This is a genomic window from Mesorhizobium sp. WSM3860, from assembly GCF_002294995.1.
In the GTDB taxonomy this organism is placed as follows: Bacteria; Pseudomonadota; Alphaproteobacteria; order Rhizobiales; family Rhizobiaceae; genus Mesorhizobium.
In genome coordinates, this window is sequence record NZ_NSGF01000006.1 from 1 (window position 1) to 114,095 (window position 114,095).

Genomic DNA, 114,095 nt, shown 5'->3' on the forward strand with positions numbered 1-114,095 from the left:
ACCACCAGCGGATTGATCTCCAGCATCGAGGCGTCGTAGTCGCGGAACACCTGGTAGCAGCCGAGGATGGTCTCGGTGGCCTTGCCGATCAGGTTGCTTTCAAGGCCGAGACCGAAGGCGATCTCGCGCGCCTGGAAGCCTTGCATGCCGACACCGGGATCGACGGTGGCGCGGATGATGGAATCCGGCTTCTTTTCGGAGATGTCCTCGATCTCCATGCCGCCGGCGGCCGAAGCCACGATCATGACGCGCTCTTCCTTCCGGTCGAGAACGAAGCCGAGATAGAGCTCCTGCGCGATGTCGACGGCTTCCTCGAGATAGAGGCGCGAGATCAGCTTGCCGCGCGGGCCGGTCTGCTGGGTCACCAGCTTGCGGCCGAGCATTCCCTCGGCGGCGTTGGAGATCTCCTCGTCGTTGGAGCAGAGCTTGATGCCGCCGGCTTTGCCGCGGGCGCCGGAATGAACCTGCGCCTTCAGCACCCATTTCGAGCCGCCGATCTCGCGGGCCCGGTAGGTCGCCTGCTCGGGGCTGTAGGCGAGGCCGCCGCGCGGCACATGCACGCCGTGGCGGGCAAGCAGTTCCTTGGCCTGGTATTCGTGAATGTCCATCTTGTCCTCCCGAAAACTCTCAGTGCGTCGCGGCCTGCGCTTGGCCGGCGCGCTCGATCGCCTCGCTGACCACCAGCACGTTGCGCGCCATGCGTTCCGACGCCGCGTCGATCATCTTGCCGTCGAGCGCGGCCGCACCCTTGCCGAGCGCCTCCGCCTCCTTCAGCACCTCCAGGATGCGTCTGGCGCGCGTGACTTCCTTTTCCGGCGGCGAGAACACGTCGTTGGCGAGCGCGATCTGCGAGGGGTGGATCGCCCATTTGCCTTCGATGCCGAGCGCGGCTGCGCGCCTTGCGGCCGCCGTATAGCCCTCGGGATCGGAGAAATCGCCGAACGGTCCGTCGATGGCGCGCAGGCCATAGGCCCGGCAGGCGACCGTCATCCGCGACAAGGCAAAATGCCACTGGTCGCCGGGATAGTCGGGGTTGAGGCCGCCGATGTTGACGGTGCGCGCCTTGTTGCTGGCGGCGTAATCGGCGACGCCGAAATGCATGGCTTCCAAGCGACCGGGCGTGGCGGCGATCGCCTCGACATTGGCCATGCCGAGCGCCGTCTCGATCAGCGCTTCGAGGCCGACGCGGGTCTTGAAGCCCTTGGCCATCTCGATCTGGTTGACCATGGCCTCGACCATGTAGAGGTCGGCCGGAACGCCGACCTTCGGCACCAGGATCGTATCCAGCCGGTCGCCGGCCTGTTCCATGACGTCGACGACGTCGCGGTACATGTAATGGGTGTCGAGGCCGTTGATGCGCACCGAGACGGTCTTGCCCTTGGCGCGCCAGTCGATGTCGTTGAGCGCCTGGATGATGTTCTTGCGGGCCCGTTCCTTGTCGGGTGGCGCGACCGCATCCTCGATGTCGAGGAAGACGAAGTCGGCGGCGCTGTTCGCCGCCTTGTCGATCATTTCCGGGCTGGAGCCGGGAACCGCCAGCTCGCTGCGCTGGAGCCTGAGCTTCTTGAGGTGGTTGATGGTGTGGCTCATCGTCCGTTCCTCACGCCGCCTCGGCGACCGGCATCGCGGCGGTGCGCCGGAAATGCTCGATCGCAGCCGCCACGCCCGAGCCCGGCGCCAGGTCGACGCCGCAGTCAAGCAGCGCCAGCTCGGCGGCGGCAAGCGATCCAAGCACCATCACCTCGTTCAGCCAGCCGAGATGGCCGATGCGGAAGACCTTGCCGGCCACCTTGTTGAGGCCGCCACCCAGAGAGGTGTTGTACTTCTGGTAGGCGCGCTTGACGACGTCGGCACTGTCGATGCCTTCCGGCACCAGGATGGCGCTCACCGTGTCGGAGTGCCATTTGCGCTGCTTGGCGCACAGCTTCAGGCCCCAGGCGTCGACCGCCTTGCGCACGCCTTCGGCCAGGCGATGATGGCGGGCGAAGATGTTCTCCAGCCCTTCCTCGGCAATCAGGTCGAGCGAGGCGCGCAGGCCGCGCAGCAATTGCGTGGCGGGCGTATAGGGGAAATAGCCGGTGTCGTTGGCGCGGATCATGTCCTCGAAGGAGAAGTAGCAGCGCCGGTGGGTCGCGGTCCTGGACGCGGCCAGCGCCTTCTGGCTGACCGACAGGAAGCCGAGGCCGGCGGGCAGCATAAAACCTTTCTGCGAGCCGCTTACCGCGCAGTCGACGCGCCATTCCTCCTGGCGGAAGTCGATCGAGCCGATCGACGAGACGCCGTCGACGAAGAGCAGCGCCGGGTGGTTCGCGGCGTCGAGCGCGGCGCGGCAGCCGGCGACGTCGCTGGTGACGCCGGTCGCGGTTTCGTTCTGCGTGCAGAAGACCGCCTTGATCTGGTGCGCCTTGTCGGCCCGCAGCCTTTCGGCATAGAGGTCGAGCGGAACGCCGGTTCCCCATTCGCAATCGATGACGTCGACGTCGAAGCCGAGGCGCTCGGCCATGTCGACCCACAGATGCGAGAACTGGCCGAAGCGCGACATCAGCACCCGGTCGCCCGGGTTGAGCACGTTGGTCATCGCCGCCTCCCAGGCGCCGGTGCCGGACGACGGATAGATGAAGACGCGGCCGGTCTCGTTCTTGAAAACTCGTCTGATGTCCTCGAACAGCGGCAGCGTGAGATTGGGGAAGGAGGCGGCGCGCATATCCTCCATCGGCAGGTTCATCGCCTGCCGGACCTCTTCAGGAATGTTGGTGGGTCCAGGGATGAAAAGATGGGTAAACCCGGCCATGCGCTAACTCCTCCTACGTTTTGGGATGGTGGAGGAAGTTTCGTTTCGATGGCGCCCAGCAACAACACCTTGCCGGGTAAGTTGTCGCCACGCGCGGGTAGGTCGAGCCTACCCGATCCTACTACCCGAAAGGCGATTTGGAGCCGCGGCGCTTCTCGTTGGCATAGAGCGCGACAGCCATGGCGCGGTTGCGCACGTCGAGCTTGTCGTAAAGATTTTTGAGATGGTACTTCACCGTGTTCTCGGAGATCCCGGTGCGGGTCGCGATCTGGAGATTGGTCCAGCCATCGGAAAGCACCGCGAGCAATTCGCGCTCACGCACGGTGAGTTGCGACAGCGGCGTATCATTGACCTTGTTGATGTCGATGTAAGGGATGCAGATGCGCCCATGCGCGACCGCCAGGATCGTCTCGAAGATGATCGAGGGGTCGTCGAACTGAAAGCAATAGCCCTGGGCGCCGAGCCGCACGCACTGCTTCAGGATGCCGATGTCATGATCATTGGAAAAGACCGTGATGCGCAGGTCGAGCTTGCGGTTCTGGACTTCCGCCAGGACATCGGCGCCATCCATGTCGGCGAGCTTCCAGCCGATGACGGCGACGTCGAACCTGGTGTTCGCCGCCAATTCCAGGAATTGCTTGCCGCTCGGAACGGAGCTCAACAGCACGAAACGCCCGTCGCATTCCAGCATCTCGCGAAGCGCAGACACGACAAGCGGATTGCGCTCCGCGACGACAACACGCACGCGTTGCTCGCCAACTGCTTCGTTCGTTTTCCGGGACTTGAGGTTCAAGGCCTGCCGATTGTCCTGTCGATCTCGCGCTTACCGGTCCACCTGGACCTGCATCATGACAATTCTGCCCCAACAACAAAAGGGCGCTCTTTCCGCAGCGACATGCGCTGTCGCGGCGGCTGAACCCGCAAATGCGGCGCGATCCGCCTTTACTGCGAGGCGTCACGGGCACATTTCTCTGAATATTCCGCGCGCTACGGCTACATTTTCTCAAGACGAATCGTGTCTCGACCCTATCTGCCGCATAAGCATCGGATATCCCGAAATGCGGTTTCCACTTTTCGGACTCATGCTCTAGACCTGATTCACACCCTTTCCGGATTGCTGTTGGCGGGAGGCGCTGGTGGAAGGCCAGGACAGAGAGACGACCGGCGCCAGGACCGTCGAGGAAGGCGGCGCCGACATCTATGGCGAGGACGGCGCCGTCCGTTCGGCCTTCCTTGCGCAGATCGGCGCTGCCATCGCCGATCGCGACACGCTCACCTTAAAACGCGAAGTCGACGACCTGCATCAGTCGGAACTCGGCGATCTGCTGGAAGCACTGCATCCCGAGCAGCGCCGCGCGCTGGTCGAATTGCTTGGCTCGGATTTCGACTTTTCGGCGCTGACCGAGGTCGACGAGGCGATCCGGCTCGACATCGTCGACAATTTGCCCAACGAGCAGATCGCGCAGGCGGTGCAGGAGCTCGATTCCGACGACGCCGTCTACATCCTGGAAGACCTCGACCAGGAGGACCAGGATGAGATCCTGTCGCAACTGCCGTTCACAGAGCGCATCCGGCTGCGGCGCGCGCTCGACTATCCGGAAGAGACGGCCGGGCGGCGCATGCAGACCGAGTTCGTCGCCGTGCCGCCGTTCTGGACCATCGGCCAGACGATCGACTACATGCGCGAGGACAAGAACCTTCCCGATCGCTTCAGCCAGATCTTCGTCATCGACCCAAGCTTCAAACTGCTCGGCGCCATCGATCTGGATCAGATCCTGCGCACCAAGCGCGCGGTGAAGGTCGAGGAGGTGATGCATGAGACGCGGCATGCCATCCCTGCCACCATGGACCAGGAAGAGGCGGCGCGGGAATTCGAGCAGTACGACCTGCTCTCGGCCGCCGTGGTCGACGAGAACGAGCGTCTGGTCGGCGTGCTCACCATCGACGATGTGGTCGACGTCATCCAGCAGGAGGCCGAGGAGGACCTCCTGCGCATGGGCGGCGTCGGCGACGAAGAGCTATCCGACACCGTGCTTGCGACCTCGCGATCGCGCGTGCCGTGGCTGCTCGTCAATCTGGTCACGGCCTTCCTCGCGGCCTCGGTGATCGGCCTGTTCGACCAGACCATCGAGCATATCGTGGCGCTGGCGGTGCTGATGCCGATCGTCGCCGGCATGGGCGGCAATGCCGGCTCGCAGACGATGACCGTCACCGTGCGGGCGCTGGCGACCAGGGATCTCGACATTTACAACGCCGCCCGCATCATCCGCCGTGAGGTGGGGGTGGGCTTCATCAACGGCATCGTCTTTGCCGTGCTGATCGGCATGGTCGCCGGAATCTGGTTCCATGACCCCAACCTGGGCGGCATCATCGCGGCGGCGATGATCATCAACATGTTCGCGGCCGCCCTGGCAGGCATTCTCATCCCGCTGCTGCTCGACCGCTTCAAGATCGACCCGGCGGTCGCTTCCGCCGTCTTCGTCACGACCGTCACCGACTGCGTCGGCTTCTTTGCCTTCCTCGGATTGGCCACTTGGTGGTTTGGCGTTCCCTAAGACAGTGCTATAATTGACTTTTACGTAAATGCCGTGCGACGTTGCCCTGGGGTCAGCTGCCGATTCCGGCATTAACTGGGGTTGATCGGAGAAAGGGCGACGCTTCTGCGTGGCGATGCCTGGACGTTTGGGCGTGGGAGCGAGAATGCGGGAATATTACACGATTACCGAGCTGACGCGTGAATTCGACGTGTCGACCCGAACGTTGCGGTTCTATGAGGACGAGGGGCTGGTGCAGCCGATCCGGCGCGGGCGCACGCGCCTGTTTCGCCCGTCCGACCGGCATCTGATCCGCCAGATCATGCGCGGCAAGCGGCTCGGCTTCTCGATCGCCGAAATCCGCGAAATCATCCAGATGTACAAGGAACCGCCCGGCGAGGTCGGCCAGCTCAAGCTGATGATCAAGCGCATCGAGGAAAAGCGCGAGGACCTGCGCCAGAAACGGCGCGACCTCGAGGAGACGCTTGCCGAGCTCGACCAGGCCGAGGAGTCCTGCGTGGAGAGGTTGGCGGAGCTGGGTGTGAATACCTAAACCGCATCGCGCTGACGCGGATTCAGGCTACGCGCTTTAGGTCGTTGTTTCGGGCATGTCGTTTTCGCAAAACCGCTGCACACTTTTGCGATGGATTATTCGGCCCTCAGCGGCCTCAGATCCAGCGCCGGACGCGCTTGGCGTAGTCGCGGTATTTCTTGCCGAACTTTGCCGCCAGTATCTTTTCCTCCTTCTCGATCGCCATTTTCTGCGTCGCGAAGGCGGCGAGGAAGGCGAACAGCAGGAACCATGCGATGCCGGTGATGAAGGAGACGCCGATCAACAGCAGCGTGTTGGCGAGATACATTGGGTTGCGGGTGATGCCGAAGGGCCCCGATGTCACCAGATGGTCGGGCTCGGCATTGGGATTGAGCGTCGTCCTGGCGCGCACCATGGCGCGGATCGCGGTAACCCAGAGCGCTGCCACGCCAAAGAGCGCCACCCAGCCGGCGCCGACGAGGATAGCGCCGAATATGTCGCCGATCCAGGGCAGCGGGTAGAGCATGCCGAGCACGACGCTCAGCGCGATCGCCACGACATAGATCACTGGCGGCCAGGGAATGATCCCGTATCCGGGCTTTGCGATGCCGGTCATTGCCTTCCTCCCTCCATCTCGTCCTCGGTCGCGGCGGTGCAGGTGCTCGCCAGATCGGCCAGATGCGATTTCCAGGCGCTGGACTGGTCGTTGCTGTAGAGCTTGTCGAGAGACCCTTCGCCCTTCAGCGTGTCCAGCATGCAGCCACAATAGCTGGAACAGAACTTGCTGTCCCGCTGCTGTTCGCACTGCGCCTGGCAAGCCGACAGGAAACTAGCGTCCTTGTCTTGTGGCGCGGCCGGCATGATTTGCGAGAACAGCCACACCGAGCCGAACAGAAGCGGCTGGTGGATGAGGTAGAAGGCGAGGCTGTGCCGGCCGATGAAGGTCAGCGGGTTCGACCAGCGGCCGGGCATCCAGGTTGCCAGCCGGGCGAGAAGCCCGGATACCGAAGCGAGCTTGACGACCGCGATGCCTGCAAGCACTGCGCCGAACCATGGAAACAGCGGCACATAGTCGTTCGAGCGCGGGTTGGTCGGCGACAGCCCGACCCACCACAGCGCCGGATGGTCGAAGACTTCCGACCGCAGATAATAGGGTGCCGCAATCACGGCCGCGGAGACGATCGCCGTCAGCAATGCCGGCAGCCTGAGAAAAGCGAGGCCGAGCAGGCTTGCCAGCGCGATCTCGTGCAGGATGCCGAAGAAGATGAAGCCGTCCGGCGTGGCGATATAGGTGACGACCGAGATGGCGATCGCCGCAACCGCAACCATGGCAAAGCGCTTCCAGAAGCTAGGCCAACGGATATGGCGGCCATGTGCGAGGAACAGGCTGACGCCGACCAGGAACAGAAAAGTCGACGCGATGCAGCGGGCATAGAGCTTCCACCAACCAAAGGCGGTGAGGCCCGGCGAGGTGTAGCCGAAGTTTTCGAGATCCCAGGTGAAATGATAACTCGCCATCGCGATCAGCGCGATGCCGCGCAGGACGTCGATGGCGACGACCCGGCCGTGTTTCGGCGCGTCCTGAACGGCGTCGCCGGTCGTTTGAAGGCTCATCATCTCGCAATCCGATTCAGTCGTGCCAAACGACTATCACGGTTCGCTTGAACAGCAGAGGGTGGATCGGCTGCTGCCGTTCCGGCGGCATGGCAAGCCGCTTTAGGCCAGCGGCGGAAAGCCTTTGGCCGGCTTCGCTTTCCGGCTTCTCGGAGTCGGTTTCCTGCTACCGGTCCGCCACTGGTCCGGCCAGATTTGGCGAGCGATTCACTTTTCGGAGGGCCGATGTCCACCCACGTGCGCCATCCGATCTGGCTTCCGGCTCTCAGGCCCGCCGATGCACGCACCTTCGCTTCGCTCTATGCGGTCGAATCCTTTGCCCGCGCCACCATCTCCAGCGTCATCCCGATCCAGGCCTACGAGATCCTGCACAACGAGCAGATCGTCTCGATCCTCTACACCATCGTGTCGCTGCTCGGGCTGTCGGTGACGCTGTTCATGCCGATGCTGATCCGCCGCTTCGCGCGGCGCTGGGTCTACACAGCCGGCTGCCTGATGCTGGCGATCGGCTCGGCGTTCTTCGTCACCCACACGCTGCCGGGACAACTCGCCGGGATGCTGTGCCGCGTCATGGGGGCGAGCGCGCTGTCCATCACGCTTAACCTCTACATCAGGGACCACATCCGCAAGACCGACTTCATGCAGGCGGAATCGCTGCGCATGGCTTGGTCGATGTTTGCCTGGACCGGCGGACCGACGCTTGGCATTTTCCTCTATACGCGCTTCGGCATCTATGCCGCGCATGGCGCGGTCGTGGCTTTCGCGCTGGCGCTGCTGGCGCTGTTCTGGACCTACCGGCTGGGCGACAACCCCTCGATCCGTCCCGGCAAGAGCCGTCCGGTCAATCCGCTCGCCAATATCGGCCGCTTCGTCGCGCAGCCGCGGTTGCGTCTCGCCTGGCTGATCGCCTTCGGCCGCTCGTGTTTCTGGACGACCTTCTTCGTCTATGGCCCGCTCTTCATGGTGATCACGGGCGAGGGCAAGCTTGCCGGCGGACTACTGGTTTCGGCAGGCAATGCGCTTCTGTTCATGGCGATCTTCTGGGGCAAGGCCGGAAAGCGCTTCGGCGGCCGTCGGACCATGGCTTTCGCCTATTTCGCCATGGCGGCGATGCTTTTCGCCGCCGGCGGCGTCGGCGTGGAAGCGCCGCTGCTCACCGCCGCCTTCCTGCTCGGCGGCGCCTTGTTCACCATCGCGCTCGACGCGCTGGGCTCGACCGCCTTCATGCGCTCGGTGCGCTCCTATGAAAGGGCGCAGATGGCGGCGGTCTACCGCACCTATCTCGACTTTTCCGAACTGACGCCGCCGCTGGTCTATTCGGTGGTGCTCTCCTTCTTCGGTCTCGGCTCGGTGTTCGTCACGCTCGGCCTGTTGGCCGCCTTTTGCGGCTTCTTCACCTGGCGCTACCTGCCGAAGTCGCTTTGAATGTCGCGTGGCGCCCCTGTACCCACTCGTGGAAGCGGCGCAAATCGTATTCCTCGGGCATCAGCACGCCGCCCTTGTGGCAGATCGAGTGCAGGCCCTTCTGGTTGATCTCGCAGATCGCGGCATCCTCTTCCAGCACCTGGGTGCCGAAGGCGACGATGTTGTCGATATCGGTTTGTGCGAGCGCATCGGGCGCGAACAGCCATTCGGCGGTGAGCTCGGTCTGCTCGGAGCCGAGCGCGCTCAGCCGCACCGTGCGGACATAGTCGACATGGCCGACGATGAACATCGAGGGCAGCGAGGTGGCGTAGGTCTGGCCGGCGGCTCGCTCGGCACCCGTCAGGCCGGCAAAGACCGGTCCATGGACGCGTCCGTCGCGCGACCAGGTCTCGGCGCCGGCGCGCAGGCCGCCGGAAAACTCCGGCGCATCGTTGTCCGCATGATGCGCCCATTCCGGATCGTCATGCCTCGCCATCAGGCCGCGGCCATAGATCGGCACCAGCCGCGACAGGTCCTTGTGCACTCCAGGGCAATGCAGGCATTCGTTGAAGTTCTCCCAGAAGATTTTCCAGTTGCAGTTCATCACCTTGCTGAGCCGGTGCCCGCTGAGCAGCGTCTCCAGAGGCCAGTTCGACAGATCGCCGGAGGCGGAGTCGAAGGAGGCTTCCGCCGAGCCGTCGGGATCCTCTGCCAGATTGATGAAGACGAAGCCGCGCCACAGAGACAGCGCCACCCGGTAGAGCGGGTAGTCGGCCTTGTCGAAGCCCTCGGGCAGCGATTTCGACGGGACGCGGACAAGATCGCCGCGCAGCGAATAGGACCAGGCGTGGTAGGGACAGGTGAGCAGCCTCGCCTTCAGCCGCCCTTCGCTCTCCTGGCAGAGCTCCGAGCCGCGATGGCGGCAGGTGTTGTGAAAGGCGCGCAAGCTGCCGGTCTCGTCGCGCAGCACGACGATCTCCTGCGAGCCGACGCGGACGATGCGGAATGCGAGCGGTTCCGCGAGATCGGCTTCGCGGCACACCATTAGCCAGCTCCGATATCAGATCGCTTCGAGATCGAGCCGGTAAGCATCGGCTTCCCGATACGCCGCTGCAGGCAATGTCGGCTCGAGGCTGGTGAGGCCATTGTAGCGGCTGCTTTCGCTAGGATTTGGCTGCATAAGCGGCTCCCCTTGGCTGGCGACAGCCGACACCCGGACAGGGTCGTTGTCAATTGCGGCCATTGTGGTGTCCCGGTGCCGCCCTTAAGGTCGCTTCGTAATCGCCCGCGGTCTCGCCGGCTGCCCAGGATTGCAAAGCATGCCTGCAAGAACGATGTCGCTTACCGAGGAGCTGGTCGCCCGCTGTTTTCGCGCGGTCGAAGACCCAGGGCCCGATCCTGATGCCGAGCATCTCGCGGACAGCGACTATGAAGCCATGCTGGATGCATTCGAGGTCGAGCTACCTGCAACCGAGCCTCTCTGGCTGTTCGGCTACGGCTCGCTGATCTGGAAGCCCGAGATCGAGCATGTCGAGGAGCGCGTCGCCGTGGCACGCGGCTGGCATCGCTCCTTCTGCATGAAGATGACGCGCTGGCGCGGCACCAAGCAAAGCCCCGGCCTGATGATGGCGCTGGATCGTGGCGGCCAATGCAAGGGCGTTGCTTTCCGCCTGAACGGTGGCGACCGCCGGCAGGCGCTGGACAGGCTTTTTCGCCGCGAGATGACGCTGAAGCCGACCAGCTACCGGCCGCGCCTGCTGCAACTCGCAACCGACAAAGGGCAGTTGAGAGCGCTTGCCTTCGTCATCAATCGCCAAGGCACGACCTATGCCGGCCCACTCAACGAAGACGAGGTGATCGAAAGGCTGGCGACCTCGTGCGGCCACTGGGGTTCAGGCGCCGACTATCTCTACAACACCGTGAAGAACCTCGAACAGCGCGGTATTCACGACCGCCATTTGTGGCGATTGCAGCAGCTCGTTGCCGAGCGGATCGCCGGATCTTAGTCCCAAACCGGTGCCGCAATCACGCTGCGGCGTGACGGAATTTGGTTTGCCGGTCGCGACGATTCTGCCTATAGTCGGTGGCGTCGTCGGTTCCGTTTTTGGAGCCAAGAGGGAATGCGGTGAGGGTGGACTTTTTGCCCAAAGCCGTTGCTGCCCCCGCAACTGTATGCGGTAGTCCTCTCCATAGACCACTGAGGTTTGTCCTCGGGAAGGTGGGGAAGGGCGCGAATCCGCGAGCCAGGAGACCTGCCGGCGACAGGAAAGTTGACTTCGATGCCCTCGGGTGGAGGGCGAAAGGACAAGACATGAATACCGCTTCCGTCTCCCTCGGCGCCTCCGTCTCCTCGCAGTCGCGCATCATGCAGTTGGCTCTCGCCGCGCTGCTCGGCATTTTCGTCGTCGGTTTCGTCGGCTTCTCGCACATCGATGCGGTCCACAACGCTGCCCACGACTATCGTCACTCGATGGCTTTTCCCTGCCACTGACGAAGGCCCGATATCATGAATCTGTTTCGCAACGTCGTGTTCATCGCGGCGATCGCTGGGCTCGTGGCGGGCATCGCCCTTGCCTGCATGCAGGCCTATGCGACCGTGCCGCTGATCCTCAAGGCGGAAGTCTATGAAAAGGCAGGGGGCGGTCATCACCACGACCATACCGCCGCCGCCAACAGCAATGCGATGAGTTCGGCCGCTCCGGCTGACAATGCGATGAGCAGCGCCACTCCTGCGTCGACGGGAGCGGCTGCTCCGACGGAGGACGAGGGCTGGGCTCCGGCCGACGGCTTCGAGCGCTTCGCCTTCAACGTGGTCGCCAACATCGTCACCGGCATCGGCTTCGCGCTGATCCTGGTCGCGGTCTCGGAATTCGCCGGCGGTATCGGCAACTGGCGCCAGGGCGTGTTCTGGGGTCTTGCCGGCTTTGCAGTTTTCACGCTCGCGCCCGGCCTAGGCCTGCCGCCGGAACTGCCGGCCATGCCGGCGGCAGAACTTCTGCCGCGCCAGATCTGGTGGATTTCGACGGTGGCCGCGACCGCGGTCGGCCTTGGATTGATCGCCTTCCGCAAGTCGCTGCCCTTGGCAATTCTGGCGGTCGTGCTGGTTGTCGCTCCGCACATAGTCGGCGCGCCGCAGCCCGTCAGCTTCGAGACGGCGATTCCCGAGGGGCTGCACCATCAGTTCGTGGTGGCGGTGACGCTCACCGATCTGGTCTTCTGGCTGGTGCTCGGTGCGGGCCTCGGTGTGGTGCGCGGCCGCTTCGCCGGCACGGCGACCAGCCTGCGCGACAGCTTTGCCTGATCGCGCCGAGGGCCATCTGACCTTCATCATCGGCGGTGCGCGCTCCGGCAAGAGCGCGCATGCCGAAAACCTGGCGACGGCAAGCCCGTCACCTTGGGCCTATATCGCCACCGCGCAGGCCTATGACGAGGAGATGCGCGAGCGCATCGCGCTGCATCGCTCGCGCCGTGGCAAAGGCTGGGTCACCGTCGATGCGCCGCTCGACCTGGTAGGCGCGATCGAGGCCTTGCCCGATCACCAGCCGGCGCTCATCGATTGCCTGACATTGTGGCTGACCAATCATATGCTGGCGGACCATGATGTCGAGGCCGAGTGCCGGCGGCTCTCGCATGTGCTGTCGCAGCCGCGCGGACCGTGGTTTGTGGTGTCTAACGAAGTCGGGCTCGGCATCGTGCCGGACAATGCGCTGGCGCGCCGGTTCCGCGACGCCGCAGGGCGGCTCAACCAGCAGGTCGCGGCTGTCGCCGACAGCGTGCTGATGATGGTGGCGGGGCTGCCGCTCAAGGTGAAGTGACATGGCCGAGATCAAAGACACGATCATTGACGGCAAGGATGCCGAACGCCATCGCGCCAAGATGGCCAAGCGCAAGGCGGTGCAGGATGCCGAGGTGGCCGGCAAGACGATCGAGAAGGGACTGCTGATCGTCAACACGGGGCCGGGCAAGGGCAAGACCACGGCTGCCTTCGGCCTGGCGCTGAGGATGCTCGGCTACGGCAAGCGTGTCGGCGTCGTCCAGTTCATCAAGGGCAAATGGCACACGGGGGAGAAGGATGCCTTCGCCGCTTTCGGCGATCGCGTCGTCTGGCACGCGATGGGCGAGGGCTTCACCTGGGAGACGCAGGACCTGAAGCGCGACATTGCCGCGGCCGAGGCTGCCTGGGCGAGGGCGCTCGAGCTGATTGCCGACCCCTCTATCAGCCTCGTGGTGCTCGACGAGCTCAACATCGCGCTGCGCTACGATTATCTCGACCTGGAAAAGGTGGTCGCGGCGCTGAAGGCGCGCCGCGAGGGCCTGCATGTCGTCGTCACCGGCCGCAACGCCAAGCCGTTGCTTGTGGAGGCCGCTGATCTCGTCACCGAGATGGGGCTGACCAAGCACCATTTCTCGGCCGGCGTTAAAGCGCAGCACGGAATTGAATTCTGAAGCGCCTTAGCCGCTGATCAGAATGGTCAGGTAGATCACCGTCGCCGACAGGACCGCGAACAGGCCGATCAGCAGCCCGTCGGCGACGCGATAGAGTTCCAGTGCCTGCCTTATGTCGGTGCTTTCGGCCTCGCGCCTGCCGCCTTCGCCCATGAAGGCATCCTCGACGACGTCGCCGCCGTAACTGCGCGGTCCGGCCAGGGCGAGCCCCAGCGCGCCGGCCATGGCGGCTTCCGGCCAGCCGGCATTGGGCGAACGGTGCTTCTTCGCGTCACGCCGCATGACCTGCCAGGCGTTGCGGGGGTCGGCGCCCTTGACGACGAAGGCCGCCAGCACAATCAGCAGGCCGGTGAGCCGCGATGCCGGCAGGTTGACCAGGTCGTCGAAGCGAGCGGCCGCTCGGCCGAAGGCCTCGTATTTCGGCGTGCGGTGGCCGATCATCGAATCGGCGGTGTTGGCCGCCTTGTAGGCAGCACCCCCGGCCAAACCGCCGACACCGGTCCATATGGCGGGCGCGACGATCCCGTCGGAGAAATTCTCGGCCAGGCTTTCGATCGCGGCGCGGGCAACGCCCGCCTTGTCGAGCTTGTCCGGATCGCGGCCGACGATGCGCGAAACGGCGATGCGGCCGAGCGTCAGGCCGCCGGTCTCCAGCGCATCGGCGACATCCTCGACATGCTCGGCGAGGCTCTTCTGCGACAGCAGCGAGGAACTGAGGATGGCCGCGATGACCAGGCCGGATGGAAAGATCAGCCAGAGCAGCACATGCAGCGTCAGGCCGATGGCCGCCGGCACCAACAGGACGACCAGAAGCGCCTGCACGCCGCGGCGGCGACGCAATTCGTCGGAATCGGTGGCGCGGTTGAGCCTGCGATCGAGAAAGGATATCAGCCTGCCGATCCAGGTTACCGGATGACCTATGGCGTTGAACAGCCAGTCCGGATAGCCAAGGGCACGTTCGATGGCGAGTGACAGGAAAGCGATTAGGATCGACATGAAGCTTCTAAGCGGAGCGATTGCAGCGGTTGATCACGGTGGCAGCCTTGGCCGGGCAAGCGCTCTTTTTCCCCATGCGCCACAGCCTTTCCTTGACCTCTCGACAGGTATCAATCCGCACTCCTATCCGCTTTTCGATCTGCCCGCCACCGCCCTGTCACGATTGCCGGAGGCAGGACGACTGCGCGAATTGGCCGAAATTGCGGCCAACGCCTATGGCGCGCAGTCGGCGGCGCATATCGTAGCCGCGCCCGGCACGCAGATCCTGTTGCCGCGGGTCGCTTCTCTGGTGAGGCCAGGCAAGGCACTGGTGCTGGGTCCAACCTATGCCGAGCACGCCAGGGCGGCCGCGATTGCAGGCCACGCGGTTGTGGAGGTGCGCGATTTCGACGCCTTGGCGGATGCGGACCTTGCCGTGCTGGTCAACCCGAACAATCCGGATGGGCGAGTGATCGAAAGGGACCGCCTGGTCGGCCTTGCTGCGCGGCTTCGTGCGAAGGGCGGCCTGCTGGTGGTCGACGAAGCCTTCATGGATGTCGGCCCTATCGAACACAGCCTGGCGGGCGATGTGGGCGAAGGCGGCATCGTAGTGCTGCGCTCCTTCGGCAAATTCTTCGGCCTTGCCGGCGTCAGGCTTGGTTTCGCGCTGGCCGACCAACTGACGACCGAGCGGTTGGAGGCGCAGCTTGGGCCATGGGCCGTCGCCGGTCCTGCGCTTGAATACGGAATCCGCGCATTGGCGGACGCCAAGTGGCAGGGCGGCATGCGGCAACGCTTGGCAGCCGATGCCAAGCGCCTCGATGAGCTGCTCAGCCGATTCGATATCGCGGTCGCCGGCGGCACCAGCTTGTTCCGCTATTTGTCTTTCCCCGATGCTCAATCCTTGTTTTCGGCGCTTGGCGAACGCGGCGTGCTCCTTCGTCATTTTGCCGATCGACCGCAGGTCTTGCGCGTCGGTCTGCCCGGCAGCGAAGAGGACTGGCAGCGGCTCGAGAGCGCGCTTGCAGCGTGGGCCTCGCGGCGCGAGGATGCGCCGAGGGAGTGCTGACGATGATCCATGTCTGTTCGCTGTCGAAGGTGGAGGAGACCGTTGCGAGAACCGGCGCGGAGCGCTTGCTGTCGCTGCTCGCCGACGGCACCGAGATGACCCGTCCGGCCTCGATACTGGCCGAAAACCATCTGCATCTCGTCATGCATGACATCGTCGCCGCGCAGGAAGGCATGACCATGCCGGGCGAGGAGCATGTGCGCGCGCTGCTCGACTTCGCCTATCGCTGGGACAGGGCCAAACCGATGGTCGTGCACTGCTATGCCGGTATCAGCCGCTCGACGGCGTCGGCCTATATTATCGCGGCGGCACTGGCGCCCAAACGCGACGAGGCGGAGCTGGCGAAGACGCTGCGCTTTCTCTCGCCGTCAGCGACGCCCAATCCAAGGCTGATTGCCGTTGCGGATATGTTGCTTGGGCGAGAAGGCCGGATGATTGCGGCGGTCGAAGCAATCGGGCGCGGTGCAGATGCCTTTGAAGGGGTTCCCTTCGAACTCAGCATCTGAGATTGAGCTCGCACTGTTCAGCTACGGCAGCCAGTCGGCAAGCCTCGCCTTACGCACATCCCTGGTCAGGCCGATGAAGCCATCGGCCTGATGCTCGGCGGTCAGCCGGCCTTTTTCGGCGGTGGCGATGCTGGCATCGCCGACCACGCCGTTCGGATTGAGGTCGCTGGCGATCCAGGCGAAGGCGTGCGTTCCGGTGTGCCGCAGCAAGGCGAATTCCTTTTCGGCGCGACCGACATTGGAGACGAAATTGTCGGCCTTGCCCATGTCGACGAGATCTGGCCGGAAATGCAGCATCAGCGAGGTCTCGACATCACCGCCATGGATGCCGTGACGGTCTTCGAGCTCGGTATACATGCCGGCGGGACGGCCGAAGCGCTGCCAGCTCGTCTTCACCGCCAGCATCTTTGCGCGCACGCGCAACTCGCGCGTGACAATGCCCATGATCTCCTCGTTGCCGCCATGCGAGTTGACGACGATCAGCTTCCTGACCCCGGCGCGGGCGACCGAGAGGCCAAGCTCGGTCCAGGCGTCGACCAGGGTGGTGGCCGGCAAGGTAAGCGTTCCCGGCGCATGCAGATGCTCGTTCGACTTGCCCACCGCCTGCACCGGCAGGATGCGGACGTCGAGGTCGTCGGGCAAACGCGCGATCACCGTCTCGAGCATGCCCATCATGATCGAGGTGTCGGTCGAGACCGGAAGGTGAGGGCCATGCTGCTCGATCGCCGCCACCGGCAGCACGGCAATCGTCGCTTCCGCGTCGATCGAGGCGTATTCGGTCGTCCGATAGTCGCCCCACCACACACGTCTTGTCGTCACTGTCGTCTCCCGATGGTCTGCTGTTCGGCCTGGAGGTCTAAAGCGCCTGGCCATTCCGGGCAACAGCTAGCCTGCTGCCAGAACCTCTACCTCGACCTTGAATTCCGGGCGGGCAAAACCTGAAACGATCATCAGCGTCGAAGCCGGCGCCGGATCGGAAAAGAGGCGATTGCGAACGTCCATATAGGCCTGCAGATGCGCGCGATCGGTGACGAAGGCGTTGATGCGCACGACATCGTTCAGCGTCAGCCCGGCTTCGCTCAAGATTGCGGCAATGTTCTTGAAGCAAAGCTCGGTCTGCGCGCCGGCATCCTCCGGGACGGCGTCATCCGGCCCGATGCCCAACTGACCCGAGCATAGCACAAGGCGCTTTCCCGCAGGAATTTCAACTCCATGGCTATAGCGGGCAAAGGGCGGCTTGATCGACTTGGGGGCGAGATAATTGAGCATGGCATTCTCCTGTCGGCAGGCAGACTAAGGCCGGATTCATGAAAGCTTCAAGATGCGGTGCATGCCGCCCGGGCGATTATGGACAGGCGTCCAAAAAATAGGCACGATGCCACTTGTACAGCATGACCCGTCCGGTCTCGGCAATGACTGCCGCGCAAGCAGGCGGCCCAAGGCGGTGGCATGTGTCTTGCTTCTTGAATCAATGGAATGGAGCCCAGCGCGCAGCGCGCCGGAGCCAAGAGAGGGTGATGTTTATGTACGGAAAAGAAAAAATCCTGACGGGTGCGATCGCGCTGCTTGCGGCCGGCACGCTGGGTGCGGCGGCCAACGAGAAGGTCACCTTCGGCACCAATTGGCTGGCCGAGCCGGAACATGGCGGCTACTACCAGGCGATCGCCGACGGCACCTACGCCGCCTGCGGCCTCGACGTCACCATCATGCAGGGCGGCCCGCAGGTCAGCGGCCGGCCGATGCTGCTGGCCGGCAAGATCGATTTCTACATGGGCGGCAACCTGCTCTCGGCCTTCGACGCTGTGCAGCAGGGCATTCCGATGCGCGTCGTGGCCGCCGATTTCCAGAAGGATCCGCAGGTCATCATGTCCCATCCGGGTGAAGGGCTGGACAAGTGGGAGGACCTGAAGAACGCCGACCAGTATATCCTCGGCGACGAAGGCGCGCAGACCTTCTTCCAGTGGATGGTGACCGATCTCGGCTTCGACGCCGCCAAGCGCGTGCCATACACCTTCAATCCGGCGCCCTTCATCGCCAACAAGAAATCGATCCAGCAGGGCTATGTGACGTCGGAGCCCTTCGCCGTGCAGAAGCAGGGCGGCTTCGTGCCGAACCAGTTCCTGCTCGCCGACAATGGCTGGGACACCTATGCCACGACCATCGAGGTGATGCAGGACACGATCGACAAGCGGCCGGAGGTGGTGCAGTGCTTCGTCGATGGCTCGGCCAAGGGCTGGTACAACTACCTCTACGGCGACAACAAGGCCGCCAACGAGATGATCAAGAAGGACAATCCGGACATGACGGATGAGCAGATCGCCTTCTCGATCGAACAGCTGAAGAAGTTCGGCATTGTCGATTCCGGCGATACGGAAAAGCTCGGCATCGGCGGCATGACCGAAGCGCGCATCCAGAGCTTCTATGACAAGATGGTCAAGGCCAAGGTCGCGCAGCCGGGCATCGACATCAAGAAGGCCTATACGCTCGCCTTCATCAACAAGGGGGTCGGGCGGGAGCTGAAGAAGTAAGGCGGCCTGCCTGAGATGATCCAGGAGAAAGTGGCGCAGGCGACGGCATCGGGTGAGAGCCCGATGCTGCTTTCCTTACGCAATGTCGGCAAGGTCTTTTCCAACGGCGTGACGGCGCTGAGCCAGGTCGACCTGGCGATCCGCGAAGGCGATTTCCTCAGCCTGCTCGGCCCGTCTGGTTGCGGCAAGTCGACGGCGCTCAGGCTCATCGCCGGCCTGTCGACGCCGACCTCTGGCCAGCTCGACTGGCGCGGCTCGATCGACCGCTCGAATATCGGCTTCGTGTTCCAGGAGCCCACGCTGCTGCCATGGGCCAGCGTCTTCGACAATGTCTGGCTGCCGCTCAGGCTGAAAGGCGTGTCGCGTGCGGAGGCCAAGCCCGCGGTGATGGAAATGCTGTCGCGCGTCCACCTCACCGGTTTCGAGAATGCCGTGCCGCGCGAGCTTTCCGGCGGCATGAAGATGCGTGTTTCGATCGCACGGGCTATGGTGACCAAGCCGCGCATTCTTCTGATGGACGAGCCCTTCGCGGCGCTCGACGAGATCACCCGCTTTAAGCTAAACAACGATCTTCTCGAGCTTTGGCAGGACGAGCGGTTTACCGTCGTCTTCGTCACCCACAGCGTCTTCGAAAGCGTCTTCCTGTCCAGCCGCGTCGTCGTCATGGCGGCGCGGCCTGGTCGCGTCTTCGGCGAGCTTGCCGTCGATGCGCCCTATCCGCGCGACGAGGTTTTCAGGACCTCGCCCGACTATGCAGCCCTTTGCCGGCAGGCCTCGGACGTGCTGGTCAATGCCATCAACTCAACCGCCGGACCGCACCATGACGGCCATTGAAGACACCGCGCTGAAGCTCGATCCGGAAGAGGCGCGCCGCGTCCGCCAGGAGCGTCTCGAACGGATCGGCAAATGGGTGCTGCCTCTGGCAATCATGGTGCTTGCGATCTGGCTGTGGGACCGCATATGCGTCTGGAACGGGATCCCGCAATACATCCTGCCGCGCCCCGGCGTGGTGCTGCAGACGCTGCATGACGATGCCCCGCTGTTGTTCTCTTCGCTGCTGGTGACGCTTAGGATTACCTTCCTCAGCCTGCTTCTTGCCGTTATCGGCGGCGTCGGGCTGGCGGTGCTGTTCGCGCAGTCGAAATGGGTGGAGATGTCATTCTTCCCCTTCGCCATCGTGCTGCAGGTGACGCCAATCGTGGCGATCTTCCCGCTGATCAACATCTACATCAACAACCAGACGACCAAGCTTTTGCTGTGCGCCTGGATCGTCGCCTTCTTCCCGATCCTCTCCAACACCACGCTCGGTCTGAACTCGGTCGACCGCAACCTGCGCGATTTGTTCAAGCTGAACGGAGCGACCCGCTGGCAGCAATTGCGCTATCTGCGCCTGCCGGCGGCGATGCCCTATTTCCTGGGCGGACTGAAGATCGCCGGCGGCCTGTCCCTGATAGGCGCCGTGGTGGCCGAGTTCGTCGCCGGCGCGCAGGGGCAATCGTCCGGGCTTGCGTCCCGCATCATCGAGGCGGGCTACCGGCTCAACGCGCCACGGCTGTTCGCGGCGCTGATCCTGATCTCGCTCACCGGCATCCTGATCTTCCTGGTGCTGTCGCTGGTGTCGCATCTCATCCTGCGCCGCTGGCACGAGAGCGCGCTGAAGCAGGAGCGCTAGGGTGCGTGACATAATCGAGAACAGTGAGGGGCTGCTTGGGCCAGAGATACGGCGAACAGGCGTGCGGAGACATCGCGAACAGTTTTGCACCGCCGGATTCTTCCATGACCGTAACGGAATGGATCCTCGGGTCTGCGCGTCCGCTTCGCTCCCGCTCCGCCCGTGGATGACGAAAGGCAGGAAGGCATATGCAAACCGCCAGTGCTGGGGATTGGTAGGAACCCCGGCATCTCCAACGTTTGCGATTGCAGGCGGCATCCGTTCTCTTCGTCATCCTAGGGCGGAGCGGGAGCGAAGCGGACGCGCAGACCCTAGGATCCATGCCGTTCCCTTCGAGCTTGGCGGCCGTGCGAAACTGTTCGCGATGTCTCCGCACACCTGTTCGCGGTGTCTCCGGTCCAAACGACCCCTTGAGGGAATGGTGTTGCATAGGGCAGAGGGGGGTATGGCTTGATACCAGCCTCTGGCTCCTATTATCTCGCCAACGTCCGCGTTCATCAATCGCTGACGCCCGGCCTTGTCGCAACCTTCGATTCCGATGGCTTCGCGCTGGCCGACCTATCGGTGGGCGAAGGCAAGATCGCCAGCATCGCCGCCCACGGCAGGTCGAAGGCGCCGGCCGATGCGATCGACCTTGGCGGCCGCATCGTGCTGCCCTGCTTCGTGGACTGCCATACGCATATCGACAAGGGCCATATCTGGCCGCGCAAGCCAAATCCCGACGGCACCTTCATGGCCGCACTCAACGCAACTGGCGCTGACCGCACCACCCGCTGGAGCGCGGAGGACGTGGCGCGCCGCATGGACTTCTCGCTGCGCTGCGCTTACGCGCATGGCACCAAGGCCGTTCGCACGCATCTCGACAGCGTGGCGCCGCAAGAAGAAATTTCCTGGCCGGTTTTCGAGACGATACGGGAAAAATGGCGTGGACGCATCGACGTGCAGGCCGCCTGCCTGCTCGGCATCGAAAGCGTGCGCGACCAGGCCTGGTTCGAGCGGCTGGCGAAACGCGTCGCTGCGGCCAAGGGCGTGCTCGGCGTGGTCACTTACATGGTGCCCGACCTCGAGGAACTGCTCGACAAGGTGTTCGCTGAAGCCATCAAGCATGGACTCGACCTCGATTTCCATGCCGACGAGACCGACGACGTCTCGGCCATCTCGCTGGAGAAGATCGCCGAGGCTTCGCTGTGGAACGGTTTTGACGGCAACATCCTTGTCGGTCATTGCTGCTCGCTGGCGCGCCAGCCCGACCTCGAGGTTCTCGACACGTTGGACAAGGTGGCGAAGGCCGGACTGGCGGTCGTGTCGCTGCCGATGTGCAATCTCTATCTGCAGGACAGGCGCAACAACCAGACCACGCCGCGCTGGCGCGGCGTGACGCTGCTGCATGAGATGAAAGCGCGCGGCATCAAGGTGGCGGTCGCCTCCGACAACACGCGCGATCCGTTCTACGCCTATGGCGATCTCGACATGCTTGAAGTCTATCGCATGGCGACCCGCATCCTGCATTTCGACCATCCGGTGGGCGACTGGCCGAAGGCGATGGCGGCGACGCCGGCCGAGGTGATGCGATTGGAGGGCGCCGGCACCCTTGCCGCCGGCGGCAGCGCCGATTTCATCGTCTTCAAGGGACGGAGTTGGACCGAATTGCTGTCGCGGCCCGAATCGGATCGCATCGTGGTGCGCAAGGGCAGGGCGATCGATCGCCGGCTGCCCGACTATGCCGAACTCGACGAATTGATGGTGGAATGATGGATATCGCGGCGCTGAAGCGCGATCTCGAAGGCCTCAAGATCGACGACCATCCGGCCATCGTCCAGCAGAAGAGCCGCGACTTCTACTGGTACAGCCCCGTCCTCAAACAACAGCTCGACCATGTCACCGGTGACCTGATCGTGACGCCGAAGAACGAGGACGAGGTGATCCGCCTTTTGGCCGCCTGCCACCGGCACGGCGTTCCAGTCACACCGCGCGGCAGCGGCACCGGCAATTACGGACAGGCGATGCCGCTGTCGGGCGGCGTGGTGCTCAACCTCGCCGATATGAACGAAGTGAAGGCGATCGCGCCGGGCCGCGTGGTGACCGGGCCCGGAGCGGTTCTGGCCGACATCGACAGAGCGACGCGGGCGCATTCCGCGCAGGAACTGCGCATGTCGCCCTCGACCTACAATACCGCCTCCATCGGCGGCTTCGTCGCCGGCGGCTCGGGCGGGATCGGCTCGATCCGCTGGGGCGGGCTGCGCGACCTCGGCAACGTCATTCGGCTGAGAACCGTGACGATGGAGGCGGAGCCGCGAGTCATGGACCTCACGGGCGAGGACGTGCTCAAGGTCATGCACGCCTATGGCACCAACGGCATCATCACCGAGGTTGAGATGCCGCTGACGGCCTCTTACGATTGGATCGATGTCATCGTCGGGTTCGACGATTTCATGGACGCGGCCGGCTTTGGCAACGACCTCGCCGAGCAGGACGGCATATTGGCGAAGCTGATCACGCCGATCGCGGCACCCATTCCCTACGATTATTTCAAGCGGCATCAGAAGTTCTTCCGGCGCGAGCAGAGCATCGTGGTGTGCATGATCGCGCCACACGCGATGGATGGGTTCCTCGCGTTCGTCCGGGCCAGCAAAGGCGAAATCGTTTTCAGGGCTGACCTGGAAACCGACCTTAAGGGATTGCCGCCGGCCTACGAACTGACCTGGAACCACACCACGCTGCGCGCCATCAGGGTCGATCCGACGATCACCTATCTGCAGGCGCGCTATCCGTCGCCGGACCATCTCGCGCACGTCAAGGCAATGGTCGACCGCTTCGGCGACGAGGTGCCGGCGCATCTAGAATTCATCCGCTTCGACGGCGCGATCGGCGCCGCCGGGCTGCCGCTGGTCCGCTTCACGACGGAAGAGCGGCTCGACGAGATCATCCGAATCCACGAGGACAATGGCTGCTGGATCTTCAACCCGCACCGCTACACGCTGGAAGAGGGCGGCATGAAGCAAACCGACGATGTCCAGCTTGCCTTCAAGCGCGAGACCGACCCGCAAGGGCTGCTCAACCCGGGCAAGATGATCGCCTGGGAGAACCCGGATTACGACTACCGTTCGGGCAAGTCGTTCCTGTTCAAGGGCCTGCAAAAGGCGAGTTGATGCAAATCCTCGTGCTCTACGCTCATCCGGTGGAGACCAGCTTCAACGCCGGCCTGCATCGGACGATCGTCGAGCGGCTCTCCGCAACGGGCCACACGATCGACGACTGCGACCTCTATGCCGAGGATTTCGATCCGCGGATGACGCGCGCAGAGCGGCTCGGCTACCACGACCAGCGCGGGCCCAACGACGCGGTCGCCGGTTACATCGAAAGGCTTCAGACGGCGGAAGCGTTGGTGCTGTCGTTTCCGGTCTGGAATTACGGCTATCCGGCGATCCTCAAGGGTTTCTTCGATCGTGTCTTCCTGCCCGGCGTATCGTTCAAGCTGGTCGACGGCAAGGTTCGGCCGACGCTGCATAACATCCGCAAGCTCGCGGCCATCACCACCTATGGCGGCAGCCGTTTTCGCGCCATGCTGATGGGCGATCCGCCGCGCAAAATGGTGAAGCGCACGCTGCGGGCGACCATCAAGCCAGGCGCTCCCGTATCCTATCTTGCACACTATTCGATGAACCTTTCGACGGATCAGACGCGCAAGGCCTTCATGGCGAAGGTGGCCGCCAGCATGGATCAATTCTGATGCGCGTGCTGGTGGTCTATTGCCATCCGGTGCCGGAGAGCTATTGCGCCGCGATCCGCGACGTGGCCATAGAGGTGCTGACGCGACGAGGCTGGGACGTGCGGCTGCTCGATCTCTATGCCGAGAAGTTCAATCCGGTGATGAGCTGCGAAGAGCGGCGGTCCTACAACGAGCGCGCGCCTGAGGATCCGGCACTCAGGCAGCATTTCGAGCATCTGCAATGGGCCGAGGCGATCCTCTTCATCTACCCCACGTGGTGGTACGGATTGCCGGCGACGCTGAAGGGCTGGTTCGATCGCGTGTGGGCAACCGACATCGCCTTCAAGCTGCCGCGCGGCAGAGGCCGGATCCAATCGCTGATGACCCATGTGACCAAGGTCGGAGTCATCACCACCTGTGGCGCGCCGACCTGGTGGAGCGTCGTTGTCGGCCAGCCCGGCCGCAAGACGATCCTGCGCGGCATGCGCGCGATCTGCGCCACCCGCTGCAAGACATTCTTCCTGGCGCACTACCTGATGGATTCCTCGACGCCCAAGAGCCGGGCAGCGTTCCTTGGCAAGGTAAGGGCGAGGCTGGAAAGGTTTTGAGCTGCGGGTCTTTCCTTCTCCCACAACAAGGGGAGAAGGAAAGGCGGCGCTTACATCCGCACCCGTTCAGCCTTCGGATCGTACATCGGCTTCAGCGATGCTTCCGCGGCGAAGCGTTCGCCGGCGATCTCCACCTCGTAGGATGAGCCCAGCACATCCGCCTCGCTCTCGCCCTCGCACGGCACATAGCCGAGGCCGATCGCGCCGCCGAGGTGGTGGCCGTAATTGCCTGAGGTGATCGGCCCGACGATCTTGCCGGCGCGCAGGATCGCCTCGTTGTGGAATAACAGGGGCTGCGGGTCCTTGAGGCGGAACTGCACCAGGCGGCGGCTGAGGCCGGCTTCCTTCTTCCTGAGCACCGCATCACGGCCGATGAAGTCGCCCTTGGCCGTCTTCACCGCGAAGCCAAGGCCTGCCTCCAGCACATGGTCCTCGTCGGTGATGTCGTGCCCGAAATGGCGGAAAGCTTTTTCGATGCGGCAGGAATCCAGCGTGTGCAAGCCGCAGAGCTTCAGCCCGACATCGGCGCCGGCATCGGCGATCGCCTCGAAGACATGGGCCGCCTGGTCGGTCGAGACATAGAGTTCCCAGCCGAGCTCGCCGACATAAGTGACGCGATGGGCGCGAGCCAGCCCCATACCGATCTCGATTTCCTGGCAAGTGCCGAACGGATTGGCTTCGTTGGAGAAGTCGTTCGGGCTGACCTTCTGGATCAGTTTCCGCGAGTCGGGGCCCATCAGGCAGATGACGGCTTCGGCAGCGGTCACGTCGGTAATGACGACGAATTCGTCGGCGACATGCCGCCTCAGCCAGGCAAGATCGCGCTGCAAGGTGGCGCCGGGCACGACGAGGAAATAGGCCGTCTCCGAGAGCCGCGTCACGGTCAGGTCGCTCTCGATGCCGCCCTTGGCGTTCAGCATCTGCGTGTAGACGATCCTGCCCGGCTCCACGTCCATGTCGTTGGCGCAGAGCCGCTGCAGGAAGGCACAGGTGTCGCGCCCCTCGACGCGAATCTTGCCGAACGAGGTCATGTCGAACAGACCGACGCCGTTGCGCACCGCGAGGTGCTCCTCGCGCTGGTTGTCGAACCAGTTCTGCCGCTTCCAGGAATAGCGGTATTCGCGCTCCTGGCCTTCGCGCGCAAACCAGTTGGCGCGCTCCCAGCCCGCGACTTCGCCGAAGACGGCGCCGCGGACCTTCAGATGCTCGTGCAGAGGCGAGCGGCGCACGCCGCGCGAGGTTGCCATCTGGCGGTAGGGAAAATGATCGGCGTAGAGCAGGCCGAGCGTTTCGGAGACGCGTTCCTTGAGGTAGCGACGGTTCTTCTGGAAGGGCTGCGCGCGGCGGATGTCGACCTCCCAGAGATCGAAGGGCGCCTCGCCATCATTGATCCACTGCGCCAGCGCCATGCCGGCGCCGCCGGAGGAAACGATGCCGATCGAATTGTAGCCCGTCGCCATCCAGTAGCCGGAGAGTTCGGGCGCCTCGCCGAGATAGTAGCGGTCGTCGGGAGTAAAACTCTCGGGGCCGTTGAAGAAGGTGTGGATGCCGGCCGTGCCCAGCATCGGCATGCGGTTGACGCCCATTTCGAGGATCGGCTCGAAATGGTCCATGTCCTCGGGCAGCTGGTCGAAGCAGAAATCCTCGCGTATGCCGTCCATGCCCCAGGGCTTCGCCACCGGCTCGAAGGCGCCGAGCATCATCTTGCCGGCGTCCTCCTTGTAGTAGGCGCACTCGTCCGGCACGCGCAGCACCGGCAGGCGGGTGAGGCCGGGGATGGGCTCGGTGACGAGGTAGAAATGCTCGCAGGCGTGCAGCGGGATGGTGATGCCGTTCTGCCGGCCGAGCTCGCGCGCCCACATGCCAGCGCAGTTGACGACGATGTCGGTCTCGATCGTGCCCTGGTCCTCGCCCTGAGTCCAGGAGACACCGGAGACGCGGCCGTTCCGGGTGTGGACCTTGGTGACCTTGACGTTTTCGATAACGGTGGCTCCGCGTTGCCGCGCGCCCTTGGCCAGCGCCATGGCAATGTTGGCCGGGTCGCACTGGCCGTCGAGCGGCAAATGCACCGCGCCGACCACGTCGGAGACGTTGAGATGCGGATACATCTCCTTGACTTCGCTGGGCGAAATCTCGCGCACGTCGACATCGAAGGCGCGGGCTAGCGAAGCCTGCCTGTAGATTTCATGCTTGCGCTCCTCGGTGAGCGCGACGGTGATCGAGCCGACCTGGCGCATGCCGGTGCCGACGTCGGTCTCTGCCTCAAGCTGGACGTAGAGGTCGGCCGAGTATTTCGCCAGCCGCGTCATATTCTGCGAAGCCCGCAACTGGCCGATCAGGCCGGCCGCATGCCAGGTCGTGCCGCAGGTGAGCTGTTTGCGCTCCAAGAGCACGATGTCGGTCCAGCCTAGCTTGGCCAGATGATAGGCGACCGAGCAGCCGGAGACGCCGCCGCCGATAATGACCGCGCGAGCTCTGGTGGGAATGGTTTTGGTCATGCGGCCTCGCGGCGATAGTCGGAAGCGAAGCGGCGCACGCGAAGCGCTGCTTCCTGAAGGACCGGTTCGGGCTGGCAGAGGCTGATGCGGATGTGTCCGGCGGCGGCCAGGCCGAAGCTCGAGCCAGGCATGACGCCGATCTTCTCCTTGTCGAGCAGCGCCCAGGCGAATTTCTCGTCGTCGGGCTCGATGGCCGATATGTCGAGCATGACATACATGCCGCCTTCGGAGCCGCGCACGGTGACTTCATTTGCGCCGCGAATGGCGTCGAGGAAGACGGCGCGGCGCCCGGCGTAACGCCCGGCTATTTCCTCCACGCCGTAGTGGTTTTCAAGCGCTTCGGCGCAGGCAATCGAGATGAAGGCCGGCAGGCCGTAAGTGGTCACCAGATTGAGATCGGTCATCAGCGCGATCATCGCCTTCGGGCCGGTGAGCCAGCCCATGCGCCAGCCGGTCATGCCGTGGCTTTTCGACATGGAATTGATGACCAGCGTGCGCTCGGACATGCCGGGCAGTGAGCGCGGCGAGATGTGCTCGCCACCGCCAAGCGTCCAGTAGACCTCGTCGGAGAGCAGCCAGAGATCGTGCTCCTTGCAAATCTCCGCCAGCTGTTCGAGCCGTTCGCGCGAATAGACTGCGCCTGTCGGATTGTTCGGGGTGTTGATCAGGATGGCGCGTGTGTTGGGCCTGAGCGCCGCGCGGATCCTATCGGCGCGCGGCTGAAAACCGTCCTCGGCTGGCGTCTCGACCACGGTGAAGCTGGCGCCGGCGGCGCTGAAGGTGTTGGGGTAGGTGGCATAATAAGGCGCGACCACGATCGCGTGATCGCCGGGGTCGAGCACGCCCTGCACGGCGGCGTAGAGCGCGCCCTGGCCACCGGCGGTGGCGATGACCTCGTCGGGTTCCGTCAGCACGCCGGTGCAGGCGGTGGAGGCCGCAGCCATGGCCTTGCGCAGGCGCGGCAGCCCGGGAAGCGGCGTATAGTGGTGGTTGCTGCCCCGGACCGCGCTGACGCAGGCCTCGATCGTTTGCGACGGCGTGTCGAAGTCATGGTCGCCGACCGAAAGCACGATGATGTCCTCGCCGGCTGCCCTGCGGGTCCAGGCGGCGAAGTGGACTTCCCAGCCATCCTTGCCCGATGGCACGATGCCGGTAATGCGCTTTGATGGTTTTGGCATCAGGCTACTCCCGAGATTTGATGGCCGGCCTGAATGAGCCGGTCGCGTAGCGCAGCGATGTGAGCCGGTCCGACTTCGCAACAGCCGCCTACAATGCTGGCCCCAGTCTCGACCCAGTCCATCGCCTGGTCGGCATAGGCGTGCGGATCGAGATCACGGCGCGCGTGCAGCACGTCGACCGTGCCGCCATGCTTGAGCGCCTCGACCGAGGTGAAGCCATTGGCATAGGCGCCAACCGGACCGCCGAGGGCCAGCAGTTCCGGCAACGCGGCGGCAATGGCTTCGGGCCGGCAGCAGTTGAGCAGCCGTGCCGCCACCGGCAGATCGCCGAGGGCGCTGGCCGCGGCGGCAATGCTCTCGCCGCTGCGCAGGCGGGGCGCGCCATGGTCGGCGAGAGTCCAGGAGACCCAGACCGGCCTGCCGCTCTCGCATGCCGCGGTGACCGCCGCGCGAGCCTCTTCGGCGGAAGCCATGGTCTCGCACAGGAACAAATCGACGCCTTCTGCCTGTTCGGCAACGATGCGGCGATAGATGCCGAGCGTCTCCTCGAAGGAGATGGTCAGCGCCGGCGCGTAGCTGCCGAACAGAGGCGACAGGCAGCCGGCGATGGCGGCGTCGCCGGCGTCGTCGCGAGCCTGTCGGGCGAGCTCGATGCCGCGCTTCTGCAAAGGCTCGAACAGCTCTTCCGCGCCCTCGCGCGCCAGGCGCTCGGGCGTTGCCGAATAGGTGTTGATGGTGATGACGCGGGCGCCGGCACGGATGAATTCCGCATGCAGGTCGCGCACCAGTTCCGGTTCGTCGATCAGCACCCTGGCCGACCACAAAGGCGTCGGCTCGGACTTGCTGCGACGGACCAGCTCCTGGCCCATGCCGCCATCGGTAAGAATGACGGACGTCATGCTTTCAACCTTTCGTTCTTCGGATCCCACAACGGCTCGTCCTTCTGCACCACAGCCTTGAAGCGGTCGCCGAAGATTTCGACCTCGACGGCGGTGCCGGGCTCGGTCAAGTCGGAACGCAGCATGCCGAGCGCGATCGACTTGTCGACGCGATGGCCCCAGCCGCCCGACGTCGTCTCGCCGACAATTTTGCCGTCATGCCAGAGCGTCGACATATAGGGCGCGTCGCAATCGCCGGGATTTTCTACGACCAGCGTGACGAAGCGCTTCTTCACACCCTGCTGCTTTTCATTGAGCAGAGCCGACTTGCCGCGGAAGTCGGGCTTGTCCCATTTGACGAAGCGTTCGAGCCCGCCCTGCAGGATCGAATAGTCGGTCGAGAGATCGCCCTTCCAGGCGCGGTAGCCTTTTTCCAGCCGCAGCGAATCTAGCGCATACATGCCGAAGGGCTTTAGGCCATGCTTCTGCCCGGCGGCCCAGACGGCATCGAAGACGGTTAGGGTGTCCGCCACTTTGGTGTGGATCTCCCAGCCGAGCTCGCCAGCGAAGGAGACGCGCACCAGCTTCGCCCAGCGACCCGCGATGCTCGTTTCCTGATGCGTCAGCCAGGGCAGCGTCAGGTCGGCGTCGCAGACGTTCGCAAGGATCTTGCGCGAGTTCGGGCCGGCGACGATTTGCGTCGAATATTCCTCGGTGCGGTCGGTCAGCGTGAACGCCGCATCGGGCGGCATGCGCGACTTCAACCATTCGAAGTCATGCCACTGCGCGACGGCCGCGGTGATCAGCGTCATCTGGTTCTCGCCATGGCGCACGACCGACATTTCGGTCACGATGCGGCCCTTATCGTCGGCGAAATAAACCAGGCCGATGCGGCCGGGCTTCGGCACGAGGCCGGTGACCTGCAGGGTCAGCCAATCGGCGGCGCCCGGACCTTCGAGGTTGAAGCGCGAGAAGCCGGGCAGGTCGAGGATGCCCGCTGCGTCGCGCACGGCCAGGCATTCCTCGCGTACGCGCTGCTGCCAGGGCCCGTCGCGGCGGAAGGTTAGCGTCGCTTCCTCCGAAATGTCGTCGCCCGGTTGCGCATACCAGGTGGCGCGCTCCCAGCCATTATAAGCGTCGAACTGGCCACCCAGCGCTTTGATGCGCTCATGCAGCGGCGAGTGCTTGCGGTCGCGCCCGGCCGGCCAGGCATGGCGGGGGAACTGGATGGCGTATTCGTTGCCGTAAATCCCCATGCCCTTGGCAACGCAATAGTCGGGTGCCGAAGCAAAGGCGGTGAAGCGGCGCGGATCGCAGGACCACATATCCCACTCGGTCTGGCCCTCGGTGACCCATTCGGCCAGCACCTTCCCGGCGCCGCCACCTTGCGCAATGCCGAAGGTGAAGACACAGGCCTCGAAAGCATTCGGCACGCCGGGCATCGGCCCGATCAGCGGGTTGCCGTCCGGCGCATACGGAATCGGCCCGTTGATCACCTTGGAAAGGCCTGCGGTGCCGAGGATCGGCACACGGGCAACGGCGTCGGCAAGGTAATGCTCGAGACGGTCGAGATCGTCGGGGAAAAGCTGGAAAGAGAAATCTTCCGGCATCGGATCGTTGTGGGTCGCCCAATGCGCGCGGCAATTGCGCTCATAGGGGCCGAGATTCATGCCGGTCTTTTCCTGGCGCAGGTAGTAGGAGGTATCGACGTCGCGCAGCAGCGGCAGCTTGTGACCCTGCTCCTTTGTCCAGGCGGCGAGCTCGGGGATCTCCTCGAACAGGATGTATTGATGGCTCATCACCATCATCGGCACTTCGCGGCCGAACATTTTTCCAACCTCGGCGGCGCGATAGCCGGCGGCATTGATCACGATCTCGCAGCGGATCTCGCCCTGCGGCGTCGCGACCACCCATTCGCCGTTCTCACGGCGAACGCCGGTTACCGGGCAGAAGCGGATGATTTTCGCGCCCATGTCGCGCGCGCCCTTGGCAAGCGCCTGCGTCAATTGCGCAGGATCGATGTCGCCGTCGCTCGGGTCGTAGAGAGCGCCCTTCAGCTCATGCGTCTCGATGAAGGGGTAGCGGCGCTTGATCTCGTCGAGGCCGACGACGTCGATGTCCATGCCCTGATAGCGGCCCATGCCCTTGGTGCGCTGGAATTCCTGCATGCGCTCCTTGGTGTGGGCGAGTCTGAGCGAGCCGGTGACATGGTAGTTCATCGGATAGTCGACCGCCTCGGCAAGACCTCGGTACAGTTCGGTCGAGTAGCGCTGCATGTTCATCAACGACCATGACGAGGAGAAGGTCGGCACGTTGCCGGCGGCGTGCCACGTCGAGCCGGAGGTCAGCTCGTTCTTCTCCAGCAGTACGCAGTCTGTCCAGCCCGCCTTGCAAAGGTGATAGAGTGAGGAGGCACCGACGACACCGCCTCCGATGATCACCACGCGTGCCGTGGTCGGCAAACCGGCCATGTTCTCCTCCAACGTCTAAAGCGGGTCAGGACGCGCTTTGATTCTTTGTTTCACGCAGGCCCTTGTCCCAAAACCGCTGCACAGTTTTGGGCGGCATGCATTGGTTCAGTACACCGGTGGCGAAACCACCCAGATGACGACTGCCGGCTCGGCGCCAGGATTGCGCCAGCGGAACGGCTTGCCTTCAAAGCGGAACGAGTCGCCTTCGCTGAGCCGATGCCAGACGCCGCCGATCTCGATCTCGAACGTACCCGACGCGACGTAGCCCGCTTCCTCGGTTGGGCGGCGCGCTTCGGTTTTCAATTCCGCGCCCGGCGCAAAGACCGAGCGCAGCATCTCGAAGCTACCGCCAAGATCGGGCGACAGAAGTTCCTCCACGAGGCCCGATTCGCTTGTGCCAAGCGAGCGGCGGCTGCCGGCGCGCACGATCACGCCGCGCTCCTCTTCGATAGGCACGTCATGGCTGAAGAACAGGCTAAGCGGCACGCCGAAGAGTTCGGCGAAGGCCCGCAGATCACCGAGCGAAGGGACCGACAGGCCGCGCTCGACCTGGCTGACCCAGCCTACCGAGCGGTCGAGCTTCAGAGCGATCTCGGCAAGCGTCAACCGGCGGGCCTTGCGCAGCGCACGGATGTCGCCAGCCAGCAGCCGCTCGCCATTGTCCTGTTCCGATCTGATGGCGGTGGAGGTCACTCGAGTCTCGTGAAAAAACCTGAACAAATTTCATGAGAAAGCAAGTTTGTGAAAAAATCAAGTGAATTTTCATGCGGAGCAAGATTTGCTTGCGCCATTTTGGCGGTTGATGCAAAGCCTCGCCATCGATGGCGAGTGGGGCGTCGGGTCGAGGACCAGTTAAACTATTTGTGTCTGCCTATGGTCGTTGCGGGAATCGGGTTGCCGGGTCCAGCCATGCGTGAAGGGACGGCCCATGCTGGAGAAGAATAACCGGATCGCGCTCGACGCGGCGATCGTCGATGAGGCGATCATGTCGCGCCGGTCGGTTCGCGCCTTTTTGCCCGACATGGTCGACGACAGCACAATACGCGCCATCCTGACGGTCGCGGCAAGGGCACCGTCGGGCACCAACATGCAGCCCTGGCGCGTCTATGTGACCAAGGGCGAGGTGAAGCAGCGCATCAGCGACGCCATCCTCAATTCGGGCATCCGGGCCGAAAAGGCCGAATGGGACGAGTACCGTTATTATCCCGACCAGTTCTTCGAGCCCTATCTCAGCCGGCGTCGCGCCAACGGTTTCGGTCTCTACGGCGCGATCGGCATCGGCCGGCGCGAAGTCGACAGGATGCGGGCGCAGCACGACCGCAACTTCGTCTTCTTCGACGCGCCGGTCGGCCTGATCTTCACGGTCGACCGGCGGCTGAACAAAGGCTCGTGGATCGACTACGGCATGTTTCTGCAGAACGTCATGGTCGCGGCGCGGGGCAGGGGCCTGCATACCTGTCCGCAGGCGGCTTTCGCGCCCTATCACCGGCAGATTCGCCCGGTACTCGACATTCCCGACGAGGAGATCGTGGTCTGCGGCATGGCACTCGGCTATGAGGATACGTCCAAGCCCGAGAACGAATTCCGCACCGACCGCGCGCCGCTCGAAGACTGGGTGACCTTTACGAAGTAGCTCCGGCGCGGACCGCAGCCCGATTTGCTAATCCGTGCTAATTTGCCCGCCATGGCCGCTGACATGGGCACCGTCCTGCGGCGTGAGCCTGAAATAGGCGAGTAGCGCGCAAAGCGTGATCAAGCCTTCGACAACGAACAGGATCCGGTAGTCGTTGACGCTGGCCTGGCCGCCGCCGGCGAGCAGCGAGAGCATCGCCGCGGCCAGACCGACGCTAATGGCCACCGCCAGCTGCCAAAGGATGTAGTACAGCGCGCTGAAGCGCGAGAGCTGCTCGGGCGCGATGTCCGAGTAGGCGAGGTTGCCGGTCGAGGCCCACTGCACCGAACGGAAAAGGCCGAAGGCGAAGATGTAGGCAAGCACGATCCAGGTAGGCGTGCTTTCCTGCATCAAGGCAAAACCGGCGACCAGCAGGGCGGCGATCGGCGTGTTGACGATCAGAACCCGCTTGAAGCCGAAGCGGTTCAAGATGCGCGGCATGAAGAAGCGCATCAGCAGCGAGCCGATCGCCGCGACGAAGGTCAGAGATCCGGCTTGCACCGCGCTCATGCCGAAGCCGAGCTGGAACATCAGCGGCAGCAGGAAGACAACGGAGCTTAGCCCTATCGTGTCGAGCCCGCCGCCGGTCAGAAAGCTGATGCGGAAGGTGCGGATGCGCAGCAGATTGAGGTCGAGCAGCGGATTGCGGGCGCGCAGACAATAGAAGGCGGCGACGGTGAGGATGGCGATTGCCAGGCCGAGCTCGACGCCCATGATGCTGGCAGCGGCGTCCTTCCCGGCAAGCGAATCCATGCCGAAGACGAGCAGCGCCATGCCGCCGCCGACTAGCAGGAAGCCGGGAAAATCGAAGGGCGTGCGGACCGGCTTGGTGGTCGTGGGGAACAGCGAGGCCGCGAGCAACGCGGCCGTCAGCGCGATCGGTATGTTGATGTAGAAGATCCAGCGCCACGAGACGTAAGTGGTCAGCGCGCCACCGACGAGCGGCCCGACCAGAGGGCCGGACTGGCCGGCGAGCGAAATATACATGTTGATCCTGAGCGTGCGGTCGCGCGGAAAGCTCGACAGGATCACGACCTGGCCGAGGGTGCCCATAAGCGCGCCGCCGAAACCCTGCAGCGCGCGCGAGCCGACCAGCATCCAGATGTTTTCCGACAGGCCGCAGAGCGCCGAAGCGCTGGCGAAGACGAGCAGCGCGAAGCAATAGACGTTGCGCAGGCCGAAGCGATCGGCCAGCCAGCCGCCGAGCGGCATCGTGACGATGAGGCTCGCGACATAGACGGTGATCAAAAGCCCGAGCTGGCTCGGTGGGCGGCCCAGGCTCTCGCCGATGCCGGGCAGCGCGGTCACAATGACGTTCTGGTCGAGGCTAGTCATGAACACGCCGCAGGCGACGGTCGCCGGCAACAGCAGCGACGGGTCGCCCGCCGGAACAAAGCGGGTCGTGGCTGTCGCCGTAGTCTCTGCGGTCATGGAAGGATATTGTCGAACTGGTTGCCTGAGGGCTCCGAGAGCCCGCGTTTCCTTAGCTATCGTCTTTGCTGGCTCAAGGCTCAAGCGGCAGTTGTGGCCGTCGATAGTGCCACGCTCCGGCTGGACCAATCCCCGAGTGCTGCCTGCTTAAAGGCAATTCCGCACGGAAAACCGCCGCGCAGTTTTCCTGGAATTGCGCTTAGTGCACTTCGTAGCCGACTTCCTCGCTCGCGTGGCACAAGGCCTTCCAAAAGGAGCGCGCGAAGGAGCGGAACACATAGATGTCGAATTGGTCGCCACCGGTGCGCTGGATCTGGGCAAAGACGTCGTGGTGGTTGGTCGAGCGGCCGGCGCCGAGCGGGAAGGCCGGCAAGGCGAAGTCGACGGCGAAGAATTTCGCCATCACCCACTCCGCCTTCGGCCCGGCGATGCGAATCGCGGTGCGGCCATGCGAGAGATCGGTAATCGTGCCGATGGCGGGGGTGATCACGCCCGTGAACGCGGAAGCCAAACCCTCGGCTTCGTCAACCACCGTGAATTTGCCCGGCGCGAATCCGAACGCCGCTTTCGCGCCGTTGACGACGCCGCCGCCGGCAGCATCCGGCAGAGCAAGGCCTGTCACCTTGTATATACCGGACATCAGCCGCTTCTCCTCGCCCGGCCATGCCGCGAGCTGCAGGATCGAGCCCGGCCGCGTCTCGGACAGGATAACGTCAACGCCATGCTCGAAATTGCCGTGCGAGCCTGGATGGTAGACAGGTTCAAGCGGTGACAAGCGCTCAGGCAATTGGCGCTCGGGAAGTTGTCGTTCAACCATGCAGGCGGCTCCCGTCCGGATCGTAGAAATGGTTGGAGACGATCTCGACCGGCCCAAACCGGTTGCGCAGCGGATCGGAGACGAAGGCGCGCGTACCGTGGCGCGCCTTGCCGCCTTTGACCAGCGCAAGCGCTATGTATTTGCCGAGCGCCGGCGAATAGCAGCAGGCGGTGATATGGCCGATCGAATCGTGCGGGTTCTCTTCGTCCAGTTCCTCGACGATATGTCCGCCACCGTTGAGCGCGCGGTTATCGAGAGCGATCACGCCGACCAATTCCAGCCGGTCCGGAGCGATCAGGCCCTCGCGGTCCATCATGGCGGAACCGATGAAGGGCTTCTTCTTCGACAGCATCCAGTCGAGATGAAGGTCGCGCGCCGTGGTGCGGCCGTCGATCTCCGCCCCGGTTACGTGGCCCTTCTCGATGCGCATGGTGCCAAGCGCCTCGAGCCCGTAGGTGACCAGGCCGAAAGGCTTGCCGGCCTCGATGAGAGCTTCCCAGACCCGCGTTCCATAGCCGGCGCCGGAATAGACCTCGAAGGCCATCTCGCCGGAGAAGGAGAGGCGGCAGATCATCACCGGCACGCCGGCGATCTCACCGTGCACAATGCCCATGAAGGGAAGCGTGGCGTTGTCGACGGCCGTGGCATTCACGCAGGCAGCGAGGATCGCCCTGGCTTTGGGTCCGCCGATCGCGGCCCCCGCCCATTCGTCGGTAACAGAGGTGACGGTGACCTTCAGTTCCGGCCAGATCACGTCGAGGAAATATTCCAGATGCTGCATCACCTTGCCGGCATTGGCGGTAGTGGTAGTCATCAGAAAATCCTGCTCGCCGAGCCGCCATGTGGTGCCGTCGTCGAAGGCAAGTCCATCCTCGCGCAGCATCAGGCCGTAGCGGGCTTTGCCGACGGCTAAAGTGGAAAACATGTTGGTGTAAACGCGGTCGAGAAATTCCGCCGCATCCGGGCCCTGAACGGCGATCTTGCCAAGCGTCGAGACATCGACGATGCCGGCGCTCTCGCGCGTTGCCGCGGCTTCGCGGACATAGGCCTGCTCGACTGTCTCGCCGGCAAGGCCGTAGATCATCGGACGGTACCAGAGACCGGCCGCATACATGGTCGCGCCGTTGGCGACGTGCCAGTCATGCATCGGCGTCAGCCGCTCCGGTTTCAGATCGCCGAAACGCTCGGCCGCCAGCGAGCCGATCGACACGGCCGTGTAAGGCGGGCGGAAGCGCGTCGTACCCACTTCGGGGATTGGCTTGCCCAGCGCCTCGGCCATGATGGCGAGGCCCGGCACGTTGGAGTTTTTGCCCTGGTCGGTCGCCATGCCGAGCGTGGTGTAGCGCTTCAGATGCTCGACAGAGACGAAGCCCTCGCGATGCGCGAGCCGCACATCCTCGGCAGTCACGTCGTGCTGGAAGTCTACGAAGCTCTTGCCCTTGGCCTTGATCTCGAAGACCGGTGCCGGATCGGGTTCGCCGGGAGCGGCCTCGACGACAGGGAGGGGAGCGGAGGACGGGCTTCCGCCGGCGGCCTGAAGGCCGGCCGAGCGACCTTCGGCAATGGCTTCCGCGGTCGAAAAACTGCCGGTGAAAGCGCCGGCGCCGATCCAGCGCTGCGTCGGCTGCGGCGGTAGGAAGGCCTGCCTGGCAGGGTTCCACATGGCCTTGGCTCCAGCCTGGCTGGCGAGATGGATCGTCGGCGACCTGCCACCCGACATCAACAGGCAGTCGGCATGGATGCTGCGCTCGTCGCCGCTCAGCGCGCCGCTCGTCAATTCGAAGCGCTGCACCTTGAGGCCGGCGAGCGTCCTGCCGCCTTCCGTCGCAACCACGGCATGGCCGGCAAGCAGCTCTGCTTCGGCCTGGCTCGCCAGCCTGCTCATCTCGTTCGACACGTCGCTGCGGACATCGATGACGGCGACGACGGCGGCCCCGGCCTTCTTCAGTGCAACGGCGGAGCGGTAGGCGCTGTCATTGTTGGTGAACAGCGCGATCCGTTCGCCGGGCAGCACGCCATATTCATTGGCGTAGCGTTCGGCCGCATGCGCCAGCATGACGCCCGGACGATCGTTGCCGGGGAACACAAGCGGACGCTCGAAGGAGCCGGTGGCGAGAACCACCGTTTTTGCGCGGATCGCCCAGTAGCGCTGGCGCGGCTCGCCCTTGGCCGGAACCTCCTTGTGGTCGGTCACGCGTTCGAGCGCCGCCAGCGTGTTGCCGTCGTAATAGCCCCACACCGTCGTGCGCGGCAAAAGGCGGACATTGTCATTGCCTTCGAGCTGGCCGACGACGCGCCCCGCCCAGTCGGCTGCCGGCGCGCCGTCGATGGTTTCGCCCGACCAGTTGGCGGAGCCGCCGAACTTTGCTTCGAGCTCGGCCAGGATCACGCGGCCGCCCTGGTCGGCCGCGGCCTTCGCCGCCATCAGCCCGGCCGGGCCGGAACCGACGACCAGCACGTCGCAGAATGCATTCATGCGCTCGTAGCGCGAGGTATCGGGCGCGGTGCCGGCTCTGCCGAGGCCGGCGGCGCGACGGATGAAATGCTCGCAGAACATCCAGAAGCGCGTGCCCTTCAGCGGCCCGATCACCGGTCCCATGAAGGTCTTGTAGTAAAAGCCGGCCGACAGGAGCTTGCCGCCGAGCTGGTTGAGCGCTCCGATATCCCAGGCGAGCGAGGGCGAGCGGTTCTGGCTGACGGCGACGAGGCCGTCATAGATCTCGACCATGGTAGCGGGAATGTTGGGCTCGCGCACCTCGCCGCGCAGCACCGTCACCAGAGCGTTTGGTTCCTCGACGCCGGCGGCGAGCAGGCCGCGCGGACGATGGTATTTGAACGAACGGCCGAACAGCGTCACGCCGTTGGCGAGCAGCGCCGAAGCCAGCGTGTCGCCGGCGTGTCCGGTATAGGGCGCGCCATCGAAGGTGAATCGGATGGTGCGCAGCCGGTCGATGCGGCCGCCGGTTTCTGTGCGGCGAGGGCTCACTGGTTGCCTCCCGCTTTGTGGCCCGCGGATTTGTGTCCGCCGCGGGCAAAGGCAGTGCTCAGGATTTCATGGGTTACGGTGTTGCGCACTACCCGCAGATGCGCGCGGCAGCCGCCGGAATGCTGCCAGATCTCATTGTGGTCGCCGGCCGGATTCAGCCGGTCGTAGACATAGGCATTCCAGGCGTCGAGATCCTGCGAGGCAGGCTGCGGCCGCTTGCGGTTGCCGTCGCCCTGGTAGGTGAACTCAATGACATCGCGCGGGCCGCAATAGGGACAATTGATCAGCATACGATTTGAAACCCTAATGCAGCCGCGGCGTCGCGCCCTGGCCTTTGTCGTCGATGATGAGGCCGCGATAGAAACGGTCGAGCGTGAAGGGCGCGTTGAACTCGTGCGGCTCGTCCTTGGCGATGGTCCAGGCAAAGCACCAGCCGGAGGCAGGTGTCGCCTTGAAGCCGCCATAACACCAGCCGCAATTGAGATACAGGCCGGGCAGCGGGCCGGTGGTGATGATCGGCGAGCCGTCCATCGTCATGTCGCAAAGCCCGCCCCAGGAGCGCAGCATGCGCACCCGCGCGAGGCCCGGGAACAGTGCCAGCATCTCGCTCATCACCTCGTCGACGACCGGAAGGCTACCGCGCTGGGCATAGCTGTTGTAGCCGTCGAGGTCACCGCCATAGACGAGGCCGCCCTTGTCGGATTGCGAGATGTAGAAATGACCCATGCCGAAAGTGAGAACGGTGCCGATGATCGGCTTCAGCGATTCCGAGACGAAGGCCTGCAGAACGTGGCTTTCGATCGGCATATGTGAGATGCCGGCAAGCTGCATGACATGGCCGGTGTTGCCGGCAACCGCAAGCGCCACTTTCTTGGCGCGGATATCGCCGCGCGTGGTCGTCACGCCGGTGATGCGGTCGCCGTCGCGCAGGAAGCCCGTGACCTCGCAATTCTCGATAATGTCGACCCCGCGCCGGTCGGCGCCGCGCGCGTAGCCCCAGGCGACGGCGTCGTGGCGCGCGGTTCCGGCACGCGGCTGCATCAGCCCGCCAAGGACCGGAAAACGCGCCGAGCCCGAGACGTCCAGGGCCGGAACAAGCCGCTTGATCTCATTGACGCTCATCAGCTCGGCGTCGACACCGAGATGGCGCATGGCATTGCCGCGCCTTGCATAGTCGTCGAGCTGAGCCGGTGTGTGCGCGAGGTTCAGGCAACCCCGCTGCGAGAACATGACGTTATAGTTGAGGTCGTGCGACAGGTTCTCCCACAGCTTCATCGAATGCTCGTAGAAGCGGGTGTTCTGCGGCAAAAGATAGTTGGAGCGCACCGCCGTGGTGTTGCGGCCGACATTGCCCGAGCCCAGCCAGCCTTTTTCCAGCACCGCGACATTGGTGATGCCGTGGTCCTTGGCGAGGTAATAGGCGGTCGAGAGCCCATGACCGCCGCCGCCGATGACGATCACATCATAGGACGCCTTGGGGTCCGGCTTGCGCCAGGCCGGTTTCCAGTCCTGGTTGCCGTTGAGCGCGTTCTTGAGCAGCGAAAAGGCTGAGTATTCCGCCATTCTTCCTGTCGTCCTTTTGGTGCGAGGCGGCAGACTATAGAGCAGGCGAGAAGCGCAAAGCCAAGATTGCGCCATCGCTTTTCGACAGGCCGACTTCGATCCACGCCGCCCGCCCGCGGATGGAGACGGCTTGCCGCCTGATAGGCCGGTCTTTATCAAGGGCGGGATTTTCGAAGATTTTTCGCCGCGAGTCGCCCCTCACGTCATGATTTTCCGACTGCTACGCCTGGTCCTGATCGCCATTGTCGCCGTCGCGGCGCAGCCCTCGCCCGGCGCGATGGCGCAGGCGATCGGTCAGGGCTCCACGCAGCTCATTGCCGACCAGACCAAGGCCATCCAGGATCTGACGGCCAAGACCGACGGCCTGGAGAAGAAGTTAAGCGCCCCAGACCAGGACGACGCCGGCCTTGTCGATATCCGCTTGCAGCTCGAGGATATTTCACGGGCGGCGCTGAACAGCGCGCTCGCGTTCCGTTCACGGCTCAACGACATCAACGCTCGCATCAACGTATTGGGGCCGCCGCCGGCGCAGGGGCAGCCGCCGGAGCCTGCGATCGTCGCCAACGAGCGCGCGGCGCTTACGGCCGAGAAGGCCGAGATCAATGCCGTGGTCGCCAGCGCGCAGAACCTGTCCATTCGCATCAGCGGGCTGGTCGACAGGATCGCCACCCTACGCAGCGGACTTTTCCGCAGCGTTCTGACGAAACGCTACGAATTGACCGATGCGCTGAGTCCGCAGGCCTTTTCCGACGCGCACGAGCAGTTCACCGGCCTCTATAAGGCGGTGGCGTCCTGGCTCACCTTCGCATTGAAGTTCAAGTTCCAGGCCATGCTTGCGGCGACGCTGATGGCGCTGGCGCTGGCGGCCGTGCTGCTTATCGGCGGCAGGCGCCTGTTCGGCCGCATCTTCGAGGCCGACCCTTCGGTCGAAGAGCCGTCGTACCTGAGCCGGCTTTCGGTGGCGTTCTGGTCGACGCTGCTGCCGACCGTGGCGCTCGGCGCGTTCCTCGCCTCGACCGTGTTCTTCTTCAACTATTACAACGTCCTGCGCGGCGACATCGGCGAATTCCTCAACGCGCTGCTCTCGGTCGTTGCGATGGCGTTCTGCGTCAACCGGCTGACCAATGCGGCCCTCGAGCCGCGGCTGCCGAACTGGCGGCTTATTCCAGTGGCAACCGGACCGGCGCGTTGGCTGGTGCGGCTGGCCACCGCCATGGCCGTGGTCCTCGGCTTCAACTACTTCCTGTCCGTCGTCAACGAGAAGATGGGCTCGCCGCTGTCGCTGACGATCGCCAGAAGCTTCGTTGCCACCGTCATTGTGGGCGTCATCCTGATCCTGATGGGCGTGCTGAAGCCTTTCAGAGCGAAGGACGGCTCGTGGCGCCCGTGGCCGGCCTGGCTTCGCTTCATCGCCATCGGGCTCGGCCTCTCCACAATCGCCGCGGCACTGCTCGGCTATATCGGTCTTGCGCTTTTCGTCTCTATTCAGGTCGTCGTCACCGGCACCACGCTGGTCACCGCCTATATCGGCTTCCTGTCGGCGCGAGCGATCGGCGAGGAGGGCGGCTTCGCCGACACTTCGGTCGGCCGCTGGCTGTCGGCCAATTCCAGCTATGAGGACACCGCGCTCGACCAGCTAGGCCTGGTGGTCAGCATCGCCATCAACCTGATGATCGTGCTGGTGTTCCTGCCGATGATCCTCTTGATGTGGGGCTTCCAGCCCGGCGATATCGAAACCTGGGCCTTTAAGCTCGCAACGGGCGTGACCATCGGGTCCGTCACCATCTCGGTGCTCGGCATCCTCACCGGCATCGTTGTGTTCGCCATTGGCTATTTTCTCACGCGCTGGTTCCAGGGCTGGCTCGACGGCTCGGTCATGGCGCGCGGCAAGGTCGACACCGGCGTGCGCAACTCGATCCGGCTGGCGGTTGGCTATGCCGGCGTCGCGCTTGCAGCGCTCGTCGGCATATCGGCGGCGGGCATCGATCTTTCCAATCTGGCCCTGGTCGCCGGCGCGCTTTCGCTGGGTATCGGCTTCGGTTTGCAGAACGTCGTCTCGAACTTCGTCTCCGGATTGATCCTGCTTGCCGAGCGACCATTCAAGGTCGGCGACTGGATCGTCGCCGGCGACATCAGCGGCACGGTCAGAAAAATCAGCGTGCGCGCCACCGAGATCGAGACGTTCCAGCGCCAGTCGGTGATCCTGCCGAACTCGAACCTCATCAACAATGCGGTCGGCAACTGGACGCACCGCAACAAGCTCGGCCGCGTCGACATCAAGGTGGGCGTTGCCTATGGCAGCGACGTCAAGCGTGTCCACGCCGTCCTGCTCGGCATTGCCCGCGCCCATCCTATGGTGCTCAAGAACCCCGAGCCCTTCGTGCTCTTTGCCAATTTCGGCCCGGCTGCACTGGAATTCGAGATCCGCGTGTTCGTGGCCGACGTGTTGAACGGCAGCATCGTCCAGAACGACATCCGTTTCGCGATCTTCGATATCTTCGAAGACGAGCATATCGAGATCCCGTCGGCGCCCCGCGCCGTGGTCGAGACCAAGAAGCACGAGCCCTGGCCGATCGACGACGACAAGATCGAGGCCGAATTCGCCGAACGCGAGCGGCTGGAAGCGGAGGCCGCGGCCGAGCAGGCGCGTCTGGCTAAAACCAAGAGAAGAGGCCGCAAGCCCGACCCCGACTAGGTTTGGCGGCCGCCGAAGCCGATTGTGGCATGAATGCGGCATTCAGTTGCGGTTCACGTTACATCTCATATAAGCTCTCACGCAAAGGCGAGAATGCCTTGCGAAATTGAACAGAGGCGGTGTGGAAACACCGGAATTGCAATGTGGAAGTCTGTCGTTGCCGCCATCGCTTTCCTGGCCCTGGGCGGTTCGGCTTTTGCCGCCAGCGCGGTCAACAAGGACGCCCAGACGCGGACATTGATCGTGACCGAAGGCGGCGGCAAGACCGAGCTGGCGCTGGCCGCCGGCGAGACGGTGGAGTTCTGCCCGAATGGCTGCTTCGTCACCCTGCCCAATGGTGACCTCGAAGCGCTGACCGGTTCGGAAACGGTCGAGATCTCCGGCGGCGTCGCGCGGATCAAGTAAGAACTCCCTTGAATAGATCGGCAAAGGCCGGGCGGACGTCCGGCCTTTTATCTTTTCCGGTAGCCGGTGCTTAACGATGACACCGGAAATGTCCCCTGCACAGCGTGCTGCAACCGGACGTTTTAACATTCGCTCCGCCATCCCCGGTTATATCCGTTGCAAAGACGCCGCAACACGGCGTGGGGTGAGCAGGGCAGGGCGATGGACGCGCGGTCGGACAGGAACGCAATTCCGCTTGCAGTCGATCTCGATGGCACGCTGATTGCAACGGACCTTCTATGGGAAAGCCTGTTCATCCTGCTCAAGAAGAATCCCCTCTATCTCCTCCTGTTGCCGCTTTGGCTGACAGGTGGTCCGGCGCGGCTCAAGCAGGAAATCGCCACGCGCATCGAGATTGATCCGGCCTCACTGCCCTACCGGGTTGACCTGCTGGAGCGGCTGCGCGCTGAACACGAGGAAGGCCGCGGCATCGTGCTGGCGACGGGCACGCCGCGTAAATTCGCCGAGGCGATCGCCGCTCATCTCGGCCTCTTCGACCGAGTGCTGGCGACGGACGGACCGCACAATCTGACCTCGGGCAGGAAGCGCGCCTCGCTGGTCGCCGCCTATGGCGATGCCGGCTTCGACTATGCCGGCAACAGCCGCCATGATCTCAGGGTGTTCGATGCCGCGCGCCACGCCATCGTCGTGGCGCCGGACCGCAGCGCCCAGCGCTGGCAGGCGGCGCATGGCGCCGAGACCATGCCGGCGCCGAGGCGGACGCTGAAGACCTACGTCAAGATGCTGAGAGTGCATCAGTGGCTGAAGAATTCGCTGCTCGCGGTGCCGATGGTGCTGTCGCACGAGTATTTCAACGTCGGCATGATCTGGCAGTGCATTCTTGCGTTCACGTCGTTCAGCGCCGTGGCCTCCGCCATCTACATTGTCAATGATTTCTTCGACCTCGCGCTCGACCGCAAGCATCCAACCAAGCGCAACCGGCCTTTCGCCAGCGGCGTGCTGTCGATTCCGTTCGGCCTTGGCGCCATCGTCGTGCTGCTCGCGATCGGTGTCGCCCTCGGCTGCCTGCTGCCGATCGAGTTCCTCGGCGTGCTCGGCGGCTACATCCTCGTGACCACCGCCTATTCGCTGTCTTTCAAGCGCATGCTGCTGATCGACGTGCTGACGCTCGCCGGGCTCTACACCATCCGCGTGCTGGCGGGCGCGGCGGCCACCGGTGTCGACGTCTCCTTCTGGCTGCTCGCCTTCTCGATCTTCTTCTTCCTGTCGCTGGCGCTGGTGAAGCGTTTCGTCGAATTGCGCGCCACCGCCATCCCCGTCGGCGAGCGCATCGCCGGCCGCGGCTATCGCACCGAGGACCAGGAGATCGTCGCCCAGGCGGGCATGGCCTCGGCCTTCTCCTCAGCGCTCGTGCTGGCGCTCTACATGGACAGCGTCGCGGTGCGCGAGCTCTATCCGCATCCATGGGTGATGTGGCCTCTGGCGCCGATCGTGCTCTATCTCACCATGCGTGTCTGGATCCTCGCGCGCCGCGACGAGATGCATGACGACCCGGTTGTCTTCATTATCCGCGACTGGCGCAGCCAGATCGTGGTGGCCATCGGCGCGGCGCTTCTGGTCGCCGGAGGCTGGGGGTGGTGAGGGCGGGCGCCGAACGCTTCGGCAGCTTCGGGCTGGCGACGCCGCCGGCGCGCCGAGCGATCCCGGCTGACAAAGCCATCGCGCTGTTGCAGAGCGGCGCGGCCAGGCCGGGCTCGCTCATCGGCTACGGCAATGGCCGCTCCTATGGCGACAGCTGCCAGAACCACGCCGGCATGGTCGTCGACATGCGGCCGCTCAATCGCATCCGTTCGTTCGACGCCGAGACAGGCGTGATCGAGGCCGATGCCGGGGCGCTGCTGTGCGACATCATCGCCCATGCCGCGCCTTACGGCTTCTTTCCGGCCGTGGTTCCAGGCACGCAGTTCGTCACGCTTGGCGGCGCTATCGCCAACGATGTCCACGGCAAGAATCACCACCGGCGCGGCACATTCGGCTGCCATGTCGAATCCTTGACGCTGCTGCGGTCCGACGGCCGGACCTGTCGCTGCTCCGAGACAAGCAACGCTCATCTGTTCCGAGCCACGATCGGCGGCATGGGGCTCACCGGTCTGATCCTGTCGGCGTCGATCCGGCTGATGCGAGTGCCCTCGCTCGACGTCGTCGAGAAAGCGACACGGTTCCGCGATCTCGGCGAATTCTTCGACCTTGCTGACGCCGCCGACCAGGCCAATGAATATGCCGTCGCCTGGGTCGATCAGCTCGCCGGCGGCCACGGGCGAGGGCGCGGCCTGCTGTTCACCGGCAACCACGCCGAGCACGGCTCGCATGCCGCCTCGCGGGCGGGCAGCCGGCTCTCGGTGCCCGTGCGGCCGCCCTTCAACATGCTCAACCGCCGCTTCCTGACCGTCTTCAACGCTGCCTATCGGTGGAAGAAAGGCCGCTCTCCGGACCCGCGCCGGGCGGGCTATCAGGGCTTCTTCTTTCCGCTCGACGGCATTCGCGACTGGAATCGGCTCTACGGCCCGCGCGGGCTTTTCCAGCACCAGAGCGTTGTGCCTGAAGCCGCCGCGCGGCGCGCCGTGCCCGCGTTGCTCGAAGCGGCGCGGCGAGCCGGGCAGGGCTCGTTCCTGACGGTGCTGAAGCGGTTTGGTGACGTCCCTTCGCCGGCGCTGCTCTCGTTCCCGCGGCCCGGCTACACGCTGACGCTCGATTTTCCTAACAGGGGCGAAAGCACGCTGAGGCTTCTCGCCGAGCTCGACCGCATCACGATCGAAGCGGGCGGGGCTGTCAACCCTTACAAGGATGCGCGCATGCGGTCCGAAATCTTCGCCGCGTCCTTCCCGCAATGGCGGCGGCTGGAGGCGCTTCGCGACCCGGCCTTCCTGTCGAGTTTCTGGGCGCGGACAGCGAAAAAACTGGATGTGGAGTGCAACGCCCCCGCAGCGGCGGAATAGATCGAATTTGAGTAAATCGTGGTAAATGGAACGTTGAACTCCAAGGTGCCCAAAATAGACCTCCGATTTCACGAAATATTTCCAGGTTTACAGTAGGACCGCGCAAGGGCGGGGTGGCAACAATGAAATACATCGTCTTCATTCTCTTCACGGTCATGACCAATGCCGCCGCGCAGCTGATGCTGAAGCAGGGCATGATGTCGATGGGGCCGATCTCGTTCGAAGGCGTCAATCCGCTCGTAAAGCTGCTGCAGGTCGTGTTCAGCCCGTGGGTTTTCCTCGGCCTCTGTACCTTCGTCATCTCGATGGCGTCGCATCTCTACGTTTTGTCGAAGGTCGAGCTCAGCTTCGCCTATCCATTCCTCAGCCTCGCCTATGTCGCGGTCGCCGTGTTTGCCTATTTCGTATTCCGCGAGGACCTCAATGGCTGGCGCATCGCCGGCATCGCCTGCATCTGCGTCGGCACCGTGCTGATCGCACAGAGTGGTCGCGATTTGGCTGCGCACGAAGACCGAACCGCTTCCATCACCTCCGACAAGATCGGCACAAACGAGATCGTTCGATGAGACACGTGATTTTCGGCGGCGACGGCTTCGTCGGGCGCCATCTTGCGCCCAAGCTCGCGGCCGATGCCCAGGACGTCGTCGTCGCCGACATCGTCAAGAGCGACCTGCCCCACTACCGGACGGTGCGTTTCGTCACTTGCGACGTGACGGATCCAGCCTCGGTCGCGGCCGTCGGCCTCAGGGCCGACGACATGGTCTACAACCTGTCGGCCAAGATGCTGTCGCCGATCCAGGTGCGCGCCAAGCGGCACGACTTCTTCTTCCCGGTGAATTTCCACGGCACCGAGCACATCGTCCAGGCCATGGACAAGGCCGGCGCCTCGAAGCTGGTCCATTACACGACCGACATGATCTACGGCCACACGGTGGTGCTGCCGATGACCGAGGATCATCCGGTGGCGCCGCTTGGCGAATATGGCCTGTCGAAGCTCAAGACCGAGGAGCTCGCCGCCGAATGGCGCAAGCGAGGCATGTCGATCTCGCTGTTCCGGCCGCGGCTGATCATCGGCCCCGGCCGTCTCGGCATCCTGGAAAAGCTGTTCAAGCTGATCGATTGGAACCTGCCGGTGCCGATGATCGGCTCGGGCAGGAATCCCTACCAGTTCATCTCGGTGTTCGACTGCGCGGAAGCCGCCCGCGCGGCCTGGAAAGCCGGCGTGCCGAACGAGGCCTATAATCTGGGCTCGCTCAATCCGCCGCCGGTGAAAAGACTGCTCGGTGACCTGATCAGGCATGCCGGCTCCAAGTCGATCCTGCTGCCGACGCCGGGCTGGGCCGTCAAGCGCACGCTCGACCTGCTCGATCTCCTCAACATGCCGATCATGGACCCGGAGCAGTATCTCATCGCCGACGAGGAATGCGTGCTCGACGTGTCCAAGGCCGAGCGCCAGCTCGGCTGGGTGCCGCAACATCGCGACGAGGACATGCTGATCGCCGCCTACCGCGAATACCGGGCCAAGAAGGACGGCCATGCCGTCGCCACCAAACACGTGCCAGCCGAGTAAAGGCGACGAACGGAGATTTCGAGATGACCGTCATGGCCAAGCCGGAACAAGCGGACGCGCGCGCGCTGGTCGAGGCGCCGGCGCTGTCGCCTGCCACCATCGCCAAACCCGAATTGATCAGCGTCGAGCAGGCCAAGACGCTGGACGTCGCCCGGATCACCGACCTGTTCAAGGCGCATCTCAACCCAGGCCAATTGCACTTCATGAAGCTGCTCGGCTTCCACAAGGTCAAGATCGAGCGCGCCGAGGGGATGTTCTACATCGACCAGAACGGCCGCAGAATCCTCGACTTCTTCGGCGGATTCGGCTCGCTGGCCTTCGGCCACAACCACCCGCGCATCCTGGAGGCGCGCAAGAAATTCCAGGAGGAGAAGCGCCCGGAGATCGCCATCGCCTTCATGTCGCAATATGCGGCGGCTCTTGCGCACAACATCGCCAAGTGCTCGCCCGGTGACCTCGACATGGTGTTCCTCGGCTCCTCCGGCTCGGAAGCCATGGAAGCGGCGGTGAAGCTCGCCGAACGCGCCGCGGGTCCGAAGCGGCCGAAGGTCGTCTATGCCGAGAATTCCTTCCACGGCAAAACCAAGGGCGTGCTGGCGATCACCGACGGACGGCTCTACCGCGCCGAGTTCAAGATGGCCGACAATGCCGTGCGCGTTCCCTTCGCCGACATCGACGCGGTCGAGCGCGCCTTCCGCAACGATCCCGAGATCGGCGTCATCGTGCTCGAAACCATCCAAGGCGGCGGCGGCATCATCCAGGCAGAGCCGCAATATTGGCAGAAGCTGCGCGCGCTCTGCGACCGGTATGGCGTGCTGTGGGTCGCCGACGAGGTGCAGTGCGGCTATGGCCGCAGCGGCCGCTTCTATGCCTTCGAGCACTACGGCGTCGTGCCGGACGTGACGGCGCTGGCGAAATCGCTCGGCGGCGGCAAGGCTGCGGTCGGCGCGATGATCGCCAAGCGCGACGTCTATATGAAGGCCTATGGCACGCCGAAGACGGCGATGATCCATGCCATGGCGACCTTCGGCGGCATGGGCGAGGCCTGCGTCACCGCGATCGAAGCGCTGAACGTGCTTTATGACGAGGGCCTGATCGACAATGCCGCTTCGACGGGCGATTACCTTCTGCAGCGGCTGCAGGCTCTGAAGGAGAAGTACCCGAAGATCATCAAGGACGTCCGCGGCAAGGGCTTTATGATCGGGCTCGAGTTCCACGATTTCTCGCAGACCCTGCCGATGGTGCTGCGCCCGGTGGTGAGCGTGCTCGACGACAAGCTGAAGGGCTCGCTCTCGGGCTTCGTCGGTTCGCTTCTGCTGCGCGATTACGACGTGCTCGTCGCGTTCACCGAATACAACCGCAACGTTATTCGGCTCGAGCCGCCGCTGATCTGCCAGCGCGAGCATGTCGATCGCTTCGTCGATGCCTTCGACAGCCTTTTGTCGCGCGGCATCGTGGCGATCGTGAAGGATTTCGTGAAAAGCCAGGTCCGCTGAGACAGACGATGCTGACCAAGCCGCCCGTCGCTCCCGCTAATCCGCTCGACCGGCTGGTCGGCGCCGGTCTTGCCTGGGGCGAGGGGCTATACGCGCGTTGGGCCGTGCCGATCGGGGCTATCGCGTTCTCGCTCTACATCCTGCTCACCGCCGTGACCGCCTGGTTCATGCCCGACACCAACTGGGACATGCTGGCATACCTGGCGATCGCCGAAGAGGGCACCTATCCCGATCCGCAGGCGCTGCATGACTATGCCTACAGCACCGTCAAGGCCGGCGTGCCGGCCGGCGACTACAAGACGCTGACCGACGATGGCGATGGCTTCCGCACCCACATGGCGGAAAATGCCGCCGACTTCCACTCGCTGCTCGGCATGTACCGTATCAAATTCCTCTATGCCGAGATCCTGTCCAGCCTCAGCCATGTCGTCTCGCCGGTCGAGGCGATGCGGCTGGTGCAGGTGTTCTCGGTGCTGTTGTTCGGCGCCATCACGCTCGCCTGGCTGCGCGCGGAAGGCGCGCTGGCGTTGGCGCCGGTCGTCGGGGCCATCCTGATCATGGCCGATTTCGGCGATGTCGCACGGGCCTCGACCCCCGACCTCCTATGCTCGGCGCTGTTTCTCGGCGGGCTGTTTGCCTATGTCCGCAAACGCGAGGTTGCGACCGCGCTCCTTCTTTGCCTCGCCTTCATGTCGCGGCCGGACAACATCGTCTTCCTCGCCATTTTCGCTATCCTGCTTGTCGCGTTCCGGCAGAAGGCGTGGGGCGCGCTGGCCGGCTTTGCCGCCTCATTCGTCGCCTATTTCGCCATCTCGCATTGGGCGCAGCACCCCGGCTGGTGGCCGCATCTGTGGTTCGCCAGCATCGAGCAGCATTACAACATGGACGGGTTCGAGCCGCCATTCTCGGTGGCGGCCTATCTCAAGGCCTTCGCCGCCTCGGTCGTGCGCGCCATCGACGTCAACAGCTGGATCGGCGTCTCGGTGCTGGCTTTAGCCGGCTGGTACGGGCTCGACCGTGCGGGCTTCCGGCTCGACCGCCGTGCCGGCATCCTGCTTGCGGCGCTCGTGCTCGGCGTGCTCGCCAAGTTTACCGTATTTCCGATCCACGATACGCGCATCTATTTCCCAAATCTCCTGCCGCCCGTCCTGCTGCTGGCCGCCCCGCTGATGGCGCTGTGGGCATCGGCAACGCAGGGTGGGCAGCGCGGTGCGCTACACGCCATTCCTGGAGACACGTCATGAGCTCGGTTTCCAGCCTCGCGCGCGTTCTGTTGTCGCTTGGCCTGCCGGCCAGTCTGCTCGATCGCGGGCCCGCGCTGCGCGGCACGAAGTTCCTGGCCAAGGCCGCGCTCAAGGCGCGAGTCAGCGGTGGACGGCCATTCCAGATGGTCAACGTCGGCGCCTGCGACGGCGCGCTGTTCGACGATGTGACGCCTTGGCTGCATCGCATTCCGCGGTCGCGTGCCATGCTGGTGGAGCCGATCCCCTATAACCAGATGCGGCTGCGCGCCAACTATCCCGATACCAGCCGCTTCGTCATCGAGCCGGTGGCGGTGACCAGGACAAAGGGTACGATCACCGTCCGCACTTTCGATGCCGCGGCACTGGAGGCTGGCACGCTGCCGATCGAGTTCATCGGCTGCTCGTCGGTCACCGACACCAATCTGATGTCGGGCAAGAACGCCTGGGGCGAGGCCGACGCCAACTTCAACAGGTTCGCGCCGCATCTGAAGGACATCGAGGTGCCGTCGGAGACCTTGCAGACGCTGCTCGACCGCAACGGCATCGGCCATATCGACGCCTTCTTGGTCGACTGCGAGGGCGCCGACTGGATGGTGTTCGAGCAGCTTGATCTCCAGCGCTACCGTCCCGGCCTGATCAAGATCGAGATCGGCGCACTGCCCGCGGCCCAGATCGGTGAGGTCGTGGTCAAGCTCAAGACCGCCGGCTACCAGGTCGGCTTCCAGGCCGAGGACATCTGGGCTTTCGGCTGAGCGAAATCGCATCCCGAGCCGAGCCGGCGCGCCGGGTCGCGCCGCACCTGCAGCGTGTCGCAAACAGGCGGTAGCTCAAACCGCCTCCTCTGCATATTGTGCGCAATTCGAACGGGCGCCAGCGCGCCCGCTTTACCACTTTGGAGTCGCGGGCATGGCAGAGTTTCCGAATAAGGCGAAGGTCGTCATCGTCGGTCTTGGCGGTATCGTCGGCGCGTCGGTCGCCCATCACCTGATCGAACGCGGTTGGGACGACATCGTCGGCATCGACAGGTCGGGCATTCCGACCGATATCGGCTCGACGGCGCACGCCTCGGACTTCTGCTACACGACCAGCCACGATTTTCTCTCCTGCTGGACGACACTCTATTCCATCGATTTCTACGAGAAGATGGGGCATTACGCGCGCATCGGCGGCCTCGAAGTCGCGCGCGTCGGCGACGACGGCCGTATGGACGAGATCAAGCGCAAGATTGCTTCCGCCAAGGCGTTCGGTACCCGCGCGCGCCTGATAGAGCCGGCAGAGATCAAACAGAAGTTTCCGCTGATCGAGGAGCATCTGGTGCAGGGCGGCCTGTGGGACCCCGACGCCGGCCTCGTCATCCCGCGCTCCCAGACGGTCGCCGGCAAGCTGGTCGACCAGGGTGTCGCTTCCGGCAAGCTTCACGCTTTCGCCAATACCTCGGCCAAGGACCTGATCGTCGAGAACGGCCGCATCAAGGGCGTGGTGACCGAGCGCGGCACGATCGAAGCCGATTATGTGGTCGTCTGCACCGGCATCTGGGGCCGGCTCACCGCGGCACTGGTCGGCGAAGACCTGCCGGTCATGCCGATCGATCACCCGCTTACCTTCTTCGGCCCGTATAACGAGTTCGCCGGCACCGGCAAGGAGATCGGCTGGCCGCTGCTGCGCGACCAGGGGAACTCGGCCTATATGCGCGACACCGGCGATCCCAAGACCGCCGAGGGCGGACAGATCGAATGGGGCTATTACGAAGAGACCAATCCGCGCCTTTGCCATCCGCGCGACCTGCTCGAAAAAGACCAGGCGCGGCTCTCGCCCTCGCAGCGCGACCTCGACATGGAGCAGATCATGGCGCCGCTTGAGCGCGCCATGGAGCTGACTCCGATTCTGGGCGAGCTCGGTTACAATGAAGGCCATTCCTTCAACGGCCTGCTGCAGGTGACGACCGACGGCGGCCCGTCGATGGGCGAAAGCCAGAAGGTGAGGGGGCTGTGGTACGCCGTCGCCATCTGGGTCAAGGACGGTCCGGGTATGGGCAAGCTCATCGCTGACTGGATGACCGACGGCCGCACGTCGATCGACCACCATGCCATCGACTATGCGCGTTTCTATCCGCACCAGACGAAGGAGGAGTTCATCTGGGATCGCTGCACCGAGACGGCGATGAAGGTCTACAATCCGGCCGTCCATCCGCGGGAGCCGTTCTCGAAGGGCCGCAACATTCGGCGCTCGCCGTTCTGGGAGCGCGAGAAGGAACTCGGCGGCTATTTCATGGAGCTGGGCGGCTGGGAGCGCGCCCACGGCTATGCCGCCAACGAGCACCTGCTGGAGAAGTACGGCAACCGCGTGCCGGTGCGCGAGAACGAATGGGATAACCGCCATTTCTGGCGCGTCTCCAATGCCGAGCACCTGGCGATGAGCGAGGACTGCGGCATCGTCAACCTGTCGCATTTCTCGATGTATGACGTCGAGGGCCCCGACCATGTGGCGCTGCTGGAATGGCTGTGCGCTGCCAAGATCGGCGGCGACAACAATATCGGCAAGGGCATCTACACCCACTTCCTCGACGAGGAAGGCATGGTGCGCGCCGACTTCACGGTAATCCGCATGGCCGATCGCTGCCGTGTGATCGACGGCGCCGACGCCGGCCCACGCGACTTCCGCTACATGCAGCGCACCGCGCAGGACAAGGGCTTCGACGTCACCGTCACCGACGTGACCGAGAAGTACGTCACCATCGGCATCTGGGGGCCGAACGCGCGCACGACCCTGCAGAAGGTGGTCGAGGACCCGAACGGGCTGACGCCGGAGAATTTCCCCTTCGCCGCAATCAAGCCGATCCGGATCGGCGGCAAGGACGTGACGGCTTTCCGCATTTCCTATGTCGGCGAGCAGGGCTGGGAGCTGCATATGCGCTACGAGGACGGGCTCGCCGTCTGGGACGCGCTGCGCTCGACCGGTGTTATGCCGTTCGGCGTCGAGACCTACGCCAACACGCGCCGCATGGAGAAGAGCCTACGGCTGCAGAACGCCGACCTCTTGACCGAATACAATCTGCTCGAGGCAGATCTTGCCCGCCCCAAGGTCAAGGAGAACGACTTCTGCGGCAAGACCAAGCACCTGGAATATCGCGCTCGCGAGCATCAGCCGGCGATGCTCTGCACGCTGGTGATGACCGAGAACACAGATTCCAAGGGCGTCGCGCGCTATCCGGTCGGCACAATGCCGGTACAGGATCCCGCGACCGGCGAGACGCTGGTCGACGAGCTCGGCCGCCGCTCCTTCACCACGTCGGTCGCCTACGGCCCGACGATCGGCAAAAACATCGCGCTTGCCTACCTGCCCTGGGCCTACTGCCAGGAAGGTCGCAAGCTGCAGGTGGAGTATTTCGGCGAGACCTATCCGGTCGAGGTGGCCGGCGTCGGTTACAAGCCGCTCTACGACCCGGAGAATCTCAAGCCGCGCAGCTAAGCGAGCGCGCGTTCGCCCGGATTGGTAGAAGGCCCGGTCGGCGTCGGGGCTTTTTGCTTTGTTCATGCGCGATTATCGCTTACCGTTGGGTCATGTCCGCTTTGGGCCGAACAAGGCATTGGCTTTCCGGTGCCGCCGCGCTGGCGCTGCTCCTCGCTCTGACCTCGCCATCGAGTGCGATAGAGCCGGTCGATGTCGAGCTGGTGCTCGCAGTCGATGTTTCGCTCTCCATGTCGCCGGCCGAACTTGAGATCCAGCGCCATGGCTATGCGGCGGCACTGACGGATGACAACGTGCTCAAGGCCATCGCCGACGGCGTCCACGGCAAGATCGCGGTCACCTATGTCGAGTGGGCTGGCACCAGATGGCAGCGGGTCGTCGTACCGTGGACAGCGATTGCCAATCGCGCAGACGCCGAACGGGTCGTTGCGCAGATGAACGCGCGTCCACCGGACAGCGCGCGACGTACTTCGATCTCCGGCGCGCTGGCCTTCGGCAGCGACCTTTTCGCCGAAAGCGGCTTTCAGGGGACCAAGCGCGTCATCGACGTTTCGGGCGACGGACCCAACAACCAGGGCGCGCCGGTCGACATCACGCGGGACGAGGTGGTGAGGCAGGGCATCACCATCAACGGACTGCCGCTGATGACAAGGGGCGGGTACGGCGGCGCCTTCGACGTCGCCAATCTCGACCGCTACTACAGTGACTGCGTGATCGGCGGGCCGGGTGCCTTCATGATCCCGGTCAACGACTGGACACAATTCCCGGAAGCGATCCGCCGCAAGCTGGTGCTCGAGCTCGCCGGTCCGGCCTCGCGGCAATGGGCGGCAGAAGAGGCGGCACACCCGCCGGTCGTGCTCGCCGACGACAGGCCGGCCGCCGATTGCCTGGCCGGCGAGAAGATGTGGCGCAACCGCGGCTGGATGCCGGACAGCCGGTGACGGTCGGCAACGGCCCACCGGAGCGGCGGCCGTGGACTTGCTTCCTCGTGTGGCACAATGGCAAAATGTGATCGGGCCGGCGCCATCGCGCAACGCCATGAAATGAGGAAATAATACATGAAACCTTTGGTCATCCTGGCGGCACTTGCGTCGACAATATTTGCCGGAAGCGCCAGCGCCCAATTTTACGGCGAGGCCGCCTGCGTGCTGTTCGAGAATGCAAACTTTCGCGGACGCTCGCTTGAAATGGGGCCTGACGACGCCGTCAATTTCCGGGGCGGGTTCTGGAACGACCGCGTTTCTTCGGTCCTCGTGCGGCGGGGCTGTACGCTCGTGGCCTATGAGAATGCAGGAAGGCGCGGCCGCTCGATCGAGCTCAACCGCAGGGTCCGCGATTTCGGAGGTTCCGGCTGGAACGACCGCATCTCGTCCGCGGAGTGCTATTGCGACCGATATTGAGGGTCGAACCGGCGAGCGGTCATAACGCCACGCCGAAAACCAGCCCGGAATTCTCGGCGCTGAAGGCGCAGTTGACCGAAGACATCCGCGTCGAGGCGGATGCGGACCGCGCAGACCAGTCCGCGCAGGTTTTCGTAGCCTTGTTGCTCAGGCGGCCAGCAACTGCTTGCGGTCGACGCGCTCCTGCTGCGGCGAGCGGGCATAGAGCTCGCGGTAGCATTTGGAGAAGTGCGAGGCCGAGACGAAACCGCAGGCGACAGCCACTTCCACCACGGGCAGCGAGGACTGGATAAGCAGATGTCTGGCGCGATCGAGCCGGATCTCGAGATAGTAGCGGGCAGGCGAGCGGCCCATCTCGGTGCGGAAGAGGCGCTCGATCTGCCGGCGCGACAGATCGACGTGGTCGGCGATCTCGATCAGGGAGAGCGGCTCGGAGAGGTTCGCCTCCATCAATTCGATGATGGTCAGCACCTTGGAATTCTGCACGCCGAGACGGGCGCGCAGCGGCAGGCGCTGGCGATCCGTCGGGCTGCGCACGCGGTCGGTCAGCACCTGCTCGCAGACGCGGTTGACGAGGCTTTCGTCGAAGTCGTCGCCGATCAGCTTCAGCATCATATCGAGCGCCGCGGTGCCGCCTGCGCAGGTGTAGACATTCTGGTCGATCTCGAAGAGGTCGGCGAAGACATTGGCCTTGGGAAAGGCCTCCGAGAAGCCCGGCAGGTTTTCCCAATGGATGGCGCAGCGCTTGTTGGAGAGCAGGCCCGCGGCCGCCAGGATGTGCGCGCCGGTGCACAGGCCGCCCACGGCGACGCCGCGATTGTATTCCTCGCGCAGCCAGGCGAAGGCCGACTTGTTGTGATAGCGCTCGACATTCATGCCGCTGCAGACGATCGCCATGTTCGGGCGGTCCGGCCCGGCCATCTTCCTGCGCTCTTCCTCGAGCGATGTGTTGACGGCGCATTCGACGCCGTTCGAGGCGCGCACGGGCTTGCCGTCGATACTGGCCAGGCGCCAGCTATAGGCCTCGTAGCCGAGCATCCGGTTGGCCGAGCGGAGCGGGTCGAGCGCCGTCGCGAAGGCGATCATGGTGAAGTCGGGGATGAGGAAGAATACAAACGATCTCTTGATCGGGTGCTTTACGGCATTCACGGGAAACCTCACGCGGCCATGACGCGAACAGAATGTCGCTAATAGCATAGCGACATCAGGAAAAATCATTCCTGTCAATCGGCTAGACGGGTAAGCGACGATTAAATTTGCGACACGGGTCGCAAACGGGCAATCGTCAATGGCGTGAGACTGAAGGTTGCTACTTCAGGTTCCAACGAATGCGCCGTCAGAAGCAAAACGCCGCCACGGCGGAGCCGGGCGGCGTTGAATTTCATTCAGCGCGACGGCAACAGGTACCGTTCGAACTGCTGCCTCAGGCAACGAAGCCGAGGCGAGCGGCAGCCATGGCGCCGGTCTGGCCGGGCATGGTCTTGGCAAGACGCTGACGCTCAAGAGCGGTCGTCAGGTTCATTTCGCGACGGGGGAACAGGCGGGCAAAGAGCTTCATCATCATCTCCATTTGGTTGCTCAGACGGGTCGCCTTCGCTTAATGGAGTGGGGCAGCTCGTTTTTGCTGGCGGTGATATAGGCTTGCTTCAGCCAAAACTAAATCGCAAAAACGAAGCGCTTGTTATGAAAAGCGACATCCATGCGGCATCTTTGAGTTCCGTGCTCGAAATTTATTTTTGTTTACAGGGCGTTAATTCGAAACGGACGCCGCTATGCGAGTGGTTCATATGCGTCATGCGATGGCCGCATGGCTGGAAAAGTCGTTTGAGTACAAACAAAAAGGCCTGCCGGTCTGACGCGCGGCAGGCCCTTAATACTTGATGCACACTTATTTACTTGGCTCCGGCCCAGGTTCCCACGCCGTAGCGCAAGCCAGTCTTGGTGTCGGCGGCTTCCGGCCAGCCGATATCCTTCTGCAGTTCGATCGGCAGCGCATGGATTGCGCGTTCGGTCTGGTAGCGGGCGCGAGCCGCGCTGAATTCGGTCGCGAGCCGACCGATAGATGACAGGATAGACATTTTCTTTCTCCTTGATTCGGGCAGGGAGGCGCCCGGCAATGGGTTACGTCAGGTCTGCTTCAGCTTCATTTCATGTCGATGGCAGGTCTGCGTGGTGGTCGTCCGTTGGCTGCTTTTGGCCGCATCCTGCATCGATCGAGTTGACTATGCGCTCGAAGTGATGTTCAATCAAACGAAATGGGATGATCATTTGCATCAGAAAAATTGAAGGCAAACCCCGATGAACGCCCCTCTCAACCATCCTTTGCCGCTACTCGATCTCGACGTGCTGCGCACTTTCGTGGCGATCGCCGAGACCGGCAGCTTCACCACCGCCGCCAATGCGGTGTTCCGCACCCCCTCGGCCGTCTCGATGCAGATCAAGAAGCTCGAGGACATTCTCGGCCGTTCCGTCTTCGCGCGCGACGCGCGCTCGGTGACCCTGACCACGGACGGCGAGATGCTTCTCGGCTATGCCCGGCGGCTTTTGTCGATCAACCGCGAAGTGGTGTCGAAGTTCATCATTCCCGACATCGTCGGCGTGGTCAGGCTCGGCTCTCCCGACGACTATGGCGAGCGCGTGCTGCCTCACGTGTTGAAGCGCTTCGCGCAATCGCATCCGTCGATCGCCGTCGACGTCATCATCGACCAGAGCGTCAATCTGCGCCGCCGCATGGACGACCGCGCGCTCGACATCACGTTGCTCACCAATTCCTACAAGACCAGCGCGGTCGGCGCCGAGGTGCTGCTCACCGAGCCGATCGTCTGGGCCGGCGCCAAGGGCGGCTGCGCGCATCTGCGCGAACCGCTGCCAGTTTCGCTTTGGGAAGAAGGCTGCGCCTGGCGGGCCGGCGCCCTGGAAGCGCTCGGCCGGGAAGGCCGCAACTACCGCATCGCCTATATGAGCGCTCATACCGCCGGTCAGCGCGCCGCCATCATGGCCGACCTTGCCGTCGCGCCGCTGCCGAAGTCCTTCCTCGGCGACGAGATGGTTTCGCTGGGCGCAAAGGACGGCATGCCCGATATCGGCACCTACAATCTCGCCATGGTGGTGGCACCCGATGCCAGCGCGCCGGTCAAGGCCGTTGCCGACCATATCCGCGCGACCTTCGAACTGTTCCGGGAAACCGGCAAGTTCTGAGTTATTCGGCCGCCGGCGCAGGTCGCGCCGCATAGGTGGTTCGGCGCGAGGCATGGGCTCGCTGCGGTACGATTTCGGCTGTGAGGAAGTCGACGATGCTGTCACGTGCGCGCCGCGCTTCCGGCATATCGATCAGCGGCCAGACGTGGAACATGCCTTCCTCGTAGACGACATCGACCTCGACGCCTGCGGCGCGAGCCCGTTCGGCGAAGATCAGATTGTCGGGGCTGAGCAGGTCGCGCGAGCCGGTGAGCAGCAGCGTCTTCGGCAGCACCGAGAGATCGCCGTAGAGTGGGCTGATGTGCCAGTCGGAGCGGTCGATGCCGGCGCTGTAGAGCCGGATCGCCTCAAGTCCGCCGGGGATGCCGAGCCAGGGGTCATTGCGTTCGGCTTCGAACACTTCCGGATTCGACAACGACATATCGAGGCCGGGCGAGATCAGCACGTGGCGCGCCGGCGAGGGCAGGCCTTCCTGGGCGGCCATCATGGTGAGCACGACTGCCATGTTGCCGCCGGCGGAATCGCCCATGAAGATGATGTCCTTGGCATCGGTTTCTTGCAGCATCCGCCGGTAGACGTCGCCGACCATGCCGAACATGTCGTGGAAATTATGCTCCGGCGCGATCGGATAGATCGGCACGGTGATGCCGAAACCCAGCCGCTCCGCCATCTCGGCAATCAGCACCCAGTGATAGGACGTGATCTGAAAGACGAAGGCGCCGCCATGCAAATAGAGGATGCGCCGATGCTCGCCTGGTTTCGGCGCGATCTCATAGACCGGGAAGCCATCGACGCTGGTCTCGGCGATATCCAGCCGCGCCTTCAGTAGGGCCGGCGGATGATAGTCTTCGGTCTTGCGGGCGTAGGCGATCCAGCGCTGCAGATTTTCGGGACTGGAAAAGGCCTGCTTGCGGCTGTGCCTGAGAATGAACGAAACGACGTGGCTTTTCAAACTGGGCATACGGAACACGGACTTCGGTCGAGCCGACTAAGAGACATTCCCCCTGCTATGCGAAGATTGTAGCTCGGTAAAAAATGTCAAGGTTCGCCGCGGGCACATCGGCGTGATGCGACGGCGGTCGCGTCACCGACGCCCTGGCAGCAGCGCGGCGCGCAACTTGTTGTCGCCGGCAGCCGAGGCCGCTTGCCGGCCTCGGCGCTTGCTAAGCAGTTTGCATTTGTCGGCGAAGGTCATCAGCGCGCGGTGCCCAGGAGCAGCGTGTGCAGGGCTGCCTGCGGGTCGCTCGGCGGCGAGGCCGGCCAGCCGATATCCTTCTGGACATGTACCGGCAGGTCGTTGAGCGCGCGGATCGCCTTGCTCCGGGCATGAGCCTGCCTGATGGTCACGCCGAAGCGGTTGAGGTTATCGAACATCGACATAGTGGTTCCTCCGGAAGGTCGCGCCGGCTTGAAGACATTTCGCGCCAGCCCTTCGATGGCGGGTAAATGCGCCCGGCATGTTTCCGGCGGATTTCACGAAAACAGTGTTCCGGTTTCCGGATCGGTGGATTCGGAAACATTTGTATGCAAACGAACTGAAAAGAGGTGTCGGCCGAAGGGGAGCTATTCGCGCCCACGCCGCGCCGCTCGCTCCTCGCGCGAGCGCCGGCGCGGGGTGGCGTCGCCCGCGGCGCCGTCCTCGCTCGTCGCCTTGCGCGGCGGCAATTTCACTGCGGCCGCAAGCTTGGGGAAAGGATCGACCTTGTTCGGCAGCGCCATGGCGTAGACGAAGTGCTCCTGGAATTTTGGCTCCAGCGCGGTTTCGATCTTTTCGATCCTGCTCACCGTCTCCTCGATCTCGCGGCGGTAGCCGCGATTGAGGAGTGCCATGCGCGCGCCGGCGCCGGCGGCGTTGCCGACGGCCGAGACCTTGTCGAGGTCGCAATCGGGAATGAGCCCCAGTACCATGGCGTATTTCGGGTCGATAAAGGATCCGAAGGCACCGGCGAAATGGATGCGGTCGACATGGTCGGTGTGCTGCTTTTCCATCAACAGCTTGGTGCCGGCGTAGAGCGCCGCCTTGGCGAGCTGGATGGCACGCACATCGTTCTGGGTGATGGTGATCTTCGGCTCGCCGTCCTTCAGCACATAGGAGAAGGTGCGGCCGTTGGGTACGATCCGCGGCGAGCGCGCAACCAGCGATCCGTCGACGACGCCGTCCTCGGAAATGATGCCGGCGAGATACATCTCGGCCACCACTTCGATGATGCCGGAGCCGCAAATGCCGGTGACGCCGGTCGCCTGCACGCTTTCGGCAAAGCCCGGCTGATCGGACCAGAGTTCCGAACCGATAACGCGGTAGCGCGGTTCGAGCGTGTCCGGATCGATGCGCACGCGCTCGATGGCGCCGGGCGCTGCCCGCTGGCCGCCGGAAATCTCGGCGCCCTCGAAGGCCGGACCGGTGGGAGAGGAGGCCGCAACGACGCGCGTGCTGTTGCCGAGCACGATCTCGGCATTGGTGCCGACATCGACGATCAGCATCATCTCGTCCTGGCGGTGCGGACCCTCGGAGAGCGTGACCGCGGCGGCATCGGCGCCGACATGGCCGGCGATGCAAGGCAGCATATAGAGGCGCGCGCCCTGGTTCAGCTTCAAGCCGAGATCGGAGGCCTTGATGCGCACCGCGCCGGAAACGGCGAGCGCAAACGGCGCGCCGCCAAGCTCGGTCGGGTCGATGCCGAGGAACAGGTGGTGCATGATCGGATTGCCGACGAACACCGCGTCGAGGATGTCGTTGCGCTGGACATTGCCTTCCGCGCAGACCTTGTCGACGAGGCCGGAAACGGCCTCGCGCACGGCGACCGTCATGCCCTCGCGGCCATCCGGGTTCATCATCACATAGGAGACGCGGCTCATCAGATCCTCGCCGAAGCGGATCTGCGGGTTCGAGGTGCCGGAAGAGGCGGCGACGCGGCCCGACAGCAGCGAGACCAGATGCATGGCAATGGTGGTCGAGCCGATGTCACAGGCGAGCCCGTAGGCCTCGTTCTTCAGGCCGGGCCACAGCGCGATGACACGCGCGATGTCGCTGTCCGCATCCTTGTGGATGGCGGCGGTGGCGGTCCAGTTGCCCTTGCGCAGAATGCCCTGCACCTGCGGCATGAGATAGAAGTCGAATTCGACGTTCTTGAAACCCCAGTCCTTCATCAAGGCGATCTTGAGCCGGTCGAGGTCGCCGAGCGGCTTGTGCATGTCGGGCTCTTCGATCTCGACATAGCACATGCGGATCGCCGTATCGCGAGCGATAACCCTGGTGTCGGCGGCCTTGCGGATGGTCTGGGCGTTGATGACCGTGTCCTGCGGCACGTCGATGACGAGGTCGCCGAGGATCTGCGCCGAGCAGGAGAGGCGGCGGCGCTCCGGCAGGCCGCGCACGCGCTCGTAGCGCTCTTCCTTGGCGCCCTTGGGCGAGATGTGGTCGTTGGCAGAGACGATCTTGTGCTTGGCGAAATTGCCTTCCTGCACCTCGATCTGGCAGCGCCCGCAAGTGGCGCGGCCGCCGCACACGCTCTCGACATAGACGCCGAGCTGGCGCGCGGCGTCCAGCACCGGCGTGCCAACGGGAAACCGCCCGCGCTTGCCTGACGGCATGAACAGCACGAGCGGATCGGTGATGTTGGGCGGGGGATTCATGCTGGCACGCGTCTCGATGGCAATTGCCGATATCGTTTAACGGATCGTTTTACTGTTGGGTGGAGTGTACGTTGGTCCAGGGGCCAAACATGTCGGATATTCTGCTGCCCGCCATCTTCACCGCTTTCACCATGGTGCGCGTGCTCAAAGGCCCATGGCTGCGCAATCCGCAATATCTGGCCTCCGGAATTCTCGGCGCGATCGTCGGAGCGCTCCTGCTCCACGCATTCTGGCCCGCCTACGACGATGATTTCATCGTCGGCGGCGCTACAGGTATCTTCGGGTCCTGGGCAGGAATGGTATTGTTCGACGCCATATTGGGCGTCGCCTGACCGCAAAGCAGACTTCTCCGACCGCATCGACGATGCGATCGGATCAGCGCTGTTTGCAGTGCGGCTCACGATTGCGCGCTTATCCCCTGGCCATCCGGGCTTCTCGGCCGCCGCGGCGACGCCCGCCGGCAGCGGCGGCGCCATCGCCAGGGGCGGTGACCGCGACCGGAGCCGCGACCGCATGGCCGCCTTCGGCCGGCTTGTAGTCCTTGTAGGTGCGGATCCAGTTGGTGCAGTTCTCGTCGGTGCCGTTGAGCACGTTGGCGCCGCGCACGGCCTCCATCTCCTGCGGGCGGACCGGGTTCATGATGGCGCTCGTCATGCCGGCGCCGATCACCATCGGGATGAAGGCGGCGTTGATGCCGTGGCGATGCGGCAGGCCAAACGAGATGTTGGAAAGGCCGCAAGTGGTGTTGACCTTGAGCTCCTCGCGCAAACGGCGCAGCAGTGCGAACACCTGGCGGCCGGCATCGCCCAGCGCGCCGATCGGCATCACCAGCGGGTCGACGACGACGTCATGCGCGGGAATGCCGTGGTCGGCGCAGCGCTCGACGATCTTCTTGGCGACCGCGAAGCGGACGTCCGGATCCATCGAGATGCCCGTCTCGTCATTGGAAATGGCTACGACCGGAACATTGTATTTCTTGACCAGCGGCAGGATGGCTTCGAGCTTCTCTTCCTCGCCGGTGACGGAGTTGACCAGCGGGCGGCCCTTGGCGACCTTCAGCGCCGCCTCGATCGCGGCGGTCACCGAAGAGTCGATCGACAGCGGCAGATCGACCAAGTTCTGCACGATCTCCAGCGTTTGCACCAAAAGCGCAGGCTCGGTCGCATTGGGGTCGACGGCGGTCACGCCGGCATTGACGTCGAGCATGGTGGCGCCGCAGGCGGCCTGTTCCAGCGCATCCTTGATGACGGTCTCGAAGTTGCCTGCCACCATCTCGGCGGCCAGCTTCTTGCGGCCGGTCGGGTTGATGCGCTCGCCGATCACGCAGAAGGGCTGATCGAAGCCGATGACGATTTCTCGGGTCGCCGAGGCGACGATGGTGCGGGTCATGCAATCTCTCCGTCGGGATATAAAGAGTTCTTTATATCGTTATCTGGTCTTATTCAAGCGGACAGGTGCCGGCCGCGCCTCAATGCGCGGTCTTCACCATGTCGACCTGGGTTTCGGTAATCTCGTCGTGCAGTATGTGGTCGAGGCGCTCGGCGACGATCTGGTCGTCGCGGCGGATCTCCCGTTTCCAGGGCTGGCGGCCTTTCAGCACGCCGGATTCATCGACGATCTCGGCGACATACTCTTCCTGGCGGTAGGCCATGACATGCACGCCGGCGACGCCCGGAATTTCCTTCACCTCGTTGATGATGTCGATGCAGAGCTGCTTGCCTTCCTTCTTCTGGTCCTGCGCGCCTTCGAGCCGCTTGATCACTGCATCGGGGATATGGATGCCCGGCACGTTGGAGCGGATCCATTTGGCGGTCTTGGCAGAGGCGAGCGGCCCGACGCCGCACAGGATGAAGACTTTTTCTGTGTGGCCGAGGTCGCGCGCCGTTTGCATGAAGGTTCGGAACATCGGCACATCGAAGCAATATTGCGTCTGCACGAATTGCGCGCCGGCGGCGATCTTCTTGCCGAGATGGATCGGACGGAAATCGTAAGGCGGCGCGAAGGGGTTGACGGCAGCACCGAGGAAGACCTGCGGCGGTGTTGTCAGCTTGCGGCCGGACAGGAACTTGCCGTTGTCACGCATGATGCGGATGGTTTCGAGCAGCGACATGGAATCGAGGTCGAAGACCGGCTTGGCGCCCGGCTGGTCGCCAGCCTGCACGCCGTCGCCGGTGAGGCAGAGCATGTTGGCGACGCCCATTGCCGCCCCGCCCAGCACGTCGCCCTGGATGGCGATGCGGTTCTTGTCGCGGCAGGCGATCTGCATTATCGGAGCGTAACCCATGCGGGTCAAAAGTGCGCAGATGCCGACCGACGACATGTGGCAGTTGGCGCCGGAGGCGTCGACGGCGTTGATGGCGTCGACCCAACCGTCGAAGATCTTGGCGCGGTTGTAGACGTCTTCAGGGTCGGCGCTGTCGGGCGGGTTGAGCTCGGTCGTCACCGCGAACTCGCCGCGGCGCAGCACGCGCTCCAGCCGGCCGCGCGACGAATGGCCGGGCAGGGGATCGAGCGGCAGGTGAACGCCGGCCGGATTCTCGTCGCGCTGGTGGCGGACGCTCATGCTGAAGCTCCGGGGTTCTGCGGGTTCTGGGCGGCTTCACGCGCCGCGGCCGCCTGCGCCGTCACCCTGAGCCAGGCCGAGGTTTCGCGCAGCGACTGATCGACCGGCTTCTGCACGGTGAGGATCTTGTCGCCATGCTTCATGTTGCGGGAGCCTTCCCAGGCCTTGACCCAGACGCAGGGCATGTCCGGCTCGACCTCGCAATTGCCGTTGGCGCGCACGCCGCCGCACGGGCCGTTGCGCAGCTGCTTGGGGCAGTTCATCGGGCACGACATGCCGGTGGAGGAGAGCACGCACTGGCCGCACATACGGCAGTCGAACATGAAGCCCTTGACGCGCTTCTCGACGAATTTCACCGGCGCTTCGACACGGCCGTAGCCGATGCCCTTCCACAAAGGATGCATGAGCAGGAAGACATCGGCGAACCTGCTATAGAACCACTCGAGCAGCCGCGAGTGGCGGATGGACCACAATCTCACGGCAAAAGTGCGCTGAACGCGGCGTTGCGGCGACACGTCCGCGGGCTTGTAGTCGGACTTCGGCGCTGCCTTCTTGACCAGGGTGGCCTGCGTGACCGCCGGCTGCTTCTCAGACATTTTCTTTCCCGCCAGCCTTGACCAGAGCGACCAGCCGCTCGCGGTCATATTTCGCATCGAGTTCCTGGTATGCCTTCTCGACCTCGGCTTCGATATCGTCGCCGACCGGAACCGGATCGGCCTTGCGCCACTCGGCGAGGTAATCGTCCGTGCCGCCGGCGCCGGTGCGCATGGCGCACATGTCGATCGCCTCGGTGAAGCGCAGCGGCAACTCGCGCTTGGCGTTTTGCCGGCCCTTCTTGACGATGACCTGCGCAGGGATGTCGCGCCAATAGACGACGATCAGATCGGCCATGAATTCTCAACTCCTCGATGTTGGGAGCATTGCCGCATGCGCCCTTGTGCCGCTTGTTATGGGACGACGCGCGCGCCTTCAAAAGCGACGCTGTCGATGACGCAAAGCGAGTGCTGAAATTCCGACGCCGGCCGATTACCAGACGCGCTTCGTCAGGCCGGTCCAGAGATAGAACCAGATCGTCGGGTGAAACCACTGTTTCGAGGGCAGGCCGGGATCGATCGTCGTAAGCTTTCCGGCCAGCGCGTCGGTCACTGCCTCGCCGCAGATGTCGCGGGAAAATGCCGCCTGCCGCAACGCGTAGCTGGCGATCGTGTCGCCGCGTTTCGGCTTGCCGCGCGCCTGCTTCAGCACACCGCCGGTGTCGACGCCGGCATCGACCAGATGCACGGTGGTGCCGAAATTCGCTTCATCGCCGGAGGCCAGCGCCCAGTAGCCGCCATTCATGCCGCGATATTTCGGGGCGATGCCGGCGTGATAATTGAGCACCGGGCAAGGCATCTTGGCGAGCGTATCCCTCGACAGCAGCCGGCAGCCGGCGAGGAGCACGACGCCCGGCCCGATCTTCTCGATCGCCTGAAGGCATTCCGGCCCGTTGGCGGAAGGCACTTGGATGATCGTCTGGTCAGGGCGAGGTTCTGTCTCGAGCTTTTCCTCGGCGATCAGCCGGGCGGCATGGCCGGCAAGGAACCGCTTGCCGAGCCTGGTCAGCACCATCGTGCCGAGCTGGCCGATGGCCGAGATCCAGCCCTGGCGGTGGGCGCGGCCGAGCAGCAAACGCTTTTTTGATTCAGGGGTTTCGAGTATGACCCTGACAGGGCCGACGCGGTCGGCGATGGCGTTGACGATCGCCCAGATATGCGGGCCGCCTTCAGTGACGACCACAATCCGTCGCGGACTGGATTCCGACGTTGCCATGGCAAGCACCCGCTTTCAAAGTCGGGCGCATGCTAGGGCGAGCGGGTTAACCCTTGGTGGACCCAGTGGTTCGACGCATGATCCTCGTCCGAAAGTCTGCAACTTTTCGGGCTCAGTCAGCGCTTGAATTCCATGATGTCGAGCTTCGATTCGTAATAGGGCGCGGGGAATTCGATGCGCCACTCGGTGGCGCTGTTGCGGAAGGCATAGCCCACTTGGTCGCTTTCGGGGCCGCTGCCATAGGGCTCGGCCTTGTCGTCATTGACCGAAAACGAGCCGAGATAGATGGCCCGCTTCTCACCGTCGTCGAAGAAGCGACCGGCGGTGCGCTGAGAGCCGCTGATTTTCTGCAGCCGCCAGCCCGAGCCGTCGTCGGTGATCCTGCATTTGAACCAGCCATAGATGACGAGCGGGCTCAAGCCGCCGGCCTTGATGGTGCGGCATTTCCAGTTGCCGGTCAGATCCTTGTCGGAGAAAGCGACCAGCGGCTTGGCGAGCAGCGCATCGAGTTGTCTGACCTCGGCCGGATCGCCGGCTTTCGCTTCCTCAAGCGCGGCCTTGCGCGTCTCGCCAAATCGGTCGAGACGCGCCTTGTCCGCGGCGGTGATCAGCTTCTGCACCTCGCCGTCGGCATGGGCGGGTAGGGCGAAGTCCATGAGGCAAAGGGCGGCAAGCAGCAGGCGAGGGATCATGGACGTTTCCCGAATCGGTGGCTGGAATAGCTGTTTGGTCTGCTGGGGCACAACTTACCCGTTCGCAGGCCGCTGTCATCCGGGGTTAACAGCGGAGGCGACGGGGCTTCGTCTGCAAGTCGATTTCCGATCCGCTGGCCGCCGTTGAAGCAGCCCCGAAAGCCTCAGGCGTTGGCTGCCGCCCGCGCCAGTTCACCCGTGAGATCGCCGTAGCCGGTCGAGCGGCGTTCATAGGCGAGGCCGAGCATCGCGGCGGCTTTCTCGGCAACCTTGTCGAGCTCCGGATCGTCGGTTTGCGCGAGATAGATCAGCTTCTCGTAATTGCCGAAATAGTCCTTGATCAGTTCGGGATGCCTGTCGAGGCCGAGGGGCTTGATGAAGAAGGCGTCGAACTGGCGGCAGAGGAAGTCGGTCATGTAGAACGACATCATGTCACCGTCGGCGACCTTCCCATAGGCGTCCATGCCCTGGTAGAAGGCGAAGCAGTGCGGGCCGGCCATGCGCTCCACGCCATGCTTCTCGATCACGCGGTCGAGCATGCCGCCGGTGCCGCAATCGGCATAGCCGACGAAGATGTGGTTGTAGCCTTCCGCCTTGGCCTTTTCGATGGCCTTGTCCATGGCCGGCGCGATGCGGTCCGGATAGAAGTGGAGCTCGGCCGGCAGGCAGGTCAACTCGAGGTGATCGAGCTTTAGCTGTTGCTTGACGGCCAAAACTTCGCGCGCAATCATCCCGCAGGCGATGACGAGCAGCCTGTCTGTTTGATTCGGTTTCGTTTTTTGCGTTTTGACCATGAACCAGTCGAGCCGGTTTTCGCTGCGGGGCTAATTATCTGTCGAGGGAGATACTGTCCATGAAACTGCTACGCATCGCGCCGATTGCCATCCTTGCCTGCGCGCTTGCACTCACCGCCTGCGCCAACACCATTCGAGGCGTCGGCAAGGACGTCAAATCGACGGCGAGGGCGGTCAAAGACACTGTCGCCAACTGATCGTTCAGCCTCATCATCATCTGGGAACAAAAAAGCCGCGCTGCAAGGCGCGGCTTTTTTCGATCCATCCTGATGCCCTGGGGTCAGGCGGAAGCGCGAACGTTGTGCTTGCGCTTCATGTAGTCCTTGGCGGTCTCTACCGCCACCGCGGCGTCACGGCAATAGGCGTCCGCACCGACAGCCTTGCCGAATTCCTCGTTGAGCGGCGCGCCGCCGACCAGCACGACGTAGTCGTCGCGGATGCCCTTTTCCTTCATCGTGTCGATCACGACCTTCATATAGGGCATGGTCGTGGTAAGCAGCGCCGACATGCCGATGATGTCGGGCTGATGCTGCTCGATGGCGTCCAGATATTTCTCGACCGCGTTGTTGATGCCGAGGTCGATGACGTCGAAGCCGGCGCCTTCCATCATCATGCCGACGAGGTTCTTGCCGATGTCGTGGATGTCGCCCTTGACGGTGCCGATCACCATCTTGCCCTGCTTGGGCGCGCCGGTGGCGGCAAGCAGCGGGCGCAGGATGGCCATGCCGGCCTTCATGGCGTTGGCCGAGAGCAGCACCTCCGGCACGAACAGGATGCCGTCGCGGAAATCCTCGCCGACGATGCGCATGCCTTCGACCAGCGCCTCGGTCAGCACGGTGTAGGGCTGCCAGCCGCGCTCAAGAAGGATATGCGTGCCTTCCTCGATCTCTTCCTTCAGCCCGTCATAAAGGTCGTCATGCATCTGCTGCACGAGTTCCTCGTCGGAAAGCTCGGAAAGGATGATCTCGTCGTCGGCCATTTTTTCCTCGGGCTCCTTGCTGCTCGGAATGCTTGCTGCAGCTCAAAAATCGATGCGCCAATACCTAACCCGCGAGGGCAAGGTAGCCATAGCTGATTTGCGACTTCCCGCAAAAGGAAAGCGACTGAAAAGTTGGCGGTTTTCTTGTCGATTTTGCGACAGGCGTTGGCGCTGGCGGGCCGTTTCCAATAGGGTGCATGGCTACGATCCGGAGAGAAGCGGCGGCGAACCGGCCGCGAGCCAATTCAGGCCAAATCTAAAATCTATAGGAAGAACGATCATGAGCGATAACGCGGCAGTCGAGCAGGAAGCGTCGGGCGGACGACGCGGACGCGGCGCCAGCGGCGGCGCGGCGGCCAGGCGTGCGGCGCGCGCAGGCGGCGGTCCGGGCACCCAGCTCACCTATATCAAACGCAAGATCAACGTCTACGAGGTCCTCGACGAGGAAGGCCTGGCGCTGATCGAGAAGAACACAGACACGGTGCTGGAAGAGATCGGCATCATCTTCCGCGACGACGCCGAGGCGCTCGCGCTGTGGAAAGAGGCCGGCGCCGATGTGAAAGGCGAGCGCGTGCATTTCCCCAAGGGGCTTTGCCGCTCGCTGCTCAAGACCGCGCCTTCGATCTACACCCAGCATGCGCGCAACCCGGAGCGTTCGGTGCAGATCGGCGGCAAGGCGACGGTGTTCGCGCCGGTCTATGGCCCGCCCTTCGTGCGCGACCTCGACGGCAACCGCCGCTATGCGACGTTGGAGGATTTCCAGAATTTCGTGAAGCTCGCCTATATGGCGCCGTCGATCCACCATTCGGGCGGCACGGTGTGCGAGCCCGTCGACGTGCCGGTCAACAAGCGCCATCTGGATATGGTCTATTCGCATATCCGCTATTCGGACAAACCGTTCATGGGTTCGGTGACCGCTCCGGAGCGCGCCGAGGACACGGTGGCGATGGCCAAGATCGTGTTCGGCGACGATTTCGTCGAGAACAACACGGTGCTGACCAGCCTGATCAACGCCAACTCGCCGATGGTGTTCGACGAGACCATGCTCGGCGCGTTGAAGGTCTATTCGCGCCACAACCAGGCTTGCATTGTCACGCCGTTCATCCTGGCCGGCGCGATGAGCCCGGTGACGGTTGCCGGAACGCTGACGCAGATCCTGGCCGAGGTACTCGCGGGCGCCTCGTTCACGCAGCTGATCAGGCCCGGCGCGCCGGTGCTGTTCGGCACTTTCGCTTCGTCGATCTCGATGCAGTCGGGCGCGCCGACTTTCGGCACGCCCGAGCCGTCGCTGGTCTCCTATGGCGCAGCACAACTCGCCCGCCGGCTCGGGCTGCCGTTCCGCACTGGCGGCTCGCTCTGCGCCTCGAAGGTTCCGGATGCGCAGGCGGCCTATGAGAGCGCCAACACGCTGAACTCGACCATCCTTGCCGGCACCAATTTCGTACTGCATTCGGCCGGCTGGCTCGAGGGCGGTCTCGCCTCCTGCTACGAGAAATTCATGATGGACATCGACCAGCTCGGCATGACGCAAAAATTCTCCGAGGGGGTCGATCTGTCGGAGAACGGGCAGGCGATGGATGCCATCCGCCAGGTGGGTCCGGGTAGTCACTATCTCGGCTGCGACCACACGCAGGCGAATTTCCAGACCGCCTTCTACCGCTCCAACATCGCCGACAACAATTCCTATGAGCAGTGGCTGGCCGAAGGCGAGAAGACGGCGCCGCAGCGCGCCAACGAGCTCGCCCGCCGCTGGCTGGAAAGCTACGAGGCGCCGCATCTCGATCCGGCGATCGACGAGGCGCTGAAGGACTTCATTGCCAGGAAGAAGGCCTCGATGGCCGACGCCTTCACTTGAAAGGAGCCCGAGTCAGGCCGGGCTAAAGTCGCCAACATCATCCATAAGGAAGTCTGGCGGAGCGCGTTCTCCGACCCGGACCGGAAGGGATGACTTTTTCGCGCGGCACGATCGAAGGGACCGCGGCCGCGCTTGCCGCCCACGGCCTGATCCTTCGGGGTGGCTTCCGCTTCGCTGGTGATGAAGCCGTGCCTGCGGGGCTTGCAGGTGCGCCTGCCAAGTCCGCCCTCCTGGTCGGGCAGGCGGGCGCCGCACCTTGGCCGCACTTCCAGCGCTGGCTTGAGGGGCAGCCGCAATCCATCATCAATCCGCTCGACACTTGGTCGCGGGAGGTGATTGGCATTGTGGCGCAAGAATTCGGCGCTCGCGCCGTGTCGCCCTCCGATCGGCCCTATCTGCCGTTCCAGCAATGGGCGATGCGCGCCGAAGGGTTGAAGCCGTCACCGCTCGGCATCCTCATGCATCCGCAATATGGACTCTGGCATGCCTACCGAGGCGCACTGCTGTTCGAGGAAGAGATTTACCTCGCCGAACCTCGAGAAGCGATTCATCTGTGCGACACATGCGCCGAAAGACCCTGCATGAAATCCTGTCCGGTCGATGCCTATTCCGGACAGGGCTTTGCCCATGAAGCCTGCCTTGGCCATGTGCGTGGTCCTCGCGGCGGGCCTTGCCGAACCGGCGGCTGCCTCGACCGCAATGCATGTCCCTACGGCACGGACTACCGCTATCCCCCAGAAGCGCAGGCCTTTCATATGGCGGCCTTTTGCTCGGCCCTAGGATGAAAGCCGTCCGCACGAAATCTTGAACGCCAGGCTCCGGGATTGTCTTGCCGGAGCGCTCCAGCCGGATATCTATCGCGCAACAGCCGACGGAGAGCAGCATGGCCAAGCAAGAGATCGAGATCGAAACCCGGGACGGGAAGGCCAAGGCCGGGCTGTTCCGACCGGCGGCGGCCAAGGCCGGCGTCATCCTCTATATGGATATTTTCGGCCCGCGGCCGACGCTCGACCAGATGGCCGAACGCCTCGCAGGGCATGGCTATGCCGTGCTGGTGCCCGATCTCTTCTATCGCAGCGTGCCCTATGGACCGTTCGACCCTAAGACTGCCTTCGGTGATGACAAGACCAGGGCTCAACTGACGGCGCTGAGCGGTGGCACCACGCAAGAGATGACCATCCGCGATAGCGCCGCCTTCCTCGATGCGCTCACTGCCGAAGGCCTAGACGGGCCGGTTGGCGTCGTCGGCTATTGCATGGGCGGCGCGCGGGCTCTCAATGCCGCCGCGGCCTATCCCGACCGCATTGCTGCCGCGGCCAGCTTCCACGGTGGCAATCTGGCAAGCGACGCGCCCGACAGCCCGCACCGGAAGGCGGCGTCGATCAAGGCACGCATCTATGTCGGGGTCGCCGGCGTGGACCGCAGCTTTCCGCCGGAGCAATCCGCGCGGCTGGCAGAGGCGCTGAGAGTCGCCGAAGTCGACCATACGATCGAGAACTATGTCGGCGTCGGTCATGGCTGGTGCGTCAAGGACCACAGCGTCTATGACGAAGCGGGCGCCGAGCGCCATTGGAAGCGGCTTACCACGCTGTTCGCCGAAACCTTGGGGTAGGGCGCGGAGGCTGCCGCAAAAAAATCTTTCCATCGCCCCAAGGAATCGCCATTAGCCTTCGTCCAACAGGCAAATGACGGCGATGATGCTGGACGACAGCGAAGCCTCCGATGCCGAATTGATCGGGCGGGCGAGGGGCGGAGACAGGGGGGCTTTCGGCAGATTGCTCGAAAGGCACTATGGCTTCGTCTATCGCGCCGCCTATCGCTGGTGCGGCAGGAAGGCAGACGCCGAGGACATCGCCCAGGATGTCTGCGTGCGGCTCGGCAGGGCAATCCGCGACTATCGGGGCAACGGCGCGTTCACGACATGGCTCTACGCCATGACGCTGAACGCTTCCCGCGACATGATTCGCAAGCGCGCCCGCGACACCGCCAAGACCGAAGCCTTTGGCACCTATGCGCTGATTGCGGGGGAGGGCCCGGCGGAAGTCCAGGACCCGACCGAGGCGCTGTGGGCGGCGGTGCGCATGCTGCCGGACAAGCAGCGCGACGCGGTGCTGCTCGTCTACGGCGAAGGGTTGAGCCACGCGGCGGCGGCCGAGGTGATGGCGATCTCGGAGGCGACGGTTTCCTGGCACATCCATGAAGCAAAGAAACGGCTGAAGGTGCTCATGCGTTCAGCCGGGAAAGTGTGACCATGGTCGACGACAACGAACTCGAAAGGATGCGCGACATCACCGCGCCTGCGCCTGACAGCGAAGCGAAGGCCCGCGCGCTGGCGGCTGCGATGCATGCCTTCGACATGGATGAAAAATTTTCCACCGCCGCCCAAGGATCGGCGACAGGCCTTCGTCTCACGGAGCGAGCACAAAGGCTCTGGAGAGAAATCATGCAACGGAAACTCATTGCCACGCCGGCCCTGACCGCGCTGGTCGCGCTGCCTATCGCCGGCTATGCCGCTTTTGAGATGCTGAAGGAGCAACCGCCCGTTGTTTCCAACGGGAGGGTCACCGAAACGGCGGCGGACAAGCCGGTTGCGCAGAAGCCTGTACCGAACCAGCCCGGGATCAACGAGCCGCTGGCAGCCGCCCCTGCCAAGGACAAGAAGACCGACGCCGACAGCGAGAGGCGTGCCGAAGACGACACGCAGGTCGCGCCGGCATCGCCGCCGAAAACTGAATTGAGCCGATCCGATGACCGGACCGGGCAGGAATACGGGGCGTTGAAGGACTATGCCAAGCAAGTACCACAGGCACTGCCTCCGCCGCCGCCTGCACCTGCGGAGGTTGACCAGCTGGCCGCCGGCGGACGCGCGAATGCCCAGGCGCCGGCAATCGCCATGCAGCCTGCCGAGATGCCGGCTGGCACCGTCGCCGACTCCAAACTGATGGTTCAGCCGGCGCCCATGCCGGCCGATCAGATGCAGCCGCAAGAGCAAAACCGCGACCGCATCGAGACCTTCAAGACCAATCCGGTGCACCAAGCCGCCCAGGATCCGGTGTCGACCTTCTCGATCGATGTCGACACTGCCTCCTACTCCTTCGTCCGGCGCTCGCTGAAGGAAGGTATTCTGCCCGACCCAGGTACGGTCCGGGTCGAAGAGATGATCAACTACTTCCCCTATGACTGGAAGGGGCCGGACTCGGCCGCGACGCCGTTCAATTCGACCGTCACCGTCATGCCGACGCCCTGGAACGAGCGCACCAAGCTGATGCATGTTGCGATCAAGGGTTTCGAAGTGAAGCCGGTCGAGGCGCCGAAGGCCAACCTGGTGTTCCTGATCGACGTTTCGGGTTCGATGGACGAGCCGGACAAGCTGCCGCTCTTGAAGTCGGCGTTCCGGTTGCTGGTCAGCAAGCTCAAGGCCGACGACACCGTCTCCATCGTCACCTATGCCGGCAATGCCGGCACGGTGCTGATGCCGACAAAAGCCGCGGAAAGGCAGAAGATTCTTGCGGCCATCAACAATCTGGAGCCAGGCGGTTCGACCGCCGGCGAGGCAGGCATCAAGGAAGCCTACAAGCTTGCTCAGCAGTCCTTCGTCAAGGACGGCATCAACCGCGTGATGCTTGCCACCGACGGCGATTTCAACATTGGCCAGACCGATGACGACGACCTCAAACGGTTGATCGAGAAGGAGCGCAAGACCGGCGTGTTCCTCTCGGTGTTCGGCTTCGGCCGCGGCAATCTGAACGATCAGATGATGCAGACCATTGCCCAGAACGGCAATGGCACGGCGGCCTATATCGACACGCTGGCCGAGGCCGAGAAGGTGCTGGTCGAGGATGCGTCCTCGACGCTGTTCACCATCGCCAAGGATGTGAAAATCCAAGTCGAGTTCAACCCGGCCAAGGTGTCGGAATACCGCCTTGTCGGCTACGAGACCCGTGCCTTGAAGCGCGAGGATTTCAACAACGACCGCGTCGACGCCGGCGATATCGGTTCCGGTCATTCGGTAACGGCCATCTACGAGATCACGCCCAAGGGCAGCGGCGCCGAGCAGGTCGATCCGCTGCGCTACGGCGAAGCGAAGGTCGACAATGGCGGCGTTGCCAATGCGGGCGAATATGCCTTCGTGAAAATCCGCTACAAGCTGCCGAACGAGAATGTCTCGAAACTGATCGCCACACCGGTGACCGCGGCCAACGAGGTGCCGTCCTTCGAAGAAGCCGGCGTCGGCCAGCGCTTTTCGGTGGCGGTCGCGGCTTTTGGGCAGAAGCTGCGGGACGAGGATCAGACGGCGAATTTCGGCTATGACCGGATCCTGGAGATCGCCAACGCCGCGCGCGGCGCCGATCCGTTCGGCTACAGGGCGGAATTCTTGTCGCTAGTGCGGCTAGCCTCGTCGCTGGGCACCAACAAATAGGGTGGGTGCCGCCCCTGGAACAAAGAGCCGGTGGTCCGACCTGCCGGCTTTTGCCGATCGTTAAATTGCGCGGCTTTCCGGAACTTCATCGCAATGCACTCCTGTTAGTCAAAGCTCATAGAAGGTTTGAGGGGCTGGAATTGCATATCACCGGGAACGTGGCGCCGACTGCGGGCAATCTTCAGACGCGAGCACCGTCCGCTTCGTCGGCGGAATCCGCGCTTATCAGGAATAATGTCGATGCGGCCCGCGAGACGGCGCTCTCAGCGCTCAACAATGACCGCTTTCGCGCGATGCTGGAGCACATCAGCGACCCGCGCGCGTCCGGGGCGTTGCTGGCGATGGGCGCCGACAGCAAGAAGAATGCCGCTACCGATCTCGGTACGGCGTTGTCGCGCTACGCTGAAAACAGCGAATAGAGCAGGCCAACTTCAGGCGCGGCTGCGCCGGCGTTCGCGACGACCTTCGCCTGGCTCGGCAGCGCTCGCTATCTTGTTGCGCATCGGCCCGATGCGCTCGACGATGGTCTCGACCGTCGGACGCGCCGACTTGGTGTGCGCGTCGAGCGCCCTGCGCATGGCGGCAAGGTGAGCGAACGAGGTGCCGCAGCAGCCGCCGACGATTTTCGCCCCGGCATCGACTGCCAGCCGGACATAGTCGGCCATCAGTTCGGGCGTGCCGGAATAATGGATCTCGCTACCGCGGAATTCCGGAATGCCGCAATTGCCCTTGACGATCACCGTGGCTTCCGGCTTCGCGTCGGTCATGTCGAGCAGCGAGGCCAGGATATCGGCGGCGCCGACGCCGCAATTGGCGCCCACACCAAGCGGAGCCTGCGACAGTCCATCCGCAACGCCGTGGATATCCTTGGGCAACAGCCCCATCATGGTGCGGCCTGCCGTATCGAAGGAACCGGTGTAGGTGTAGGGCAGACCGACACGGATCGCGGCTTCGGCCGCGGCGCGGATCTCATCCGGCGCCGACATGGTCTCGATCCAGGCGACTTCGGCTCCGCCGGCCTTCAGGCCCTCGATCTGCTCGGCAAAGGCATCGACCGCCTCCTCGTAGGACATGGCGCCGAGCGGCACCAAAAGCTCGCCGGTCGGGCCGACGGAGCCGGCAACGATCACCTTGCGGCCTGCCTTGTCGGATACCGAACGGGCAATTTCTGCGGCGCGCTTGTTCAAGTCATGCACGCGGTCCTGAGCGTGATGCAGCTTCAGCCGATGACGGGTGCCGCCGAAGGAATTGGTCAGGATGATGTCGGCGCCGGCATCGACGAAATTCTGATGCAGCGTGGCGATGGTGTCGGGCGCCGTCTCGTTGAGCAGTTCGGGTGCTTCGCCGGCCTCAAGTCCCATCGCGAACAAATTGGTGCCGGTGGCGCCGTCAGCCAGCAGCACGCCTTTTTCGGCAAGCAATGCGTCGATCGGATTGGTCGCGGTCATGGCTTTGGCTTTCGTAACTTGAATTCAAATAACGATATAAAGAAGTCTTTATATCCAGTCAACGAATATGAGGGCGCGATAGGAACGACAACACGAACTGGTTCTTGCACGGGTTTCCTAAAAACGACGGGTCGGCCAGGCTGGTCGCCGCATGCCAGCATGGCGGTGATGGCCGCGTTCAGACAGAGCCTGATGGGAAGGACATGCCGGCCAGTTTCTGCGTGAAGCTCGCCGCCTCATGCGCGTTGATGTCGGCGGCTCGGATCAGATTGTCGAAGTGGCTGGTCAGGGTACGGACCGGCTGGGTGGCGTTCAACACCAGATACATGTCGCCGACATAGATCGCGGCGCGATACGGCCCGAAGATCGTATAGGGGATCGAATAGCGCATGCGGCCGTCATAGAGGAACAGGCGGAAGGTCGGGTAGAGGTCGTCGAGGAGCGTTGCCATGTGCAGCAATTGCCGGCGGCGCTCGGCTTCCGGGAACCGGTCCCAGACGCCGAGGCCGCGCGCGAAAATCTCCAGCGTATGGCGCGGCATGCAGACCTCCATGTCGGTCTCCGGCCGCCTGTTGTAATCGATGCGGTATTGGGTCTCGCCGGCCTGCGCCTCGCGGCTCTTGTTGGTGATGCCGGCCTCGTATTCGACCAGCGCCTCGGTGCGCAGGAGGTCCGGAATGCCCGCCGGGACGTAGCGGATCTTCGTGCCGACCGCCTCGGCATGCCATTTGGCAAGCAGGGTGCGGTCGAAGCCGTCCGGCGCCTCCTCGATCTCGAGGCTTTCGCGAATCTCGCCGGTGACGCCTTCGTCCTGGCTAAGGCCCAGCAGCCAGTCGAGCGATACCTTGAACTCGGCGGCGATGTTGAGAAGCGTCTCGGCGCGGGGCAGGCGCGTCGAGGCGCCCGACAGGAGCTGCGACAGCGCCGAACGATCGATGCCGACGGCGCTCGCGAAGGCCGACTGGTTCAAGTCCGAGCGTGTCAATAGCAATTTGAGGCGCTCTCGGAAGACCGTCGACAGATCACGCTTGTCCATCACGCCACTCCTTTCCAGCGGAGGAAAAATTTGCGCCGGGGCCTGCTCGGTACCTCCTCAGGCGCAATTGAATCCCCAAAGTTGTTTACAAAACGTAACATCTGCAGCCAAAAATGCGCATTCGCAACAGGTTGTGCACTTTGTCGCGTTGCGACAACGGGAGGCTCCTGACACAATGCTGTCAGGAATCAAAGTGGTTCCGGCGACTGGAAGGCAGTGGTCGATAGCATGACTGGCATAAGCAAGAGACATAGCAGGACACCGGCCGTGGAATGGCCGACAGTATTCCTCACACTGTTCTGTTATGGCGCCTGGCTTGCCACCGGCTTCCTGCTTTGGCCTTCCTATCCGCTGCTGGCCCTTGTCGCCTTGGCCTTTATACTGGCCCTGCAATCCTCGCTGATGCACGAAGTGCTGCATGGCCATCCGACCCGCAACGCCAGCATCAATGAAGCCTTCGTCGTCCTGCCGATCGGGCTCGTCTGGCCGTTCCGCCGTTTCAAGGCGATCCATCTTCGCCACCACGCCGACGAGCGGCTGACCGACCCGCTCGACGATCCGGAAAGCTATTACCAGGCGCTCTGGATGCATGAGGAAATGCCGCCGGCGATGAAGTTCCTGCTCAAGATCAACAACACCATGATCGGCCGCTTCGTTCTCGGACCTTGGCTGTCGTCGATCGGCTTCTTCCTCGACGACGCCAGACAGATGGCCGCCGGCGACATAGCGATCCGCAAAGCCTGGCTGCTGCATGCCATCGGTCTTGCAGTGGTCGTGCCGATTGTGACCTTCGGCTTCGGCATTCCGCTCTGGCTCTACATCTTGGGGCCGGTGTGGCTCGGCCAGTCCCTGATCTCGGTGCGCACCTATGCCGAGCATCAGTGGTCGGAACATCCGGAGGGCCGCACGATCATCGTCGAGCGGTCGCCGCTCTCCGTCCTGTTCCTCAACAACAACCTGCATTTCGTGCACCACAAGAGCCCGACGGTCGCCTGGTACAGACTGCCGAAGATGTTTCGCGATCGCCGCGAAGAATGGCTGCGGATGAACAACGGTTACGTGTATCCGAATTATTTCGCGCTGATCAAATCATTTGCGTTCAAGGCCAAGGAGCCGGTGGTGCATCCGGTGCTGCGCCGCGCGCCCGAACCCGGCCGCGCCTTCAAGCCGCGCATCAGAGCGCGTAATGTGAGTGGACTTGGAACGGCTCCAGTGCCGGCTGAGCCGCCCAAAGAGTAATTCGTCCTTTCGCGACTGCTTTTTCGCCGCGGACCTCAGGCGCCGATGACCGCCTGTTTTGAAAGCTATTCGTCATGAGCAAGTTGGTTGCGGCCTTGCCGATGTATGACTGGCCCGAAGTTCGTGGCGAGGTCGACGCGCAATGGGCGCAACTCCGCGACGCTTTTCGACGGAGGGGCATCGACGCGCCGGAGAGAATGGCGCGCAGCAATCGCGACCTGCCGCCGGTGCCCGGCGGCATCCAAGACGGCGCCGGGAAGCTGATAGCGCCCGACCCGGCGACATTGCCCCCGGACGAGTTCGATTTTCATCAGCTCTGGCTGAGCCCGGCGCTGCTTATCGGACAAACCTGCTGGGGGCCGATGGAATTGGGCCTGGCCCGGTATGTGCAGGTGGTCGCTCAGCCGAGCTATGACGCCTTCGAGGGCGGGCAGGGCCAGTTCTATTCCAGCGCGCTGGTGATGCCGGCTGATGGCGGGCCGTCGGTTGGCTCGCCCGAGGATGGCAGGGCCGTCATCCCGCTCGATCTCATCCGCGGCAAGCGCTTCATCTTCAACAATCCGGATTCGATGTCCGGGCTGCTCGGGCTGACGCGCGACCTGGAGGCGATGGGCGAAAGCCTCGGAGTCTTCGCCTCGTGCGGCGAAAGCGGCGGCCACCGGTCGTCGATCGTCGCCATCGCCGAGGGCAGGGCCGATATCGCCGCCATCGACTGCCAGAGCTGGGCATTGGCGCAGCGAGTCGAGCCGGCGGCGCGGCGCGTGAAAGTGGTCGGCTGGACGACCAGGCGGAAGGGATTGCCGTTTATTTCGGCCAGGACCACATCGGCGGACGTCGTTGCGTCCATGCGCGAGGCCGTCGCCGAGCTTGGCTTGGACGGGTCAGCTGCCAAGCAGCTTTTGGTCGAGCGGGTAGGCTGAGAGTTTTTCGTTGCCGGTCTCGGTGATCAGGATTTGCTCCTCGATCTTGACGCCCTCGCGGCCGCCAAGCCTGCCAATATAGCTTTCCACGCACAGCACCATGCCGGGTTCCAGTACGCCATCCGGCGTGTCGTCCGTCCAGTCGCCGGCATGCGGCAGGGTCGGGTATTCGTCCGCCAGACCGACGCCGTGGTAGAGCACGCCGTAGCGCGCCGGGAAGCAGTCTCCCGGCGGCACGGCGGAGCGTTCGACGAGATCGCGGAAGGAAATGCCCGGCCGCATCAATGCCGTGTTGTGGGCGATCTGGTCGGCGGCGATGCGGAACAGGTCACGCTGCTCGTCGGACGGCCGGCCATCGCCGCAGAGCCAGGTGCGCGAGAGGTCGGCGCAAAATCCATAGGGACCGATGAGGTCGGTGTCGAAGGCGACGAGATCGCCGTCCTCGACGATGCGCGACGAGCATTCCTGGAACCAGGGGTTGGTGCGCGGCCCGGACGACAGAAGCCGGGTCTCGATCCATTCGCCGCCGCGCGCGATGTTGCCGCGATGCAGTTCCGCCCAGAGCTCGTTCTCGGAAATGCCCGGCTTCAGCGCCGCTTCCATCTCGCCCATCGCCGCCTCGCAGGCGACAATGGCGCGGCGCATCGCGAGGATCTCGTCGGGCGACTTTATGAGGCGCGCATTTTCCATCACCGCCTCGCCATTGCCGACCGTGATGCCGCGGCGGGCAAGCTCTTCGACGCCTTCCGGGTTGATGTGGTCGACGGCGATCCGCTGGTTGCCGCCGCCGTGCTCGGCAAGGAGCTCGGCGATGCCGGCCGCCCAGCGACGGACCTTCTTGTCGGTCAGCTCGCCGCTATAAAGATACATCCACGACACCGCCGGCCGCACCTCGTCGACGACGCCGGCGTGATCCGACAAATGTTCGCAGGAGAAATAGTCGAACAGCACCACAGGACCTTCTGTGGCGACGAAACAGTGGCGGGTCGGGTTGTGCGCGACCCAGAGCTGCATGTTGGTCGAATCCGTCGCGTAGCGGATGTTGACCGGGTCGTAGAGCAGGGCGCCGGCATAGTCGCGGCGCCTGAGCTCGGCGCGGATGCGTTCGAGCCGATAGCTTCGCATGACAGGCAGGTCGGGAGCGGCAATGCCCGCCGCCGCCCATTCGGCTTCGGCTACCGCGCCATAGCCCAGCGCGTGCTGGTTGAGCGCGGCAGCCTTTTCGCGGGAGGCGGCGCGCAGCGCGTCCAGGGAGCCGGGTTCGAACGGCATGATCTTGCGGTGGCGGCCGAAACGATGCGTGTCCATGCGGGTCCCCTGGCTGTCTATTGCGGCGTCATCTTGTGCAGCCTGGTGATCGTGACCGGGCGCGGTGCGCTCCCCAACTGCGGCACCACGATGCGCCGATGGACGTTGTCCATCACATAGCCGGCCTCGGCGATCCTGCTGAAGATGACGGAAGCCGGTTCCTCGTCATCCGCGAGCACAAGGACCGCGGGCTCGCGGATCGATCTGGCGAAGTCGGGTATCTCGTCGTCGAGCACGACGAGATCGGGGTCGACGAGGCGCAGGTTGCCGATCCAGAACCAGCTCGAGACCACTGTGCCGACCGGCCCGTCGGCTGTCAGCTGACGATGGAGCGAAGCGTAGTCCATGCGCACGATGCTGCCGCGGTTATCGCCGCCGTGGACGTGCATGTACCAGCTTACCGGAAGCACCAGGATGGCCATCACCGCGCCGACGAAGACGATTGTCGCTTGCGTCTTCCGGCCCCGTTCCCCCATCGCGTCCAGCCGCATGGCAAGGGCGACCGGCAACAGCACGAATAGGGGCAGCATCCAGCGATCGCGAAACTGTGTGATGCCGCCCGCCAGCACCACCACGAGCGTGATCAGCAAGGCGAAGCCTATCGCCCGCCAGACCAGCGTCTCTGGCCACGGTGCTGCCTCGGGCGGTGGAGCGGATTTCTTGCGCGCAAGGAAAAACGCGACGGCAAAGATCGTGGCCGGCAGCCCGGCGAAATTGAGTATCGCATTGCCCAAGCCGCGGACGCCGCGAGACAGGATCTTTGCCGCGCTGCCGCCCTCGGCGACGCCCAGGCCACCGCTGTGCGCCAGCAGGTCCCCCAGATGCGTGAGGCTCCAGTAGAATGTGGGCAGGCAGGCAAGGATCGCCACAACCACACTGATCAGGAAACGGCGATCGAAGATCGCCTCACGCGTTTCGCGGACGGACAGCGCCGCAAGGAACAGCGCAGCGAGAAAGATCACTTCATTGTATTTCGACAGCATAGCGGCGGCCGTCGCCAGGCCAAGCAGCACATACGCGGTTGTCGAGCGCCGTTTCTGCAACTCGGCGACCGCCAGGAGCAGCAGCGATGAAAAGCAAAAAACCGCGACCGAGTGGGTGAGGGCATGCTGCATCTCCCATATGATCTGTGGAAACAGCAGCAGGCCGAACATGGCGGTGGTTGCCGCGCGGGCTGAGTAGCCCAGGCGGCGCACTGTGGCGAAGGACGCGACCAATCCACCGGCCAGCAGCGAGTATTTGACGATCTTGAGCGCGAGGATGCTGGTTCCAACCAACGAAGCCGTGAGGATGCCGAACCAGGTGTACAAAGGCGGCTGCGAGCCGCCATAGCCGGCCGCGAGGAAGCGCATCGCCATCAACTGTTCGGCGTCGTCGACGCCGACGCCTGTGCCCATGAAATGGGACGAGAGCGTCATCACCGCGACCTGGACCAGGCAATAGGCAAGAGCAAAGGCGATTGCGGCACTGAAGGGGCCGACCCGTTCATCGCAGAGCCAGTCGGTCCATTTCTCCAGCTGCCGCAAGGGCCGTCTTCTCATCTGATGCGTTGGTGGCCGGTTGCCATACAGCCGGCCACTAACACGATCCGAAACCGATACACCACGGTTTCCTGGAATCAGGTGCGCATCTTCTCGCCGCTCGGGTCGAAAGGCGGCTCGACGTTGATGCGGGCCGGGCGGCGGTGGCCGAGGATCTCGATCTCGAACAGGCCGGCGCTCTCGTCCTCGGCAAGGGCCGCCGGCACATAGCCCTGCGCCATCGACTTTTGCACGTAATGCGCATAGCCGCCCGAGGTCACCCAGCCGACAACGCGCCACTCGCCATCGACGATGCCGCGCACGGCCGAAGCGCCTTCGGCGGCCTTGGAGCCGCGCACTTCCTTGCCGGTCTCATCGAAGCGCGGCGCGCCGTAGCCATGCGGCTTCTCCACCGTGCCGTAATCCTTGCCGACCTTGGCCCAGATCGGCTCGTCGCCCATCACGTCGGCGTCGGCAGCATCGACGATGAAGGAGACGCGGCGCAGCTTCGGCCCTTGCGCCTGCTCCTTGGCCGCCGCCTCGCGGCCGATGAAGTCGTTCTTTTCCAGCTTGATGAAGCGGTCCATCGAACCTTCGAACGGCCCGTAGATCGGACGCAACTCGCGGAACCAGGTTGGGAAGTTCTTTTCGAGACGCATCGATAGCAGCGCGCGCATGCCGAAATCGACAAGGCCGAATTCCTCGCCCGCATCCTTGATCGCCTTGTAGACGAGGCGCTGATAGGCGGGCGCCATCCAGATCTCGTAACCGAGGTCGCCGGTGTAGGTGATGCGGTTGACCATGCAGGGCGCGCCGCCGACCGCCATCTCGCGGAAATCCATGAAGCGGAAGGCCTTGGTCGAGACGTCGACATCGACCAGCTTCTGCAGCAGGTCGCGCGATTTCGGTCCTGCGATCGACAGGCCGACCAGTGTCTGGTCGAAGCGATGGATGCGCACTGAACCGTCCTTGGGCAGGTGCTTCTCGAACCAGCGCATATGGTATTTCTGCGCGGCCGAAGAGCCCCAGATCATGAAACGGTCCTCTTCGGTCTTGGCGATGGTGAAGTCACCGATCAGCCTGCCGAACTCGTTGACCATCGGGGTGAGCACAATGCGGCCGACCTTCGGCATGCGGTTGGTCATCAGCCGGTTGAGGAAGTCCTCAGCACCCGGACCCGATACTTCGTATTTAGCGAAGTTGGCGATCTCGGTGACGCCGACCCGCTCGCGCGTTGCGCGCACTTCTTCGCCGATCGGGCCGAAATCGTTGGAGCGGTGGAAGGAGACGATGTCCTTCGGCTCGGTGCCTTTCGGCGCGAACCAGAGCGGGGTTTCCAGACCCCACGAGTCTCCCATGACCGCATTGTTGGCGAGCATGGTGTCGTAGAGCGGCGTCGTTTGTGCCGGACGGGCGGCCGGCAGTTCCTCGTTCGGGAAGCGGATCGAAAAGCGCCGCGAATAATTCTCGCGCACCTTGGCGTTCGTGTAGCGCAGCGTCGCCCATTCGCCGAAGCGGGCGACATCCATGCCCCAGACGTCGAAGCCCGGATCGCCGTGCACCATCCAGTTGGACAGCGCCAGGCCGACGCCGCCGCCCTGGCTGAAGCCGGCCATGACGGCGCAGGCGCACCAGAAATTGGTCAGGCCCTGGACCGGGCCGACCAGCGGGTTGCCGTCGAGCGCGAAGGTGAAGGGGCCGTTGATGATCTGCTTGATGCCGGCCTTCTCGATGCCGGGGAAATGCTTGAAGCCGATCTCCAGCGACGGCGCGATGCGGTCGATGTCGGGTGGCAAGAGTTCATGACCGAAATCCCAGGGCGTGTTGACTGGCGACCACGGCTTGCAGGCTTTTTCATAGGTGCCGAGCAGGATGCCGTTGCGCTCCTGGCGGGTGTAGATCTCGCCCTTGAAGTCGAGGACGCCGATCATCTCGCGGCCGGTCGATCTGTTGAATTCCTCGACCTCCGGCATCGGCTCGGTGAGCAGGTACATGTGCTCCATTGCCAGCACCGGCAGCTCGACGCCGACCATGCGGCCGATCTCGCGTGCCCATAGCCCGCCGCAATTGACCACATGCTCGGCCTTCACCGTGCCTTGCTCGGTGACGACATTCCAGGTGCCGTCGGCTTCCTGCGTCAGCTCGACGACGCGGTTACGCAGCACGATCTCGGCGCCGAGTTTTCGCGCGGCCTTGGCATAGGCATGCGTGGTGCCGGAGGGGTCGAGATGGCCCTCGACCGGATCCCACATGGCGCCGACGAAATTCTTCTCGTCCATCAGCGGGAACATCGCCTTGGCTTCGGACGGCGTGATCAGCTCGGTATCCATGCCGAGATAGCGGCCCTTGGCGTGGGCGAGCCGCAGGAAATCCATGCGCTCGGGCGTGTCGGCCATCATCACGCCGCCGGTCAGATGCAGCGAGCAGGACTGGCCGGAAAGCTCCTCGATCTCCTTGTAGAGCTGGACGGTGTAGGCCTGCAGCTTGGCGACGTTCGGGTCGCCATTCAGCGTGTGGAAGCCGCCCGCCGCATGCCAGGAGGAGCCGGAGGTCAGCTCCGAACGCTCGATCAGCATGATGTCGGTCCAGCCAGCCTTGGCGAGGTGGTAGAGTACCGAGCAGCCGACGACACCGCCGCCGATGACAACCGCTTTAACATGGGATTTCATACAGATAGGTCCGTTTTCAAAGAGACTGAATCGAGTGAGCGGGGCGTGAAAACAAAGCGGAGATCGGAGGCGACAATGTTTTCGGCCAGCTTGCCATCAAGCGCGGCAAGGATGGTTTCACAGACGGAAGTACGGTGTTTCAGGACATCATGATTCCAAAGACGCAGGATCGAATAGCCTTGATCGCGCATGAAGTTGTCACGGCGGCGATCATACGAGCTGTCGGCGTGTTGGTGTCCGTCGACTTCAACAACAAGCCATTTTTCGCGGCAGGCGAAGTCCGCAAAGAAAGGGCCGATGGAAAACTGACGCGTAAAGCGGTAGCCGCCGAGCTTGCGTGCTTTCAATTCAATCCAAAGCAATGCTTCCGCTTGGTTGCCAGCTTGCCGGAGACTACGCGCTCGCTCAGTTGTGCCCCGTTTGCGGCGACTTCGCGTTTCGCGGAGGGCTTCCCCCACTCCGTCGCCGCTTCGCGGCGCCACCTCTCCCCCCTCCGGAGGGAGAGGAAGGGCGCCAGCTGGAATCGCTTCGCGCCTTTCCTCTCCCCCGTCGATCGGGGGAGAGGTGTCGAGCGAAGCTCGACGGAGTGGGGGTCGACTATTCATCAGACCAATACAAACGATCAAAAATCGGTCGGCGCGCCGCCTTCGGCGCGGCGCTTCTCGACAAAGTCGTTGAGCTCCTCGCGGATGGCCGGGTCCATATAGGGCTCTTCGTATGCCGCGAGGCGCTCCTTCCAGACCTTGTTGGTCCGTTCCAGCGCAGTCGGCGAGCCCGCCTCGGTCCAGGTCTCGAAATTGCGCCAGTCGGAGACGATCGGCGAGTAGAAGGCGTTCTTGTAACGCTCCTGCGTGTGCTGCGTGCCGAAGAAATGGCCGCCCGGGCCGACCGACTGGATGGCGCCGAAGCCGAGCGCGTCTTCCGAGAGATCAAGCGGGGTGAGAAATTCGGCCACCATCTGCAACAGGTCGATGTCGAGGATGGTCTTTTCGTAGGAGCAGCGCAGGCCGCCTTCCAGCCAGCCGGCGCCGTGCATCATCAGGTTGCCGCCGCCCTGGATGGCGCCCCAGAGCGAAAAGACGCTTTCATAGGCGGCCTGCGCGTCGACCGTGTTGGCGGCGCAGGTGTTGGAGGTGCGGTAGGGGATATTGTAACGGCGGGCGAGTTGGCCGCCGGCGAGCTGCGCCTTCATGTATTCCGGGGTGCCGAAGGCCGGTGCGCCCGACTTCATGTCGACGTTGGAGGTGAAGCCGCCATAGCCGACCGGCGCGCCTTTCTTCACCATCTGGGCAAAGGCGATGCCGGAGAGCGCCTCGGCATTCTGCTGCACCAGCGCGCCGGCGATGGTGACGGGCGCCATGGCGCCGGATAGCGTGAACGGCGTGACGATCACCGCCTGGCCCATGCTGGCCATCTGGATAATGCCTTCCATCATCGGTACGTCGAGCTTGAGCGGCGAATTGGTGTTGATGATGGTGAAGACGGACGGCTCTTCCATCAGCTGCTCGCGGCTGATGCCGCGCGCGATGCGGGCGATCTCGATGCCGTCGACATTGCGTTCCTTGCCGAGCGAATAGATGTGGAAGACTTTGTCGGTCAGCGTGGCGAGGTCGCGGATGCATTCGAGATGCCGGACCGAGGGATGGATATCGATCGGCTCGACCGGATAGCCGCCGGTGCACTGCAGGATGTTGTGCATCTGCGCCAGGCGCAGGAAATTGCGATAGTCGACCTGGTTGCCGGGGCGGCGGCCGCGGTCGAGGTCGGAGCAATTGGGCGCCGAGGCCATCATAGACAGGATGACGTTGTTGCCGCCAAAGCGCAGATTGTGCGCCGGGTTGCGGGCGTGCAGCGTGAACTCCGGCGGACAGTGCGCGATGAGCTCGAGGATCATGTCGCTGTCGAAGCGAACGCGCTCGCTGCCTTCGCGAACGTCGGCGTCATGCGCCTTCATGATGCGGCGGGCTTCTTCATGCAGAACGTCGACGCCGATTTCCTTCAAAACGCGCAGCGAGGCGAGGTGGATCGATTCCAGTTCGTCGTCGGAAACCAGTCTGGTGGGCACCAGCGGGTTCTTCAGCTGCCGGAACGGCGGCTGCTCGAAGGCTGCCGATCCACCGGCGCGTTTGCCCGCACGGCCGCCGCGGCGGGCGCGATCGGTTGCCAATGCCGGTTCGGCGGGCTGAAGGGCGGCGGTCATGAAGGCCTCGTGAGGATGCGAAATTGGCCGGCATAATGGACCGGCGGCAATGCTGCCGGTAAGGAGGCGGCGACCACTAGGGCGAGGGAAGCGACATGACGGAAGGGCAGATCGGCCCGCCGAATTTCCGCCGCCAATGCATTCCCTGCCCGCGCTCCCAAGCGAGGCGGGGGCGAAGCGCCGTCTCCGACGGGATTACCGCTTCCCCGGAATGCGCAGCGATTGCGCCGGCGTTCCTGACAAGCATTGGCTGGAACATGCGCCCTTGCCGCCAGTTGGCCCTTACGGCTGTCGCCGGCAGCGGCTAAGCCTCCGTTGAATGGAGCAGGAATGATGGCTCTGGCGAAATCAGAGACCGGCGAGACGGTGCAGTGGGCCGCGATTACCGGCGTGATCGCGACCGTGTCGGTGTTCGCCATCGCGCAGGGGCTTTCCTATCCGCTGCTGAGCTTCATTCTGCAGCGTCAGGGCGTGTCGCCGGCGGTGATCGGCCTGTCGGCCGCGATGACGCCGGTCGGCTTCATCCTGTCCTCGCCGCTGATCCCGGGACTGGCGCGCCGGTTCGGAGCAGGGCGCACGGCGCTCACCTGCGCTGGGCTCTCGGCGTTGGTGCTGGCGCTGATCGGCTGGACGCAGGACGTCTATTTGTGGTTTCCACTGCGCTTCCTGGTCGGCGTGGTCACCAATCCGCTTTATGTGCTCAGCGAAATCTGGGTGATCGCGCTGGCGCCGCCGTCGCGGCGCGGGCGCGTTATGGGCATCTATTCGACCATCATTTCGGCTGGGTTCGCAGCCGGGCCGCTTTGCCTGCTTGCGGTCGGCACTGAAGGCTGGCCGCCATTCCTGGTCGGCATCTTTGCTTTTCTGTTCTGCGGCGCCTGCCTTGCGGTCGTGGTGAAGCGCCTGCCCAAAGTCGACGAGGCAGGCGAAAAAGTTTCGGTGCTGGGCTTCATGCCGCTCGCCTGGCTGCTCCTGTCGGCGGTCGTCGCTGCCGCCGGTTTCGAGCAGTCGGTGCTGGCGCTGCTTCCCGTCTATGGCACCCACTTCGGCATTCCCGAGACGCGCATGTCGGCGCTGCTGTCGACGATGATCGCCGGCAACATCGCCATGCAGGTGCCGCTCGGCCTGCTCGCCGAAAGATTGACGGCGCGCCTCGTGCGATTCGGCTGTGTCTCGGTGACGGTTCTTGGCTGCGCGCTGCTGCCCGCCCTCATCGAGACGCCGCTGATCTGGCCTTGCGTCTTCATCTGGGGCGCGGTGTCCTACGGGATCTACACGATGTCGATCATCGAGCTCGGCGAGCGTTTTACGGGCTCGGCGCTGGTCGCGGGCAACGCGGCCTTCTCCTTGATGTGGGGCGTCGGTGGCATCCTCGTGCCGCCGCTGACCGGCGGCATCATGGACCTGATCGGCGCCGCGGGGCTTCCGGTGACGCTCGGCACGATCTGCGCGGCGCTGGCCATAGTCACCGTTATTCGACGGCGGGTGGTGTAGAGCGGGTTGGCTGAGCGCAGGCAGCGCTGCTCTTGAATGTTGGCGCGGCGAACGCGATGTAGGCGGGGCCGCCAGACCCGGAGACCCGCATGACCAGCCCGATGACCCAAACCCAGCCTGAATTGCCGCTGGAGGATCCGTTCCTCTGGCTGGAGGACCGTAACAGCAAGGAAGCGCTCGACTGGGTTCATCGCCAGAATGCGACAACTGTCGCCGAACTGCAGGGCGATCCATCCTATCAGGTGGCATTCGAGACCGCGCTCGACCTGATGACGGCCGAGGACAATATCGCGGTCGGGTCGGCGCTCGCCGGTTACGTCTACAATTTTTGGCAGGACAAGACCAACGCGTTGGGCTTGTGGCGCCGCACGACGCTGGCCTCCTACAAGACCGACAAGCCGGAATGGGAAACGATCATCGATTTCGATCAGCTCTCGGCCAAGGAAGGCGTGAAATGGGTGTTCGGCGGCGCCAGCCGGCTCTATCCCGATTTCGACCGCTGCCTGCTTTTCATGTCGCCGGATGGCGGCGACGCCAGTGAGATGCGCGAGTTCGACATTTCGACGAAAACCTTCGTCGAGGACGGGTTTCGGGCACCGGCTTCGAAGTCGGGCTTTTCCTGGTTGGACAGGGACACGGTGATCGTCTCGGCGGCCTTTGAGGAAGAGGACAAAACTCAGTCAGGCTATCCGCGGGTGATCAAGCTCTGGCGGCGCGGCACGAGGCTGGAGGAGGCAACGCCGATCTTCGAGGGCGAAAAGCATCATCTCGCGGTCGGCGGCGGCGTGGAGTTCGATGGCGACAAGAGACATTTCATGCTCGGCAAGACTATCGACTTCTTCACCTCGCACAGTTTTCTCCGGCTGGCTTCGGGCGAAAACCGGCGCATTCCGCTGCCCGACGACGCGACCGACACGGCGATCTTCAAGGGACAGCTCGTCTTTGGCGTCCGCAGTCCTTGGACGGCGCTGGACGGCACGCGCTGCCTGCCGGATGGGCTGTATTCCGTGGATTTCAATCGCTGGATTGAAACCGGTTCGTTCGAACCGGTCGAGACGCTGCTCAAACCGGAGCACCGCGTATCCGTCGCCGGCCTCGCCCGGACGCAGGACCGGCTGTTCATCAACCTGATGGACAATGTCCGCGGCAAGGTCGTCGTTTGCGATTATGTCGGCGATGGCTGGTCTCTGAAGCCGGTCGGCCTGCCCGACAACGGCAATGTCGGCATCAGCCATGCCGAGCATTTCGGCTCCAGCGTCTCCTTTTCCTTCACCGATTTCCTGACGCCGAGCTCGATCATTTGGTCGGACGACAATGGCGATACGCTTCAAACCGTGAAATCGCAGCCGGCGCGCTTCGATGCATCGCCCTATGTTTCGGAGCAGTTCGAGGCGCGGTCCAGGGACGGCACGATGATCCCGTATTTCGTCGTGAGGCGGCGCGACCAGACGGGACCGGTGCCGGCGCTGCTCTATGGCTATGGCGGCTTCGAAGTGCCGCTCCTGCCCGGCTATGCCGGCATCCGCGGCAGGCTGTGGCTGGAGAAGGGCAATGCCTATGTGCAGGCCAATATCCGCGGCGGCGGCGAGTTCGGCCCGGCGTGGCATCAGGCGGCACTCAAGGGCAAGCGCCAGAAAGCGTTCGATGATTTCGCCGCGGTCGCCGAGGATGTGGTCAGGCGCGGCATCACCACGGCGGCACAACTCGGCATCCAGGGCGGCTCGAATGGCGGCCTGCTTACCGGCGTCTCGCTGACGCAACGGCCGGAGCTGTTCGGCGCCGTCATCATCGACGTGCCGCTGCTCGACATGCTGCGCTACACCGAGCTGCCGCCCGGCGCCTCCTGGATGGCGGAATATGGCGACCCCTCGAAGCCGGAGGAGGCGGCATGGCTCGCCGCCTATTCGCCCTATCAGCGTGTGGCGACTGGTGCAGCTTATCCGCCGGTGCTGTTGATGACCTCGACCGCGGACGACCGCGTCCATCCTGGGCATGCCCGCAAGATGGCGGCGCGGCTGCAAGGTGCTGGTCACGGCAAAACGCTGTTCTTCGAAGAGACCGAAGGCGGCCATGGCGGGCGCGGCGATCGCCGGCCCCAGGCCGCGCAAACGGCGATGCGCTACGTCTTTCTGCAGCGGGTGCTCGGCAGCGCAGCCTGACCGGAACGGCTTGTATTTTGGGCCTCAGGCGGCATAAGCTGCCGCCATGGTCAGCATCAGCACATCAGGCGCCTTCGGGGTTGCGGTGACGCCGTCACCGCGAACGCTGCGCGCTGAGCTTTTGCGGCTGTGCGCCCGCGTCGGCTATTCGCCGCCCCGTTTCCTCTGACGAATCCGCCCCGGCCGCTGCCGGATTGATTCAAGAGGAAAGAAAAACCCATGACCTATCAGAACTATTCGCTGAAGCAGCTTCAGCAGATCGATGCCGCGCATCACCTCCATCCCTTCACCGACCATAAGGAACTGCGTGAAGCGGGCTCTTGCATCATCACCCACGCCAAGGGGCCGTTCATCTATGATTCCGATGGAACGGAAATCCTCGACGGCATGGCGGGCCTCTGGTGCGTCAATGTCGGCTACGGCCGCGACGAACTTGCGGAGGCCGCCTACGCCCAGCTGAAGGAGCTGCCCTACTACAACTCCTTCTTCAAGTGTTCGACGCCTACACCAGTGCTGTTGTCGCAGAAGCTGGCGGAACTGGCTCCGGAGCATGTCGGTCAGGTCTTCTACGGTTCATCCGGCTCCGAGGCCAACGACACAGCGCTGCGGCTCGTGCGCCACTATTGGGCGCTCGAGGGCAAGCCTGAGAAGAACCGCGTCATCTCGCGCAAGATGGCCTATCACGGCTCGACGATCGCCGGCACTTCGCTCGGCGGCATGGAGCCGATGCACAAGCAGCTCGGCGGCCCGGTGCCGAACATCGTCCATGTGATGATGCCCTATGCCTATGAGCTCGCGCTGCCCGGCGAAAGCGACCATGATTTCGGCATCCGCGCGGCCAAGGCGGTGGAGGACGCCATCCTGGAAGTCGGCGCCGACAAAGTCGCCGCCTTTATCGGCGAGCCGGTAATGGGCGCCGGCGGTGTGAAAATCCCGCCGATGAGCTACTGGCCGGAGGTGCAGCGCATCTGCCGCAAATACGACGTGCTCTTGATGCTCGATGAGGTGATCACCGGCTATGGCCGCACCGGCGAGTGGTTCGCGGCCCAGACCTTCGACGTGGAACCCGACACCATCACCACCGCCAAGGCGCTGACCTCCGGGTACCAGCCGCTGTCGGCGCTGCTGGTCGGCGATCGCATCAGCAGGACGCTGGTCGAGAAGGGCGGCGAATTCTATCACGGCTACACCTATTCCGGTCACCCGGTCGCGTGCGCGGTGGCGCTGAAGAATCTCGAGATCATCGAACGGGAGGGTCTGGTCGAGCGCGTCAAAACCGACACCGGTCCCTATTTCGCGCAGGCGCTGCAGGAACGCATCGCCGGCCACAGGCTGGTCGGCGAGGTGCGCTCGATCGGCCTGATGGGTGCGATCGAGATCGTCAAGGACAAGGCGACCAAGGAACGATACCTGCCGTCGGGAAGTGCGGCCGTCGTCGTGCGCGACCACGCGATCGCGCAGGGCATGATGCTGCGCGCCACAGGCGATACGATGATTCTGTCGCCGCCGCTGATCTGGACGCGCGAGACCATCGACATGGCCTGCGAGCGTATCGCCAAGGCGCTCGACCTTGCCGAGGCGGATTTGCGGAAGCGCTGACAATAACACAGCCGGGCGCCCTTCCTGGAGGGTGCCCGGCGATCCGAATCTGCGGCGAAGCCGTCCCAAACGCAAAAACCGCGCCCCAGAAGGGAACGCGGCTTTGCCAAATACGCATGGCGCTTCGCTACGAGAGACTTGCGAAACTTACGGGCTCCGGTACGCGAGACCTGATCCGGAGCGCCGGGCGGTTGCGATGTCCGCCTCGCAGTCCGTTTTAAAGACACATCGTTACCGGTGAGTTAGCGAGACCTTAAGCAAATCTAAATTTGCCGGATTTCTGTCGAAAAAATCCGCTAATAACCCTTTTCAAGCAGCTGTTTAGGTTTGATCTCCGCGCAGGAAATTTATGATGCCGGAAAAGTCGGCGCCTGCGTTCCCCTGCGCATTGAACAGCGCGTAGAGCTGCGTCGCCTCCGCGCCCAGAGGCGTCACGGCGCCGGCACTTTGCGCGGCTTCCTGCGACAATTTCAGGTCCTTGAGCATGAGCGCGGCGGCAAAGCCCGGCTTGTAGTCGCGGTTGGCGGGCGATGCCGGAACAGGGCCGGGCACCGGGCAGTAAGTGGTCAGTGACCAGCACTGGCCGGAGGAGGTGGAGGCGACGTCGAAGAGCGCCTGGTGCGACAGGCCGAGTTTCTCGGCGAGCACAAAGGCTTCGGCGACGCCGATCATCGAGATGCCGAGAATCATATTGTTGCAGATCTTGGCTGCCTGGCCGGCGCCGTCACCGCCGCAATGAACGATGCGGCCGGCCATCGGCTTCAGGATCGGCTCGGCAGCGGCGAATGCTGCGTCGGACCCGCCGGCCATGAAGGTGAGCGTGCCGGCGGTGGCGCCGCCGGTGCCGCCGGACACAGGCGCGTCGATCGAAGGCAAGCCGTGCCTGGCTGCAATCGCGTGGGCCTTGCGCGCCGATTCGACGTCGATGGTCGAGGAATCGATGAACAGCGCCCCTTTTTTGGCATTCGAGGTGATGTCCTCGTAGACCGACAGCACATGCTTGCCGGCGGGAAGCATGGTGATGACGACATCTGCGTCCTTCACCGCGGCGACGGCATTGGCCATGACGGTGACGCCATGCTCTTTTGCGATGGTGAGGTTCTCCGGCACGAGGTCGAAGCCCAACACCTGGTGCCCTGCCTTGACCAGGTTGGCGGCCATCGGGTTGCCCATATTGCCGAGGCCGATGAAGGCGATGGTGGTCATGGTGGCGCTCCGTGTGGTGAATGGTGAATGGTCAGTAGTAAATAGTAAGTAGTAAGTAGGAAGTAGTAATAGTAAGTAGTGTCGCTTATATCACCATTCACCATTCACCATTCACCATTCATTACTCACTACTCACTAGTTTCTCTATCGCCCGATCAGCACTCGCGCGATGATGACGCGCATGATCTCGTTGGTGCCTTCGAGGATCTGGTGGACGCGCAGATCACGCACCAGCTTCTCGATGCCGTAGTCGTGCAGATAGCCGTAGCCGCCATGAAGCTGCAGCGCCTCATTCGCGACGTCGAAGCCGATATCGGTGACGAAGCGCTTTGCCATGGCCGACCATTTGCCTGCATCCGGCGCCTTGCGATCGAGCTTCGAAGCTGCGGCGTAAAGGAAGATGCGGGCCGCCTGCAATTCCGTCTCCATGTCCGCCAGCCTGAACTGCAGCGCCTGGAACTGGTTGATCTTTGAGCCGAACGCCTTGCGTTCGGCCGTGTAGGCGAGGGCCTTGTCGAGCGCCGACTGAGCGCCGCCCAGCGAGCAGGCGGCGATGTTGAGCCGGCCGCCGTCGAGCCCGGCCATGGCGATACCGAAGCCCGCGCCTTCGGTGGCAAGCAGGTTATCCGCCGGCACCTTGCAATCCTCGAAGATGACCTGGCGGGTCGACTGCATGTGCCAGCCCATCTTGTGTTCGTCGGCGCCGAAGGAGAGGCCGGGCGCATCCTTGGGTACCACCAGCGTCGAAATGCCTTTCGGTCCGTCGCCGCCGGTGCGCGCCATGACGACGTAGAGGTCGCTGTCGCCAGCGCCCGAGATGAACTGCTTGGCGCCGTTCAAGACATAGTCGCCGCCGCTCCTCACCGCTCTCGTCTTCAAGGCGGCGGCATCCGAGCCGGAGCCGGGCTCGGTCAGGCAATAGCTCGCCAGCCATTCCATGGAGGTCAGCTTCGGCAGGAAGCGCCGGCGCTGCTCGTCGCTGCCGAAGCGGTCGATCATCGAGGCCGCCATATTGTGGATGGAGATGAAGGAGGAGAAGGCCGGATCGGCATGCGCCAGCGCCTCGAAGATCAGCACCGCATCGAGCCGACCGAGCGCCGAGCCGCCGACATCGTCGCGGACATAGATGCCGCCGAGGCCGAGCGGCCCGGTTTCGCGGATCACGTCGCCGGGAAAATGCTTCGCCCGGTCCCAGTCGAGCGCGTTGGGCGCGACCCGATCGGCCGCGAAGGCCTCAGCCATCTCCTTTATGGCGCGCTGTTCCTCGGTGAGTTCGAATTGGCCAGTGCCCGCATCGACTGCCGCGTCCATGGCGTGCTCCCTGTCGTTTCAGGCCTTGTGGCCGGTCGTTTTTGGCTTTGCGCAGCGATCAATCTAGACCAATGATGCCGCCGCGCAACAGCCCGCCGCGGACCGGCTGTGCATGGATTGATCAACGGAGCCTTGTGTGCCGACAATTTTCGATCAGCTGCTGGACCGGTTCCACGTCTATCTCGCCGGCGTCGACAGCGATCTGGTTGCGGACGCCGTCGCGCGCATCGATTGGCACATGCCCTGTCGTTCGCGCGAACCGCGTACGCTCGATTGCCTTCGCCATCTCGACCGGATTGCGGAGCTTGCGCCGCGGGACGCCGGGCCGCTGGCGCGGTTCATCACGGATCATCGCGATGAGCTGTGCTGGGGGCAGACTTATACCGCCGCCGATTTCAGCCAGGCCTTCATCGACAATTACGGCTGGCTGGAGGTGTTCGGCACGCGCGGGCATTTCGTCAATGACGAGGTCGCAGCCGGCCTGCTGGTTCTGGGTCCCGATATCGTCTATCCCGACCATCATCACATCGCCGAGGAGATCTACATTCCAGTGACCGGCGGCACCGAGTGGCGCATGGGCGAGGGCGGCTTTCGCGTTCGCGCGGCGGGCGAGATCATCCACCACGCGTCCAACGTCAATCACGCCATGCGTACCGGCAAGGAGCCATTGATGGCGCTCTATCTATGGCGCGGCGGGCCGCTGGCGCAGAAATCGACCTTCGGCTCGGAGGTCAGGGGCTGATGGCCAGGGCGATCATGCTGCAAGGCACCGGCTCGGATGTCGGCAAGACGGTGCTGGCGGCGGGGCTCTGCCGGGCAGCAAAAAAACGCGGACTGAAGGTCAGGCCGTTCAAGCCGCAGAACATGTCCAACAACGCCGCCGTCGCCGACATCCCCGGCAACAACAGGGCCGGCGGCGGCGAGATCGGCCGCGGGCAGTGGCTGCAAGCGCTGGCCTGCGGGGTGAGGCCGACCGTGCACATGAACCCGGTGCTGCTCAAACCGCAAAGCGACATCGGCTCGCAAGTGGTGGTGCAGGGCAAGGTTTTTGGCGAGGCGCGGGCGCGCGACTATCAGGCGATGAAGGCCAGGCTGATGGATGCGGTGCTCGATTCCTGGGCGAAGGTCGGCGAGGACGCCGATCTCGTCATCGTCGAGGGCGCCGGCTCGCCTGCCGAGATCAACCTTAGAAGCCGCGACATCGCCAATATGGGCTTTGCCACGCGCGCCAACGTCCCAGTGGTGCTTGTCGGCGACATCGACCGCGGCGGCGTCATTGCTTCGGTCGCGGGCACGCATCTGATCCTGCCGGACGAAGACCGGCGCATGATCGCCGGCTATCTCATCAACAAATTCCGCGGCGATGTCTCGCTGTTCGATGACGGGATCAGCGCCATCGGCAAGTTCACCGGCTGGCGCTGCTTCGGCGTCGTGCCCTGGCTGAAGGCGGCGGCAAGGCTGCCGCCCGAAGATTCGGTTGTCCTCGAGCGTCTTGCCTCCGGCGAGAGGCGGGCGTTGAAGGTGGCGGTGCCTATGCTGGCGCGGATCGCCAATTTCGACGATCTCGATCCGCTCAAGGCCGAGCCGCAGGTCGAGGTGGTGTTCGTGCCGCCGGGAAAGCCGCTGCCGGAAGATGCCGGGCTGGTGGTCATTCCGGGCTCGAAATCTACCATCGGCGATCTGATAAAATTCCGCGAGAATGGCTGGGATCGCGACCTTGCCGCGCATCGCAAGCGCGGCGGCCATGTCGTCGGCATCTGCGGCGGCTATCAGATGCTCGGCCGCAAGGTGCGCGACCCCGATGGCATCGAAGGCAGCGTCATCGAAACGGAGGGTCTTGGCCTGCTCGACATCGAGACGGTGATGGAATCGGAAAAGACGGTGCGCAATTCGAGCGCTCATTCGGTGCAGTTCGGCCTGCCGCTCGAAGGTTACGAGATCCATCTCGGCCGCACCACCGGCCCGGATACGGCGCGGCCGTCGGCGATCATCAACGGCCTCGAGGACGGCGCGGTCTCCGCCGACGGCAAGGTGATCGGAACCTATCTGCACGGGCTGTTTGCAGCGGACGCGTTCCGTGCCGCTTATCTGGAGAGCCTTGGTGTCAGGGGCGCCGGCATCGATTACTGCGCCGAGGTCGAGACCGCGCTGGACGAGATCGCTGCCGAGCTGGAAGCCGATCTCGACTGCGATGCGATTTTCGGATCGGCGCGATAGGCGGCTCTGTCGGTTTGTGGAAACGCCCATCGGGTCGTCATCCACGGGCGGAGCAACGAGCGTAGCGACGCAGCGCAGACCCGAGGGTCCATTCCGTGAATTTGAGGCGTTGCGACGGGGCAGAATTTTGCTCCGCTGCGCCCTTTGATCAAGGTCACGGAATGGATCCTCGGGTCTCCGCGACGGAGCTTCGCTCCTGCTTCGCCCGTGGATGACGAAGTTGAGACGCAGTCGCTAATCCCCAACGTCGGCGATCGACCTACCCTTGTTCGCCGGCCTTCGGCCAGTAGGTGCCGAAGGACCAGACATTGCCTTCCGGGTCGAGGCAGATGAACTCGCGACTGCCATAGTCGCGGTCGACCAGTTCCTGGGTGATCCTGGCGCCGGCCTTCTTCGCCTTGGCATAGGCGGCATCGGCGTCATCGACGGCGATGTAGATGGACTTGCCGCCGCCACCGCCGGGCTCGCCGACCATCTTGCCGTAATCGTCGTCGCGCGCGGTGCCCAGCATGATCATCGAGGACCCGAAGGTCAGTTCCGCGTGGTGAACGATGTCGCCATCGCCATAACGGGCGCGCAGTTCGAAGCCGAAGGCCTCGCTGAGCCAGTCGATCATCTTAGCGGCTTTCCTGTAACGCAGGGCTGGACAGAGACGGGGTGCTTCGTTTGCTGTTCGCATGACAGTATCCCTGTGCCGGTTGATGAATGCCAAGTCTGTGCGAAGGCGGTTTCCGCGTCTTGAAGAAATGTTACCTCGCCTGAGGCCTAGATCCGTGCGGCGAGCCCGGACGGCGTTTCGCCGGCGAGCTGCCGGAACTCGCGCACCAGATGCGCCTGGTCGGCATAGCCGCAATCGGCGGCGATGCCGGCCCAGTCGTCATTCTGCTGCTTCGATAGCGAAAGCGCCCGGTTGAAGCGCACGATGCGCGACAATGTCTTCGGCCCGATGCCGATCGCGTCGGAGAATCTTGCCGCGAGGTGCTTGCGGCTCCAGCCGATCTCGCTGGCGAGCGCCGAAATGCGAGCGCGGCCGCCCGACGCGATGACCGTCCGGTAGGCCCAGGCGATTTCGGGCGAAAGCGCATGCGCGTCCGCGAGGCGGCCAGCGATGAAACCCTCGGCAATGTCGAAGCGCGCGTCCCAATCCGACGCTTCGCCGAGCTGTTCGCGCAGCGCGATGCCGTAAAAGCCCAGTGCCTCGTCCAACCCGACCATGCGGTCGCGCAGCTCGCTCATCGGCAGGCCGAAGAGTTGCTTGGCGCCGAGCGGCGTGAAATTGACCTGGACACAGCAGGCGGCGCCGAAGGATTCGATCACGACCGGGCCGGCATAGAGACCGGCGGCGAAGCTGGCGTAGCGATCGTTGTCGCCCGGGCTGCGGCCGAGCCCGATGGCGAAGGCTTCGGCGAAGCTGATCACCAGCGGTACGGTCAGCGAGGCATATTCGACCATGCGGAAATGGCCGGGCCGTATCTCCCGGTAGCCGCAGATATCCGTGACGATGCCTGCGAGCGAGGCAGCGGGTTTGCGCCGCACCATCTCGAAATGGAAGGCGGGAGAGCGGGTATCCTGCCGATGGCGCTCCGTCTCGTCGGACATGCCGCGAGCCTAGCTGAACACGCTCGCAAAAATCAAAAGCGCCCGGCAGGGCCGGGCGCTCCGAGTTGCCTGAGATTGGTGCTAGCGGTTAACGCAATTGCGGCTTTAAGCGCCGCGCATCAGGCAGCCGCCGGCGAGCACAGCGTAGGCGATGAGCATGATCCACACCGACGCGAGAGGAATGAATGCAAGAAGGCCAAGAGCGGCGAGAAGGCCGATGATGGCGATGACCAACGAAATAATGAACACGATCTGGGTAGGCGCACTGAGATTCATGTCTGGTCCCTCCAACATGATTCGCAACACACGAATTCTACCAGCAGGACCGTCACACACCAATGAGCCGGCGTAGGGGATTGGCCGGGTCGGCAAGCAGCTTGACCGCCAGCGCTACACACACGATCACCAGCAGCGGCTTGATCAGTTTTGCGCCGATTTTGATGGCGAGGCCGGCGCCGAGGCGCGCGCCCAGAAACTGGGCAACACCCATCATCAGGCCCATCTTCCAGTCGATGACTCCCACGGCGGCGAAGACGACGAAGCCACCGATGTTGGAGGCGAAATTGAGCAGCTTGGTGTGCGCGGTCGCCTTGAGCAAACCATAGCCGGCAAGGCTGACGAAGGCGAGCATAAGGAACGAGCCCGTGCCTGGGCCGAACAGACCGTCGTAGAAGCCGATGGCAGGCACAACCGTCAGGCCGAATAGGAGCGGCGACAGACGTTCTGCGCGGTCAACGTCGTTCATGTTGGGCTTGAACGCGAAGTAAAGAGCGATCGCGATCAGCAGAACCGGCAAAAGGGCGCGCAGGAAGTCGCCGGGCACGACCGTCGCCAGCAGCGCGCCGATGGCGCCGCCAACAAGCGCCAGCAGCGCGGAAGGCAGTTGTCGGCGCAGATCGACCTGGCCGTTCGCGGCATAGTGGATTGTGGCCGAGCCCGAGCCGAACATGCCCTGCAGCTTGTTGGTGCCGAGCGCTGCCACCGGAGAGAAGCCCGCCAGGAGCAGCGCCGGGATGGTGATCAGGGCGCCGCCGCCGGCGATCGAATCGACGAAGCCCGCCGCAAAAGCGGCAGCAGTGAGTATGAGGACGGTCTGCAAAGTAAGGTCGATCATCGGGCTATGGATCAAGGCGGGGGGACGGCAGCTTCCATCATGCTTGCACAGTTTGCGCAAGACCGATTCCACGCTAACAATCTCAATGGAATCGCAAGGGGAGGCTTACGGCGATGGCGCTGCTCGACCAGATACGCTCGATCTTCGACGGCGACCCGGGTGTGCGCAAGGTAGCGGACGATCCGGTGCTGTCGGCAGAGCTTTTGATGCTGTTCCGGATGATCCTGGCCGACGGCTCGGTGTCGGAGAGCGAGATGGTCGCCTTCCGGCGCATCTGCAAGGAAGCCTTCGGCATTCCCGAAGCCTCGATCGACAGCGTCATCGAGTATCTCAACGACTACGGCTACGAGACCAACGGCTCGCAAGCGATCGCGCTGTTCCGCGACCTCGATGTCGAGCGGCGAAAGCTGCTTGCGCGCCACATGGCCGAGATCGCCAAGGCGGATTCGAAGCTTGCCGAGAGCGAGGTGAAGCTGCTGCGTCGCACGCTCGACCTGCTCGACATCAGCCCGGTGGATTCGGTCACACCGGAGGGCTGAGCGCGAGCTCGCTGCTTACCCTTGTTCCTGCATGCGTCGCGCGATCGCACGGTGAAGGTCTGGCGCCGCCGCGACCAGCGCCTGCGCGGCTTCCGAGCGCGGCCTGTCGAGCACATTGGCCGTCTTGCCGCGCTCGACGATCTTGCCCTCATGCATGACCAGCACCTCGTCCGACATGGCGCGGGCAACCGTCAGGTCGTGCGTGATGAACAAATAAGCGATGCCGAGCTTCTGGTTAAGCTCCGCGAAGAGATCGAGGATTTGGGCGCGGATCGAGACATCCAGCGCCGAGACCGGCTCGTCGGCGACGACCAGTTTCGGGCGGGTGATGATGGCGCGGGCGATCGACAGGCGCTGGCGCTGGCCGCCAGAGAATTCATGCGGGTATTTGTCCATGTCGCGCGGGCCGAGTCCGACCTCATGCAGCGCATGCGCGACCATCTCGCGCCGCTCGGCTTTCGCTGGCTGGGTCTCGAGTAGATGCAGCGGCTCGGCAACCAGCTTGTCCACCTTCTGGCGCGGATCGAAGGAGCCGTAAGGGTCCTGGAACACCACCTGCATGTCGCGCCTGGCCGGCTTCAGCTCAGCCTCTGACTTGCCGGTGATGGTCTCGCCGCGGAAGCGGATCGCGCCCGCCGTCGGTCTGTCCAGCGCCAGGATCATGCGGGCAAGGGTGGACTTGCCGCAGCCGGAGCGCCCGACGAGCGCCGCCGACTGCGCCGGTTCGATGGTGAGCGAGACATCGTCGACGGCGCGGATCGGCTCCGCCGGCCGGAACAGGGACTTGCGTCGGCCGGGATAATTCCGGCTGACGCCTTCGACTTCGAGCAGCGGCTTTGCCGAGCCGGCAATATGGGCCTTCGGCCGCGCCGGCACATGCATCGAAGCCAGAGCCAGCTCGCGCGTGTAGGGATGTTGCTGCTCCGACAGCGTGCGGGCGGTATCGCCGGCTTCCATCACTTCGCCGCGGCGCAGGATGGTCAGGCGGTCGGCCATTTCGGTCACCACGGCGAGGTCGTGGGAGATGAGCAGCAGGCCCATGCGGTTCTCGCTGACCAGATCGCGCAGCAGGTCGAGGATCTGCGCCTGCAGCACCACGTCGAGCGCCGTCGTCGGCTCGTCGGCGATCAAGAGTTTTGGCTTCAGCGCGCAGGCGATGGCGATGACGACGCGCTGGCGCTGGCCGCCGGACAGTTCATGCGGGTAGCGCGACAGCGGGAATTTCGCTTCCGGCAGGCCGACGCGGTCGAGCATTTTACGCGCGCGATCTTCGGCCTCGGCGCGGCCCGCCTTGGTGTGCCAGCGAATGCCTTCGGCCACCTGCTCGCCGATGGTCTTGACCGGATTGAGCGCCGTCATCGGCTCCTGAAAAACCATGCCGATGTCGTCGCCGCGCAGCGCGCACATCTGGTCCTCGCTCGCGGCAAGGAGGTCGATGCCGTCGAAGGTGACGCGTCCGCTGGCTTGAGCTAGATGCGGCAGCAGCTGCATGATCGTCAGCGCCGTCATCGACTTGCCGGAGCCGGATTCGCCGACCAGGCCGACCACCTCGCCGGGCGCAATCGCAAGCTCGACTTCCTTCAGGATCGGTGTTCCGCCGATCGAGAGCGACAGGTTGTCGATCTGTAGCAGGCTCATCGCCGCCGCCGCGATTTCGGATCGAGGATGTCGGCAATGCCGTCGCCGAGCAGGTTGAGCCCAAGCACGGTAACGATGATCGCCATGCCGGGAAAGATCGCCATCCACGGCGCCGTCACCATCCGCGTCTGCGCGTCGAACAGCATGCGGCCCCAGCTCGGCATTGGCGGCTGCGCGCCCAGGCCGACATAGGAAAGCCCCGCTTCAGCGAGGATGCCGAGCGCAAACTGGATCGTGCCCTGGACGAGCAGCAATGTCGCGATGTTGGGCAGGATGTGCTCGACGGAAATCTGCGTCATGCCCTTGCCGGCTGCCCGTGCGGCGAGGATGAATTCGCGCGGCCAGATCGCCAAGGCGGCGGCGCGGGCGACGCGCGCGAAGACCGGGATGTTGAAGATGCCGATGGCGATGATGGCGTTGACCGCGCCGGGACCGAAGATTGCGGTGATCATGATCGCCGAGAGCAGCGCCGGAAAGGCGAAGACGAGATCGTTGATGCGCATCAGCGCCTCGTCGGCAAGGCCGCCGCGCGCAGCGGCGAAGGCGCCAAGCGGCACGCCGATACCCATGCCGATGCCGACCGCCACCAGCGCCACCGCGATGGAGTTGCGGGCGCCAACCATGATCATCGACAGGATGTCGCGGCCGAAGTGATCGGTGCCGAACCAATGCGTCCACGAGGGCGCCTGCGTCTTGTCTGCGATCACCAGCTTGGTGACGTCGTAGGGGGTCCATACAAAGGAGAGCAGCGCAATCGCAGCCACCAGCAGCGTGATGGCGAAGCCGGTCAGAAAAGAGCGGTTGCCGAAGGCTTTGGCCAGAATCCCGGCAAGCGTTTCCTCGGGCAGGTCGACGCGCACCGTCATTGTCGGCCCCTGAGCCGCGGATCGACGACGGCGTAATAGAAGTCGACCAGCAGGTTGACGGCGATCACGGCCGCGACCAGCAGCATGACGACGCTCTCGACGACGATCAGGTCGCGCTGGGTGATGGCCTGGAAAACCAGCCGTCCAAGCCCTGGCAGATAGAAGACATTCTCGATGATTATGGTGCCGGCAAGCAGGAAGGCGAATTGCAGGCCGAGAATGGTGAGCACCGGGATCATGGCGTTGCGCAGTGCATGGCGCCAGAGCACCGCGCGGTAGGGCAGGCCCTTGGCGCGGGCGGTGCGGATATAGTCTTCGTTGAGCACCTCGATCAGCGCCGAGCGGGCGACGCGCGCCAGGATAGCCGCCTGCGGCAGCGCCAGCGCGACGGCCGGCAGCAGCAGCGATTTAACCGCCGGCCAGATCCCGGCCCCCCAGCCAGGAAACCCGCCGGCCGGCACCAGCCGCAGCCAGACGGCGAAGAGATAGATCAGCATCAGCGCGAACCAGAAATTCGGCACGGCAACGCCGAACTGGGCAGCGCCCATGGCGAATGTGTCGCCGGCCCGGCCCTGGCGGCCGGCGGAGAACACCCCGACCGGAATGGCTATGACGGTCGACAGCGCCAGCGCGATCAGCGCCAGCGGCAGGGAGACGACGACGCGCTCCCGCACCAGGTCGATGACGGGCACCGAATAGGTGTAGGAGCGGCCGAAATCGAGGCTAAGCAACCCGCCTGCCCAATGCAGGTAGCGCAGGAGAAGCGGCGCGTTCAGGCCCATCTGGTTGCGCAACTCCTCGACTTGGTCGGCGCTGGCGTTGAAGCCCAGCATCAGGCGAGCCGGGTCGCCAGGCAGGATTTCCATCACCGCAAACACCACCATCGAGGCCAGCACCAGCGTAATGGCCGCGATGATGAGACGCTTGAAGAGATAGGTGGTCATGGGAGGCGATCAGGCGATCGCGCCGGCCGTCAATCCGTCCACTTCACCTTGGTGAGGTCGTTGGCCTGGATCGGTGCATTCTCCCACAGGCCCTGCAGCTTCGCGTCCCAGACCCCGACCTTCGGCAGCTCGTAGAGGAAGCCGACCACGGCGTCGTCGGCGAGGATCTTCTGCGCCTCTGCCAGCAGCGCTTTCCGCTTCGCCTCGTCCGAGGTCAGGTTGAGCTTGGCGATGATGCCGTCGAAGGCCGGGTTGTCGTAGTTGAAATAATAGTCCTTGCGCGAATAGATATCGATGTCGTTCGGCTCGGTGTGGGAGACGATGGTGAGGTCGTAGTCCTTCTTGGTGAAGACCTGATCCAGCCATTGCGCCCATTCGACGGGGATGATCTCCAGATCGATACCGACATCGCGCAGTTCGGACGCGATGATCTCGCCGCCAAGCCGCGCATAGGACGGCGGCGGCAGCTTCAGCGTCGCTTTGAAGCCTTTTTCGAGGCCGGCTTCCTTCAGCAGTTCCTTGGCCTTGTCGACATTGTGCGGATAGAGGCCGGTGAGGTCGACATAATCTTTGTTGGCGGGCGACATATGCGAGCCGATCGGCACGCCGAGGCCCGCCGAGGCCCCGTCGATGATCGCCTTGCGGTCGAGCGCGAAGGAGATGGCCTGGCGCACCTGCAGCTTGTCGAAGGGCGGCTTCTTGTTGTTGATCGAAAGAATCGTCTCGCCTTCGGTGGAGCCGATTACCACCTTGAAACGCGGGTCGTCCTTGACCTGAGAGACGCTGTCGGGATCGAAGAAGGGGAAGGCCTGGATGTCGCCGGAAAGCAGCGCCGGCACGGCGGCGGCGGCGTCGGGTACGATGCGGAACTCGACCTTGTCGAGCGCAACCGGGGCACCCCAGTAATTGTCCGACTTCACAAGCGTGATCGACGACCCCTTGGCCCAGCTCTGGAACTTGAAGGGGCCGGTGCCGACCGGCTTTTCCTTGTTGGTGTCGGCCGATTTCGGCGACACTATCACCGCGTCGCCCCAGCCCATATTGTAGAGGAAGGAGCCTTGCGGGTTCTTGAGTGTGACCTTCACCGTCGCCGGATCGACGACATCGACCTTGTCGATCTGCGCGAACAGACCCTTTTGGGCGTTGACCGAATTGTCGGCGCGGGCACGGTCGAGCGAGAATTTCACGTCGTCGCCGCTGAAGTCGCTGCCGTCGTGGAATTTCACGCCGGTATGCAGCTTGAAGGTGTAGGTCTTGCCGTCATCCGAGATGGTCCAGCTTTCGGCAAGATCGGGCATCACCTCGCCGTTCGGGCCGATGCGGGTGAGACCTTCGAAGACATTGGCGTAGAGCACCTCGTCGATAGCGGCCGCGGCGCCCGCGGTCGGGTCGAGATGAGGGGGTTCGAGCGGAATGCCGATGACGAGGTCGGTGCGCGCCGCAAAAGCCGACGTGGCGGCGGCGAATGACAGCACAACCGCGGCGAGAATGGTCTTCCACAATTTCATCGCTGAACTCCCATTGCTCAAATAGCCAGCGGATAGAAGCGTGATTTGGCCTGTGAGTAAATTGCGTTTCGTGCTGCCGGGCGGCGCCAAGGGAAATGTTTTTCCCGATCAGCCGGTCGTACCGCGCACCAGCACGTCAAGGCCGATCGCCATCACCTTGGCCGCGTCCACCATGTCGGCGATGCCCACCCATTCGTCCGGCCGATGCGCGAGATCGAGGATGCCGGGACCATAGGCGATGCAGTCGTAGATCTGGCCGATGCGGGCAACATGCTTCTGGTCGTAGGTGCCGGGCGAGATGACGTATTCCGGCTCGCGGTCGAAGATTTCCATGATGCCCTTCGCGACGGCTTTCACCACCGGCGCGTCGCGCTCGGTCATCAGCGGCAGCACTTCCATCAGGTCGCGGATCTCGTAGTCGAACTTTTCTCGCTCGCGCTTCAGCCGGTCGAGGATGCCGGTGACTTCACCCTTGACGGTGGCGAGGTCCTCCTCGAGCAGGAAGCGCCGGTCGATGGTCAGCCGGCAGGAATCCGGGACGTTGGGCGAGGGCAGTCCCGGCCGGAAGTCCTCCGTCTGGCCGCCATGGACGGAATTGATGTTCATGGTCGAGCGCCGGGCGCCCTCGGGCACCACCGGCATGCGCGTCACCTTGCGGTCGAGCGCCGGGAAAAGCTCGTCCTCGAAGGCCTGCACGACGGCGCCCATATGGCGCACCGCATTGTCGCCGAGGAACGGCATCGAGCCATGCGCGATCTCGCCCTTCGTCTCGATCTCGGCCCACCAGACGCCGCGATGGCCAAGGCAGATGCGGTCCTTGTTCAGCGGCTCGGGGATGATGACGTGGTCGACCTTCGGTTTCGAGAAATAGCCGAGCTTCGCCAGATGGGCGACGCCGCCGAACCCGCCGGATTCCTCGTCGACGGTGCCGGATATCTCTATGGCGCCGGGAAAGTCGGGATAGACCTCCATGAAGGCTTCTGCGGCAATGACAGAAGCCGCCAGCCCGCCTTTCATGTCGCAGGCGCCGCGGCCGTAGACCCTGCCTTCCTTCACCAGGCCGGCGAAAGGATCGACGGTCCAGCCTTCGCCGGCCTCGACCACGTCGATATGCGAGTTGAAGTGGACGCAGGCACCGGGCGAGCGGCCGTCGAAGCGGGCGACGACATTGACGCGTGGGTAGCGGTCGGTGTCGCCGGGCGTGCCTTCTGCGCGAATGAGCTCGGTTTCGAAGCCGAGCTTCCTGAGGCGCGCGCCAAGGTACTCGGCGCATGGCCGGTAGGCCTCGCCGGGCGGATTGACGGTCGGAAAGCGGATCAGGTCGGCGGTCAGCGCGATCAGGTCGTCTACCCGTTCATCGACGGCCCGGAGGAGTCGTTCGTTCATCCGGCGGATTGAAGAAGCAACGCGGCGCTTTTGCAAGCTGCGTTTCGCCGGTTGCCAGACAATGATTGAGGGCAGGCTGGGAGCTTAAACCACTGAGAGTGGGTGGCTGCATGGCAACCATGGCGGGAAATCGTTCAAATGCGCGAAATCGGATTGGCGAATTTGTCAAGGAGTGTGTGGTACTTAACGCACCTGCCGGCAAAATGATGGAAAAGAACCACGTGATGGCAGGGGGCAATCGAAGGGGTTTCATCGCATGAAAAAGTCCATCCTCATGGCAGCCGTGTTGGCAACCACGTTGCTCGGCGCGTCGATCGCAAGCCGGGCGGCTTCGCTGGTCGCCAATATCGACGTCTCGACGCAGACGATGACCGTCAGCAGATACGGCCAGGTGCTGTACCGCTGGAATGTATCGACGGCCCGCAGGGGCTACTTCACGCCGCGCGGCAGCTACCGGCCGCAATGGACCGCGCGGATGTGGTACTCGCGCAAGTACGACAATTCGCCGATGCCGTTTTCGGTGTTCTTCCGCGGCGGCTACGCCATCCACGGCACCGGGGCCGTGAAGTATCTCGGGCGTCCGGCCTCGCATGGCTGCGTGCGCTTGCATACGGCCAATGCCGCGACTTTCTATTCGATGGTGAAGGAAGCCGGCTACGGCAACACGCGGATCGTCGTGACCGACTGAGAATGAGCCGGAGGTCGGCTGACGGGCGCGGACAGAAATCTTCTGCCCGCGCGTGCCCTTTCGGGGCGTTGCAACAATGCCTCACATGCTTCGAAAACCAACGGTTTATACTACCGAGAGCATCGCCGAAGCTGGTCTGCATGCCGAGGCAGTGGTAAGTACGAAGCGTTAATTTTGGCTGCTTGGGGACTATAATGTATCGATTTCTTTTGAGCGCTGCGATCGCAGCGACAGCAACTTCGGCGTTCGCTGCCGACACGCCGGTTGTTCTGGACCAGGAACTCGCCCAACCGCACATATCAGGTTATGGGGAGGTTTATCTCGGCGGTATCTATTTCGCGACTCCCGGGGACGATGCAGACGGCACGACCGCGGGCGGCGCTGCGCGGGTCAATTTCCCGATTGATGCTCGGTGGAATATCCAGACCGATGCAGTGATCGATTCGCTCTGGATCGAAGGCACGAACATCTACAGCTACGGCGGCGCCATCCATGGCTACTGGCGCGATCCGAGTTCCTACGCTCTGGGTGGATTTGCTACGATAAACGGATTTGGCGGCGATAACGGCATCGGTGACGCAGACCTTTACACTTTCACCGTCGGCCCGGAGGCACAGGCCTATTTCGGCAACGTGACCCTCTACGGCCAAGTATACTATGGCCAGTTGCGGGCCGGCGGCTTATCGGAACATTTGGACAACTGGGGCGGCCGTGGAGTGGTGCGCTTCTTCGCCCAAGACAATCTCCGTTTCGATGGCGAACTCGGCTTCTCGAGACTTTCCGCGGATGGCGGCCACCTCGATACTGTCACAGCCGCCTTGCAGGCTACATACAGGTTCGATGGGACGCCGTGGTCGGTATTCGGGCGCTACCAGTTGGATCACCTGACTTTCTCCGAAGCGTCGGGCAGCGTAAACATCCACAAATATGTGATCGGGTTGCGGGCAAGCTTCGGCTCGGATACGCTGCTTTCCGAAGACCGCAACGGTGCTACCATGGACACCTATCGGCCGAACTTCTCGGTGCCGTTCCTTTAAGAGTTGTCCGTTAATTTGCGAAAACAAATGCCGCGAGGATCGATCTTCGCGGCATTTTTCTTTGCGCGGCATCCGGCAGCGTTCCAGTGCAAGTTGCGAGCAGCTATGGGAACCTTCCGGCACCGTCCAAAGCTCAGCTGGCCTCTTTGACCAGGCCGCGCTTACGGCGGCGGCCGCTCATCTCCCAGCGCTTGTGGAACCACATCCACTGTCCGGGATCCTCGCGCACCCAGCGCTCGACGACGTCGGCGAGCAGCTGTGTGGTGGCGTGAACATCGACGCTGCCACCTTCGGTGCGTGGCAGGTCGAGCTTGTCTTCGATTTCCAATCGGAAACGGTTTCCCGGCAGCCTGACGCAGCGCGCCGGATAGACATCGCAGTCATAGTGGCGGGCGAGCATGCCTAGCACCGGATTGCTCTGGCAGGGGCGGCCAAAGAAGGTCGTCTCGACGCCGTTCGTGAATTTCTGATCGACCAGCACGCCGATATTGCCGCCGTTTTCCAGGATGGCGGCGAGCGCGAATGACGCGCCGGTCGAAGAAGGCAGCAGGCCTCCCATGCTCGAGCGGCGTGTCGAGTGGATGTAGTCGGCAAGGTAGGGATTGTTGGGCGGGCGGAACAGCGCCGTGATGTTCATGCCGAAGGTGGCGGCGGCGACCGGCAAAAGCTCGAAATTGCCGAGATGGCCGGTGAACAGGATATGCGGCTTCTTTTCGCCTGCGATTTCGACGAAATGCTCGATGCCGCTGACCTCGACCCGGCCCGGCTTGGCGGCATTCGGGTCGAAATCGAAGAGGGCATCGAGGAAGATGTATTCGGTGGCAAGCCGGGCCATGTTGCCCCACATGTCGGACGCGATGGCCTCGATTTCGGCATCGCCCTTTTGCGGGTAGGCAAGGCGCAGATTGTTGACCGCCACCCTGTGCCGCCCGACCATCGGCCCGATGCGGCGGGCCACGCGGTCGGCGAAGTTGAGCGCGCTGTCAGGCGGCAAAAGTCGCAGCAGGCCGATGATCGCCATGGCAAGCCGCGCCACCAGCCAGTGCTCCATTTGGCGTAGCCGCCGGCCATAGCGGAACATGAAGTCCCGGCGGGCTTTCTTGAGCACTTTGCCGACCATCTTGTCTTAGGCAACGCGAAGAATGATCTTGCCGAAGACGTCGCGGCCTTCCATGCGCTTCAGTGCGGCGTCGATGTCGTCGAAGCCGACTTCGGTGTCGATCACGGGTGCGACGAGACCGGCCGCCATCTTCTGCATGGCATCGGCCATGTTCTCCATGCGGCAGCCGAAGGAGCCGAGTAGCTTCAGCTGTTGCTGGAAAAGCTGCATCAGGTTGACCTGCGTCGAGACACCGGAGGTCGAGCCGCAGGTGACGAGGCGGCCGCCGCGCTTCAAGCATAGCATCGAACCTGCAAAAGTGTCGGCGCCGACATGCTCGAACACGACATCGACGCCCTTCTTTTTCGTCAGCTTGCGCACCACGCCTTCGAAGCGATCCTCGCGATAGTTGATGACATGGTCGGCGCCAAGCGCCTTCGCCTTGTCGATCTTGGCGTCCGACCCGACCGTAGTGAGGACCGTGCAGCCCATGCGCTTCGCCAGCTGGATGGCTGCGGTGCCGATGCCGGAGCCGCCGGCATGGACGAGGACGGTCTCACCGGGCTCCAGTTTCGCGTTGTCGAAGAGCATATGCTCGGCCGTGCCGAAGGTGACGGGTGCGACGGCGGCGCCCAACTCGGACACACCGGGCGGCGCAGGCACCAGGAGACGGGCGGGCAGGTTGATCTTTTCCTGCGCGAAGCCGTCGAGATGGAAGCCGTGGACACCGGAGACGTGCTCGCAGAGATTGTCGCGGCCTTCGCGGCAGGCGCGGCAGAGCCCGCAGGTACGCGCGCCGTAGATCGACACCAGTTGACCCGGCAGCAGGTTGGAAACGCCTGGCCCGACCGCCTCGACCTCGCCCGAGGCTTCGGCGCCGACGACCAGCGGCAGCTTGCGCTTGGCGAAGGCCATGCCGCGCCAGCCCCAGACGTCGATATGGTTGAGCGCCACCGCCTTGATGCGGAGCGTCACTTCGCCTTGCGAAGGCGGCGGCGGAGGCGGAAGGTCCACCGTTTCAAGCCGGCGGTCCTCGATAAGTTGCAATGCGCGCATTTGGCCTGTCGGTACTTTGGAAGCGGGAAAACGTCCGCTTAGACCGGTTCCCGCGCCATGACAAGGCAGGTGTTCTGGCCGCCGAAGCCGAAGGAATTCGACAGAACCGTGCCGACCTCTGCGTTGCGCTTCCTGTTTGGCACCACGTCGAGCACGATTGCCGGATCAGGATTGTCGTAATTGATGGTCGGCGGGATGACGCTTTCGCGCATGGTCATCAAAGAGAACGCGGCCTCGACTGCGCCGGCAGCGGATAGCGTGTGGCCGATCATCGACTTGTTCGACGAGATCGGCATCGAGCCGATCCGCTCGCCGAATACGGTCGACAGCGACAGATGCTCCATCTTGTCGTTTTCCGGCGTCGAGGTGCCGTGCGCGTTGACGTAGTCGATCTCGTCTTCGCTCAAGCCAGCATCGGCAAGGGCGGCACGTACCGCAGCGATGGCCGGCGAACCGTCAGGCTTGGAGCGGGTCCGGTGGAAGTCGTCGGCCTTTTCGCCACAACCGCGCATGATGCCGAGGATCGTCGCGCCGCGCGCAAGGGCTGCTTCCAGCGATTCCAGCACCAGCGCACCGGAGCCTTCGGCAAGGACAAAACCGTCGCGGTCCTTGGAGAAGGGCTTTGAGGCCTTTTCGGGAATGTCGTTGTGGGTGGAGAGCGCCGAAAGCAGCGAGAAGCGGATCAGGGCTTCGGCCGTGGCGGAGCCGTCGGCGCCGATCGACAGCGCCTTGTCGCATTCGCCGCGGCGGATCGCCTCGACGCCGAGCTGGATGGCGGTGGCGCCGGAAGCACAGGCGGTCGACAGCGTGATCGGCAGTCCGCGCGTGCCGAAGCGGTCGGCCAGCCGGTCGGCGATCGAGCCGAACTGGGTGGTCTCGAAAATGCCGAGCTCCTTCAGTCCGCGCGCCACTCTCAGCAGCCTTTCGGAACCGCTTTCCTTGTTGTCGGAATTGTAGAGCGAGAAGCGGTCGGCCCAGTCGAGCTCGACCGGCGGCGAGGCGAGAAACAGCGGGCCGCCGAAATCGCCGGAATCGAGGCCGGCCTCCGACACGGCTTCCTGGGCGGCCGTCTCGGCCAACTCGTAGGTGAGGGGGCTGGCACCCTTGGAGCTCGACGGCAGGAAATCGACCATGCCGGAGATGCGGGTGTTCAGATGATCGACGGGAAAGCGTGTGATCGGATGGATGCCGGATTTGCCCGAGGTCAGCGCTGCCCAGTTGTCGGCCTTGCCGACGCCAAGCGAAGTCACCACGCCGATGCCGGTGACGGCGACGATCGGCCTGCCCATGTGATCGCGGAGATTGGCCATGCTTCTATTTGCCTTCGCTCTGAGCGGCCTTGATCAGCCCCAGGCCCTCGAATTGGTGATAGCCGATCGACGTTGCAAGGACGGAACTGGGGGCGCCTCCGAATGGCTGCTCCACTGTGGCATCGAAGACAGGGTAGGAGGCCTTGCGGTCGACGGCGAGCGCGGCAAGCGCCACGGCGAAGGGGAACTGCGCTTCCTTCATGTGGCCGGTGAGCGTCGAGAAGGCCCTCACTGCAAGCGCCGGGTTGGCATCGAGCGCGGCCTTCTCGGCCGCCGTGGCGGCATGCGCGCCGGAGGCACCGGAGATCGTCAGCAATTCGCCGGCCCGCAGCGCCGTCTGCTTTAGCAGCGCGGCGATGTCGGCACTCAGTTCGCCGCGCCGGCGCCTGGCCCGGCCGGAAACCACAGGTCCGAGCTCAGCATAGATCTTGCGACCGCGGCTCTGCGCATGCTCGCGCTGTTCGAGCACCAAGAAAGCGCCGCCCGAGCCCGTCACCACGCCGCCGCCTTCCGCGCCCTGTCTTTGCCAGACCGGCCTCCACGGGCCGCGATGCAGATAGCCGGCGAGCTCATAGCCGAGCAGCATGTCTGAATGCTCGGTCTGGAACGCGCCGCCGACCAGCACATGGGTCGACTGGCCGGAGCGGATGCGGGCAGTGGCCGTCTCAACGGCAGAGACGCCGGCGCCTTCCTCGCCCATGAAGGTGCGAGACGAGCCGGTGACCTTGTGCACGATGGAGATGTTGCCGGCGAGCAGATTGGAAAGCTGGGCGAGGAACAGCGTCGGCCGCAACTCCGTGGTAAGCTTCTCGTTGAGCAGCACGTCGCGGTCGTTGCGGCTCTCGGACGCCGCCAGGATCGCGCTGTCGACGGCCTCGTCGCGCTCGCCGCCGCCGGCCGCCACAACCATGTCCATGGTCGCGCAAAGCTCGTCATTGCCTTTGATGCCGGCGTCGTCCAGCGCCAGGCCGGCGACATAGGTGCCGAGCCTCTGCCAGGTTTCCATCTGGCGCTGGTCGCCGCGCTTGGCGATCTGCAGGTTCCAGTCGATCTCGGGCAGGGGATGAATTGTGTAGGGCGCAAAGCGCGTCGCATCGAGCACCGGCTCAACGCCCGGCCGGGTCAGCTGCTGCCAATGCGCGTCCGGTCCTTCTCCCAGCGAAGAGACAAGGCCGATGCCGGTGATGACAACGTCGCGCGGGCTGCTCATGAGCGGCTTTGTTGGTCAGGCTGGAGGGGTGGCAATATCGCGCTCGTCAGGCGGCCTTGGCCGCGACCAGCGCGTCGATTTTGGCGCACAGGTTCTTCATGACGAAGTAGTCGTCGGTCGAAGCCTTGCCGTCATTGACCTCCTGCGTCCACTTCTCGAGCGGGACCTTGATGCCGAATTCCTTGTCGATGGCGAAGACGATGTCGAGGAAATCGAGGCTGTCGATGCCGAGATCGTCGATGGTATGGCTTTCGGGCGTGATGGTGTCGATATCGATCTCGCTGGTGTCGGCAATGATCTTGGCGACTTTCTCGAACGTCGTGGACAAGGGCTCTTCCTTCGGTTGCGGGCGGAATCTGTCCGCATCTTGTTTTGGCGCTGTCTAATCGGTTTTTCCGAGCAGGAAAAGGCCTGACACGCCGGGCGCAGATGGGATGCCGGCTTTCTGGACGCAAGAAGGGCCGCCGGACAACCCGGCAGCCCCTCCATTTGAGACGCCAGCTCAGCCTTCGCGGAGCTTGACCAGATCGTTGAGCAGTCCGCCCGTCCCGTTGTGGACGGTCAGGCGCTCGACCTTGCCGGCGATGGCTTCGAGAGCCTCGAGTTCCTTCAGCCGCAGCATCACCGGGTTCTCGGCCATCACCTTGGCCGTGTTGAGGAGGGAACGCGTGGCGTT

The 114,095-nt window shown here is 63.8% G+C and carries 106 protein-coding genes, 1 pseudogene and 1 riboswitch (1 of these 108 running past the window's edge); of the genes and pseudogenes, 49 read left to right on the forward strand and 58 right to left on the reverse strand.

Annotated features, from left to right (window positions below; genetic code table 11):
- The 4 genes from CK220_RS11950 to CK220_RS11965 all read right to left on the reverse strand — a co-directional run.
- Positions 1-608, reverse strand: a 608-nt coding sequence (locus CK220_RS11950; protein ID WP_176479062.1) for an ATP-grasp domain-containing protein, incomplete at its 3' end; no start/stop codon positions are given.
- A 19-nt stretch (positions 609-627) separates the two neighbouring features.
- Complete coding sequence (locus CK220_RS11955; RefSeq protein ID WP_095811733.1) at positions 628-1,590, reverse strand: CoA ester lyase; 963 nt, start codon at positions 1,588-1,590, stop codon at positions 628-630.
- Between the two features lie 10 nt (positions 1,591-1,600).
- Positions 1,601-2,791 carry an aminotransferase class V-fold PLP-dependent enzyme gene (locus CK220_RS11960; protein ID WP_095811734.1) on the reverse strand — a complete coding sequence of 397 codons (1,191 nt, stop codon included), beginning with the start codon at positions 2,789-2,791 and terminating at the stop codon, positions 1,601-1,603.
- Between the two features lie 121 nt (positions 2,792-2,912).
- Entirely contained in the window at positions 2,913-3,536 is a 624-nt protein-coding gene (locus CK220_RS11965) for a response regulator transcription factor (protein ID WP_095811955.1), read from the reverse strand.
- A gap of 391 nt (positions 3,537-3,927) precedes the next feature.
- Between CK220_RS11965 and mgtE the strand changes: the two genes are divergently transcribed.
- On the forward strand, positions 3,928-5,346 hold the full coding sequence (mgtE, locus tag CK220_RS11970) for a magnesium transporter (RefSeq protein WP_095811735.1): 1,419 nt from the start codon (positions 3,928-3,930) through the stop codon (positions 5,344-5,346).
- A 145-nt stretch (positions 5,347-5,491) separates the two neighbouring features.
- Positions 5,492-5,878: a MerR family DNA-binding transcriptional regulator gene (locus CK220_RS11975; protein WP_040969921.1), complete on the forward strand. Its 387-nt coding sequence runs from the start codon at positions 5,492-5,494 to the stop codon at positions 5,876-5,878.
- A gap of 115 nt (positions 5,879-5,993) precedes the next feature.
- Here the strand turns inward: CK220_RS11975 and CK220_RS11980 are convergent, their stop codons facing one another.
- Together CK220_RS11980 and CK220_RS11985 are read right to left on the reverse strand one after the other, a co-directional pair.
- Positions 5,994-6,473: an isoprenylcysteine carboxylmethyltransferase family protein gene (locus CK220_RS11980; RefSeq protein WP_095811736.1), complete on the reverse strand. Its 480-nt coding sequence runs from the start codon at positions 6,471-6,473 to the stop codon at positions 5,994-5,996.
- The gene (locus tag CK220_RS11985; protein WP_095811956.1) at positions 6,470-7,471 is read right to left on the reverse strand and encodes a DUF1624 domain-containing protein; all 1,002 of its coding nucleotides are present in this window, start codon (positions 7,469-7,471) and stop codon (positions 6,470-6,472) included. The genes CK220_RS11980 and CK220_RS11985 overlap by 4 nt, the downstream gene beginning before the upstream one ends.
- A gap of 225 nt (positions 7,472-7,696) precedes the next feature.
- Between CK220_RS11985 and CK220_RS11990 the strand changes: the two genes are divergently transcribed.
- Entirely contained in the window at positions 7,697-8,896 is a 1,200-nt protein-coding gene (locus CK220_RS11990) for an MFS transporter (RefSeq protein ID WP_095811737.1), read from the forward strand.
- Here the strand turns inward: CK220_RS11990 and CK220_RS11995 are convergent.
- Entirely contained in the window at positions 8,865-9,920 is a 1,056-nt protein-coding gene (locus tag CK220_RS11995) for an aromatic ring-hydroxylating dioxygenase subunit alpha (protein ID WP_245429143.1), read from the reverse strand. The two genes, CK220_RS11990 and CK220_RS11995, sit on opposite strands and share 32 nt — an antisense overlap.
- A 274-nt stretch (positions 9,921-10,194) precedes the next feature.
- Between CK220_RS11995 and CK220_RS12000 the strand changes: the two genes are divergently transcribed.
- The 5 genes from CK220_RS12000 (at position 10,195) to cobO (ending at position 13,321) form a co-directional block, all read left to right on the forward strand.
- Positions 10,195-10,881 carry a gamma-glutamylcyclotransferase gene (locus tag CK220_RS12000; protein ID WP_095811738.1) on the forward strand — a complete coding sequence of 229 codons (687 nt, stop codon included), beginning with the start codon at positions 10,195-10,197 and terminating at the stop codon, positions 10,879-10,881.
- Between the two features lie 70 nt (positions 10,882-10,951).
- Positions 10,952-11,150, forward strand: a riboswitch (cobalamin riboswitch).
- Between the two features lie 36 nt (positions 11,151-11,186).
- Positions 11,187-11,366, forward strand: a complete 180-nt coding sequence (locus CK220_RS12005) for a CbtB domain-containing protein (RefSeq protein ID WP_095780832.1) — start codon at positions 11,187-11,189, stop codon at positions 11,364-11,366.
- Positions 11,367-11,381: 15 nt separating this feature from the next.
- Positions 11,382-12,176, forward strand: coding sequence for a CbtA family protein (locus CK220_RS12010; RefSeq protein ID WP_095811739.1), 795 nt, complete (start codon positions 11,382-11,384; stop codon positions 12,174-12,176).
- A complete protein-coding gene (gene cobU / locus CK220_RS12015) occupies positions 12,169-12,690 on the forward strand; it encodes a bifunctional adenosylcobinamide kinase/adenosylcobinamide-phosphate guanylyltransferase (protein ID WP_095811740.1) in 522 nt (173 codons plus the stop codon). Before CK220_RS12010 ends, cobU begins: the two co-directional genes overlap by 8 nt.
- A 1-nt stretch (position 12,691) precedes the next feature.
- On the forward strand, positions 12,692-13,321 hold the full coding sequence (cobO, locus tag CK220_RS12020) for a cob(I)yrinic acid a,c-diamide adenosyltransferase (protein WP_095811741.1): 630 nt from the start codon (positions 12,692-12,694) through the stop codon (positions 13,319-13,321).
- A gap of 6 nt (positions 13,322-13,327) precedes the next feature.
- Here the strand turns inward: cobO and cbiB are convergent, their stop codons facing one another.
- Positions 13,328-14,317 carry an adenosylcobinamide-phosphate synthase CbiB gene (gene cbiB / locus CK220_RS12025; RefSeq protein ID WP_095811742.1) on the reverse strand — a complete coding sequence of 330 codons (990 nt, stop codon included), beginning with the start codon at positions 14,315-14,317 and terminating at the stop codon, positions 13,328-13,330.
- Here cbiB and cobD point away from each other — a divergent pair.
- Together cobD and CK220_RS12035 are read left to right on the forward strand one after the other, a co-directional pair.
- A complete protein-coding gene (gene cobD / locus CK220_RS12030; RefSeq protein ID WP_095811743.1) occupies positions 14,316-15,365 on the forward strand; it encodes a threonine-phosphate decarboxylase CobD in 1,050 nt (349 codons plus the stop codon). The genes cbiB and cobD overlap by 2 nt on opposite strands.
- Positions 15,366-15,367: 2 nt before the next feature.
- Positions 15,368-15,871: a tyrosine phosphatase family protein gene (locus CK220_RS12035; protein ID WP_095811744.1), complete on the forward strand. Its 504-nt coding sequence runs from the start codon at positions 15,368-15,370 to the stop codon at positions 15,869-15,871.
- A 21-nt stretch (positions 15,872-15,892) separates the two neighbouring features.
- Here the strand turns inward: CK220_RS12035 and CK220_RS12040 are convergent, their stop codons facing one another.
- Positions 15,893-16,690, reverse strand: a complete 798-nt coding sequence (locus CK220_RS12040; protein ID WP_095811745.1) for a creatininase family protein — start codon at positions 16,688-16,690, stop codon at positions 15,893-15,895.
- A 66-nt stretch (positions 16,691-16,756) separates the two neighbouring features.
- A complete protein-coding gene (locus CK220_RS12045) occupies positions 16,757-17,140 on the reverse strand; it encodes a RidA family protein (RefSeq protein WP_095811746.1) in 384 nt (127 codons plus the stop codon).
- Between the two features lie 254 nt (positions 17,141-17,394).
- Here CK220_RS12045 and CK220_RS12050 point away from each other — a divergent pair, with 254 nt between their 5' ends.
- The 7 genes from CK220_RS12050 (at position 17,395) to CK220_RS12080 (ending at position 24,388) form a co-directional block, all read left to right on the forward strand.
- The gene (locus tag CK220_RS12050; RefSeq protein ID WP_095811747.1) at positions 17,395-18,399 is read left to right on the forward strand and encodes an ABC transporter substrate-binding protein; all 1,005 of its coding nucleotides are present in this window, start codon (positions 17,395-17,397) and stop codon (positions 18,397-18,399) included.
- Positions 18,400-18,414: 15 nt separating this feature from the next.
- The gene (locus CK220_RS12055) at positions 18,415-19,233 is read left to right on the forward strand and encodes an ABC transporter ATP-binding protein (protein WP_095811748.1); all 819 of its coding nucleotides are present in this window, start codon (positions 18,415-18,417) and stop codon (positions 19,231-19,233) included.
- A complete protein-coding gene (locus tag CK220_RS12060) occupies positions 19,220-20,071 on the forward strand; it encodes an ABC transporter permease (RefSeq protein WP_095811749.1) in 852 nt (283 codons plus the stop codon). The genes CK220_RS12055 and CK220_RS12060 overlap by 14 nt, the downstream gene beginning before the upstream one ends.
- Positions 20,072-20,521: 450 nt before the next feature.
- Positions 20,522-21,823 carry a cytosine deaminase gene (locus tag CK220_RS12065; protein ID WP_095811750.1) on the forward strand — a complete coding sequence of 434 codons (1,302 nt, stop codon included), beginning with the start codon at positions 20,522-20,524 and terminating at the stop codon, positions 21,821-21,823.
- On the forward strand, positions 21,823-23,220 hold the full coding sequence (locus tag CK220_RS12070; protein ID WP_095811751.1) for an FAD-binding oxidoreductase: 1,398 nt from the start codon (positions 21,823-21,825) through the stop codon (positions 23,218-23,220). The genes CK220_RS12065 and CK220_RS12070 overlap by 1 nt, the downstream gene beginning before the upstream one ends.
- Positions 23,220-23,801 (forward strand): NAD(P)H-dependent oxidoreductase, encoded by a 582-nt coding sequence (locus CK220_RS12075; RefSeq protein WP_176479063.1) that lies wholly within the window; start codon positions 23,220-23,222, stop codon positions 23,799-23,801. Before CK220_RS12070 ends, CK220_RS12075 begins: the two co-directional genes overlap by 1 nt.
- Complete coding sequence (locus tag CK220_RS12080) at positions 23,801-24,388, forward strand: NAD(P)H-dependent oxidoreductase (protein ID WP_095811753.1); 588 nt, start codon at positions 23,801-23,803, stop codon at positions 24,386-24,388. The genes CK220_RS12075 and CK220_RS12080 overlap by 1 nt, the downstream gene beginning before the upstream one ends.
- 50 nt (positions 24,389-24,438) lie before the next feature.
- Here CK220_RS12080 and CK220_RS12085 read toward each other — a convergent pair whose 3' ends face one another.
- From CK220_RS12085 to CK220_RS12105, 5 genes are all read right to left on the reverse strand, one after another.
- Positions 24,439-26,886, reverse strand: coding sequence for an FAD-dependent oxidoreductase (locus CK220_RS12085; RefSeq protein WP_095811754.1), 2,448 nt, complete (start codon positions 26,884-26,886; stop codon positions 24,439-24,441).
- A complete protein-coding gene (locus tag CK220_RS12090) occupies positions 26,883-28,064 on the reverse strand; it encodes a pyridoxal phosphate-dependent aminotransferase (RefSeq protein ID WP_095811755.1) in 1,182 nt (393 codons plus the stop codon). Before CK220_RS12090 ends, CK220_RS12085 begins: the two co-directional genes overlap by 4 nt.
- Positions 28,064-28,963, reverse strand: a complete 900-nt coding sequence (locus tag CK220_RS12095) for a homocysteine S-methyltransferase family protein (protein ID WP_095811756.1) — start codon at positions 28,961-28,963, stop codon at positions 28,064-28,066. Before CK220_RS12095 ends, CK220_RS12090 begins: the two co-directional genes overlap by 1 nt.
- A complete protein-coding gene (locus CK220_RS12100) occupies positions 28,960-31,413 on the reverse strand; it encodes an FAD-dependent oxidoreductase (RefSeq protein ID WP_095811757.1) in 2,454 nt (817 codons plus the stop codon). The genes CK220_RS12095 and CK220_RS12100 overlap by 4 nt, the downstream gene beginning before the upstream one ends.
- A 105-nt stretch (positions 31,414-31,518) precedes the next feature.
- A complete protein-coding gene (locus CK220_RS12105; RefSeq protein ID WP_176479064.1) occupies positions 31,519-32,106 on the reverse strand; it encodes an XRE family transcriptional regulator in 588 nt (195 codons plus the stop codon).
- Positions 32,107-32,341: 235 nt separating this feature from the next.
- Here CK220_RS12105 and CK220_RS12110 point away from each other — a divergent pair, with 235 nt between their 5' ends.
- A complete protein-coding gene (locus CK220_RS12110) occupies positions 32,342-33,046 on the forward strand; it encodes a nitroreductase (protein WP_095811758.1) in 705 nt (234 codons plus the stop codon).
- 27 nt (positions 33,047-33,073) lie between these two features.
- On the opposite strand, the gene CK220_RS12115 is transcribed toward CK220_RS12110, so the two are convergent.
- The 5 genes from CK220_RS12115 to CK220_RS12135 form a co-directional block, all read right to left on the reverse strand.
- Entirely contained in the window at positions 33,074-34,516 is a 1,443-nt protein-coding gene (locus CK220_RS12115) for an MFS transporter (RefSeq protein WP_095811759.1), read from the reverse strand.
- 199 nt (positions 34,517-34,715) lie between these two features.
- Positions 34,716-35,303, reverse strand: a complete 588-nt coding sequence (locus CK220_RS12120) for a sarcosine oxidase subunit gamma (protein ID WP_095811958.1) — start codon at positions 35,301-35,303, stop codon at positions 34,716-34,718.
- A gap of 22 nt (positions 35,304-35,325) precedes the next feature.
- Positions 35,326-38,319, reverse strand: coding sequence for a sarcosine oxidase subunit alpha (locus tag CK220_RS12125; RefSeq protein WP_095811760.1), 2,994 nt, complete (start codon positions 38,317-38,319; stop codon positions 35,326-35,328).
- Positions 38,316-38,609 (reverse strand): sarcosine oxidase subunit delta, encoded by a 294-nt coding sequence (locus CK220_RS12130; protein ID WP_095811761.1) that lies wholly within the window; start codon positions 38,607-38,609, stop codon positions 38,316-38,318. The genes CK220_RS12125 and CK220_RS12130 overlap by 4 nt, the downstream gene beginning before the upstream one ends.
- A gap of 13 nt (positions 38,610-38,622) precedes the next feature.
- A complete protein-coding gene (locus CK220_RS12135; RefSeq protein ID WP_095811762.1) occupies positions 38,623-39,882 on the reverse strand; it encodes a sarcosine oxidase subunit beta in 1,260 nt (419 codons plus the stop codon).
- Between the two features lie 205 nt (positions 39,883-40,087).
- Here CK220_RS12135 and CK220_RS12140 point away from each other — a divergent pair, with 205 nt between their 5' ends.
- The 12 genes from CK220_RS12140 to CK220_RS12195 all read left to right on the forward strand — a co-directional run bounded on the left by CK220_RS12140 (position 40,088) and on the right by CK220_RS12195 (position 55,156).
- Positions 40,088-42,577: a mechanosensitive ion channel family protein gene (locus tag CK220_RS12140; protein ID WP_095811763.1), complete on the forward strand. Its 2,490-nt coding sequence runs from the start codon at positions 40,088-40,090 to the stop codon at positions 42,575-42,577.
- A gap of 141 nt (positions 42,578-42,718) precedes the next feature.
- Positions 42,719-42,982 (forward strand): hypothetical protein, encoded by a 264-nt coding sequence (locus CK220_RS12145; protein WP_059187066.1) that lies wholly within the window; start codon positions 42,719-42,721, stop codon positions 42,980-42,982.
- A 201-nt stretch (positions 42,983-43,183) separates the two neighbouring features.
- The gene (locus CK220_RS12150; protein ID WP_095811764.1) at positions 43,184-44,623 is read left to right on the forward strand and encodes a UbiA family prenyltransferase; all 1,440 of its coding nucleotides are present in this window, start codon (positions 43,184-43,186) and stop codon (positions 44,621-44,623) included.
- Positions 44,617-45,978: an FAD-binding oxidoreductase gene (locus CK220_RS12155; RefSeq protein ID WP_245429146.1), complete on the forward strand. Its 1,362-nt coding sequence runs from the start codon at positions 44,617-44,619 to the stop codon at positions 45,976-45,978. Before CK220_RS12150 ends, CK220_RS12155 begins: the two co-directional genes overlap by 7 nt.
- A gap of 122 nt (positions 45,979-46,100) precedes the next feature.
- A complete protein-coding gene (locus CK220_RS12160; RefSeq protein WP_095811765.1) occupies positions 46,101-46,544 on the forward strand; it encodes an EamA family transporter in 444 nt (147 codons plus the stop codon).
- Entirely contained in the window at positions 46,541-47,548 is a 1,008-nt protein-coding gene (locus tag CK220_RS12165) for an NAD(P)-dependent oxidoreductase (protein WP_095811766.1), read from the forward strand. Before CK220_RS12160 ends, CK220_RS12165 begins: the two co-directional genes overlap by 4 nt.
- Before the next feature lie 23 nt (positions 47,549-47,571).
- On the forward strand, positions 47,572-49,044 hold the full coding sequence (locus tag CK220_RS12170) for an aspartate aminotransferase family protein (RefSeq protein ID WP_095811767.1): 1,473 nt from the start codon (positions 47,572-47,574) through the stop codon (positions 49,042-49,044).
- A gap of 8 nt (positions 49,045-49,052) precedes the next feature.
- A complete protein-coding gene (locus CK220_RS12175; protein ID WP_095811768.1) occupies positions 49,053-50,288 on the forward strand; it encodes a hypothetical protein in 1,236 nt (411 codons plus the stop codon).
- Positions 50,285-51,040: an FkbM family methyltransferase gene (locus CK220_RS12180; RefSeq protein ID WP_095811769.1), complete on the forward strand. Its 756-nt coding sequence runs from the start codon at positions 50,285-50,287 to the stop codon at positions 51,038-51,040. Before CK220_RS12175 ends, CK220_RS12180 begins: the two co-directional genes overlap by 4 nt.
- A gap of 154 nt (positions 51,041-51,194) precedes the next feature.
- On the forward strand, positions 51,195-53,756 hold the full coding sequence (locus CK220_RS12185; protein WP_095811770.1) for an FAD-dependent oxidoreductase: 2,562 nt from the start codon (positions 51,195-51,197) through the stop codon (positions 53,754-53,756).
- A 92-nt stretch (positions 53,757-53,848) separates the two neighbouring features.
- Positions 53,849-54,697, forward strand: a complete 849-nt coding sequence (locus CK220_RS12190; RefSeq protein WP_095811771.1) for a DUF1194 domain-containing protein — start codon at positions 53,849-53,851, stop codon at positions 54,695-54,697.
- 117 nt (positions 54,698-54,814) lie between these two features.
- Positions 54,815-55,156, forward strand: a complete 342-nt coding sequence (locus CK220_RS12195; protein ID WP_095811772.1) for a beta/gamma crystallin-related protein — start codon at positions 54,815-54,817, stop codon at positions 55,154-55,156.
- A gap of 147 nt (positions 55,157-55,303) precedes the next feature.
- Here the strand turns inward: CK220_RS12195 and CK220_RS12200 are convergent, their stop codons facing one another.
- From CK220_RS12200 to CK220_RS12210, 3 genes are all read right to left on the reverse strand, one after another.
- A complete protein-coding gene (locus tag CK220_RS12200; protein ID WP_348626470.1) occupies positions 55,304-56,242 on the reverse strand; it encodes a GlxA family transcriptional regulator in 939 nt (312 codons plus the stop codon).
- A 337-nt stretch (positions 56,243-56,579) separates the two neighbouring features.
- Positions 56,580-56,714 carry a hypothetical protein gene (locus CK220_RS32780; RefSeq protein WP_082980636.1) on the reverse strand — a complete coding sequence of 45 codons (135 nt, stop codon included), beginning with the start codon at positions 56,712-56,714 and terminating at the stop codon, positions 56,580-56,582.
- Between the two features lie 334 nt (positions 56,715-57,048).
- Positions 57,049-57,234, reverse strand: a complete 186-nt coding sequence (locus CK220_RS12210; RefSeq protein ID WP_095811773.1) for a hypothetical protein — start codon at positions 57,232-57,234, stop codon at positions 57,049-57,051.
- Between the two features lie 220 nt (positions 57,235-57,454).
- Between CK220_RS12210 and CK220_RS12215 the strand changes: the two genes are divergently transcribed.
- Positions 57,455-58,354 (forward strand): LysR substrate-binding domain-containing protein, encoded by a 900-nt coding sequence (locus CK220_RS12215; protein WP_095811774.1) that lies wholly within the window; start codon positions 57,455-57,457, stop codon positions 58,352-58,354.
- Position 58,355: 1 nt separating this feature from the next.
- Here the strand turns inward: CK220_RS12215 and CK220_RS12220 are convergent, their stop codons facing one another.
- The 3 genes from CK220_RS12220 to CK220_RS12230 all read right to left on the reverse strand — a co-directional run bounded on the left by CK220_RS12220 (position 58,356) and on the right by CK220_RS12230 (position 61,987).
- On the reverse strand, positions 58,356-59,315 hold the full coding sequence (locus tag CK220_RS12220; RefSeq protein ID WP_095811775.1) for an alpha/beta hydrolase: 960 nt from the start codon (positions 59,313-59,315) through the stop codon (positions 58,356-58,358).
- Between the two features lie 233 nt (positions 59,316-59,548).
- The gene (locus CK220_RS12225; protein WP_095811776.1) at positions 59,549-59,734 is read right to left on the reverse strand and encodes a hypothetical protein; all 186 of its coding nucleotides are present in this window, start codon (positions 59,732-59,734) and stop codon (positions 59,549-59,551) included.
- A 183-nt stretch (positions 59,735-59,917) separates the two neighbouring features.
- Complete coding sequence (locus CK220_RS12230; RefSeq protein WP_095811777.1) at positions 59,918-61,987, reverse strand: ASKHA domain-containing protein; 2,070 nt, start codon at positions 61,985-61,987, stop codon at positions 59,918-59,920.
- Between the two features lie 89 nt (positions 61,988-62,076).
- Here CK220_RS12230 and CK220_RS12235 point away from each other — a divergent pair, with 89 nt between their 5' ends.
- Complete coding sequence (locus CK220_RS12235; RefSeq protein WP_245429148.1) at positions 62,077-62,319, forward strand: hypothetical protein; 243 nt, start codon at positions 62,077-62,079, stop codon at positions 62,317-62,319.
- Between the two features lie 79 nt (positions 62,320-62,398).
- Here CK220_RS12235 and CK220_RS12240 read toward each other — a convergent pair whose 3' ends face one another.
- The 7 genes from CK220_RS12240 to CK220_RS12270 form a co-directional block, all read right to left on the reverse strand.
- A complete protein-coding gene (locus tag CK220_RS12240; protein ID WP_095778498.1) occupies positions 62,399-63,376 on the reverse strand; it encodes a methyltetrahydrofolate cobalamin methyltransferase in 978 nt (325 codons plus the stop codon).
- A gap of 79 nt (positions 63,377-63,455) precedes the next feature.
- Entirely contained in the window at positions 63,456-64,550 is a 1,095-nt protein-coding gene (locus CK220_RS12245; protein WP_095811779.1) for a methylenetetrahydrofolate reductase, read from the reverse strand.
- Positions 64,547-65,146, reverse strand: a complete 600-nt coding sequence (locus CK220_RS12250) for a methylenetetrahydrofolate reductase C-terminal domain-containing protein (RefSeq protein WP_095811780.1) — start codon at positions 65,144-65,146, stop codon at positions 64,547-64,549. Before CK220_RS12250 ends, CK220_RS12245 begins: the two co-directional genes overlap by 4 nt.
- A complete protein-coding gene (locus CK220_RS12255) occupies positions 65,139-65,441 on the reverse strand; it encodes a virulence factor (protein ID WP_041003951.1) in 303 nt (100 codons plus the stop codon). The genes CK220_RS12250 and CK220_RS12255 overlap by 8 nt, the downstream gene beginning before the upstream one ends.
- A 135-nt stretch (positions 65,442-65,576) precedes the next feature.
- Positions 65,577-66,359 carry a formyl transferase gene (locus tag CK220_RS12260; protein WP_095811781.1) on the reverse strand — a complete coding sequence of 261 codons (783 nt, stop codon included), beginning with the start codon at positions 66,357-66,359 and terminating at the stop codon, positions 65,577-65,579.
- Positions 66,360-66,475: 116 nt separating this feature from the next.
- Positions 66,476-67,051, reverse strand: coding sequence for a DUF4893 domain-containing protein (locus CK220_RS12265; protein ID WP_095811782.1), 576 nt, complete (start codon positions 67,049-67,051; stop codon positions 66,476-66,478).
- Positions 67,052-67,215: 164 nt separating this feature from the next.
- On the reverse strand, positions 67,216-67,845 hold the full coding sequence (locus CK220_RS12270) for a DUF1638 domain-containing protein (RefSeq protein ID WP_095811783.1): 630 nt from the start codon (positions 67,843-67,845) through the stop codon (positions 67,216-67,218).
- Positions 67,846-67,904: 59 nt separating this feature from the next.
- Here CK220_RS12270 and CK220_RS12275 point away from each other — a divergent pair, with 59 nt between their 5' ends.
- On the forward strand, positions 67,905-68,042 hold the full coding sequence (locus CK220_RS12275; protein WP_019858698.1) for an entericidin A/B family lipoprotein: 138 nt from the start codon (positions 67,905-67,907) through the stop codon (positions 68,040-68,042).
- 83 nt (positions 68,043-68,125) lie between these two features.
- On the opposite strand, the gene CK220_RS12280 is transcribed toward CK220_RS12275, so the two are convergent.
- Positions 68,126-68,824 carry a B12-binding domain-containing protein gene (locus CK220_RS12280; RefSeq protein WP_095811784.1) on the reverse strand — a complete coding sequence of 233 codons (699 nt, stop codon included), beginning with the start codon at positions 68,822-68,824 and terminating at the stop codon, positions 68,126-68,128.
- A gap of 280 nt (positions 68,825-69,104) precedes the next feature.
- On the opposite strand from CK220_RS12280, the gene CK220_RS12285 reads away from it, so the two are divergent.
- The 6 genes from CK220_RS12285 (at position 69,105) to CK220_RS12310 (ending at position 75,518) form a co-directional block, all read left to right on the forward strand.
- Positions 69,105-70,679, forward strand: coding sequence for a trimethylamine methyltransferase family protein (locus tag CK220_RS12285; RefSeq protein WP_095811785.1), 1,575 nt, complete (start codon positions 69,105-69,107; stop codon positions 70,677-70,679).
- Between the two features lie 89 nt (positions 70,680-70,768).
- Positions 70,769-71,464 carry a 4Fe-4S dicluster domain-containing protein gene (locus tag CK220_RS12290; protein ID WP_095811786.1) on the forward strand — a complete coding sequence of 232 codons (696 nt, stop codon included), beginning with the start codon at positions 70,769-70,771 and terminating at the stop codon, positions 71,462-71,464.
- Between the two features lie 98 nt (positions 71,465-71,562).
- A complete protein-coding gene (locus CK220_RS12295) occupies positions 71,563-72,291 on the forward strand; it encodes a dienelactone hydrolase family protein (protein WP_095811787.1) in 729 nt (242 codons plus the stop codon).
- A gap of 73 nt (positions 72,292-72,364) precedes the next feature.
- Positions 72,365-72,928 (forward strand): RNA polymerase sigma factor, encoded by a 564-nt coding sequence (locus tag CK220_RS12300; RefSeq protein ID WP_095811788.1) that lies wholly within the window; start codon positions 72,365-72,367, stop codon positions 72,926-72,928.
- Between the two features lie 2 nt (positions 72,929-72,930).
- Positions 72,931-75,099, forward strand: coding sequence for a VWA domain-containing protein (locus CK220_RS12305; RefSeq protein WP_095811789.1), 2,169 nt, complete (start codon positions 72,931-72,933; stop codon positions 75,097-75,099).
- A gap of 65 nt (positions 75,100-75,164) precedes the next feature.
- Positions 75,165-75,518: a hypothetical protein gene (locus CK220_RS12310; protein ID WP_245429149.1), complete on the forward strand. Its 354-nt coding sequence runs from the start codon at positions 75,165-75,167 to the stop codon at positions 75,516-75,518.
- 12 nt (positions 75,519-75,530) lie between these two features.
- Here the strand turns inward: CK220_RS12310 and bmt are convergent, their stop codons facing one another.
- Both bmt and CK220_RS12320 read right to left on the reverse strand, forming a co-directional pair.
- Positions 75,531-76,547 (reverse strand): betaine--homocysteine S-methyltransferase, encoded by a 1,017-nt coding sequence (gene bmt, locus CK220_RS12315; RefSeq protein ID WP_095811791.1) that lies wholly within the window; start codon positions 76,545-76,547, stop codon positions 75,531-75,533.
- Positions 76,548-76,725: 178 nt separating this feature from the next.
- Positions 76,726-77,583 (reverse strand): helix-turn-helix transcriptional regulator, encoded by an 858-nt coding sequence (locus CK220_RS12320; RefSeq protein ID WP_095811792.1) that lies wholly within the window; start codon positions 77,581-77,583, stop codon positions 76,726-76,728.
- Positions 77,584-77,811: 228 nt separating this feature from the next.
- On the opposite strand from CK220_RS12320, the gene CK220_RS12325 reads away from it, so the two are divergent.
- Both CK220_RS12325 and CK220_RS12330 read left to right on the forward strand, forming a co-directional pair.
- A complete protein-coding gene (locus tag CK220_RS12325) occupies positions 77,812-78,822 on the forward strand; it encodes a fatty acid desaturase (protein ID WP_095811793.1) in 1,011 nt (336 codons plus the stop codon).
- A 74-nt stretch (positions 78,823-78,896) separates the two neighbouring features.
- Complete coding sequence (locus CK220_RS12330; protein WP_095811794.1) at positions 78,897-79,742, forward strand: PhnD/SsuA/transferrin family substrate-binding protein; 846 nt, start codon at positions 78,897-78,899, stop codon at positions 79,740-79,742.
- Here the strand turns inward: CK220_RS12330 and CK220_RS12335 are convergent.
- From CK220_RS12335 to CK220_RS12355, 5 genes are all read right to left on the reverse strand, one after another.
- A complete protein-coding gene (locus tag CK220_RS12335; protein ID WP_095811795.1) occupies positions 79,704-81,050 on the reverse strand; it encodes a Xaa-Pro peptidase family protein in 1,347 nt (448 codons plus the stop codon). The two genes, CK220_RS12330 and CK220_RS12335, sit on opposite strands and share 39 nt — an antisense overlap.
- Positions 81,051-81,067: 17 nt before the next feature.
- A complete protein-coding gene (locus CK220_RS12340; protein ID WP_176479065.1) occupies positions 81,068-82,576 on the reverse strand; it encodes a glycosyltransferase family 39 protein in 1,509 nt (502 codons plus the stop codon).
- A 92-nt stretch (positions 82,577-82,668) separates the two neighbouring features.
- Positions 82,669-85,239, reverse strand: a complete 2,571-nt coding sequence (locus CK220_RS12345) for an FAD-dependent oxidoreductase (RefSeq protein ID WP_095811797.1) — start codon at positions 85,237-85,239, stop codon at positions 82,669-82,671.
- Positions 85,236-85,697: a DUF559 domain-containing protein gene (locus tag CK220_RS12350; RefSeq protein WP_245429150.1), complete on the reverse strand. Its 462-nt coding sequence runs from the start codon at positions 85,695-85,697 to the stop codon at positions 85,236-85,238. Before CK220_RS12350 ends, CK220_RS12345 begins: the two co-directional genes overlap by 4 nt.
- A 164-nt stretch (positions 85,698-85,861) precedes the next feature.
- On the reverse strand, positions 85,862-87,439 hold the full coding sequence (locus CK220_RS12355) for a trimethylamine methyltransferase family protein (protein WP_095811798.1): 1,578 nt from the start codon (positions 87,437-87,439) through the stop codon (positions 85,862-85,864).
- A gap of 333 nt (positions 87,440-87,772) precedes the next feature.
- Here CK220_RS12355 and CK220_RS12360 point away from each other — a divergent pair, with 333 nt between their 5' ends.
- From CK220_RS12360 to CK220_RS12375, 3 genes are all read left to right on the forward strand, one after another.
- Positions 87,773-88,933 (forward strand): MFS transporter, encoded by a 1,161-nt coding sequence (locus CK220_RS12360; protein ID WP_095811961.1) that lies wholly within the window; start codon positions 87,773-87,775, stop codon positions 88,931-88,933.
- 89 nt (positions 88,934-89,022) lie between these two features.
- Positions 89,023-91,092 carry a prolyl oligopeptidase family protein gene (locus CK220_RS12365; protein ID WP_095811799.1) on the forward strand — a complete coding sequence of 690 codons (2,070 nt, stop codon included), beginning with the start codon at positions 89,023-89,025 and terminating at the stop codon, positions 91,090-91,092.
- Between the two features lie 219 nt (positions 91,093-91,311).
- Complete coding sequence (locus CK220_RS12375; RefSeq protein ID WP_095811801.1) at positions 91,312-92,691, forward strand: aspartate aminotransferase family protein; 1,380 nt, start codon at positions 91,312-91,314, stop codon at positions 92,689-92,691.
- A 321-nt stretch (positions 92,692-93,012) separates the two neighbouring features.
- Here the strand turns inward: CK220_RS12375 and mmsB are convergent.
- Both mmsB and CK220_RS12390 read right to left on the reverse strand, forming a co-directional pair.
- A pseudogene (gene mmsB, locus CK220_RS12385) lies at positions 93,013-93,906 on the reverse strand (3-hydroxyisobutyrate dehydrogenase); the annotation flags it as partial.
- 135 nt (positions 93,907-94,041) lie between these two features.
- The gene (locus tag CK220_RS12390) at positions 94,042-95,208 is read right to left on the reverse strand and encodes an isobutyryl-CoA dehydrogenase (RefSeq protein ID WP_095811804.1); all 1,167 of its coding nucleotides are present in this window, start codon (positions 95,206-95,208) and stop codon (positions 94,042-94,044) included.
- Positions 95,209-95,344: 136 nt separating this feature from the next.
- Here CK220_RS12390 and CK220_RS12395 point away from each other — a divergent pair, with 136 nt between their 5' ends.
- Together CK220_RS12395 and CK220_RS12400 are read left to right on the forward strand one after the other, a co-directional pair.
- On the forward strand, positions 95,345-95,950 hold the full coding sequence (locus CK220_RS12395) for a dimethylsulfonioproprionate lyase family protein (protein WP_095811805.1): 606 nt from the start codon (positions 95,345-95,347) through the stop codon (positions 95,948-95,950).
- Positions 95,950-97,425, forward strand: a complete 1,476-nt coding sequence (locus CK220_RS12400; RefSeq protein ID WP_095811806.1) for a cobyric acid synthase — start codon at positions 95,950-95,952, stop codon at positions 97,423-97,425. Before CK220_RS12395 ends, CK220_RS12400 begins: the two co-directional genes overlap by 1 nt.
- Before the next feature lie 259 nt (positions 97,426-97,684).
- Here the strand turns inward: CK220_RS12400 and CK220_RS12405 are convergent, their stop codons facing one another.
- The 4 genes from CK220_RS12405 to CK220_RS12420 form a co-directional block, all read right to left on the reverse strand.
- Positions 97,685-98,104, reverse strand: coding sequence for a VOC family protein (locus CK220_RS12405; protein ID WP_095811962.1), 420 nt, complete (start codon positions 98,102-98,104; stop codon positions 97,685-97,687).
- Between the two features lie 86 nt (positions 98,105-98,190).
- On the reverse strand, positions 98,191-99,024 hold the full coding sequence (locus tag CK220_RS12410; RefSeq protein WP_095811807.1) for a helix-turn-helix transcriptional regulator: 834 nt from the start codon (positions 99,022-99,024) through the stop codon (positions 98,191-98,193).
- A 105-nt stretch (positions 99,025-99,129) separates the two neighbouring features.
- Complete coding sequence (locus tag CK220_RS12415) at positions 99,130-99,300, reverse strand: hypothetical protein (protein ID WP_095811808.1); 171 nt, start codon at positions 99,298-99,300, stop codon at positions 99,130-99,132.
- A gap of 52 nt (positions 99,301-99,352) precedes the next feature.
- A complete protein-coding gene (locus tag CK220_RS12420) occupies positions 99,353-100,138 on the reverse strand; it encodes a TSUP family transporter (RefSeq protein ID WP_095811809.1) in 786 nt (261 codons plus the stop codon).
- Positions 100,139-100,251: 113 nt separating this feature from the next.
- Between CK220_RS12420 and CK220_RS12425 the strand changes: the two genes are divergently transcribed.
- Positions 100,252-100,677 (forward strand): TerB family tellurite resistance protein, encoded by a 426-nt coding sequence (locus CK220_RS12425; RefSeq protein ID WP_095811810.1) that lies wholly within the window; start codon positions 100,252-100,254, stop codon positions 100,675-100,677.
- 15 nt (positions 100,678-100,692) lie between these two features.
- Here the strand turns inward: CK220_RS12425 and CK220_RS12430 are convergent, their stop codons facing one another.
- The 5 genes from CK220_RS12430 to CK220_RS12450 all read right to left on the reverse strand — a co-directional run bounded on the left by CK220_RS12430 (position 100,693) and on the right by CK220_RS12450 (position 107,019).
- A complete protein-coding gene (locus tag CK220_RS12430; protein WP_095811811.1) occupies positions 100,693-102,315 on the reverse strand; it encodes a dipeptide ABC transporter ATP-binding protein in 1,623 nt (540 codons plus the stop codon).
- Positions 102,312-103,181: an ABC transporter permease gene (locus CK220_RS12435; protein ID WP_095811812.1), complete on the reverse strand. Its 870-nt coding sequence runs from the start codon at positions 103,179-103,181 to the stop codon at positions 102,312-102,314. The genes CK220_RS12430 and CK220_RS12435 overlap by 4 nt, the downstream gene beginning before the upstream one ends.
- On the reverse strand, positions 103,178-104,125 hold the full coding sequence (locus CK220_RS12440) for an ABC transporter permease (protein ID WP_095811813.1): 948 nt from the start codon (positions 104,123-104,125) through the stop codon (positions 103,178-103,180). Before CK220_RS12440 ends, CK220_RS12435 begins: the two co-directional genes overlap by 4 nt.
- Before the next feature lie 29 nt (positions 104,126-104,154).
- Positions 104,155-105,633, reverse strand: a complete 1,479-nt coding sequence (locus tag CK220_RS12445; RefSeq protein ID WP_095811814.1) for an ABC transporter substrate-binding protein — start codon at positions 105,631-105,633, stop codon at positions 104,155-104,157.
- A gap of 108 nt (positions 105,634-105,741) precedes the next feature.
- The gene (locus CK220_RS12450; protein ID WP_095811815.1) at positions 105,742-107,019 is read right to left on the reverse strand and encodes an acetylornithine deacetylase/succinyl-diaminopimelate desuccinylase family protein; all 1,278 of its coding nucleotides are present in this window, start codon (positions 107,017-107,019) and stop codon (positions 105,742-105,744) included.
- Between the two features lie 256 nt (positions 107,020-107,275).
- On the opposite strand from CK220_RS12450, the gene CK220_RS12455 reads away from it, so the two are divergent.
- The gene (locus tag CK220_RS12455) at positions 107,276-107,707 is read left to right on the forward strand and encodes a L,D-transpeptidase (RefSeq protein WP_095811816.1); all 432 of its coding nucleotides are present in this window, start codon (positions 107,276-107,278) and stop codon (positions 107,705-107,707) included.
- Positions 107,708-107,901: 194 nt separating this feature from the next.
- Positions 107,902-108,744, forward strand: a complete 843-nt coding sequence (locus CK220_RS12460; RefSeq protein WP_095811817.1) for a hypothetical protein — start codon at positions 107,902-107,904, stop codon at positions 108,742-108,744.
- A 133-nt stretch (positions 108,745-108,877) separates the two neighbouring features.
- Here CK220_RS12460 and CK220_RS12465 read toward each other — a convergent pair whose 3' ends face one another.
- From CK220_RS12465 to CK220_RS12490, 6 genes are all read right to left on the reverse strand, one after another.
- Positions 108,878-109,864, reverse strand: a complete 987-nt coding sequence (locus CK220_RS12465) for a lipid A biosynthesis lauroyl acyltransferase (RefSeq protein WP_095811818.1) — start codon at positions 109,862-109,864, stop codon at positions 108,878-108,880.
- A 6-nt stretch (positions 109,865-109,870) separates the two neighbouring features.
- Positions 109,871-110,899, reverse strand: coding sequence for a zinc-binding dehydrogenase (locus tag CK220_RS12470; RefSeq protein ID WP_095811819.1), 1,029 nt, complete (start codon positions 110,897-110,899; stop codon positions 109,871-109,873).
- 38 nt (positions 110,900-110,937) lie between these two features.
- Entirely contained in the window at positions 110,938-112,209 is a 1,272-nt protein-coding gene (locus CK220_RS12475; protein ID WP_095811820.1) for a beta-ketoacyl-ACP synthase, read from the reverse strand.
- A gap of 4 nt (positions 112,210-112,213) precedes the next feature.
- Positions 112,214-113,419 (reverse strand): beta-ketoacyl-ACP synthase, encoded by a 1,206-nt coding sequence (locus CK220_RS12480; RefSeq protein WP_095811821.1) that lies wholly within the window; start codon positions 113,417-113,419, stop codon positions 112,214-112,216.
- A gap of 46 nt (positions 113,420-113,465) precedes the next feature.
- Positions 113,466-113,747, reverse strand: a complete 282-nt coding sequence (locus CK220_RS12485) for an acyl carrier protein (RefSeq protein ID WP_027167184.1) — start codon at positions 113,745-113,747, stop codon at positions 113,466-113,468.
- Positions 113,748-113,921: 174 nt separating this feature from the next.
- A protein-coding gene (locus tag CK220_RS12490; protein WP_095811822.1) for a slipin family protein crosses the window boundary here: on the reverse strand, positions 113,922-114,095 show its 3' end. 972 nt of this gene lie beyond the right edge of the window; only the last 174 of its 1,146 coding nucleotides appear in the window; its start codon lies beyond the right edge, outside the window; it ends in the stop codon at positions 113,922-113,924.

Bases quoted from the DNA above. Each gene is read 5' to 3' on its own strand.
- CK220_RS11955 (WP_095811733.1), bottom strand. From the start codon at position 1,590: ATGAGCCACACCATCAACCACCTCAAGAAGCTCAGGCTCCAGCGCAGC.
- CK220_RS11960 (WP_095811734.1), bottom strand. From the start codon at position 2,791: ATGGCCGGGTTTACCCATCTTTTCATCCCTGGACCCACCAACATTCCT.
- CK220_RS11975 (WP_040969921.1), top strand. From the start codon at position 5,492: ATGCGGGAATATTACACGATTACCGAGCTGACGCGTGAATTCGACGTG.
- CK220_RS11980 (WP_095811736.1), bottom strand. From the start codon at position 6,473: ATGACCGGCATCGCAAAGCCCGGATACGGGATCATTCCCTGGCCGCCA.
- CK220_RS11985 (WP_095811956.1), bottom strand. From the start codon at position 7,471: ATGAGCCTTCAAACGACCGGCGACGCCGTTCAGGACGCGCCGAAACAC.
- CK220_RS11990 (WP_095811737.1), top strand. From the start codon at position 7,697: ATGTCCACCCACGTGCGCCATCCGATCTGGCTTCCGGCTCTCAGGCCC.
- CK220_RS11995 (WP_245429143.1), bottom strand. From the start codon at position 9,920: ATGGTGTGCCGCGAAGCCGATCTCGCGGAACCGCTCGCATTCCGCATC.
- CK220_RS12000 (WP_095811738.1), top strand. From the start codon at position 10,195: ATGCCTGCAAGAACGATGTCGCTTACCGAGGAGCTGGTCGCCCGCTGT.
- CK220_RS12005 (WP_095780832.1), top strand. From the start codon at position 11,187: ATGAATACCGCTTCCGTCTCCCTCGGCGCCTCCGTCTCCTCGCAGTCG.
- CK220_RS12010 (WP_095811739.1), top strand. From the start codon at position 11,382: ATGAATCTGTTTCGCAACGTCGTGTTCATCGCGGCGATCGCTGGGCTC.
- cobO (WP_095811741.1), top strand. From the start codon at position 12,692: ATGGCCGAGATCAAAGACACGATCATTGACGGCAAGGATGCCGAACGC.
- cobD (WP_095811743.1), top strand. From the start codon at position 14,316: ATGAAGCTTCTAAGCGGAGCGATTGCAGCGGTTGATCACGGTGGCAGC.
- cbiB (WP_095811742.1), bottom strand. From the start codon at position 14,317: ATGTCGATCCTAATCGCTTTCCTGTCACTCGCCATCGAACGTGCCCTT.
- CK220_RS12035 (WP_095811744.1), top strand. From the start codon at position 15,368: ATGATCCATGTCTGTTCGCTGTCGAAGGTGGAGGAGACCGTTGCGAGA.
- CK220_RS12045 (WP_095811746.1), bottom strand. From the start codon at position 17,140: ATGCTCAATTATCTCGCCCCCAAGTCGATCAAGCCGCCCTTTGCCCGC.
- CK220_RS12050 (WP_095811747.1), top strand. From the start codon at position 17,395: ATGTACGGAAAAGAAAAAATCCTGACGGGTGCGATCGCGCTGCTTGCG.
- CK220_RS12055 (WP_095811748.1), top strand. From the start codon at position 18,415: ATGATCCAGGAGAAAGTGGCGCAGGCGACGGCATCGGGTGAGAGCCCG.
- CK220_RS12060 (WP_095811749.1), top strand. From the start codon at position 19,220: ATGACGGCCATTGAAGACACCGCGCTGAAGCTCGATCCGGAAGAGGCG.
- CK220_RS12070 (WP_095811751.1), top strand. From the start codon at position 21,823: ATGGATATCGCGGCGCTGAAGCGCGATCTCGAAGGCCTCAAGATCGAC.
- CK220_RS12075 (WP_176479063.1), top strand. From the start codon at position 23,220: ATGCAAATCCTCGTGCTCTACGCTCATCCGGTGGAGACCAGCTTCAAC.
- CK220_RS12080 (WP_095811753.1), top strand. From the start codon at position 23,801: ATGCGCGTGCTGGTGGTCTATTGCCATCCGGTGCCGGAGAGCTATTGC.
- CK220_RS12085 (WP_095811754.1), bottom strand. From the start codon at position 26,886: ATGACCAAAACCATTCCCACCAGAGCTCGCGCGGTCATTATCGGCGGC.
- CK220_RS12090 (WP_095811755.1), bottom strand. From the start codon at position 28,064: ATGCCAAAACCATCAAAGCGCATTACCGGCATCGTGCCATCGGGCAAG.
- CK220_RS12095 (WP_095811756.1), bottom strand. From the start codon at position 28,963: ATGACGTCCGTCATTCTTACCGATGGCGGCATGGGCCAGGAGCTGGTC.
- CK220_RS12100 (WP_095811757.1), bottom strand. From the start codon at position 31,413: ATGGCCGGTTTGCCGACCACGGCACGCGTGGTGATCATCGGAGGCGGT.
- CK220_RS12110 (WP_095811758.1), top strand. From the start codon at position 32,342: ATGCTGGAGAAGAATAACCGGATCGCGCTCGACGCGGCGATCGTCGAT.
- CK220_RS12115 (WP_095811759.1), bottom strand. From the start codon at position 34,516: ATGACCGCAGAGACTACGGCGACAGCCACGACCCGCTTTGTTCCGGCG.
- CK220_RS12130 (WP_095811761.1), bottom strand. From the start codon at position 38,609: ATGCTGATCAATTGTCCCTATTGCGGCCCGCGCGATGTCATTGAGTTC.
- CK220_RS12135 (WP_095811762.1), bottom strand. From the start codon at position 39,882: ATGGCGGAATACTCAGCCTTTTCGCTGCTCAAGAACGCGCTCAACGGC.
- CK220_RS12140 (WP_095811763.1), top strand. From the start codon at position 40,088: ATGATTTTCCGACTGCTACGCCTGGTCCTGATCGCCATTGTCGCCGTC.
- CK220_RS12145 (WP_059187066.1), top strand. From the start codon at position 42,719: ATGTGGAAGTCTGTCGTTGCCGCCATCGCTTTCCTGGCCCTGGGCGGT.
- CK220_RS12150 (WP_095811764.1), top strand. From the start codon at position 43,184: ATGGACGCGCGGTCGGACAGGAACGCAATTCCGCTTGCAGTCGATCTC.
- CK220_RS12160 (WP_095811765.1), top strand. From the start codon at position 46,101: ATGAAATACATCGTCTTCATTCTCTTCACGGTCATGACCAATGCCGCC.
- CK220_RS12165 (WP_095811766.1), top strand. From the start codon at position 46,541: ATGAGACACGTGATTTTCGGCGGCGACGGCTTCGTCGGGCGCCATCTT.
- CK220_RS12170 (WP_095811767.1), top strand. From the start codon at position 47,572: ATGACCGTCATGGCCAAGCCGGAACAAGCGGACGCGCGCGCGCTGGTC.
- CK220_RS12175 (WP_095811768.1), top strand. From the start codon at position 49,053: ATGCTGACCAAGCCGCCCGTCGCTCCCGCTAATCCGCTCGACCGGCTG.
- CK220_RS12180 (WP_095811769.1), top strand. From the start codon at position 50,285: ATGAGCTCGGTTTCCAGCCTCGCGCGCGTTCTGTTGTCGCTTGGCCTG.
- CK220_RS12185 (WP_095811770.1), top strand. From the start codon at position 51,195: ATGGCAGAGTTTCCGAATAAGGCGAAGGTCGTCATCGTCGGTCTTGGC.
- CK220_RS12190 (WP_095811771.1), top strand. From the start codon at position 53,849: ATGTCCGCTTTGGGCCGAACAAGGCATTGGCTTTCCGGTGCCGCCGCG.
- CK220_RS12195 (WP_095811772.1), top strand. From the start codon at position 54,815: ATGAAACCTTTGGTCATCCTGGCGGCACTTGCGTCGACAATATTTGCC.
- CK220_RS12200 (WP_348626470.1), bottom strand. From the start codon at position 56,242: ATGATCGCCTTCGCGACGGCGCTCGACCCGCTCCGCTCGGCCAACCGG.
- CK220_RS32780 (WP_082980636.1), bottom strand. From the start codon at position 56,714: ATGAAGCTCTTTGCCCGCCTGTTCCCCCGTCGCGAAATGAACCTGACG.
- CK220_RS12210 (WP_095811773.1), bottom strand. From the start codon at position 57,234: ATGTCTATCCTGTCATCTATCGGTCGGCTCGCGACCGAATTCAGCGCG.
- CK220_RS12215 (WP_095811774.1), top strand. From the start codon at position 57,455: ATGAACGCCCCTCTCAACCATCCTTTGCCGCTACTCGATCTCGACGTG.
- CK220_RS12220 (WP_095811775.1), bottom strand. From the start codon at position 59,315: ATGCCCAGTTTGAAAAGCCACGTCGTTTCGTTCATTCTCAGGCACAGC.
- CK220_RS12225 (WP_095811776.1), bottom strand. From the start codon at position 59,734: ATGTCGATGTTCGATAACCTCAACCGCTTCGGCGTGACCATCAGGCAG.
- CK220_RS12230 (WP_095811777.1), bottom strand. From the start codon at position 61,987: ATGAATCCCCCGCCCAACATCACCGATCCGCTCGTGCTGTTCATGCCG.
- CK220_RS12235 (WP_245429148.1), top strand. From the start codon at position 62,077: ATGTCGGATATTCTGCTGCCCGCCATCTTCACCGCTTTCACCATGGTG.
- CK220_RS12240 (WP_095778498.1), bottom strand. From the start codon at position 63,376: ATGACCCGCACCATCGTCGCCTCGGCGACCCGAGAAATCGTCATCGGC.
- CK220_RS12245 (WP_095811779.1), bottom strand. From the start codon at position 64,550: ATGAGCGTCCGCCACCAGCGCGACGAGAATCCGGCCGGCGTTCACCTG.
- CK220_RS12250 (WP_095811780.1), bottom strand. From the start codon at position 65,146: ATGTCTGAGAAGCAGCCGGCGGTCACGCAGGCCACCCTGGTCAAGAAG.
- CK220_RS12255 (WP_041003951.1), bottom strand. From the start codon at position 65,441: ATGGCCGATCTGATCGTCGTCTATTGGCGCGACATCCCTGCGCAGGTC.
- CK220_RS12260 (WP_095811781.1), bottom strand. From the start codon at position 66,359: ATGGCAACGTCGGAATCCAGTCCGCGACGGATTGTGGTCGTCACTGAA.
- CK220_RS12265 (WP_095811782.1), bottom strand. From the start codon at position 67,051: ATGATCCCTCGCCTGCTGCTTGCCGCCCTTTGCCTCATGGACTTCGCC.
- CK220_RS12270 (WP_095811783.1), bottom strand. From the start codon at position 67,845: ATGGTCAAAACGCAAAAAACGAAACCGAATCAAACAGACAGGCTGCTC.
- CK220_RS12275 (WP_019858698.1), top strand. From the start codon at position 67,905: ATGAAACTGCTACGCATCGCGCCGATTGCCATCCTTGCCTGCGCGCTT.
- CK220_RS12280 (WP_095811784.1), bottom strand. From the start codon at position 68,824: ATGGCCGACGACGAGATCATCCTTTCCGAGCTTTCCGACGAGGAACTC.
- CK220_RS12285 (WP_095811785.1), top strand. From the start codon at position 69,105: ATGAGCGATAACGCGGCAGTCGAGCAGGAAGCGTCGGGCGGACGACGC.
- CK220_RS12290 (WP_095811786.1), top strand. From the start codon at position 70,769: ATGACTTTTTCGCGCGGCACGATCGAAGGGACCGCGGCCGCGCTTGCC.
- CK220_RS12295 (WP_095811787.1), top strand. From the start codon at position 71,563: ATGGCCAAGCAAGAGATCGAGATCGAAACCCGGGACGGGAAGGCCAAG.
- CK220_RS12300 (WP_095811788.1), top strand. From the start codon at position 72,365: ATGACGGCGATGATGCTGGACGACAGCGAAGCCTCCGATGCCGAATTG.
- CK220_RS12305 (WP_095811789.1), top strand. From the start codon at position 72,931: ATGGTCGACGACAACGAACTCGAAAGGATGCGCGACATCACCGCGCCT.
- bmt (WP_095811791.1), bottom strand. From the start codon at position 76,547: ATGACCGCGACCAATCCGATCGACGCATTGCTTGCCGAAAAAGGCGTG.
- CK220_RS12320 (WP_095811792.1), bottom strand. From the start codon at position 77,583: ATGGACAAGCGTGATCTGTCGACGGTCTTCCGAGAGCGCCTCAAATTG.
- CK220_RS12325 (WP_095811793.1), top strand. From the start codon at position 77,812: ATGACTGGCATAAGCAAGAGACATAGCAGGACACCGGCCGTGGAATGG.
- CK220_RS12330 (WP_095811794.1), top strand. From the start codon at position 78,897: ATGAGCAAGTTGGTTGCGGCCTTGCCGATGTATGACTGGCCCGAAGTT.
- CK220_RS12335 (WP_095811795.1), bottom strand. From the start codon at position 81,050: ATGGACACGCATCGTTTCGGCCGCCACCGCAAGATCATGCCGTTCGAA.
- CK220_RS12345 (WP_095811797.1), bottom strand. From the start codon at position 85,239: ATGAAATCCCATGTTAAAGCGGTTGTCATCGGCGGCGGTGTCGTCGGC.
- CK220_RS12355 (WP_095811798.1), bottom strand. From the start codon at position 87,439: ATGACCGCCGCCCTTCAGCCCGCCGAACCGGCATTGGCAACCGATCGC.
- CK220_RS12360 (WP_095811961.1), top strand. From the start codon at position 87,773: ATGGCTCTGGCGAAATCAGAGACCGGCGAGACGGTGCAGTGGGCCGCG.
- CK220_RS12365 (WP_095811799.1), top strand. From the start codon at position 89,023: ATGACCAGCCCGATGACCCAAACCCAGCCTGAATTGCCGCTGGAGGAT.
- CK220_RS12375 (WP_095811801.1), top strand. From the start codon at position 91,312: ATGACCTATCAGAACTATTCGCTGAAGCAGCTTCAGCAGATCGATGCC.
- CK220_RS12390 (WP_095811804.1), bottom strand. From the start codon at position 95,208: ATGGACGCGGCAGTCGATGCGGGCACTGGCCAATTCGAACTCACCGAG.
- CK220_RS12400 (WP_095811806.1), top strand. From the start codon at position 95,950: ATGGCCAGGGCGATCATGCTGCAAGGCACCGGCTCGGATGTCGGCAAG.
- CK220_RS12405 (WP_095811962.1), bottom strand. From the start codon at position 98,104: ATGCGAACAGCAAACGAAGCACCCCGTCTCTGTCCAGCCCTGCGTTAC.
- CK220_RS12410 (WP_095811807.1), bottom strand. From the start codon at position 99,024: ATGTCCGACGAGACGGAGCGCCATCGGCAGGATACCCGCTCTCCCGCC.
- CK220_RS12415 (WP_095811808.1), bottom strand. From the start codon at position 99,300: ATGAATCTCAGTGCGCCTACCCAGATCGTGTTCATTATTTCGTTGGTC.
- CK220_RS12420 (WP_095811809.1), bottom strand. From the start codon at position 100,138: ATGATCGACCTTACTTTGCAGACCGTCCTCATACTCACTGCTGCCGCT.
- CK220_RS12425 (WP_095811810.1), top strand. From the start codon at position 100,252: ATGGCGCTGCTCGACCAGATACGCTCGATCTTCGACGGCGACCCGGGT.
- CK220_RS12430 (WP_095811811.1), bottom strand. From the start codon at position 102,315: ATGAGCCTGCTACAGATCGACAACCTGTCGCTCTCGATCGGCGGAACA.
- CK220_RS12435 (WP_095811812.1), bottom strand. From the start codon at position 103,181: ATGACGGTGCGCGTCGACCTGCCCGAGGAAACGCTTGCCGGGATTCTG.
- CK220_RS12440 (WP_095811813.1), bottom strand. From the start codon at position 104,125: ATGACCACCTATCTCTTCAAGCGTCTCATCATCGCGGCCATTACGCTG.
- CK220_RS12445 (WP_095811814.1), bottom strand. From the start codon at position 105,633: ATGAAATTGTGGAAGACCATTCTCGCCGCGGTTGTGCTGTCATTCGCC.
- CK220_RS12450 (WP_095811815.1), bottom strand. From the start codon at position 107,019: ATGAACGAACGACTCCTCCGGGCCGTCGATGAACGGGTAGACGACCTG.
- CK220_RS12455 (WP_095811816.1), top strand. From the start codon at position 107,276: ATGAAAAAGTCCATCCTCATGGCAGCCGTGTTGGCAACCACGTTGCTC.
- CK220_RS12460 (WP_095811817.1), top strand. From the start codon at position 107,902: ATGTATCGATTTCTTTTGAGCGCTGCGATCGCAGCGACAGCAACTTCG.
- CK220_RS12465 (WP_095811818.1), bottom strand. From the start codon at position 109,864: ATGGTCGGCAAAGTGCTCAAGAAAGCCCGCCGGGACTTCATGTTCCGC.
- CK220_RS12470 (WP_095811819.1), bottom strand. From the start codon at position 110,899: ATGCGCGCATTGCAACTTATCGAGGACCGCCGGCTTGAAACGGTGGAC.
- CK220_RS12475 (WP_095811820.1), bottom strand. From the start codon at position 112,209: ATGGCCAATCTCCGCGATCACATGGGCAGGCCGATCGTCGCCGTCACC.
- CK220_RS12480 (WP_095811821.1), bottom strand. From the start codon at position 113,419: ATGAGCAGCCCGCGCGACGTTGTCATCACCGGCATCGGCCTTGTCTCT.